101 protein-coding genes, 3 tRNA genes and 1 pseudogene are annotated in these 109758 nt (G+C 52.8%); 53 read left to right on the forward strand and 52 right to left on the reverse strand.

Annotated elements, in window-relative coordinates; genetic code table 11:
* Positions 1-8 precede the first annotated feature (8 nt).
* The 8 genes from OES20_08495 to OES20_08530 all read left to right on the forward strand — a co-directional run bounded on the left by OES20_08495 (position 9) and on the right by OES20_08530 (position 6736).
* A complete protein-coding gene (locus tag OES20_08495; GenBank protein MDH3634732.1) occupies positions 9-584 on the forward strand; it encodes a uracil-DNA glycosylase in 576 nt (191 codons plus the stop codon).
* The gene (uvrC, locus tag OES20_08500; GenBank protein MDH3634733.1) at positions 581-2410 is read left to right on the forward strand and encodes an excinuclease ABC subunit UvrC; all 1830 of its coding nucleotides are present in this window, start codon (positions 581-583) and stop codon (positions 2408-2410) included. Before OES20_08495 ends, uvrC begins: the two co-directional genes overlap by 4 nt.
* An 18-nt stretch (positions 2411-2428) precedes the next feature.
* Positions 2429-2989 (forward strand): CDP-diacylglycerol--glycerol-3-phosphate 3-phosphatidyltransferase, encoded by a 561-nt coding sequence (pgsA, locus tag OES20_08505; protein ID MDH3634734.1) that lies wholly within the window; start codon positions 2429-2431, stop codon positions 2987-2989.
* 61 nt (positions 2990-3050) lie between these two features.
* A tRNA-Gly gene (locus OES20_08510) sits at positions 3051-3126 on the forward strand.
* Between the two features lie 99 nt (positions 3127-3225).
* A tRNA-Cys gene (locus tag OES20_08515) sits at positions 3226-3299 on the forward strand.
* 7 nt (positions 3300-3306) lie between these two features.
* Positions 3307-3394: transfer RNA gene (locus OES20_08520), tRNA-Leu, on the forward strand.
* Positions 3395-3812: 418 nt separating this feature from the next.
* Complete coding sequence (locus tag OES20_08525) at positions 3813-5174, forward strand: hypothetical protein (protein MDH3634735.1); 1362 nt, start codon at positions 3813-3815, stop codon at positions 5172-5174.
* Positions 5175-5554: 380 nt separating this feature from the next.
* The gene (locus OES20_08530) at positions 5555-6736 is read left to right on the forward strand and encodes a TauD/TfdA family dioxygenase (protein ID MDH3634736.1); all 1182 of its coding nucleotides are present in this window, start codon (positions 5555-5557) and stop codon (positions 6734-6736) included.
* 61 nt (positions 6737-6797) lie between these two features.
* Here OES20_08530 and OES20_08535 read toward each other — a convergent pair whose 3' ends face one another.
* The 4 genes from OES20_08535 to OES20_08550 all read right to left on the reverse strand — a co-directional run bounded on the left by OES20_08535 (position 6798) and on the right by OES20_08550 (position 8584).
* The gene (locus tag OES20_08535; protein MDH3634737.1) at positions 6798-7112 is read right to left on the reverse strand and encodes a hypothetical protein; all 315 of its coding nucleotides are present in this window, start codon (positions 7110-7112) and stop codon (positions 6798-6800) included.
* 168 nt (positions 7113-7280) lie between these two features.
* Complete coding sequence (locus OES20_08540) at positions 7281-7712, reverse strand: hypothetical protein (protein MDH3634738.1); 432 nt, start codon at positions 7710-7712, stop codon at positions 7281-7283.
* Positions 7712-7900, reverse strand: coding sequence for a carbon storage regulator (locus tag OES20_08545; protein ID MDH3634739.1), 189 nt, complete (start codon positions 7898-7900; stop codon positions 7712-7714). The genes OES20_08540 and OES20_08545 overlap by 1 nt, the downstream gene beginning before the upstream one ends.
* A gap of 123 nt (positions 7901-8023) precedes the next feature.
* Positions 8024-8584 carry a DUF2889 domain-containing protein gene (locus tag OES20_08550; protein ID MDH3634740.1) on the reverse strand — a complete coding sequence of 187 codons (561 nt, stop codon included), beginning with the start codon at positions 8582-8584 and terminating at the stop codon, positions 8024-8026.
* An 81-nt stretch (positions 8585-8665) separates the two neighbouring features.
* On the opposite strand from OES20_08550, the gene OES20_08555 reads away from it, so the two are divergent.
* Positions 8666-9556 (forward strand): DMT family transporter, encoded by an 891-nt coding sequence (locus OES20_08555; protein MDH3634741.1) that lies wholly within the window; start codon positions 8666-8668, stop codon positions 9554-9556.
* A gap of 8 nt (positions 9557-9564) precedes the next feature.
* Here the strand turns inward: OES20_08555 and speB are convergent, their stop codons facing one another.
* Positions 9565-10515, reverse strand: a complete 951-nt coding sequence (gene speB, locus OES20_08560; protein MDH3634742.1) for an agmatinase — start codon at positions 10513-10515, stop codon at positions 9565-9567.
* Positions 10516-10598: 83 nt separating this feature from the next.
* Between speB and def the strand changes: the two genes are divergently transcribed.
* From def to OES20_08605, 9 genes are all read left to right on the forward strand, one after another.
* The gene (def, locus tag OES20_08565) at positions 10599-11150 is read left to right on the forward strand and encodes a peptide deformylase (GenBank protein ID MDH3634743.1); all 552 of its coding nucleotides are present in this window, start codon (positions 10599-10601) and stop codon (positions 11148-11150) included.
* Positions 11140-11778 (forward strand): formyltransferase family protein, encoded by a 639-nt coding sequence (locus OES20_08570; protein MDH3634744.1) that lies wholly within the window; start codon positions 11140-11142, stop codon positions 11776-11778. Before def ends, OES20_08570 begins: the two co-directional genes overlap by 11 nt.
* A gap of 279 nt (positions 11779-12057) precedes the next feature.
* Positions 12058-13359, forward strand: coding sequence for an adenosylmethionine--8-amino-7-oxononanoate transaminase (bioA, locus tag OES20_08575; protein MDH3634745.1), 1302 nt, complete (start codon positions 12058-12060; stop codon positions 13357-13359).
* A 42-nt stretch (positions 13360-13401) separates the two neighbouring features.
* On the forward strand, positions 13402-13731 hold the full coding sequence (locus tag OES20_08580; GenBank protein ID MDH3634746.1) for a hypothetical protein: 330 nt from the start codon (positions 13402-13404) through the stop codon (positions 13729-13731).
* Positions 13732-14041: 310 nt separating this feature from the next.
* On the forward strand, positions 14042-15427 hold the full coding sequence (locus OES20_08585; protein ID MDH3634747.1) for a class II fumarate hydratase: 1386 nt from the start codon (positions 14042-14044) through the stop codon (positions 15425-15427).
* A 73-nt stretch (positions 15428-15500) separates the two neighbouring features.
* Positions 15501-17456: a transglycosylase SLT domain-containing protein gene (locus tag OES20_08590; protein MDH3634748.1), complete on the forward strand. Its 1956-nt coding sequence runs from the start codon at positions 15501-15503 to the stop codon at positions 17454-17456.
* 17 nt (positions 17457-17473) lie between these two features.
* On the forward strand, positions 17474-18073 hold the full coding sequence (locus OES20_08595; GenBank protein MDH3634749.1) for a glutathione S-transferase family protein: 600 nt from the start codon (positions 17474-17476) through the stop codon (positions 18071-18073).
* Between the two features lie 95 nt (positions 18074-18168).
* Positions 18169-19062, forward strand: a complete 894-nt coding sequence (locus tag OES20_08600; protein MDH3634750.1) for a fructose bisphosphate aldolase — start codon at positions 18169-18171, stop codon at positions 19060-19062.
* 26 nt (positions 19063-19088) lie between these two features.
* A complete protein-coding gene (locus tag OES20_08605) occupies positions 19089-19409 on the forward strand; it encodes a DUF4156 domain-containing protein (GenBank protein ID MDH3634751.1) in 321 nt (106 codons plus the stop codon).
* Positions 19410-19480: 71 nt separating this feature from the next.
* Here OES20_08605 and OES20_08610 read toward each other — a convergent pair whose 3' ends face one another.
* Positions 19481-20701, reverse strand: a complete 1221-nt coding sequence (locus tag OES20_08610; GenBank protein MDH3634752.1) for a HisA/HisF-related TIM barrel protein — start codon at positions 20699-20701, stop codon at positions 19481-19483.
* Positions 20702-20798: 97 nt separating this feature from the next.
* On the opposite strand from OES20_08610, the gene OES20_08615 reads away from it, so the two are divergent.
* Positions 20799-21287 carry a low molecular weight phosphotyrosine protein phosphatase gene (locus tag OES20_08615; GenBank protein ID MDH3634753.1) on the forward strand — a complete coding sequence of 163 codons (489 nt, stop codon included), beginning with the start codon at positions 20799-20801 and terminating at the stop codon, positions 21285-21287.
* Here OES20_08615 and hflD read toward each other — a convergent pair.
* From hflD to ppsA, 6 genes are read right to left on the reverse strand one after another with little or no spacing between them, the layout of a single operon-like run.
* The gene (hflD, locus tag OES20_08620; protein MDH3634754.1) at positions 21284-21904 is read right to left on the reverse strand and encodes a high frequency lysogenization protein HflD; all 621 of its coding nucleotides are present in this window, start codon (positions 21902-21904) and stop codon (positions 21284-21286) included. The two genes, OES20_08615 and hflD, sit on opposite strands and share 4 nt — an antisense overlap.
* Positions 21901-22998: a tRNA 2-thiouridine(34) synthase MnmA gene (gene mnmA, locus OES20_08625; GenBank protein ID MDH3634755.1), complete on the reverse strand. Its 1098-nt coding sequence runs from the start codon at positions 22996-22998 to the stop codon at positions 21901-21903. Before mnmA ends, hflD begins: the two co-directional genes overlap by 4 nt.
* Positions 22999-23006: 8 nt before the next feature.
* Positions 23007-23579 (reverse strand): hypothetical protein, encoded by a 573-nt coding sequence (locus OES20_08630; protein ID MDH3634756.1) that lies wholly within the window; start codon positions 23577-23579, stop codon positions 23007-23009.
* Between the two features lie 2 nt (positions 23580-23581).
* Entirely contained in the window at positions 23582-24040 is a 459-nt protein-coding gene (locus OES20_08635) for an NUDIX hydrolase (protein MDH3634757.1), read from the reverse strand.
* Positions 24033-24971 (reverse strand): MBL fold metallo-hydrolase, encoded by a 939-nt coding sequence (locus tag OES20_08640; GenBank protein MDH3634758.1) that lies wholly within the window; start codon positions 24969-24971, stop codon positions 24033-24035. Before OES20_08640 ends, OES20_08635 begins: the two co-directional genes overlap by 8 nt.
* Before the next feature lie 3 nt (positions 24972-24974).
* The gene (gene ppsA / locus OES20_08645; protein MDH3634759.1) at positions 24975-27347 is read right to left on the reverse strand and encodes a phosphoenolpyruvate synthase; all 2373 of its coding nucleotides are present in this window, start codon (positions 27345-27347) and stop codon (positions 24975-24977) included.
* A gap of 101 nt (positions 27348-27448) precedes the next feature.
* Here ppsA and OES20_08650 point away from each other — a divergent pair, with 101 nt between their 5' ends.
* A complete protein-coding gene (locus OES20_08650) occupies positions 27449-28276 on the forward strand; it encodes a kinase/pyrophosphorylase (protein ID MDH3634760.1) in 828 nt (275 codons plus the stop codon).
* On the opposite strand, the gene icd is transcribed toward OES20_08650, so the two are convergent.
* Positions 28273-29532 carry an NADP-dependent isocitrate dehydrogenase gene (gene icd / locus OES20_08655; protein MDH3634761.1) on the reverse strand — a complete coding sequence of 420 codons (1260 nt, stop codon included), beginning with the start codon at positions 29530-29532 and terminating at the stop codon, positions 28273-28275. The two genes, OES20_08650 and icd, sit on opposite strands and share 4 nt — an antisense overlap.
* Positions 29533-29704: 172 nt before the next feature.
* Positions 29705-29917, reverse strand: a complete 213-nt coding sequence (locus tag OES20_08660) for a cold shock domain-containing protein (GenBank protein MDH3634762.1) — start codon at positions 29915-29917, stop codon at positions 29705-29707.
* Positions 29918-30119: 202 nt separating this feature from the next.
* Here OES20_08660 and clpS point away from each other — a divergent pair, with 202 nt between their 5' ends.
* Both clpS and clpA read left to right on the forward strand, forming a co-directional pair.
* On the forward strand, positions 30120-30443 hold the full coding sequence (clpS, locus tag OES20_08665) for an ATP-dependent Clp protease adapter ClpS (GenBank protein ID MDH3634763.1): 324 nt from the start codon (positions 30120-30122) through the stop codon (positions 30441-30443).
* Positions 30444-30554: 111 nt separating this feature from the next.
* Positions 30555-32834 (forward strand): ATP-dependent Clp protease ATP-binding subunit ClpA, encoded by a 2280-nt coding sequence (gene clpA, locus OES20_08670; GenBank protein MDH3634764.1) that lies wholly within the window; start codon positions 30555-30557, stop codon positions 32832-32834.
* 5 nt (positions 32835-32839) lie between these two features.
* Here clpA and infA read toward each other — a convergent pair whose 3' ends face one another.
* Positions 32840-33058 carry a translation initiation factor IF-1 gene (infA, locus tag OES20_08675; GenBank protein ID MDH3634765.1) on the reverse strand — a complete coding sequence of 73 codons (219 nt, stop codon included), beginning with the start codon at positions 33056-33058 and terminating at the stop codon, positions 32840-32842.
* A 120-nt stretch (positions 33059-33178) separates the two neighbouring features.
* Between infA and fabD the strand changes: the two genes are divergently transcribed.
* From fabD to OES20_08750, 15 genes are all read left to right on the forward strand, one after another.
* On the forward strand, positions 33179-34123 hold the full coding sequence (gene fabD, locus OES20_08680; protein MDH3634766.1) for an ACP S-malonyltransferase: 945 nt from the start codon (positions 33179-33181) through the stop codon (positions 34121-34123).
* Complete coding sequence (gene fabG / locus OES20_08685; protein ID MDH3634767.1) at positions 34123-34863, forward strand: 3-oxoacyl-ACP reductase FabG; 741 nt, start codon at positions 34123-34125, stop codon at positions 34861-34863. Before fabD ends, fabG begins: the two co-directional genes overlap by 1 nt.
* 154 nt (positions 34864-35017) lie before the next feature.
* On the forward strand, positions 35018-35251 hold the full coding sequence (gene acpP / locus OES20_08690) for an acyl carrier protein (GenBank protein MDH3634768.1): 234 nt from the start codon (positions 35018-35020) through the stop codon (positions 35249-35251).
* Between the two features lie 97 nt (positions 35252-35348).
* Positions 35349-36587: a beta-ketoacyl-ACP synthase II gene (gene fabF / locus OES20_08695; protein ID MDH3634769.1), complete on the forward strand. Its 1239-nt coding sequence runs from the start codon at positions 35349-35351 to the stop codon at positions 36585-36587.
* A gap of 299 nt (positions 36588-36886) precedes the next feature.
* A complete protein-coding gene (gene mltG, locus OES20_08700; protein ID MDH3634770.1) occupies positions 36887-37909 on the forward strand; it encodes an endolytic transglycosylase MltG in 1023 nt (340 codons plus the stop codon).
* Positions 37910-37924: 15 nt separating this feature from the next.
* Positions 37925-38593: a dTMP kinase gene (gene tmk / locus OES20_08705; protein MDH3634771.1), complete on the forward strand. Its 669-nt coding sequence runs from the start codon at positions 37925-37927 to the stop codon at positions 38591-38593.
* Positions 38593-39588, forward strand: coding sequence for a hypothetical protein (locus tag OES20_08710; protein ID MDH3634772.1), 996 nt, complete (start codon positions 38593-38595; stop codon positions 39586-39588). Before tmk ends, OES20_08710 begins: the two co-directional genes overlap by 1 nt.
* On the forward strand, positions 39588-39935 hold the full coding sequence (locus OES20_08715) for a PilZ domain-containing protein (protein MDH3634773.1): 348 nt from the start codon (positions 39588-39590) through the stop codon (positions 39933-39935). The genes OES20_08710 and OES20_08715 overlap by 1 nt, the downstream gene beginning before the upstream one ends.
* Before the next feature lie 134 nt (positions 39936-40069).
* Complete coding sequence (locus tag OES20_08720) at positions 40070-40843, forward strand: TatD family hydrolase (protein MDH3634774.1); 774 nt, start codon at positions 40070-40072, stop codon at positions 40841-40843.
* 55 nt (positions 40844-40898) lie between these two features.
* Positions 40899-41888 (forward strand): MoxR family ATPase, encoded by a 990-nt coding sequence (locus tag OES20_08725; GenBank protein MDH3634775.1) that lies wholly within the window; start codon positions 40899-40901, stop codon positions 41886-41888.
* 1 nt (position 41889) lies between these two features.
* On the forward strand, positions 41890-42810 hold the full coding sequence (locus OES20_08730; protein MDH3634776.1) for a DUF58 domain-containing protein: 921 nt from the start codon (positions 41890-41892) through the stop codon (positions 42808-42810).
* Between the two features lie 2 nt (positions 42811-42812).
* A complete protein-coding gene (locus tag OES20_08735) occupies positions 42813-43310 on the forward strand; it encodes a DUF4381 domain-containing protein (protein ID MDH3634777.1) in 498 nt (165 codons plus the stop codon).
* Complete coding sequence (locus OES20_08740; protein ID MDH3634778.1) at positions 43310-44305, forward strand: VWA domain-containing protein; 996 nt, start codon at positions 43310-43312, stop codon at positions 44303-44305. The genes OES20_08735 and OES20_08740 overlap by 1 nt, the downstream gene beginning before the upstream one ends.
* Positions 44302-46050, forward strand: coding sequence for a VWA domain-containing protein (locus OES20_08745; GenBank protein MDH3634779.1), 1749 nt, complete (start codon positions 44302-44304; stop codon positions 46048-46050). Before OES20_08740 ends, OES20_08745 begins: the two co-directional genes overlap by 4 nt.
* Before the next feature lie 5 nt (positions 46051-46055).
* Positions 46056-47729: a hypothetical protein gene (locus tag OES20_08750; protein MDH3634780.1), complete on the forward strand. Its 1674-nt coding sequence runs from the start codon at positions 46056-46058 to the stop codon at positions 47727-47729.
* A gap of 13 nt (positions 47730-47742) precedes the next feature.
* Here OES20_08750 and OES20_08755 read toward each other — a convergent pair whose 3' ends face one another.
* From OES20_08755 to OES20_08790, 8 genes are all read right to left on the reverse strand, one after another.
* Positions 47743-49773 (reverse strand): 3-hydroxyacyl-CoA dehydrogenase NAD-binding domain-containing protein, encoded by a 2031-nt coding sequence (locus tag OES20_08755; GenBank protein MDH3634781.1) that lies wholly within the window; start codon positions 49771-49773, stop codon positions 47743-47745.
* A complete protein-coding gene (locus tag OES20_08760) occupies positions 49770-51077 on the reverse strand; it encodes an acetyl-CoA C-acetyltransferase (GenBank protein MDH3634782.1) in 1308 nt (435 codons plus the stop codon). The genes OES20_08755 and OES20_08760 overlap by 4 nt, the downstream gene beginning before the upstream one ends.
* A 422-nt stretch (positions 51078-51499) precedes the next feature.
* Positions 51500-53917: an FAD-dependent oxidoreductase gene (locus OES20_08765; GenBank protein ID MDH3634783.1), complete on the reverse strand. Its 2418-nt coding sequence runs from the start codon at positions 53915-53917 to the stop codon at positions 51500-51502.
* A gap of 5 nt (positions 53918-53922) precedes the next feature.
* Positions 53923-55230: an FAD-binding oxidoreductase gene (locus tag OES20_08770; protein ID MDH3634784.1), complete on the reverse strand. Its 1308-nt coding sequence runs from the start codon at positions 55228-55230 to the stop codon at positions 53923-53925.
* A 42-nt stretch (positions 55231-55272) separates the two neighbouring features.
* On the reverse strand, positions 55273-56793 hold the full coding sequence (locus OES20_08775; protein ID MDH3634785.1) for a trimethylamine methyltransferase family protein: 1521 nt from the start codon (positions 56791-56793) through the stop codon (positions 55273-55275).
* 168 nt (positions 56794-56961) lie between these two features.
* Positions 56962-57762, reverse strand: coding sequence for a PhnD/SsuA/transferrin family substrate-binding protein (locus OES20_08780; GenBank protein ID MDH3634786.1), 801 nt, complete (start codon positions 57760-57762; stop codon positions 56962-56964).
* Between the two features lie 121 nt (positions 57763-57883).
* Positions 57884-58507: a hypothetical protein gene (locus OES20_08785; protein ID MDH3634787.1), complete on the reverse strand. Its 624-nt coding sequence runs from the start codon at positions 58505-58507 to the stop codon at positions 57884-57886.
* Positions 58508-58528: 21 nt separating this feature from the next.
* A complete protein-coding gene (locus tag OES20_08790; GenBank protein ID MDH3634788.1) occupies positions 58529-58948 on the reverse strand; it encodes a DUF3302 domain-containing protein in 420 nt (139 codons plus the stop codon).
* Between the two features lie 178 nt (positions 58949-59126).
* Here OES20_08790 and OES20_08795 point away from each other — a divergent pair, with 178 nt between their 5' ends.
* Together OES20_08795 and OES20_08800 are read left to right on the forward strand one after the other, a co-directional pair.
* On the forward strand, positions 59127-59540 hold the full coding sequence (locus OES20_08795) for a DUF2784 family protein (protein ID MDH3634789.1): 414 nt from the start codon (positions 59127-59129) through the stop codon (positions 59538-59540).
* A 202-nt stretch (positions 59541-59742) separates the two neighbouring features.
* On the forward strand, positions 59743-64557 hold the full coding sequence (locus OES20_08800) for an acyl-CoA dehydratase activase-related protein (protein MDH3634790.1): 4815 nt from the start codon (positions 59743-59745) through the stop codon (positions 64555-64557).
* Between the two features lie 203 nt (positions 64558-64760).
* Here the strand turns inward: OES20_08800 and OES20_08805 are convergent, their stop codons facing one another.
* A complete protein-coding gene (locus OES20_08805) occupies positions 64761-65159 on the reverse strand; it encodes a hypothetical protein (GenBank protein ID MDH3634791.1) in 399 nt (132 codons plus the stop codon).
* 334 nt (positions 65160-65493) lie between these two features.
* Positions 65494-66738: a DEAD/DEAH box helicase gene (locus OES20_08810; GenBank protein MDH3634792.1), complete on the reverse strand. Its 1245-nt coding sequence runs from the start codon at positions 66736-66738 to the stop codon at positions 65494-65496.
* Between the two features lie 591 nt (positions 66739-67329).
* Between OES20_08810 and OES20_08815 the strand changes: the two genes are divergently transcribed.
* On the forward strand, positions 67330-67863 hold the full coding sequence (locus OES20_08815; protein MDH3634793.1) for a PEP-CTERM sorting domain-containing protein: 534 nt from the start codon (positions 67330-67332) through the stop codon (positions 67861-67863).
* A gap of 78 nt (positions 67864-67941) precedes the next feature.
* On the opposite strand, the pseudogene OES20_08820 reads toward OES20_08815, so the two are convergent.
* Positions 67942-69056: pseudogene (locus OES20_08820) on the reverse strand (IS30 family transposase).
* Between the two features lie 885 nt (positions 69057-69941).
* Here OES20_08820 and OES20_08825 point away from each other — a divergent pair.
* The 5 genes from OES20_08825 (at position 69942) to OES20_08845 (ending at position 76200) form a co-directional block, all read left to right on the forward strand.
* A complete protein-coding gene (locus OES20_08825) occupies positions 69942-72185 on the forward strand; it encodes a DUF3604 domain-containing protein (protein MDH3634794.1) in 2244 nt (747 codons plus the stop codon).
* 165 nt (positions 72186-72350) lie between these two features.
* Positions 72351-73061, forward strand: coding sequence for a hypothetical protein (locus OES20_08830; protein ID MDH3634795.1), 711 nt, complete (start codon positions 72351-72353; stop codon positions 73059-73061).
* Between the two features lie 93 nt (positions 73062-73154).
* On the forward strand, positions 73155-74522 hold the full coding sequence (purB, locus tag OES20_08835; protein MDH3634796.1) for an adenylosuccinate lyase: 1368 nt from the start codon (positions 73155-73157) through the stop codon (positions 74520-74522).
* A gap of 6 nt (positions 74523-74528) precedes the next feature.
* On the forward strand, positions 74529-75689 hold the full coding sequence (locus OES20_08840; protein ID MDH3634797.1) for a cupin domain-containing protein: 1161 nt from the start codon (positions 74529-74531) through the stop codon (positions 75687-75689).
* A gap of 22 nt (positions 75690-75711) precedes the next feature.
* A complete protein-coding gene (locus OES20_08845) occupies positions 75712-76200 on the forward strand; it encodes a hypothetical protein (protein MDH3634798.1) in 489 nt (162 codons plus the stop codon).
* Between the two features lie 27 nt (positions 76201-76227).
* Here OES20_08845 and OES20_08850 read toward each other — a convergent pair whose 3' ends face one another.
* The 7 genes from OES20_08850 to OES20_08880 form a co-directional block, all read right to left on the reverse strand.
* A complete protein-coding gene (locus tag OES20_08850) occupies positions 76228-77205 on the reverse strand; it encodes a cysteine synthase A (protein ID MDH3634799.1) in 978 nt (325 codons plus the stop codon).
* Positions 77206-77359: 154 nt separating this feature from the next.
* Entirely contained in the window at positions 77360-78295 is a 936-nt protein-coding gene (locus OES20_08855; GenBank protein ID MDH3634800.1) for a glycerophosphodiester phosphodiesterase, read from the reverse strand.
* 92 nt (positions 78296-78387) lie between these two features.
* A complete protein-coding gene (locus tag OES20_08860) occupies positions 78388-80334 on the reverse strand; it encodes an ATP-dependent DNA helicase (protein MDH3634801.1) in 1947 nt (648 codons plus the stop codon).
* Positions 80335-80337: 3 nt separating this feature from the next.
* The gene (locus OES20_08865) at positions 80338-80739 is read right to left on the reverse strand and encodes a tetratricopeptide repeat protein (GenBank protein MDH3634802.1); all 402 of its coding nucleotides are present in this window, start codon (positions 80737-80739) and stop codon (positions 80338-80340) included.
* Positions 80730-82967 (reverse strand): penicillin-binding protein 1B, encoded by a 2238-nt coding sequence (gene mrcB, locus OES20_08870; protein ID MDH3634803.1) that lies wholly within the window; start codon positions 82965-82967, stop codon positions 80730-80732. Before mrcB ends, OES20_08865 begins: the two co-directional genes overlap by 10 nt.
* Before the next feature lie 24 nt (positions 82968-82991).
* Entirely contained in the window at positions 82992-84050 is a 1059-nt protein-coding gene (locus tag OES20_08875) for a 3-deoxy-7-phosphoheptulonate synthase (protein MDH3634804.1), read from the reverse strand.
* 69 nt (positions 84051-84119) lie between these two features.
* Positions 84120-85121 carry an adenosine kinase gene (locus OES20_08880; GenBank protein MDH3634805.1) on the reverse strand — a complete coding sequence of 334 codons (1002 nt, stop codon included), beginning with the start codon at positions 85119-85121 and terminating at the stop codon, positions 84120-84122.
* Positions 85122-85307: 186 nt separating this feature from the next.
* On the opposite strand from OES20_08880, the gene OES20_08885 reads away from it, so the two are divergent.
* The 4 genes from OES20_08885 (at position 85308) to OES20_08900 (ending at position 88070) form a co-directional block, all read left to right on the forward strand.
* On the forward strand, positions 85308-85502 hold the full coding sequence (locus OES20_08885; protein MDH3634806.1) for a hypothetical protein: 195 nt from the start codon (positions 85308-85310) through the stop codon (positions 85500-85502).
* 158 nt (positions 85503-85660) lie between these two features.
* Positions 85661-86080: a rubrerythrin family protein gene (locus OES20_08890; protein MDH3634807.1), complete on the forward strand. Its 420-nt coding sequence runs from the start codon at positions 85661-85663 to the stop codon at positions 86078-86080.
* A gap of 53 nt (positions 86081-86133) precedes the next feature.
* Positions 86134-87471 (forward strand): heterodisulfide reductase-related iron-sulfur binding cluster, encoded by a 1338-nt coding sequence (locus tag OES20_08895; GenBank protein ID MDH3634808.1) that lies wholly within the window; start codon positions 86134-86136, stop codon positions 87469-87471.
* A gap of 14 nt (positions 87472-87485) precedes the next feature.
* Complete coding sequence (locus OES20_08900) at positions 87486-88070, forward strand: DUF3501 family protein (GenBank protein MDH3634809.1); 585 nt, start codon at positions 87486-87488, stop codon at positions 88068-88070.
* Between the two features lie 39 nt (positions 88071-88109).
* Here OES20_08900 and OES20_08905 read toward each other — a convergent pair whose 3' ends face one another.
* From OES20_08905 to OES20_08995, 19 genes are all read right to left on the reverse strand, one after another.
* Positions 88110-90113 carry an EAL domain-containing protein gene (locus OES20_08905; GenBank protein ID MDH3634810.1) on the reverse strand — a complete coding sequence of 668 codons (2004 nt, stop codon included), beginning with the start codon at positions 90111-90113 and terminating at the stop codon, positions 88110-88112.
* Positions 90114-90163: 50 nt separating this feature from the next.
* Positions 90164-91168 (reverse strand): TAXI family TRAP transporter solute-binding subunit, encoded by a 1005-nt coding sequence (locus OES20_08910; GenBank protein ID MDH3634811.1) that lies wholly within the window; start codon positions 91166-91168, stop codon positions 90164-90166.
* Between the two features lie 227 nt (positions 91169-91395).
* The gene (cysG, locus tag OES20_08915) at positions 91396-92805 is read right to left on the reverse strand and encodes a siroheme synthase CysG (protein ID MDH3634812.1); all 1410 of its coding nucleotides are present in this window, start codon (positions 92803-92805) and stop codon (positions 91396-91398) included.
* Between the two features lie 113 nt (positions 92806-92918).
* Positions 92919-93296, reverse strand: a complete 378-nt coding sequence (gene iscU, locus OES20_08920; GenBank protein ID MDH3634813.1) for a Fe-S cluster assembly scaffold IscU — start codon at positions 93294-93296, stop codon at positions 92919-92921.
* Between the two features lie 21 nt (positions 93297-93317).
* Positions 93318-94541, reverse strand: coding sequence for an IscS subfamily cysteine desulfurase (locus OES20_08925; GenBank protein ID MDH3634814.1), 1224 nt, complete (start codon positions 94539-94541; stop codon positions 93318-93320).
* A 32-nt stretch (positions 94542-94573) separates the two neighbouring features.
* Positions 94574-95047 carry an Rrf2 family transcriptional regulator gene (locus OES20_08930; protein ID MDH3634815.1) on the reverse strand — a complete coding sequence of 158 codons (474 nt, stop codon included), beginning with the start codon at positions 95045-95047 and terminating at the stop codon, positions 94574-94576.
* A 159-nt stretch (positions 95048-95206) separates the two neighbouring features.
* A complete protein-coding gene (locus OES20_08935) occupies positions 95207-95668 on the reverse strand; it encodes a DUF1249 domain-containing protein (GenBank protein MDH3634816.1) in 462 nt (153 codons plus the stop codon).
* Positions 95658-96074, reverse strand: a complete 417-nt coding sequence (locus OES20_08940) for a hypothetical protein (protein ID MDH3634817.1) — start codon at positions 96072-96074, stop codon at positions 95658-95660. Before OES20_08940 ends, OES20_08935 begins: the two co-directional genes overlap by 11 nt.
* A gap of 12 nt (positions 96075-96086) precedes the next feature.
* Positions 96087-96332 carry a succinate dehydrogenase assembly factor 2 gene (locus OES20_08945; protein MDH3634818.1) on the reverse strand — a complete coding sequence of 82 codons (246 nt, stop codon included), beginning with the start codon at positions 96330-96332 and terminating at the stop codon, positions 96087-96089.
* Between the two features lie 7 nt (positions 96333-96339).
* A complete protein-coding gene (locus OES20_08950; GenBank protein MDH3634819.1) occupies positions 96340-97122 on the reverse strand; it encodes a succinate dehydrogenase iron-sulfur subunit in 783 nt (260 codons plus the stop codon).
* A gap of 21 nt (positions 97123-97143) precedes the next feature.
* Positions 97144-98931, reverse strand: coding sequence for a succinate dehydrogenase flavoprotein subunit (gene sdhA / locus OES20_08955; protein ID MDH3634820.1), 1788 nt, complete (start codon positions 98929-98931; stop codon positions 97144-97146).
* 3 nt (positions 98932-98934) lie between these two features.
* On the reverse strand, positions 98935-99315 hold the full coding sequence (sdhD, locus tag OES20_08960; GenBank protein MDH3634821.1) for a succinate dehydrogenase, hydrophobic membrane anchor protein: 381 nt from the start codon (positions 99313-99315) through the stop codon (positions 98935-98937).
* Positions 99312-99701 carry a succinate dehydrogenase, cytochrome b556 subunit gene (sdhC, locus tag OES20_08965; GenBank protein MDH3634822.1) on the reverse strand — a complete coding sequence of 130 codons (390 nt, stop codon included), beginning with the start codon at positions 99699-99701 and terminating at the stop codon, positions 99312-99314. Before sdhC ends, sdhD begins: the two co-directional genes overlap by 4 nt.
* Positions 99702-99750: 49 nt before the next feature.
* On the reverse strand, positions 99751-99912 hold the full coding sequence (locus tag OES20_08970; protein ID MDH3634823.1) for a DUF1674 domain-containing protein: 162 nt from the start codon (positions 99910-99912) through the stop codon (positions 99751-99753).
* Between the two features lie 120 nt (positions 99913-100032).
* Complete coding sequence (locus OES20_08975; protein ID MDH3634824.1) at positions 100033-100776, reverse strand: DsbC family protein; 744 nt, start codon at positions 100774-100776, stop codon at positions 100033-100035.
* A gap of 47 nt (positions 100777-100823) precedes the next feature.
* Positions 100824-101414, reverse strand: coding sequence for a class I SAM-dependent methyltransferase (locus OES20_08980; GenBank protein ID MDH3634825.1), 591 nt, complete (start codon positions 101412-101414; stop codon positions 100824-100826).
* Positions 101411-102712 (reverse strand): replication-associated recombination protein A, encoded by a 1302-nt coding sequence (locus OES20_08985; GenBank protein ID MDH3634826.1) that lies wholly within the window; start codon positions 102710-102712, stop codon positions 101411-101413. The genes OES20_08980 and OES20_08985 overlap by 4 nt, the downstream gene beginning before the upstream one ends.
* 26 nt (positions 102713-102738) lie before the next feature.
* On the reverse strand, positions 102739-103365 hold the full coding sequence (gene lolA / locus OES20_08990) for an outer membrane lipoprotein chaperone LolA (protein MDH3634827.1): 627 nt from the start codon (positions 103363-103365) through the stop codon (positions 102739-102741).
* Between the two features lie 2 nt (positions 103366-103367).
* Entirely contained in the window at positions 103368-105647 is a 2280-nt protein-coding gene (locus OES20_08995) for a DNA translocase FtsK 4TM domain-containing protein (GenBank protein ID MDH3634828.1), read from the reverse strand.
* A 215-nt stretch (positions 105648-105862) separates the two neighbouring features.
* Between OES20_08995 and trxB the strand changes: the two genes are divergently transcribed.
* From trxB to OES20_09015, 4 genes are all read left to right on the forward strand, one after another.
* Complete coding sequence (trxB, locus tag OES20_09000; GenBank protein ID MDH3634829.1) at positions 105863-106822, forward strand: thioredoxin-disulfide reductase; 960 nt, start codon at positions 105863-105865, stop codon at positions 106820-106822.
* Positions 106785-107978: a GNAT family N-acetyltransferase gene (locus OES20_09005; protein MDH3634830.1), complete on the forward strand. Its 1194-nt coding sequence runs from the start codon at positions 106785-106787 to the stop codon at positions 107976-107978. The genes trxB and OES20_09005 overlap by 38 nt, the downstream gene beginning before the upstream one ends.
* A gap of 44 nt (positions 107979-108022) precedes the next feature.
* On the forward strand, positions 108023-108667 hold the full coding sequence (gene aat, locus OES20_09010) for a leucyl/phenylalanyl-tRNA--protein transferase (GenBank protein MDH3634831.1): 645 nt from the start codon (positions 108023-108025) through the stop codon (positions 108665-108667).
* A gap of 461 nt (positions 108668-109128) precedes the next feature.
* Entirely contained in the window at positions 109129-109545 is a 417-nt protein-coding gene (locus tag OES20_09015) for a DUF4399 domain-containing protein (GenBank protein ID MDH3634832.1), read from the forward strand.
* Positions 109546-109758 lie beyond the last annotated feature (213 nt).

Genomic DNA, 109758 nt, shown 5'->3' on the forward strand with positions numbered 1-109758 from the left:
CTTACCGGATTGAACAAAAGCATAGATTTCCCGAATACCGCTGTTTGCCGGTTTCAGCATTTGGCGATCCCAGTGCGCAGCTGCTGATAGTCGGTCTCGCGCCGGGATTACACGGGGCTAACGCGACCGGGAGGCCTTTCACGGGTGATGCATCCGGTGATCTGCTGTTTGCAACCCTGCACAAGTTCGGCTTTGCCAGCAGCCCGGTTTCGCACAGCTGCGACGACGAAATGCAGCTAATCGATTGTCGAATTACCAATGCGGTCAAATGTGTCCCACCCGGAAACCGGCCAAGCGGAACTGAGATTGATCGCTGCTCCGGTTATCTCCGATCTGAAATTTCGGCCCTGGCACCCGGTTCCATTTTACTGGCACTCGGCACGATTGCACACCGCGCATCACTGAAAGCACTGAAACTGACCCAGGCACGCTATCGGTTTTACCAGCAGGCCGAATATGATTTACCGGATGGCCTGAAGCTGATTGACTCGATTCATCCCAGCAAATACAACCAGAATACCCGAAGGATCACTGCGCACATGTTTGAAGCGACCTTCGATCGAATCAGGCTGATACTGCAATGAACCAGCGGCAGCATTTCGATCATAAAGGTTTTCTGGCCACGGTCAGCAGTAAACCCGGTGTCTACCGCATGATCGACCGAAACGACAAGGTGATCTATGTCGGTAAAGCCAAGAACCTGAAAAAGCGGCTCTCCAGTTATTTTCGCAAAACCGGTTTATCAACCCGCATCATCTCACTGGTTAATAACATCGGTTCAATCGAAGTCATCAACACGCGCACCGAAAGCGAAGCACTGCTGCTGGAAAACGATTTAATCAAGAACCTCAATCCGCGCTACAACATCCTGTTTCGTGATGATAAAAGCTATCCTTACATCTGCCTCAGTAACCATGACTTTCCACGCCTGACCGTTTTCAGGGGCAAACCCGATAAACGCAAGGGGACATTTTATGGCCCGTTCCCGAGCGCCGGGTCGATTCGATATACCATCAACCATGTGCAGCGCATGTTCCAGCTGCGTAATTGCGAAGATTCTGCACTGTCGAATCGCACCCGCGCGTGCTTACAGTATCAAATCAAGCGTTGTACCGGTCCCTGCGTCGGACACACGGACAAGGAAAGTTATCGTTCGCAGATCGAACAGGCGCAGATGTTTCTCGAAGGTAAAAGCGACGAGCTCATCGACCAACAGATCGAACTCATGGAAAAATACTCGTCCGAACTCGATTTCGAACAGGCGGCACAGGTTCGCGACCGCATCGAAACCTTGCGGCGGGTTACCGAAAAACAGTTTGTCACCGATTTCAATGGAGACATTGACATCATCGCCTGCGAATTGCGCCAGGATTTCAGCTGTATCCAGTTGTTCATGATTCGCAATGGTACGTCGCTCGGCAACAAAGCCTTTTTTAATCGTGCCAAACTTGATACCGATGCGCCGAGTCTGCTTGAAACCTTCATCATGCAACATTATTCCAATCACCCGGCCCCGGGAGAGATTATCGTCAGCCATGATCTCGAAAACGTCGAATTGCTTGCCGACTCTTTACATCTGCTCAGTCATTCGCGGGTCAGGATAACGCACCGGGTTCGCGGTAAACGCCAGCGCGCACTGGAGAGTGCAATCAACAACGCGAAACAGGCACTGGAAAGCTACCTGCTTTCAGCGAGCTTGCTCAGCAAGCGATTTCAGAACCTGGTCGAAATTTTACATCTCGAAGCGCCTCCCGAGCGTATCGAATGCTTCGATATCAGCCATACCATGGGTGAATCGACCAAGGCGTCCTGCGTCGTGTATGGCAGGGAGGGCCCCATAAAAAGCGAATATCGACGTTACAATATTAAAGATATCACGCCGGGTGACGATTACGGCGCGATGCGCCAGGTACTGGAACGCCGATACAGCAAGCGCCAGAATTCTCCCGAACAACTACCTGACCTGATTTTAATCGATGGCGGAAAAGGCCAACTCGGCATAGCACTGGACGTGCTGGAGTCGATGAATATACCGAACATCAAGGAAAATCTAAGGGTTTTCGGAATCGCCAAAGGTGTCGAGCGACGCGCCGGTTACGAAGACATCATCGACGAAGAGATGTCATCCCTAAATTTTTCGATGGATTCGCCGGCACTGCTGCTGATTCAGCAGATTCGTGATGAGGCGCATCGATTTGCGATTACAGGACATCGCCAGGCCCGCGCAAAAACGCGGCGCAAATCCAGGCTCGAGGAAATTCCGGGTATCGGCGTAAGAAAAAGGCAGCTGTTACTGAATACCTTTGGTGGATTACAAGGCGTGCAGGCTGCCGGGGTCGAGGAACTGATGCAAATCAAGGGCATTAACCGGGAGACCGCTCAGGCGATTTATGATAGGTTCCACGGTTAGACCGTTGACTGGCGAGCCATGAAAATAACCTTGCCCACCGCGATTACGCTGTTTCGAATTGTCCTGATTCCGCTTTTCGTCATTGTGTTTTATTTACCTTTTGGCTGGGCTAATGTCGCCGCAACTTTGATTTTTGCAATTGCCGGTATAAGCGATTGGGTGGATGGATTCCTGGCCCGTTCAATGCAGCAGGAATCGTCGTTTGGTGCTTTCCTTGATCCGGTAGCTGACAAATTGATGGTTGTCGTGATTATCGTTGTGCTGGTGGAGGCTCACCCGAGTATTTACATGGTCTTACCATCGGTTATCATTGTCGCCCGGGAGATATCAATTTCTGCTTTGCGTGAATGGATGGCACAACTGGGCAGCAGTACTACGGTACAGGTATCGTTCATTGGCAAATCCAAGACGGTTGCACAGATGCTGGCACTCGGTTTCATGATATTTTCTGAGCCGTTCATGGATTTACCTATCTTTGAAATAGGCCTCTGGATTTACTATGTCGCGGCATTGTTGACCATTGTTTCGATGATGATTTACCTGCGCGCGGCCTGGCCTGTGATAAGCCGACATGGATGACAGGACCCGCAGGGAGCTGGCTTGACAGCTAAGGGTGAATCTATAGAATAACGGCTCTTTTGCGGGAATAGCTCAGCTGGTAGAGCACAACCTTGCCAAGGTTGGGGTCGCGAGTTCGAATCTCGTTTCCCGCTCCAGTTTTCATGCCTCGATTCGATCGGGGCTTTTTTTGGCCATCGCTATTCAGTAAAGTAGCATGTCCGGGGCTCTTCGTTAGGCGGAAAAGCCTTTTCATTGGCTGGGTGGCAGAGTGGTTATGCAGCGGCCTGCAAAGCCGTGTACGGCGGTTCGATTCCGCCCTCAGCCTCCATTCATTTGCCCGGATGGCGAAATTGGTAGACGCAAGGGACTTAAAATCCCTCGACCTTAACGGTCGTGCCGGTTCGACTCCGGCTCCGGGCACCACCTACAAAACCAATATTAACAAGCACTTATTTCTTAAACCTCATGTAACATTTAGATTGGATTTGTTTCCAATATTTTTATTTAAATCCAGTACTACCCAATACCGCGGATCGTAAAAAGGCTGAAATTGATAACATTGGTCAACAGTTTGTATTCGGGTTTTGTTGAATTCCCAAAATACTTGCGCGAGTTTCGTGCGAGTATCGTGGTATGTCTGTTTCTGGCGATAATGGGACATTCACGGGCACAAGATTGTAGTCCTCCTGACAAAAGACTAGAAGGATTGCCCATCCTCGAGGTCACAATCGACAACAATGACATCTTCGATCTAGAGCAAGAAGATCAGAATTTATGGATTCACAAATGGGCTAACAAACTTCATATTAATACGCGGAAAAAAACAATCGAGGAACAGCTGTTGTTCGATCCTCAGGACGGCTATAACCAGCAACTGATAAATGAGACCGAGCGCCTGTTACGTAACCGGAATTATATCCACGACGCAGAAATCACCGCGGAGGAAGTTTGCGGAAAAGGTGTGAAACTGACGGTCGCAACCACTGACAACTGGACTTTAACGCCAAGCATCACAGTCAGTCGGTCTGGCGGGGAGACACGTACGGCTTTCGAAATCGAAGAGTCAAATCTGCTAGGACTGGGAACCGAAATTAAGATCCTGTCGGAGTCCGATGAGGAGAGGGACTCAGATGCTTTCGTCTACAGGGACATCAACTGGTTAGGGAATCTCAAGACCTTGAAACTGGAGCTTGCAGACAATAGCGATGGCCACGTTTACGAGGTGGACCTGGCGCGCCCATTTATAAAACAGGATTCAAAATACGCCTGGTCGATATGGCCCTCTTCGATTGAAAGAGAGAACCCGATTTACGAACAGGGTGACGAGGTGGCAAAAGTGGGGGAGATGAACGATTCGCTGCTGTTGAGTTATGGATGGTCTGACGGTCTGGTCGGTGATTCGGTTTCAAGGTATCGCCTGGGGTGGTTTGCCAACAGGCTGAGGTATAACACGGTTGATGATCCGAATATAGAACTACCGGAAGATGTAGACAAGAGTTATCCCTTTATCGAGTATGAGCATTTGAATGTTAAATATGTAGAGAGAATTAATTTCCGGGTGATGGGCATAACCGAGGATATCAAGTTGGGCACCAGTATGAGAACCAGAATCGGGTGGAAGGACGCGGCCTACGAATCGACACAGGAAGGTTATGTACTGGAGTTCGATTATAGTTTAGGCAACTTTATTTCAACGCATACCCTGGGACTTTTTGATCTGAGGTTGAGCCATGAATCTAACAAAACGATCGACGACACCGGCCGAATTGTGATGCGAGGGCAGCTATACAATTTTCGGGGTGTAAATGACAGTTACGTGTTTAGCAGCAGGCTGGAAGCGGCGCAAAATCCCGAACTATTTGAACGGATTGAGGTCGGTGGTGATTCCGGGTTGAAGGGATATCCGGTTCGGTTTCAGAATGGGGAGCGAGCATTCACGCTTTCCGCGGAACGGCGGGTATACTTCAACGTGTATCTCTGGCAACTGTTTAAATTTGGATTTGCAGTATTTGCGGAAGCCGGCTCGGCCTGGGACAACGGGGAAAATCCGATCTGGCTTAGTGATGTTGGAACCGGTCTACGCCTGGTATCGACCCGTCAATCCAACTCCAAGGTTCTGCATATCGATATCGCCTTCCCGCTTAGTGAGAAAGAGGACATTGATGATTACCAGCTTTTCGTCAGGGCAAGAACCGAATTTTAGCAGCGACGCTATTGCAGATCGACCAAATCAGTCAGGTTCTCGATTTCGATCGTAGGCTCGATTCTCCAGAGATCTAACACCGCGTTGGTCGCTTTAAATCGACTGGGATCATATCGCCGATGGTATGCCAAGGGCAGAATTCCCGACTCAGTCTTCGAAGTAAAGCTGGATACATCTCCATGTTAATTCGCCAAAGCCGCTGTTTTTTTATAAGGTATGAGGTCCGCTTTCAGTTGCGGTTTCAACCGGTCGATAGCTGACCCTCATCTGTAAAATTCGAGTGTCTGCTCTTTGATTGTCCAGAAGGAATTACATGCCAGACAGAGATTAACTTTTCAGTTAAACTTACTTTACCTTTGGGCGATTCGATAATTCTACGGTTGAATTCATCCCCCAACACTGACCATTCCACAAGAAAGCCTCTTTCGATTGAGAAGATTGAAAGACATAAGCGCTGCATAACAATTATCTGGCAAGATGGGCGGCAAAGTGAATTTCACCACCTGTGGTTGCGTGACAATTGTACCTGCCCGCAATGTGGTGACCGCAGTGGTGGCCACCGCTACCTGGAACTCGGAAATATTGACCCGGAAATTACGCCCGACGAAGTTAGGCTAAGTGCGACTGGATCCCTTCAGATCCACTGGAAGGGTGACGGTCATATCACCACTTACTCACCCGCCTGGTTACGCGAAAATTGTTATTCGTGCGAGGCCATCGCTGAGCGACGAGGCCAATCGAAGCTGTGGTACTCGGCACTTAACGGCCATATCCCCGAATGGAATTACAACGAGGTTGTCGCCGATGAATCGATTCGTCTGCAAATGTTTCAGCGTATTGATGATTATGGTTTTGTTATCCTCAATGCGGTTCCGACACACCAGGACGAGATCGAACGGCTGGCGGCAGTGTTCGGATTTATTCGTCAGACCCATTATGGGCGAGTATTTGACCTGATTTCGACACTGCAACAGCGTATCCTGGCGCAAACCTCACATGCTATCCGTCCTCACAACGACGAGTTGTTTCGCAATCCAATTCCGGGTCTGTTCATGATGCATTGCCTGCAGGCCAGCGAATGCGGAGGCGGTGCGTCGATCCTGGTCGACGGATTCAACGCGGCTCACAAGTTGCGAACCCATAATAAGAATCTATTTGACCTGTTATGCGAGGTCCCTATACCGCATCGAAGATTTCTCTTAGACGACGTGGACGATGTAGCCCTGGCGGCGAACTGGCGTACCATCGAATTGAATCGACATGGTGATATCGAAGCGGTTCACATCAATGAACGAACCATGGCACCCCTGGATACGACGGCAGAACTGATCGAACCGGTTTACCGGGCGCTACGGGAAATGCTGTCACTGGTTTACGACGCAAAAGCCTTCGTGCAATATCGACTGGAGCCAGGGCAGGCCGTCGTCATGGATAATCATCGCGTTTTGCATGCCCGCACGACATTCAACGGTAATCGGCACATCCGGCAGTGCCACGTGGATCGGGACGAGTTTTTTAGCCGGCTGCGTGCGTTACGCCGTCGCAGGGATAACGAGGTTTAATCTCGATATTAAAACCTGCTGGAGATCCACGATCGTTAGGTGAGGCCAATAACGACAGATATTACTGGGTCGTAGCGTCTTCGCGGATCGTTTCGACGCAAGTCCAGCCCCAGGAACCCAGCTTTTCAATGAATTCGTTGGCTTTTGCGTCACAGTAGGAACCATCGTTTTGTGCATTCCAAAGAATCTGGTCTTCGACGCCTTCGGTCAATTTCTTGTAAACGACCTGGCAGGGGGCCGGCGACGGTCCCAATCTCTCTACGTGCACTTCCCGAACGTCGTTGCCAAAACGGCAGCTCCAGGAATCTGCATATGCACTCAGTGGCGTTAGCAATGTGATTAAAAGTAGCAGTTTATTTCGATCGAGAAGTGTCATCTCACATCCTCCAGTATAGATTCACTATTTTATGCGCCCGCTCTACCGCGGACAACGTTCAGGACAGGCTAATTTAACTTAGCTCATAATTGAGAAAATTTCATTAGAGAATAATATTCCGGGCGATTGTAATCTATTTCGGTTTCGAATATCGAGTCAGCTCGAAAATCAATGTGACTTACTGCGTTTTGCCATCCATGCCCGTGCCAGTTTTTGTGCTTCAGCTACCTGATTCGGGCTCATTATCCGGGTTAACTTTTCAAGCTGAATCCTGGCCTTGTGATGCCCTTGTGCCGAGGCAACATTCAACCACAAATGCGCCCGGCAATAATCCTGTAAAACGCCCGTGCCTTTGATATGCATTAAACCCAGGTAGTACTGGCTGACAGCACAACCCCCGCCGGCCAGCTTGACAAAGTCCTTGTATGCGCGGTGATAAGATCCCGCAATGAAGGACTCGAAGGCATGATTGAATCTTTTCCTGCTGCTGTCCTCGATGCCTGTCGCACCCATGACCTCGTACCAGTCGCCGGCAGTTGCGGAGGGTATCTGCAGTAATTGGCCCACTTCTTTGTCTACGCTGTGGTGATTGGCAGCCATCAGATTTCCGTATGTTGTAATAGATCAGTTTGCCGATGTGGGGAATGCGTATCTTCGCCGCGAATTTGAATACCTTCGGGAACATCGATCCCAAGCACCACCTGGCCCTGTTTGTTGTTGATAACAGTTACCCTGATAACTTCATCGATGATGACAGATTGATGATTTGTACAGCCTAGCACCAGCATAGTGCTCCTCGCTTCCGGAAACCCTCCGAGAGAATATATCGCTTATAGCCGCGGCAAGTATGTGACCGGCTTCTCGTTAATATCGAACTGCGTTATGAAAGCTACCAACCAATATGGAACAGTCTAATCACGGTTATCGGCCTGGTAGAGTTCCGGCCATTGCAGCTTCACCACGGGACTGTCTGCGGCGTAGGTATGGCAGGTGTTGAGAAACCCGTTCGAACCAGCTTTCGCTTTACCTTCACCGCGCTTCATTTTTGCACTGACGATAGTCTGGATCGCGGTCGTTGCGATCGGCCCAAGTAGTTCAGTCAAGTGGGTGCAGCCTTTGTTGCTCCCCATGGCCCGTTTCGATTTGTCGGTCCATCCCGGGGCAATCTTGAGACCAACCAGATTTTTGGCAAGGGTTATGACTGATTTACAGTAGTTGTAAGGTGATGCGTCGATCACGGCGTCGACCTCGAGCACTTCAAGTTCGAGATTAACGGTCAGGCGAATCGACATGTCATGCAAGGCCTCATCCGCCTCAATCCAGCCACCCCGATCCCTGTTTTTGAAACGATATGGCTTGGTGTCGACGATGCGTCCCTCGATGTCCCACAACTCATCCTCACGTTGATAGCCATGACAGGTAACGACACGGGTATGTGTCAATTTGCGTTTTGCAGGGCTGGTTAATGGCACGGCATTTCTCCAGACGTCGAATTTTACTGATTAAAAAACACCATGACATTATCATGCAGTATTAAATTGGGACACCCATCAATGCATAATTCTCACCATATTGTGAAAATGAGCGATCGCGGTAAAGGCATCCTGATGTCGCTGGGTGGCGTGTTCGTATTAAGTCCGGACAGTCTTTTGATTCGGTTGGCGGCACTGGATGATTTCACGCTGATATTCTACCGGGGGCTGTTTCCAGTATTTGCGATCAGCCTGATTCTCTGGATTTACTATCGCGACCGATTCGTGCCGGTGCTACTGGCGATCGGTTGGGCCGGCATCCTCAACGCTATCCTGTTTGCATCCGTAAACATCACCTTTATTACCGCAATTCAAAAAACCTCCGTTGCAAATACCCTGCTGTTTCTGTCCTCGGCGCCAATTTTTGCCGCGATCCTGTCACTCGTGGTATTGCACGAGAATCAGCGTCTTACGACCTGGCTGATTATCGCCTTGTCATTGCTCAGCATCTTTATTATCGGTTGGGGCAGCTATGGAAATGCCAGCCTGGTCGGTGATTTTTTTGCCCTGGGTTGTGCCGTTTTTACTGCCTGCAGTGCGGTCCTGGTGCGTTACCGGAAAGACATCGACCTGGTGCCTTCGGTCATCATTGGCAGCTTTTTCACGACCTGCTATGCATTCGCCCAGTCACCGGACCTGGCAATCTCCTCCATGCAACTGGTTTACCTGGGTATCATCGGCTTTATTCTTGTGCCTTTTGCTTTCATCGTTCTGACCATCGCGCCACGTTACGCCAATTCGGCAGAAGTCCAGCTGGTTTATCTGCTGGAAAGCATACTGGGCCCACTTTGGGTATGGTTGGTGATCAAGGAGACACCCTCGCTCAACACTATTGTTGGCGGCAGTATGCTGTTGATTTCGGTCGCATGGTTTGCGCACCACACCATCAGGGAAGAAACGCGGCTGGTGTAACGACGAATTTATTTCTGGCAGGCGACCAGATTCACCATTTCAAACGCGATTGTCGCGGCCGCGAGCGACGTTATCTCCGCATGATCATAAGCGGGAGCCACTTCAACCACGTCGGCAGCCACCAGGTTCAAGCCCTGCAGGCCGCGAATAATACCGACCAGTTCACGACTCGTAATACCGGCAATCTCGGGCGTTCCGGTACCCGGCGCGTGCGCGGGATCCAGTACATCGATATCAATTGACAGGTATAACGGCAGATCTCCAACCCGTTTCCTGATGCGTTTGACCACGTGCTCGACACCATGCGCCTCCAGTTCATCGCAATGCACGATCTTGAATCCAAGCTCCTTGTCTTTTGCGAGGTCATCGGGGCTGTATAGCGGACCACGAATCCCGACATGCATCGACGCATCATCGTTAAACAAACCTTCCTCGGCGGCGCGCCTGAAAGGGGTACCGTGCGTGTAGGGCGCGCCGAAATAGGTATCCCAGGTATCGAGGTGTGCATCAAAATGTACCAGTGCAACCTGGCCGGCCACCTTGTTTACCGAGCGCAGCAGGGGCACCGCGATGGTGTGATCTCCTCCCAGGCTTACGATAACAGGCGCTTTATCGTAAAGCGCATCGGCGGCGGCCTCGATTTGCGCGATCGCCTCGTCGATATTGTAGGGATTGCAGGCTACATCCCCGGCATCGGCAACCTGAATCGTCTTGAAGGGCTCAGTATCATAGGCCGGATGGAAATTGGTACGTAAATGGCGTGACGCCTGCCGAATGGCCTGGGGGCCAAACCGGGCTCCCGGTCGATAGCTGGTACCCGAGTCGAACGGGACACCGAGTATCGCAACATCGCAATAGGGAACGTCGCGCAGCTCCGGCAACCGGCAAAAAGTCGATGGGCCCGCGTAGCGAGGGACAACGGTTCCGCTAACGGGTTCTATCGGGGGTAATTTCGCCATCTATTTTCCGGCCTGGATCAGCGGATTTGTTATATCACTGATATCTGGCACAATCAATCAGACTCAAACCAAAGGTTAACCGGGTGGCGATCAGAAGCATTTTAAAAATGGGGGACCCGCATCTGCTAGAAGTATCGGCGGAGCTCGATCCAATAGACCCTGCAATCCTGGAACCGCTATTGCAGGATATGTGGGAGACAATGTCCGATGCAAACGGAGCGGGGCTAGCAGCACCTCAAATCGGGGTTATGCAACGTATCGTGATTTTCGGGTACCAGACCAATCCTCGTTACCCTGACGCTCCACCAATCCCGGAGACTGTACTGATAAATCCGGTCATCACACCAATTGGCGAAGTTCAGGAGGAAGGCTGGGAAGGGTGCCTCAGTGTGCCTGGAATGCGCGGTATCGTGCCGCGTTATCGTGACATTCGATACCAGGGCTACGATCAATATGGCAGCAGGATCGATCGGGAGGCATCAGGCTTTCATGCGCGCGTGGTACAACACGAATGCGATCATCTCGATGGCATACTTTATCCATTTCGAATCACGGATCTGCGCCACTTTGGATATATCGACACCTTGACGGAAAAAGGTCTATTGGAGCTTCAACCCTGCGACGATGAGCCCTGAAATCGATACGCCTGGTAATAATCGCTTTGCGTTACTCGCCAGCGGGGCCAATTTTTCCTGTGAAGTGCTGCAAGCGTTGCAACGGCTGCATCATCCACCGGGTTTACTGGTACTGCCGGAGTATCCCCCCGCTCATCCGGTATCTAAGCCCGTAAACGACCTGATCGCAGCTAGCCCCAACCGCCGAATCCTGGCGTTGGGGGAGGGTATCGAAACCGCCTACGCTCCCGTCGGTAAACAGGCGGAATTAAGCAGGTTAATCCGGCAAGGTACTTTCGATTTTTTACTGGTAGCCTGCTGGACTTACCTGATCGGTGACGCTTTGATCAAGAGTCCCCGCAAGGCCGCTCTCAACCTGCACCCGTCGTTGTTGCCTGAATTTCGCGGCCCGAATCCCATCGAGCAACAACTTGCCCAGCAAACCCACAGATTCGGGGTAACCCTGCATCTGCTTAACGAAACTTTCGACCAGGGAGATATTGTTGCCCAGGCGGAACTGACCGATATCGGCAGGAGTCCGGATTCCTTGCACCTCGAACATCGATGCGCGTTACTCGGTGCCGAATTATTTATCGACGCCATGAAAGAGCACCAACGGGGATGGAATCCGGTGCCGCAACGGGCTTAAGTATTCGCAGCAGACCTGGATCATAATCTCATGCCGGTTCGATATAATGGCCTCTGAGGGTCACGAAGATCATTGCAGGTTGAATTACCGGGTACTTTTCAACCTGACTTTTCATATACTTTCGACTGCGATCGCCGGGCGCTTTCCGTTGGCATAAAAAATACTCAATATTATTATTAATCAATAACTTATGGAAACTATTTATAAACTACTCGAATTAACTACTGACAGGTATTAGCCGATGAATATGGACCTTAATTTACCTCTTCTGTCGAGAGCATCACCGTGACGAGTGCTTCGCTCGACGCCCAGATTGCCATCGATCGTAAGCACATCTGGCATCCCTATAGCGCCATGCAGAGCGAGTTACCCATGTTTCATGTCGCGTCAGCCGAGGGTGTATACCTGCATCTATCAAGCGGTAAAAAACTCATTGATGGAATGTCTTCCTGGTGGTGTGCCATCCATGGCTACAATCATCCCCGACTGAACCAGGCGCTGGAACAGCAGTTGCGGCAAATGGCGCACGTGATGTTTGGCGGCCTGACCCACGAACCTGCGATTAGACTGGTTGATAAGCTGGTGCGGCTTACGCCGCAGGCTTTGCAATCAGTCTTCCTTTCTGATTCAGGATCGGTTGCAGTAGAAGTCGCACTTAAAATGGCGATCCAGTACTGGAACGCGAAGGGTGAAACCGGTAAACAACGCTTTGCGACTTTACGCAACGGCTACCACGGTGACACGATGGGCGCAATGTCGGTTTGTGATCCCGTAACCGGTATGCACAGTCTGTTTAACACGGTGCTGGCACCGCAATTCTTTGTCGATCGCCCAAACTCCAGATATGGCAGCACCTGTAATGAGAGCGATGCACGGGCGCTCGAAAATGTGTTGCAAAAAAATCATGCACAGATTGCCGCGCTGATTCTGGAACCCATCGTACAGGGAGCCGGGGGCATGTATTTCTACTCCGCGGAATACCTGCAGCGTGCACGCGAGCTTTGTGATCACTACCGGGTACTGCTGATCGCAGACGAAATCGCAACCGGGTTCGGGCGCACCGGAAAACTGTTTGCCTGCGAACACGCCGCGATTACACCCGACATCATGTGTATCGGGAAGGCCCTGACCGGGGGCTACATGAGCCTCGCTGCAACACTGACCACGACCGAAATCAGTCACGTAATTGACAACGGAGATCCCGGCGTGTTTATGCACGGGCCGACCTTCATGGCCAACCCGTTGGCATGCGCGGTTGCCGACACAAGTATCGAGTTGCTGCTGGAGTTTGACTGGCAAGCGCGTATTGCTCAGATCGAATCAAAATTGGCGACACTGCTCGCACCTTGCCAGGACCTGACCCAGGTAGCCGAGGTTCGGTGCCTGGGCGCAATAGCTGTCATTGAGATGAAACAGCCCGTGGATATGGCTGCAATGGTACCCCGTTTCGTCGAGGCCGGTATCTGGGTGCGACCTTTCGGCAAGCTGGTATACCTGATGCCGTCTTACATCATTTCGGATGATGAACTACAAGAACTCTGCGAATCGTTGGTCAGTATTGTTGCAGAACAGGCCGGTTAAGGTATTGATAAACTGGTCGATACAGTCAAAGCGGAGGTAGCAATGAAGAATTCCCTGTTCCTGACCCTGTTGTTAACGAGTTTGCTGTTGTCCGGTTGCGCCGAACCACCACTGGTGATCGGACAACCTGTTGCGGGCACCCACAGCCAGCAAGTCACTATTTACTATATCGATCGACCCGACTGTAATTTCGAGACGCTGGCTCATATTCGCGTAACCGGCGGTTACTTTTCACTCAAATCGATGCTTGCAAAAATGCAAAAACAGGCTGCCGGAGTCGGCGCCGATGGATTGTACGTGCTGCAAACACAGCAGCTGGGTGTGAAGGAGTACCTGGGAACTGCAAAGGCTATCCGTTGCCTGCCTGCCTAGCAGCCAGATTTATCTAGCTTTCTTCTTCATCGTCGTCCTGTTGTTCGCCCTCCTGGGCTTCGTCTTGCAGAACCTTGTCTTTTTCCTCGGGGGTTAGCACTACTGTATCTTCGTTGCCCATCGTAATCTCCTCGGCAGGATAGGATATGGCCTGGTAAGCCGTTAAATATTAGCAAATTATAGTTCAGTTCAAGCGTTTTTGTAGTACTGCATGGTATAAACTCGAGACGGGAGTATCTTCCGCCCCAGACGCATAAATACACAACCCAAGTGTTACAATCAGGCTAATTTCAGGTATTAGTAACACCACATGAGCAAAAAGAAAATCAAGGTCACCGATAGCATGGGCTCGGTAGAGATTCCCGCCGACGCGCTCTACCGGGCCCAAACCCAACGCGCCCTGAACAATTTCAGGATTAGCAGCCTGAAGTTGCCGCCATCGATGACACGGGCCCTGGCGCTGCTCAAGAAAGCCTGTGCCGAAACCAACCTCGACCTGGAAAAGATCGGTCAGCCGCTCGCCGAGGCGATTAAACAGGCTGCGGACCTGGTTATCTCCGGTCAACACGATGATCAGTTTTCGGTCGACGTTTTTCAGACCGGCTCCGGAACCAGTAGCAATATGAACGTGAACGAGGTTATTGCAACACTCGCCTCGACCCGGGCCTTGAAGGTACATCCAAATGACCATGTCAATATGGGACAGAGTTCCAATGACGTATTTCCATCGGCGATTCATGTTGCCGCTGCCATACAAATCCATGAACAACTGCTGCCATCTATACAAATGCTCGAAACCGCGCTCAACGAACGCCTGCAGCAGCACCAGAAAACAATCAAGACCGGGCGCACCCACCTGATGGACGCGATGCCGATAACCGTGGCACAGGAAATTTCAGGCTGGGCATCGCAGATAAAGAATGACCGCTACCGCATTCAAACCGCGCTGGGCAGGCTACAGCAGCTTGCAATCGGCGGAACGGCGGTCGGCACAGGAATTAATACGACCGCTGATTTCGGTCAACGCGTGTGCGCAAAACTCCACGCGAGTACCGGTATTCGATTCATCCAAATGGAGAACCTCTTCGAGGGCCTGAGCGCCCAGAACACGACGTTGGAAGTCAGCGGTCAACTGCGCGTACTGGCGACTTCACTGACCAAGATCTGCAATGACTTGCGCTGGATGAACTCCGGCCCATTAACCGGACTGGGAGAAATCCAGTTGCAGCCTTTGCAACCGGGCAGTTCAATTATGCCGGCCAAGGTCAATCCGGTGATTCCCGAAGCCGTGCTAATGGCGGCTGCTCATATCATCGGCAACGACTGCACCATTGCACTGGCAGCACAGTCCGGAAATTTCCAACTGAATGTCATGCTGCCGGTGATCGCTTACAACCTGCTGCAAAGTATCGAGATCCTCGGCAACGCGATGCAACACCTGTCAAAAGCGATTGAAACCATGTCGATTAATGATGAAATCATGGCGCAAAACCTGTCTTTCAACCCGATTCTGGTAACCGCTTTAAACCCGATTATCGGATATCAGAAATCGGCCGAGATCGCAAAAGCCGCGCTTGACCAGAATCGACCTATACTTGAAGTAGCCATAGAAATGACCGATATCGACGAAGCCAGCCTGAGACAATTACTCGATCCGGCAAACCTGGTTAAAAATCACCAGGAAGACACCGATTGAATTGCTTGCTTAATTGATATTTTACTTTTAAAATTTCATCTAAATAAATGAATTTTAAGGATTTATGATGCCAATGGCATTTGTAAATATCGGAATTGTCAGCAGGGCCGCAAGCGTTGGAATATTCTTTTTTCTGATTGCTGTTGTGATCAGTCCCCAACTGCATGCGAGCGCCAGTATCGAGCAGCAGCGAAAGCTGTTTCGCGAGGCTTCGGCTGCGCTGGAACGCAATCAAATTAATCGGTTCAACCGGCTGCTGAAACAACTGGGTGAGTACCCGGCTGCACCTTACCTGAAATACGATGCTTTCAGGCGCAATGCAAGTCGCATAAAACCAGCGCAAGCCGAGAAATTTTTCCAGCACTACAGCGAATTCCCGTTTGTTTACCACGCGCGTGCAAAATGGCTTAACGTGCTTGCTAAAAGACGGGATTGGGATAACTACCTGAATTTTTTTGACAACCGGGAAAATACCGAGCTGCGATGTCTCGCGTTCCAGGCGCGACTTGACCTCGGTCAGCTTGATGGACTCCTCGATGAAATTTCCGAGGTCTGGTTGCGTGGTTATTCGCAGCCCTCGCAATGCGACCCGGCATTTGCCTACTTTCTCAAAAACCATGATCAGGTAGAGCAGATGGTCTGGTTACGTATCGAAAAGGCATTCAAGGCTCGCCGACCAAAGCTGGCGCAATACCTCAGTAAACAACTGGACCAGCAGGGCAGGGCCACGGTCGAAACCTGGTATCGGGCCCATCGACGTCCGGAACAATCTCTTAAAAAACTGGCCGATGCTGAAGACACGGACCGCAACCGGAGCATTATCACTCATGCGATTGACCGTCTCGCGCGTAAAGATAGCCTTAAGGCACTCGAACTCTGGAACCTGATTCGCGATGATTTTGCATTTGACGAGGAGCAAAGGAATCAAAGCCAGTTGAGAATTGCGCTATCCGCGGCTTACCAGCATGAGCCAGAAGCACGCATATTGCTTTCCGGGCTCGATCCCAAGACCATGAATGAACAGGCTTATCTCTGGCTGGCGCGTATCCAGTTACGCAATCGTGACTGGTCGGGTTTACTCGACACGATCAACCGGATGCCAGCGCATTTACAGCTCGAAAACGAATGGCAATACTGGTTGTCTCGCTCGATGGAGGCTGAGGGTCAACTCGTGCAATCACTCTCTCTGCTCGAGCAATTATCGGACAAGAGCAGTTACTACGGTTTCCTGGCCGCCGACAAGCTGAAGCGCGAATACCGCATTGAGCAGGAAAATGCCGCTAACGCCGAGATTGACGAGGATGAGATGCTGGCAGTGAATCCACACATGTTGCGCGCGCGGGAGCTTTTTTATCTTGATCGCCTCGTTGATGCCAAGCGCGAGTGGTTTCAGGCGTTGCGCTACCTCGACCAGGATCAGATAAAACAGGCGGCTACCCTGGCCTCGAGATGGCAGTGGCACGACAGCGCGATTCGTACGGTTGCCAAAACCCCGCACCGTAATGACTTCAGCCTGCGATTCCCGACGCCTTACAAACAGCAGGTGTTTGAACATGCACAGGCCCGCGATCTTGATCCATCCCTAATTTACGGCGTCATGCGCCGTGAAAGCCTGTTTGATCCGTTGGCCAGGTCGAGGGTCGGTGCGCTGGGATTGATGCAGCTAATGCCGAGCACCGCACGCCGGGTTGCCCGGTCTCTCGGGATGAAACGTCCACGCAAATCGGACATCTTGCATGTCGAAAATAATATCCGCCTCGGTACTCACTACCTCAGAACGGTCATGAATCGATTTGATAATAATGTCGCTCTGGCCGCGGCAGCATACAATGCGGGACCAAAAAACGTGAAACGTTGGCTGCCGAGGAATTCGGTCATGTCAGCGGATTTATGGATCGAAACGGTTCCATTCAAGGAAACCCGGAATTACGTACAGGCGGTGTTGGCCTACTCGACGGTGTTCGATAAATCCCTGGGTAAAAACACCTTGATGTCCAGTCGCATGAATGATATCAAAACCGAGTATTAATCCAGATACTCGACTCGATGACGATATACGGCGATACCTATTCCGGAAATTGCTACAAACTAAAACTTATCTGCGCACTGCTCGCGATCGAGCATGAATGGATTTCTGTGGACATCCTGAAAGGTGAAACTCGCACCGAATATTTTCTTGCCCTGAATCCCAGTGGCCAGATTCCGGTCTGCATCACCTCGACCGGAGACGTTTTAACGGAATCCAACGCGATACTTTATTATCTCGCGCGTGATAGCCACTACTGGCCGCAGGACAGGCTTGCACAAACACGCGTCCTCGAGTGGCAGTTTTTCGAACAATACAGTCACGAACCGACGATCGCAGTTGCCCGGTTTATCAAGTTTTACCAGGACATGCCGGAAAATAGAAAAGCAGAATACCAGGCCAAGCTGAAGGCAGGCTATCGTGCGCTCGATATCATGGAAAAACGGCTTGAAAAGAACGACTACCTGGTCGGCGATAATTGCAGTACTGCCGACATCTCGTTATTTGCCTATACCCACGTGGCTCCGGAGGGTGGATTTGAGCTATCGAAATTTCCCGCTATCACAGCCTGGATCGGGCGAATCGAGGGACTCGACGGCTTTGTTTCGATGAGTGGCTGACCTAAGTCAATTGTATTAAAAAATCACTGTGTTTATACTTCCGCGCTATTGGTAAAACGTGTTTTTATCCACCCAACCCGGAATAAATCTAAGCCGTGAGAAATTTCAAACAACAACTCGATAAAATCAAGAACGAACCCGGATTCATCGCAGCGCTGGACCAAAGCGGCGGCAGTACGCCGAAGGCTCTGGCAAATTACGGTGTCGGGGCCGATGCCTACAACAATGACGATGAAATGTTTGCCGTTGTCCACCAAATGCGCAGCAGAATCATAACCAGCCCTGCATTTAACGGGGACCGGATCATGGGAGCCATCCTCTTCGAGAATACCATGGACCGCGAAATTGAGGGACAGGCAACGGCCGATTACCTGTGGAACGTGAAGCGGGTGGTGCCGTTTCTCAAGGTCGACAAGGGACTGGCTGACGAGCAGGACGGTGCCCAGATCATGAAGCCAATGCCAGCGTTGGACGAGTTACTGGATAAGGCGACACAGAAGAATATATTCGGCACCAAGATGCGCTCGGTTATAAAAACCGATAATGCGACCGGTGCAAACGCGGTGGTAGAACAACAATTCGAAATAGGGCGCCAGATACTCGCCGCCGGATTAGTACCCATTATCGAGCCGGAAATTGATATAAACAGCCCGCAGAAAAGAGAGGCCGAGGATTTGCTTAAGACGGCCCTGCTAAAACAGCTTGACCAGCTCGAGGTCGATCAGCAGGTGATGCTCAAGTTGACGTTGCCAGAACAGGATAATTTTTATGCAACCTGCATCGATCATCCGAACGTGCTGAAGGTTGTCGCGCTCTCCGGCGGCTATTCCCGCGAAGAAGCAAATCAGCGCCTTGCCAGGCAAAACGGAATGGTAGCGAGCTTTTCACGCGCGCTCAGCGAAGGTTTAAGCGCACAGCAAAGTGACGGCGAGTTTAATAGTGTTCTGGATGCTTCGATTGAAAGCATATTCCAGGCATCCAATACCTGATCCTAGACCAGAGAAGATAACCAGAGATGAAAATAAAACTATCGATCATTGCCGCGACAATTCTACTCAGTGCCTGTTCCTCGCTGAAGCTGACAACAGGGGGGCAGAAAGTACGCGTCCTCGATCCGGCTGAAGTTGGAAGCTGCCGTGAAATGGGCCGAACAAATAATTCGGTAACCGCGAAAGTTATTGTAGAGAGGAAGGAAGAGGCGGTCGCAAAAGAGTTACGCATACTCGCTCGCAATAGCGCGGCTCGCATGGGTGGTGACACGATTGTGCCGCTGACAGTCATCGAGGCGGGCCAGCAGACTTTCATGGTTTACAAGTGCGTCAATCCTGACGGTTAGCGACCACACTTACTAATCCCAGATTTTTTATCCTTAGCTGGAACGGAAGCGGGGGACGCTGTCTCCCGGCTTCATTGATTCTGCACCATGACGCGTGTCGCCAGAGTATGCGATATTTCAGCATGCGTCTTGGTAACCTCATCGCCCGGGGTAAAATAAATCAATTCGTCACACATGGCTTCAAACCGCTGCTGGCTGGGCCCCTTGACTGGTTGATCCGAGGTTACCCCGTAGATAAATTTGCCACGCGCCCGGGCAAAGCCGCATTCGAAACCCGTCCAGGCCTCGGCCTCGACACCCTCCAGGATCACAATCACGATATCCGCCCGGTCGAGTTCGTTCTCGTAACAGGCCTGTATTTCCCGCTGCGACATATTCTCGATATCAATATCCAGATCGTGTTGGGGAATTAATACCTCCATGTAAGGATTATCCTCGGTGATCATATCGCGCAACTCGAGGTTCCATACCCGGGCCGCCTGTGAGCTGTTGTAGGCGGCAAGATACGCCCTGACGCCATGATGGATACCCATATTGACGTTGTGTGTAATCGATTCGGGCTCGAGATTGGTTTCCTTTTCTGCGGCAATCTGCAATGCATCCCTGAGCTCGATTTCACCGGTCATCAACGCGTGGCTGACGATTGCACCATTGATATTCGGCAGGTAGCGGTGTTTCGCGATATCGTCGAGTGTTCTAACGGTACCACTGGCATAAACCGGGATCGAAACATCGTGGCTGAGTTGTTCCGTCAATGCCAGAACCTCGTCAAACTCGGAATCTAGCCGCTCGGTGCCCTTGTGGATAACCCCGGCGATCCCGGTCATCTGCAGATCACGTATCAAATCCTGCGGTTGGAATGCAGTTTGCGTCTTCCAGCCGTCGATCATGACGTAACCACCACGCGTGGCCAGGTGCACGATGATTCCACCTGGATGACGACTCGCTGCCTCAACTACCAGCGGGGAGTCGGTAATCGCGATGGTCCCGAGAACAACGCGAGCTGCGCCCGCTTCGAACCAATCATTGATCTGGGCCAGGGTTCTAATGCCGCCCGCGATCTGGATCGGAATGTCGGTTTCGTTCAGCAGCTCTTTGATCAGCTTGTAGTTGTTTTCAGGTTTCGATCTGGCGGCGTCGATATCGACTATTTGCAGCATCTGGGCGCCCTCAGCGACAAACTTCTGAACCGCCTGGCGCGGCGAGATATCGTGGACGATGTCGTCACCCTCGATAGCAGCACGGGTGATTACCTTTCCATCCTGAATCTGAATCTCTGGTATTATTATCATTGCGATACTTCCCGGGATACGATGCCGCGCATTATATCAAATAGTATTGCGGCAGGGATGAACATTTCATTGCATTTATTCACATTGGATCAAATAGATGTCGTTACGAAAACCGCTAAAAGTACTATTCGTTTGCATGGGCAATATCTGCCGTTCGCCAACCGCGCACGGCGTGTTCCAGTCCAGAGTCGATGCCGAGGGGCTGGGTAAATCGATCCTGGTGGATTCAGCTGGCACCCACAGTTATCACATCGGCAGTCCCCCGGACCTGCGGTCACAGGCAGTTGCGAAGGCGCGAGGCATAGACCTCGGTGGCCTCAGCGCTCGCCGATTCAGGGCAGAGGATTTTGTCGAGTTCGATTACCTGGTTGGCATGGACCATTCAAACCTGGCCGACATGCTCGCGGTCAAACCCGAAACCGCAACCGCACAGGTGGACCTGATGCTGGCCTATTCGGATAAGTTTGAGCAACAGGAAATCCCCGATCCTTATTTCGGCAACGATGGGTTTGACCTGGTATTCGACATGATCGACGATGCTGCCTTTGGACTGCTGCGCGAAATTCGGTCGCAGCATAAATTCTAGCTGCGTGCCAGGAAACGCCTGGCAGCTGCGAGATATTTTCTGCGCCACCAGAATAATCGCCACTTACTGCCCCCCAGCTGATGCCACAGTACTGCCGCGCGTATCCCGGCCAGCAACAAGGCTCTGATTTTTGCGGCGTTGTCGCTATTGCGCAGGTAATTTTGTTCACCCCTGACGATGATGCGCGGACTCAGCGGACTGATGCGTTCCTGGTACAGGCCGTCGATCTTGTTGATCATACTGCTACGGCTCATATCGAACTCGCTGGCATCGTTTTCAATTTTCCGTAATCCCTGCAGTAGCGCATTCGATAAATCGCGGTCGCGTAACACCTGGCTCGCAATTTTCAGAATCGATAACAGGTAGTACGCGATATTTCGGCCGGGCGATCGATTCTCTCCTCCGAGGTAGTCGCCAAGCGCTACAAAACCACGAGATAGATGGGAAATTTCGCCCAGGGCCTGCTCCGGGGTGTCAGCATCAATGGTAAACAGGCTGGATAAACAACACTCGAATGCATCCGTATCACAGTTCCCGTGCAGCGCCAGTTCGTCTACGAGGACCGCGGCCTGGAACATTCCAGCCAGCGCCAGTGTTTGATCCGCGAACCGCGTCACGAGTTGTAGGCCACCTCGATGGTGCCACCCCCGAGGCACTGCTCATCGTGATACAGTACCAGCGCCTGGCCTGGTGTCACGGCGCGCTGGGGTTGCGCAAACTCGATGATTGCCCTGTTTCCTTCACCCGGGATCAGGCGACACGGAGTGTCCTGTTGTCGATACCTGATCTTGGCACTGTAATCACCGGCAGGCACACTCGAGGCTTCCGAGATCCAGTGTAAATCGGTAACGCGACAATGCGAGTGATAAAGAGCAGGATTTTCCACTCCCTGCACCGCGACCAGCTGATTTTTATCCAACACTTTATCGACCACATACCATGGTTCCTCGCTGCCCGCCTGGATGCCACCAATACCAAGGCCCTGGCGTTGTCCAATGGTGTAGTACATCAGGCCGCTGTGCTCACCGATTGTGCGGCCATCCGCGGTTACTACTGCACCCGGTTGCGCCGGTATAAATCGCTGTAAAAAATCCCTGAACTTGCGCTCGCCAATGAAACAGATACCGGTACTATCTTTTTTTGCGTGCACGACAAACTGTTGCTGTTTCGCAATTGCGCGCACTTCTGTCTTGTCCAGTTCACCAACGGGAAATAGCGCATGTGCCAGCTGATGCTGATTGAGGGCGTAAAGAAAATAGGACTGATCCTTGTTGGGATCGAGACCACGCAGCAATTCGAAGCGGCCTTCATGCTGGCGCGTACGCACGTAATGCCCGGTTGCGATACGTCGTGCACCCAGGGTCCTGGCATGATCCAGGAAAGCCTTAAACTTGATTTCCCGGTTGCACATGATGTCTGGATTCGGGGTGCGACCAACCCGATACTCATCCAGAAAATGTTCAAACACATTATCCCAGTATTCGCCCGAGAAATTAACCGTATGTAACGGGATACCGAGCTGATCACAGACCTGCTGTGCATCCGCCAGATCAACAGTCGCCGAGCAATATTCCTCGGTGTCGTCTTCTTCCCAGTTTTTCATGAATAGACCTTCAACCTGGTAACCCTCACGGATTAGCAGGTGCGCTGCAACCGAGGAATCGACGCCACCGGACATGCCGACAATTATTTTTTCTGTTGTGCTGCCCATGCCAGAGTTCAGTTGGAGGCCAATTCCGGATTTAACGCGCTTGGAAAATCCCGTTTTCGTTTCCAGTCGTCGAGTGGTTGGATATAGGGTAACTCGCCGTTGTCGCGATACCACGAATCAACCGCGAACTTCGCGTGACTGTCAATTTCCGATATGGCCGCGGTCCAGTGGGCTATAAACCAGACGATACGGCGATACTTGCGGTCAACGCGATGCCACTTCAACAACTCGAGTTCCTCGAGCGCTAACAGATATTGCAGGGTATTGGTTGATTCATCGATACAGTCCATCTGCCCAAAAATATCGGATCCGGGCCAATTTCCAGCCCTGTCCAGGTGGGTGCCGGATAATTCACCGCTAATGCGTTCCATAATTGCGACGGCACGTCGGATCGCTTGTTTTTCCGAGTAGCTATCAACAATGCCTTGCGCAAAGATTGCTCTGATCTGCTTCCAGTGAGACTCGCTATAGTGTAATACCCGGGTCGTCTTGCAACCGAAATCGTAGCACTGCACAAAGTAGGGCGCGGCCACAGCAGGCGACGTAACGACCAGTAGCAGCAAAACTCGAATCACCAGCATGACTAGGCAAACACCCGACTAATAACATCCAGAGGATAACCCGGTCCATTCCGAAAATCATCGATGCACTGCATTACCATTGGGCTGCGGTGCTGTGCGCGGCAGGATAAAACCTCTTCGTAGCTCAACCATTCCGCGGCAATGATATCCCGGTCGAGTTCTCCTTCGACCCGATCGCCCACATCGCCTCGAAATAAAAAGCGGAGATAGGTTTTATCTGCTTGCGGATCCGGGCGATACCGGTAAATGCCCTGCAAGGAGCGTGGCTTGAACGGGTAACAGGTTTCTTCCATGGTTTCTCGGATCACGGCTTCGATCAGGGTTTCACCGGGATCAAGATGACCGGCAGGCTGATTATAGACGATCCGACCAGCGGCATTTTCCCTGACCAACAGGTACTTGCCATCGAGTTCACAAATCGCCGCGACGGTGGCGTGAGGCTTCCAGTCAGTTTCAACCAATTTGGGTATTTCTCCACCAATAAGCAAGGCCCTGGGCGTTGAGCCTGATATCGGTTTTGAGCACACGCGCCACCTCGCTGCCCGTGGCGTCACCCCCCAGTCCGTTCACGATCATGTCGCCAAGCTCAATTTCGAAGGTCTTGTCATCTTGCGGTTCTGTCGGATTGTCCCTTTTACAGAGATCAACATAAGCATCAATCCAGCGCTTAAAACTGTCAACCTGCGCCGCGGGGTTTTCGAATTCTCCGTAATGGGTCAGGTACAGTGTATCCGGTTGGTAACTCATAATACGCGCTACGGATTCGTGTAATGCCTGCGGGTCGAACTGGGTCGGTGGCGTGGTAGGGACCAACCCCCGCTCGAGTGGTTTCATTGCGTCATAGCTGATTCCGAAAGTATCTCCACTGAAAACCCCGCTGCTGACCTGATCATATATACAAAAGTGATGGCGCGCATGACCCGGGGTGTCAAAAAATACGAGTTCGCGCTCTCCGAGTTTATATCGTGCCTGGTCCTCGGCGACGATAATGCGGTTTTCAGCAATCGGTTCGATAGTGCCATACAGCTGCCTGAATCTTTCCTCACCGTAGACAGCGATCGTTCCTGATATCAGTTTTTGCGGGTCGATCATATGAAACGCACCCCGCGGATGAATGATCAGCCTGGCCGCGTCGAATTGCCGCATCATCTCACCGGCACCACCGGCGTGATCCAGGTGCACGTGGGTGGGGATTACATATTTAACCTGTGATTTTGCAATTCCCAGTTCCGCCAGGGTTGCCAGCACGTTGCTGACCGAGTGATAGGTTCCGGTTTCAATAATTGCAACCTCGTCACCCTCACGGAGCAGATAAATCGAGGCTACCCGGGGTTGAACATAGAGAGCATCGATACAACAAATACCATGCTTTAACGCAGCATACTCAGCCATCAATCAGCCAGATTTGCAGTGCTCTGCCATGAACAACCAGGTTTCGATAACGGAATCCGGGTTGAGCGAAATGCTGGTGATTCCCTGTTCCAGCAGCCATTCCGCAAGATCGGGATGATCCGATGGGCCTTGTCCACAGATGCCGACATACTTACCCTCGGACTTACAGGCCTCAATTGCCTGCTGCAATAGTTTCATGACCGCAGGATCGCGTTCGTCGAAACCGGAGGCCACCAGGCCCGAATCCCGGTCGAGACCCAGGGTCAGCTGCGTTAGGTCATTCGATCCGATCGAAAACCCATCGAAGTATTCCAGGAACTCCCTGGCAAGGATCACGTTGGATGGAATCTCGCACATCATGATGACCTTGAAGTCATCGACGCCGCGCTCCAATCCGTTAGTACGCAATAACTCATGCACCGACCTCGCTTCGTTGAGAGTGCGCACGAACGGAATCATGATTTCCAGGTTTTTCAGATTCATGTCGTTACGGACGCGTTTGATCGCGTCACACTCGAGCTCGAAGCTCGACCTGAAATCGTCGCTGACATAACGCGAGGCACCACGAAATCCCAGCATCGGGTTTTCTTCGTGCGGCTCGAAAATTTCACCGCCGAGCAGGTGGGCGTATTCATTCGATTTGAAATCCGACGTGCGCACAATGACGCGCTCGGGTGCGAATGCGGCCGCGAGCGTCGCGATGCCTTCACTTAACTTGTCGACGTAGTAATCTACAGGACTGTTATACCCACCAATTCGCTCCCGGATGGCCTGTTGCAGCTCTTTGTCCATGTGATCAAATTCGAGTAACGCGCGCGGATGAATACCGATACTGTTGCTGATAATAAACTCGAGACGAGCCAGACCGATTCCCGCGTGGGGCAATCTGGAAAAACTGAAAGCACGTTCAGGATTACCCACATTCATCGAAACTTTGACCGGGATATCCGGCATTTTCGATAACTCGTGCTGCTGATAGTCAAACTCGAGCAAGCCCGAGTAAGCGTAGCCAGTATCACCCTCCGCACAGGTGATGGTTACTTCGCTTTGATGCATAATATCCTCGGTACAGGTAGCAGTACCCACCAGCGCGGGTATGCCCAGCTCGCGCGCAATTATGGCCGCATGACAGGTGCGCCCGCCTCGATTAGTGACGATCGCGGCAGCCTTTTTCATGATCGGTTCCCAATCGGGATCCGTCATATCGGTGACCAGAACATCGCCAGCTTCAATCTGGTCCATCTGCGACAGGTCGTTTATTACTTTTGCCTTGCCCTGGCCAATGCGGTTGCCAACCGCGCGCCCGCTGACCAGTACCTCCGATGTCTGCTTGAGCTGGTAACGTTCAATAATCTGACTCGCCCGGGATTGAACGGTTTCCGGTCGCGCCTGGACGATATAAAGTTTGCCGTTCTCACCGTCCTTGGCCCATTCAATATCCATCGGCCGGCCATAGTGCGATTCTATAGTGACGGCCATTTTTGCAAGCGCGGTAATCTCGTCGTCATTAATCGAAAACCGGCAGCGCTCTGCCTTTTCTACATCAACTGTCTGAATGGCTTCTTGCGGCGACTCGTCGCTGGCATAGATCATCTTGATCAACTTACTACCGAGCGTTTTCTGCAGAATACTGCGCCTGGCACTATCCAGTGTTTTTTTATAAACGTAGAATTCATCCGGATTGACCGCGCCCTGCACCACGGTCTCACCCAGGCCGTAGCTGCTGGTGATAAATACCACGTCCTCGAAACCTGATTCCGTATCGATGCTGAACATAACTCCGCTGGCGGCCAGGTCACTGCGCACCATGCGCTGTATACCAGCCGACAGCGAGACCTCGGCATGTTCAAACCCCTGATGCACCCGGTAAGAAATTGCCCGATCATTAAAAAGGGAAGCAAACACCAGCTTGATCGCGTGCAGCACGTTGTCGATACCGCAGATATTCAAATAGGTTTCCTGCTGTCCGGCGAAAGAGGCATCGGGTAAATCTTCCGCGGTTGCCGAAGAACGTACCGCCACGGTTGCGTCTTTACCATTGATAGCCATGCCCTGGTAAGCCTGGGTAATCTCCTGCTGTAAATGAACGGGCAGGGAGGCATCGATGATCCAGCCTCTTATTTCCAGGCCGACCGCGGCAAGCTGCTTGACGTCATCGCTATCGAGCTGATCAAGCCTGGCATGTATTTTTTCACGAATATCGGCCTCGTCCAGGAAATCATTAAAGGCCCCTGCAGTAGTCGCGAAACCGCCCGGAACCTCGATTCCGAGGTTGCCCAGGTTGCTTATCATTTCCCCCAGCGAAGCGTTTTTCCCTCCGACTCGAGGGACATCATTCATGCCCAACTCATCCAGTGGCACAATATTTTCAGACATATGGATACTCTATTAGTAAGACGATCGAGTTACTTGTTGAGGCCCAAGTATACTAGTATATCGAGTTGAAACCGAAGCCAATTGAGAGATCTTGCGGTAATATGCAATCGTCGACACGCCAGGTATTTTTTCTTTCCAATGGTACTGCCATAACGGCTGAAACGCTGGGTCTGAGCCTGCTCGCTCAATTTCCCGACCACAAGTTTCAGACTCGCACCATTCCGTTTATCGATACCCTCGAAAAAGCGCATGCCGTGGCGGAGGAGGTCAACTGTAGTATTAACGAGGCAAACCAGTTGCCGATCGTGATCTGTACGATGGGGGACGACGACCTGATGAAGATCATCAACCAGACCAAGGCCCTGGTGATCGACCCCTTCGGCGACATCTTGCCGCGGTTTGAAAAAGTACTTGCAGCACAGCATCACCAACCCGATCAATCGCATCGGACGGTGAATCCATCACTCTACGAATCTCGTATCGACGCCATTGATTACGCCATGCAGCACGACGACGGTGGCAGGACCCATAACTACGACGAGGCTGATATTATCCTGGTGGGTGTGTCTCGCTCGGGCAAGACACCAAGCTGCCTTTACCTGGCGTTACAGTTTGGAATCAAGGCGGCCAACTATCCGATCACCGAAGAAGACATGCAATACGAAAAGCTTCCCGAACCCCTGCGTGCTTTCAAGGGACGCCTCTATGGTCTCACCACCGATCTGAATCGACTCGTTAATGTACGGCAGGAACGTCGACCCGACAGTCGTTACTCATCTCTGGAACAGTGTCGATACGAATTGCGTGCGGTCGAGGATATGTATCGACGTCACGAAATTCCTTATATCAACACCTCGGCGATGTCGGTGGAAGAAATATCCGCCCGTATCATCAGGGATAACGAGCTGCATCGGACTGATCTGAACTAGTCCATGTGGCTGATGACTGCGTCACCAAACTCCGACGAGCTTAACTCGGTCGCATCAGGTTCGTTACGCGCCAGGTCATAGGTTACCTGCTTGGCCCCGATCGCTCCCTCCATGCCGGCGATCACCCGGTCGGCCGCTTCTGCCCAACCCATGTAGCGCAACATCATTTCTGCGGAAAGGATGATAGACCCGGGATTGACCTTGTTCATACCAGTATACTTCGGCGCGGTACCATGGGTCGCCTCGAAAACACCCACGGTGTCGGCAATGTTGGCGCCCGGAGCGATACCAATCCCACCCACCTGCGCTGCCAGCGCGTCTGAAATGTAATCGCCATTCAGATTCAGGGTTGCGATCACGTCATACTCGGTCGGACGTGTCAGGATCTGTTGTAGAAAATTGTCTGCAATAACATCTTTGACGGTAATCGTGTTTCCGGTTTTGGGATTGGTGAATTCGCACCAGGGCCCGGCCCCGATCTCCGTGGCATCGTATAGTTCGGCTGCGAGTTCATAACCCCAGTTTCTGAACGCTCCCTCGGTGAATTTCATGATATTGCCCTTGTGCACCAGGGCGACCGAACTCTTGTCGTTATCGATTGCATACTGCAGTGCCTTGCGCACCAGGCGTCGGGTGCCCTCGGACGACACCGGTTTTACGCCAATTCCCGACGTTTCCGGGAAACGAATACTGGTGACGTTCATTTCCTCAGTCAGAAAATTAATGACCTTTTTAGCCTCCGCGCTGCCTGATTCCCACTCTATGCCGGCGTAAATATCCTCGGTATTTTCACGGAAGATGGTCATGTTGGTATCCTCGGGGCGCTTCAATGGCGTCTCGATACCGCTAAAATAACGCACCGGTCTGACGCAGGCATATAGATCGAGGCGCTGACGAATGGAAACGTTCAAGGACCGAATACCGCCGCCAATCGGGGTCGTCAGGGGGCCTTTGATCGAGACGATATACTCCTCCATTGCGGCCAGGGATTCGTCGGGTAACCATTCGTCTTCACCATAAATCGAGGTTGCTTTTTCGCCCGCGTAAATCTCCATCCACGCGATCTTTCTGTTGCCCTGGTAAGCCTTCTCGACGGCAGCATCCACGACCTTGACCATGACTGGGGAAATATCGATGCCAATACCATCGCCCTCGATGTAAGGAATAATCGGGTCATCCGGAACATTCAGGCTGAAATCTTCGTTTGCTGTGATTGCCTGGCCATCGACGGGTATCTTGATGTGCTGATAATTCATTTTATCCCCTGGATCTTTTATTTTTCTGAAACGCAGGATTATACATCAGAATAAATCAGCGGTAACAAATACAGCCGGTTCCAAACAGCGACCGGCTGTATCCTGAGACTTGAAATTAAAACGGGTAATTACTGACTTTTATGGCAGCAGTCAGTGCAATAAGTTCTTTCTGTCAGCTGCTGATCGATCGTATATTCTGAGCTTGCAGCCCCTTGGGGCCCTCGTCGATATCGAATTCGATTTTCTGTCCCGAAGTCAGTTTCTTGTATCCATCCATCTCGATGGCGGAGAAGTGAGCAAAAATGTCCTGATCCTCGTCCTCGTCCGTATTTACAAATCCATAACCCTTCACATTGCTAAACCACTTGACCGTCCCGGTGGGCATGACTTTTCCTCATTTCTCGTTGCTGTCGTTAAACCGAGAAACAGGCAATTTTTACGGAAAAAATATGATGCCGGATGCGCATCTAACCGCTACTTTTAGCCATATTTCTCGCCATTCGGCACAAAATAATAATAGCCAAGCCTTGAATTTTTTCAAGCCCGACATTACCTTATAGTTTTTGCTAATGGATTAGAGTGTAATCATGTCGAATCATTCGCACGATCATGACGATGACGACACATTGCTGCTCGAACGAACGCGCCCCAAGCTTAAAAAGCCGCCGCTCTACAAGGTTATTTTGCTGAACGACGACTACACGCCGATGGAGTTCGTGGTACACGTGCTGGAAGCAATTTTCGGGCACAATCGCGAAAATGCCACCCGTATCATGCTGAATGTGCATAAAACCGGTAAAGGCGTATGCGGTATTTATACCCGCGACATCGCGGAAACCAAGGTCACCGCGGTAAACAGCTATGCCCGCGAAAACAAGCATCCGCTGTTGTGCGATATGGAAGAAAGTTAGCCCGCCGAATCGAAATTGAAAAACAGGTTACCGGGTTGAACATTTCGAGTACATTAAGAGTCAAATCGACTATATTACAATTTACAGACAGCGATAAACCAAGCCAGACCCATGTTAAACAAAGAACTAGAACAATCTCTGAACAAGGCATTTCATGACGCTAATGAAAAGCGCCATGAATTTATTACTGTCGAACATTTATTGTTGATGCTCACCGAGAACGATGCGGCTACTGCCGTGATCGAAGCCTGCGGTGGCGATGTCCAGTTGCTCAGAACCGAACTCGAAATTTTCGTCGACCAGAATACACCCCTGCTAATGTCGGACGAGGACCGTGATACCCAGCCAACGCTCGGGTTTCAGCGGGTGCTGCAGCGTGCCCTGTTCCACGTGCAATCCTCGGGTAACGGGGAAGTCTCGGGCGCTAATGTACTGGTTGCAATCTTTTCAGAGCAGGACTCGCATGCGGTTTACCTGCTCAACAAACACAACATAGAACGCCTCGATATTACCAACTACCTGTCGCACGGTATTACCCGGGTCAGCGATGACGCCGAGGAAGAGTCTTTTACCCACGATGCCGAAGCACTACCCGGCGAGCAGGAAGGTGAAAACCCGCTGGAGAAATTTGCCTCCAATCTGAATGAGCTTGCTTACTCTGGCAAGATCGATCCATTGATTGGCCGCGATCTTGAAATTGAGCGCATCATCCAAACGCTTTGCAGACGACGCAAGAACAATCCGTTGCTGGTAGGTGAGGCCGGCGTTGGTAAAACCGCAATCGCGGAAGGCCTGGCACGCAAAATTGTTGAAGAAGAAGTACCGGAAGTATTGCTCGAAAGCACGGTATATTCACTCGACCTCGGGGCACTGGTTGCCGGCACCAAGTACCGCGGTGATTTCGAGAAACGACTGAAAGCCGTCATCGGCCAGCTCAGCCGCGAAGCCGGTTCTATTCTGTTTATCGACGAAATTCATACCATTATCGGTGCCGGCTCGGCATCGGGTGGCGTTATGGATGCCTCCAACCTGATCAAGCCGGTGCTGGCAAACGGTGATATCAAGTGTATCGGCTCTACGACCTACACAGAATTTCGCGGCATATTCGAGAAAGATCGCGCGCTGGCGCGTCGCTTCCAGAAAATCGACGTGACGGAGCCGACCATTGAAGAAACCTACCTTATTCTCAAGGGTTTGAAGTCGCGTTTCGAAGAACACCACAACGTCAAGTACACGCTACAGGCGCTGCGCAAGGCAACCGAGCTTGCATCACGCTACATCAATGACCGCCATCTTCCCGATAAGGCAATCGACGTTATTGACGAGGCAGGTGCACAGCGTCGCCTGCAGCCAGCCAAGCAGCGCAAGAAAACAATCGGCATTCATGATATTGAAAATATTGTGGCCAAAATTGCACGTATCCCGGCGAACACGGTCAGCACGACCGATCTTGACATGCTAAAAAATCTCGGCAAGAACCTGTCGCGGGTTGTATTCGGCCAGGACGAGGCCATCAATGCCCTGGATGCCGCAATCAAAATGTCACGTTCCGGGCTGGGTCGTGAATCCAAGCCCGTCGGTTCGTTCCTGTTTTCAGGTCCGACCGGTGTCGGTAAAACCGAGGTCTGTCGCCAGATAGCCAAGATTATGGGCATCGAACTGATACGTTTCGACATGTCGGAGTACATGGAACGCCATACTGTATCGCGCCTGATCGGTGCGCCTCCCGGTTATGTCGGTTATGATCAGGGCGGGCTCCTGACCGAAGAACTCAACAAGCATCCCTACTCTGTGGTTTTGCTGGATGAAATTGAAAAGGCACACCCCGATGTTTTTAACCTGCTGCTGCAGGTAATGGATAACGGCACGCTAACCGATAGCAATGGTCGCAAAGCAGACTTCCGCAATACCATACTGGTCATGACGACCAACGCCGGTGCAGAGCAGATGAGCCGAGCCTCGATGGGATTCACCCTGCAGGATCACACGCTCGATGCGGGTGAGGCCATCAAGAAGGTTTTCACCCCCGAGTTCAGGAACCGACTCGACGCGACCATCCAGTTCAAGGCCCTCGACACCAATGTTATTTTGAACGTGGTCGACAAGTTCCTGATCGAACTCGAATCACAGCTCGAAGCGAAAAAGGTCAGCATGACGGTCAGCGATGCTGCTCGTCGCTGGCTTGCCGAGAAAGGCTATGACCCTAAAATGGGCGCGCGACCAATGGCCCGTGTTATTCAGGATGAGATCAAGCAGGTACTCGCGAATGAATTGCTGTTCGGCGACTTGACCAGCGGTGGCAGGATAAAAATCGATATTAAGGATGGCAGTTTGCACTGCCAGGTGATAAAAACGCAGAAACCGAAACCGAAGAAGGCTTCAGTCAGTTAACGCGGCTACCTGTCACGAAAAGTAATCCGGCCCTTGGTAAGATCATAGGGCGTCAACTCTACCGTCACCGTATCGCCCGTTAAAATTCGAATGTAATGCTTACGCATCTTTCCAGAGATGTGGGCCGTTACCACATGTCCGTTTTCCAGCTCGACACGAAACATGGTATTCGGCAACGTATCCTTCACCACGCCTCGCATCTCTATATGATCGCCTTTTGGCATATTCGCACTCAGTGTTTAAAGCGCGCCATTATCCATTATTTAACGGGTATATCAATAGAGCGGTTAACGCGTTGTAAAACCCTGTGATACCATCCGGTTTTTTACACTCACTCCAGTTCGATGCCAAGTTTCGCTTACGTTTTTCCGGGCCAGGGTTCGCAATCAATCGGAATGATGACCGCCTGGGAGCAACATCAGTCGGCCGTGTCCGAGGTATTCGCTGAAGCCTCGGAGGTACTGGATTACGATCTCTGGTCCGTCGTAGTCGATGGACCGGAAGAGCGTCTTAACCAGACCGAGGTTACCCAGCCAGTGATGCTCTGTGCTGGTGTCGCCAGTTGGCGAATTGCCAGCAGCCAGTCGGATATGCCTGCTGCCACGATGATGGCCGGGCACAGCCTCGGGGAGTATACGGCACTGGTCTGTGCCGGTAGCCTGGCCTTGCAAGATACTGTGAGACTGGTTGCCCGGCGCGGCCAATTAATGCAGTCGGCGGTGCGGCCCGGGGCGGGCGCGATGGCAGCAATTATTGGGCTTGGCGATGCGGAAGTTATCGCAGCCTGTGAATCGGTTACATCTGGCATCGTCGAAGCGGTAAATTTTAACGCACCCGGACAGGTTGTTATTGCCGGGGAAACGGCAGCAGTTGATGCTGCCATGACACAAGCCGGGGAAATGGGCGCCAGGCGCGCCCTGGCTTTACCGGTCAGCGCACCGTCACATTGTTCTTTAATGCGAACCGCGGCCGATGAACTTGCGCTTGAGCTTGAAACGATCGAGATCAAAATGCCGGATATACCGGTGATACATAACCAGAATGCAGCGGTGGCAACTTCAACCGAAGAAATAATCGAACGCCTGACATTACAGCTATATCAACCCGTTAGGTGGGTTGCCAGCGTTCAGGCCATGCAGCAGCAAGGTATTAGCGGATTAATCGAATGTGGCCCGGGAAAGGTATTGAGCGGGCTTACGCGTCGCATAGAAAAGTCATTGCAGTCCCATGCCATATTCGATGCTGCCTCGCTCGCTAACACGCAACAGTTACTTGGAGAAACCTCATAATGCTCACCGATAAAATTGCTCTGGTAACCGGCGCCAGTCGGGGAATCGGGGCCGCAATCGCGCTGGCGCTCGGTGCCGAAAATGCAACGGTAATCGGGACCGCAACCAGCAAGGCAGGCGCCGATAATATTTCCACGACCTTCGCAGCTAACAAAATCAAGGGCACCGGTATGGTGCTTGACGTTGGTGACCCGGATTCAGTTACAGGCTGCCTGAAGCAGATAAACGACGAGTATGGCGCCCCCGACATCCTGGTCAACAATGCCGGTATTACCCGCGACAACCTGTTAATGATGATGAAGGACGAGCAATGGAATGACATCATCAATACCAATCTCAGTTCGGTGTTCCGCATGAGCAAAGCGGTGCTGCGCCCAATGATGAAAAAACGCAACGGCCGCATTATCAATATCTCTTCCGTGGTTGGTTCTACTGGTAACGCGGGCCAGTCAAATTATGCTGCCGCCAAGGCCGGGGTGGTCGGCTTCAGCAAATCCCTGGCGCGTGAAATCGGATCTCGCAACATTACCGTTAATACCGTTGCACCCGGATTCATCGATACGGACATGACGCGGGAACTGGAGCCAGAGCAACGCGAAAAGCTTGCCAGCCAGATTCCACTGGGGCGTTTCGGGGCAGTCGAGGATGTCGCGGCAGTGGTGCTATTCCTGGCCTCTCCGGCCGCCGCCTATATCACCGGAGACACGATTCACGTCAATGGCGGAATGTATATGCCGTAACTCATGAGATTGAAACACGATCATATGTCATTGATTCATATACGCTTTTAGATAAAAAAAATAATTTAGACATTTGTGGTAAGTAATCCGGCTTTTCAATACAATATCGCAGCTAATAAGCAGTCGATTTATTAACTCAGGAGAACCTCTCAAAATGAGCTCTGTAGAAGAACGTGTAAAAAAAATTGTTGCAGAACAATTAGGCGTCAAGGAGGAGGAAGTAACAAACCAGGCGTCCTTCGTCGATGATCTGGGCGCAGACTCTCTCGATACAGTAGAGCTGGTTATGGCACTGGAAGAAGAATTTGAAACCGAAATTCCGGATGAAGAAGCCGAGAAAATCACCAGCGTCCAACTTGCGATCGATTACGTCAACGCCAACCTATAGAAAGCTTCTCGAGTCGAAGGATGCCGCTTATCATCTAGCATGTTAAGCGGCATTTTCATTTATTGATATAGAAGCGTTAACAAAAGGGGATTTAAACTTGTCAAAACGTCGTGTCGTAGTAACCGGGCTCGGATTGTTGACTCCGGTAGGCAACACTGTCGAAGAGTCCTGGAAAAATATTGTTGCCGGAAAAAGCGGTATCGCACCGATCACCGCTTTTGATGCAAGTGATTTCACAACACGAATTTCGGGTTCGGTAAAAAACTTCGATGCCACCGAGTATCTTTCGGTCAAGGACATCAAGAAAATGGATATCTTCATTCATTTCGGTATTGCCGCAGGAGTTCAGGCACTTAATGATTCCGGGCTGGAAGTCACAGACGAAAATGCCGAGCGTATCGGTGTTGCTATCGGTTCCGGTATCGGCGGTTTACCAACCATTGAAAAAAACAGGGATGCCTATGTCGCCGGTGGCCCACGCAAAATTTCCCCATTCTTTGTGCCCAGTTCAATTATCAACATGGTTTCTGGCAACTTGTCGATCATGTATGGCTTGAAAGGCCCCAATATCTCGATCGTCAGTGCCTGTACCACCGGTGCACATAATATTGGCGATGCTGCGCGAATAATCTCTTACGGCGATGCCGACATCATGGTTGCCGGGGGTTCTGAAATGGCAACTTCGGCGCTGGGGGTTGGCGGTTTTGCCGCAGCCAGGGCCTTGTCCACTCGCAACGACGATCCGGAAGCAGCCAGCAGACCATGGGATCGCGATCGTGATGGATTTGTGCTCGGCGACGGTGCCGGAGTCGTGGTACTCGAAGAGTACGAAATGGCTAAAAAACGCGGTGCCGAGATATATTGCGAACTGGTTGGTTATGGCATGAGCGGAGACGCTTACCATATGACATCGCCGTCAGAAGGCGGGGAGGGTGCTGCCCGGTGCATGATTAATGCAATGCAGGATGCTGGCCTGAATTCCGAGGATATCGACTACATTAATGCCCACGGCACTTCGACGCCTGCCGGAGACGTGGCCGAGGCCAAGGCCGTTAAACTGGCCCTGGGTAATCACGCTTACAAAATGGTAGTTAGTTCTACCAAGTCCATGACCGGTCATTTGCTGGGAGCTGCCGGTGGAATTGAAGCCATATTTTCGATCCTGGCCTTACGCGACCAGGTGGTCCCGCCAACCATTAATCTTGACAACCAGGATCCGGAATGTGATCTGGACTTCGTCGCCAACACGGCCCGGGATATGAAACTTTCCGTGTCGATGTCGAATTCATTTGGCTTTGGCGGCACCAATGGTACCTGTATATTCAAGTTGATATAGGCTTTTCGACACCTTGTGACAACTTGCCGAGAACCCGCAGTAGTTGCTGACCTGAGCGATGTCACGACAAAAAACAGGAACGCCCTGGTAACCGGTGGCGTCAAATTCCTGCGAGAATTAAAATTCCCGCTATCCTTCGTTTAGAATGCGCCTCCGGAGAGTGGAAGAAACGGATGACATCGATTGCAGTCAGATGCCGTGGATTTCTCGATAAATGACCTGTTTTTCATATCTACAATTACGTCATCGCCCACACGGGGCGATAGCGCCTGACTGAATCAAACGCCTGATCCGTGAATATGGCCAAGTTTATCAAGAGGGCATTTGGATGGAGTCTGCTGGCCGTTTTGCTGGCGATTGCGATTCTGGTGTTTCAATTGTTGCGATTTCAATACGGCAACATCATCCTGCCCCAGCAACAGACTGTCTTTCTGATCAAGTCCGGTAGCAATATCAAGTCGATTGCGCAGGAACTCAGCCTGCAGAAGATTATTAATGATCCCTGGCTTTTTATCCTGTTGGCAAAGCTGAAAGGGGTCGAAACCCGGGTGCGGGCAGGAGAGTACCAAATCGAATCGGGCCAGACTGCTGACGAGCTGCTTGAATTGTTTACCCGAGGTAACTCGATCCAGTACAGTTTCACGGTCATCGAGGGTTGGTCGTTCCGTCAGTTAATGGCAGCAATCGCCGAAGACCCAATCATCGAGCATACCCTGATGGGCAAGACAGACCCGGAAATAATGAATTTACTGGGTTACCCGGACCAGCATCCTGAAGGCCTGTTTTTTCCGGATACCTATCGTTTTCCCAAGGGGACCCGAGACATAGATTTTCTGAAGCGTTCCTACGAAGTGATGCAGAATCACCTGATGCGGGAATGGGAGCAGCGCGCTCCCGATTTACCATTGAAGTCGAGTTATGAAGCATTGATTCTGGCCTCGATAATCGAAAAGGAAACCGGGGCAGCTTTCGAACGCCCATTGATCAGCGCCGTGTTTACCGAACGCCTGAATAGAAAAATGCGCTTGCAAACGGATCCAACAATAATCTACGGCCTCGGTGAGAAATTTGACGGCAACATTCGTTTTCGGGATTTAAAAAAGGACACGCCTTATAATACCTACCTGCACTCAGGGCTGACGCCGACACCCATCGCACTGCCCGGACTCGAAGCAATTCGGTCGGCACTGCACCCGGCTGAGTCGGACGCATTGTATTTTGTGTCCAAGGGTGACGGCACGCACCATTTTTCAGCGACCCTGGATGAGCACAATGCGGCGGTGCAGAAATATCAGCTGCAGGGACAAGATAGAAGTAATTAGGTGCAAACACAGAACGTGAATACGAAATCCAGTCAGAATCGCATGATAGTCATCGACGGTGTCGACGGCTCAGGCAAGGGCGTGCAGACCCGGAGGTTACTAGAGGCGTTTGTAGAGGCCGGGGAACCGGCAATCCTGACACGCGAACCGGGAGGCTCACCAGCAGCCGAGGATATTCGTGAACTGCTGGTCAAGGGCGAGCCTGAAAAATGGGACAGCATGACCGAGCTGTTATTGATGTACGCTGCACGACGGTCACACCTGCGCGATACCGTATGGCCCTCGCTCGAAGCAGGGAGATGGGTGATCAGCGATCGCTTTGCGGATTCGAGCCGCGCCTTTCAGGGTATTGCCGGCAACCTCGGGCTCGATACGGTCGAGAATATACACCAAGTCGTAGTTGGAGATTTCAAACCGGCGCTGGTCCTGATCCTTGATATCCCCGAATCGTTGGCGCTTGCAAGGGCCAGGGAACGGGGCGACAAAGAGGATCGCTTCGAGAAAAAAGGCGCCGAGTACCATGCCAGGGTTCGCGATGCATTTCTTGAAATTGCGGCGAGCGATACGCAGCAATACGTGACCGTCAACGCCGACCAGAACATCGATCGGGTCAACCAGGATATTATCGAAATCATTAACACGCGCTTTTCACTGAATCTGAAAGCCACGGGTAGTGACCGCTAGTGGAACAGGTCGATACGCAATATCTGCCCTGGCAGGCTGATATTCTGAAGCGAGCGCTCGAGCTCAAACATCAGCAACATCTGCCGCACGCGGTACTGATAGATACCACCAGTGAACAGGATATCAGCAGTTTCGCGCGTTACTTGTCAACGTTACTGCTGTGCGACAAACCCGACGACCTGCGCACCTGTGGTAGCTGCCAGGCTTGCCGAATGATGCAAGCTGGTACCTACGCGGATTTCAACCTGGTGACGCTGGAACAAAACGAAAAAACTAAAAAAACTAATAAAAACATAAATATAGAGCAAATACGTAATCTAATACATGAGGTTTCTTTAACCCGAAATTATGAACGTCTGAAGATTGCGGCAATCTATCCGGCCGAAAGCATGAACAAATCGAGTGCAAATGCGCTGTTGAAAACCCTGGAAGAGCCAGCACCGCAGGTGCTGTTAATACTGCTGACCCACAACCGTGGGCGTATCCCGGTTACCTTGCGCAGTCGCTGCCAATACTGGTCGCTGAATCCACCGACCCGCGTCGAGGCGCTCGAATGGCTCGATAAACAGGGTATCGAGGCCGAAACAGCTTTGAGTTATCTGCAATTTGCCGATGGCGACCCGGTGCTTGCACTGCACCTGAAGCAGCAGGATTACGCATCGCTGGTTGCACAATTTAAAGCCCGATTCGCCCAGTTCCTGCGAGGTGAGCTCAGCGTGACTGACCTGTGCCGTGGATTATTGGCTTCTGAAGCATCGATAATACGCAGGCTTATCAACATGACGCTGATGGCTTACTGCTACCGGGCAAGCGGGGTAAGTGCTGACGCCAGCCCGGTACCCGGTGCCGACAGGCGCAGTGCCCAGGCGTTAACGGATTTACAGCTGAAAGCGCAACGACAACTGCAAATCGAAGAAAATAACCTTGATCTCCAACTTCAGCTCGAAGACGTGCTAATATCATTAAAACAAATACTTACACGGAGATTGATCTAATGGGAGCTCCCGGCAGTCAAGGCATACTTTCATTAAACATCAAGGACAAGAGCGCGTTATATGCCGCTTACATGCCCTACGTTAAGAACGGCGGATTATTCATTCCGACCAATAAGCAGTATTCCCTCGGCGACGAGGTTTTCATGCTGTTGAGCCTGATGGATGACAAGGAGCGCCTGCCGGTGGCGGGTAAGATAATATGGGTTACCCCGCAGGGTGCACAGAGCAATAAAGCCGCCGGAATCGGCGTTCAGTTCAGTACCCAGGATAATGGCACCACACGTAATAAAATCGAGGGCTTTCTGGCCGGAGCATTGCAGGCGGATCGGCCTACCCACACGATGTAGTTCATCTGTTCTTACAGGGATGCTGAAAACCTGATCACGACCGGGGCGTCCCGGTGACTCTTTTTAAATCACGCTTGATATTTTACCGCCGCGATGCGAGTGTTTCGTATTGTCTAAAACCCCGGTAAGTAAACGTGTTTTTTGATTCACACTGCCACCTTGATCGCATCGACCTGGCTGACTTCGATAGCGATTTTGATCGACTGCTAATCACCATCCAACAGGAGGCAGTTACCCGCATGCTTTGCATCGGGGTAGACCTTGAATCTTTTGATACGATGTACCAGCGTATTAGTGCTTACGAGCACATATTCTGTACCGCCGGCGTTCACCCCGACTTCGAAGATGTGCAGGAACCCGGTGTCGACCAGCTTTGCGAACTCGCGCAACGCGACAAGGTTGTCGCTATCGGTGAAACCGGGCTGGACTACTTTCACCAGTCGGGTGCGCCTGACTGGCAAAGGAATCGTTTCATAACCCACATCGAGGCCGCCCGCGAATGCGGTTTGCCGCTGGTAGTCCACACCCGGGATGCACGCGAGGATACGCTCGGTTTATTACGCAAGCACCGGGCCCAGGATGTCGGTGGCGTATTGCACTGCTTTACCGAGGATTGGCCGATGGCCCGGGCTGCCATTGAGCTCGGATTTTATATCTCCATATCCGGCATCGTCACCTTTCAGCAGGCGCAAAACGTACGCGATATGGCAAGGCAGATTCCGCTTGAGCGCTTGCTGATTGAAACCGATGCGCCGTGGTTGTCTCCCGCACCGTTTCGCGGCAAAACCAACCATCCCGGCAGGGTCAGGCTGGTCGCGGAAAAACTGGCCGAAATTCGCGGTGAATCGGTCGAAGAGCTTGCCCGGGAAACCTTCAGAAATGCCAATAATCTGTTCGGCTTAAACTAGCACTTAAAACTGGGGCCGGTTATTCTTCGGTATCGCTTTACTCAAGAACCGGATAATGCCTGATTCAGAAGTCAATGTTCTGCGAGATCATATCCTGGTGCTGCGGGAATATATGAACTCGCTGATTCTCGGTCAGCAGCGGTTGGTCTCGAGAATGCTGGTGACTTTACTGGCCGATGGGCACATATTGGTCGAGGGTCCACCCGGGCTCGCCAAAACCAGGGCGGTAAAGACCCTGGCCAGTGGCCTCGAGGGCGATTTTCAGCGAATTCAGTTTACCCCCGACCTGTTGCCCTCGGACCTCACCGGAACCGATGTCTACCGACCGCATGACAGCAGTTTTGTGTTCCAGCCAGGTCCCCTGTTCCATCACGTTATCGTCGCCGATGAAATCAACCGTGCTCCTGCAAAAGTTCAATCGGCACTGCTGGAGTCGATGGAAGAACGCCAGATTACCGTCGGCAAGATGACCTATCCCCTGGACGGATTGTATTTTGTCATGGCAACCCAGAATCCGATCGAACAGGAAGGAACTTACCCGTTACCAGAATCACAACTAGACCGTTTTCTACTCAAGGTAATCATCGACTATCCCGAGGTTGATTCCGAGATCCGGATCATGCAGCAGGTACGACACGAAGCGCAACAGGGCGAACAAGATATCGTCCTGCCGCAAGGCCTGCCGATATCACAGCAAACGATATTCGATGCACGTCAGCAAATCCTTGATCTGTATATGTCCGATCCGGTGGAGCAGTATATCGCCCAGTTGGTCGATGCTACCCGAAATCCGGAATCCTATTCGAGCACCCTTGATAGCTGGATTCAATATGGCGCAAGCCCGCGGGCAAGCCTGGCATTTGATCGCTGCTGCCGCGCATTGGCCTGGCTTGAGGCGCGTGATTATGTCTCCCCGGAAGATGTGCAACAGTTGGCACACGAGGTGCTACGCCACCGTATCCTGCTGACCTACCAGGCCGAAGCCGACGGTGTGTCCGTCAATGACGTCATCAACGAACTGGTGGCAAAAGTACCCGTAAGCTGAGATGGATAACCGCAGCAACCATGTTCCCGGGATCAACATCGAGGTTGATGACCTGGTCAGAATTCGCGGGCAATTGTCAGGCTTGCGCCTGGCCAACAGTCAGCGCCGCGCCAGTTACCGCTCCGGTGCACGTGAGGTGCGGGTCCGCGGACGCGGGATGGAGTACGAAGAATCCCGTGCCTACGTTTCCGGTGACGATGTCCGGACCATGGACTGGCGCGTGATGGCGCGAACCGGTGAAGCACATACCAAGGTATTTGCCGAGGAAAAGGAACGACGCTTTCTGATCGCGGTGGATTTATCGGCATCCATGTTCTTCGGCACCCGTTTCAGTTTCAAATCCTGGTCAGCTGCGCAGGTCGCTGCCCACGTCGGCTGGTTGTCCAGCTTCGCTGGCGATCGAATCGGCGGATTGATCGTGTCTCCCGGGATGCACCATGAAGTCAGACCTGGAAAGACCCGCTCCGGTTTACTGAGTGTTTTTCATTGCCTGGCGCAAGCGAGCGACATCGAACTACCGCCGGACCCGTCGCACAACCGGTTCAATTTTTTATTACGTGAGCTGGATCGCGTGGTGAAACCAGGTTCAATCATTGCCTTGATCTCCGACTTTATCGGGCTCGACGACCGATCGGTTGAGATTCTGTCGACGCTCGTCAAGCACAACGATGTTAACGCTTACTGGATTCACGATGATACCGAGATTAATTCCTGGCCGGGGGGGCATTACCAGGTATTGGTCGACCATCGCAGGGTCGGCTTTGATCTGGTTGGAGCAGCGCATGATAGCTGGTTGAGGCAGTGGCAACAGGCGCATCGTGCGAGAATCGAGGCACTGACATCGAGGTTTAATATTCCGCTGCTTCCCGTGTCCTGCAATTACCCGGTCAGCGCGCAGATCCTGCAAAACCTGGTTCTCTGATAATGACAGTCGAACAGCTGCTGCAACAATTAAAAGACATTCAGGCACCACCTGAACCCGTCTGGTGGCTGATCGCTCCGGCCCACGGAATCGCAATTGGCTTCGTCGTCGTTGTCGTGGCTTGTACCTGGCTGATTCTGCGGCATCGCAGGGCGAACCGACTGGCCAGTCTAGCCGAGCTGGCACTTGCGGACATCAGATCTTGTTACGGACGAGACCAGGATTCGCAGCGGCTTGCACTGGAATTGTCAAAATGGCTGCGCCAAGTTTCATTGCTGGCATTTCCCGAACGACAGGTCGAAAGCCTATGCGGTGAAGGCTGGCTGCAGTTTCTTGACGAGAGTCTCGGTGCTGATACCTTCTCCAGCGGCCGCGGCCGGGCCTTTGGAAATCTTGTTTATGCAAGACAGGCAAAGCTCGAGGCTGCACAGCTGATATCCTTATGTGAGCAATGGCTGACTGCGATCAAACCTCGACTCCGACAGCGGGGCAGGGACTGATGCTCGGTTTTGACTGGTGGTGGGCACTGCTGCTGTTGCCGGCACCGTTGCTGGTCAGAAAATTGCTGCCGGCGACACCGAGTGTCGACATAGCGCTCGCGGTACCGCTTTTGAATGATTACCGGTTTGACGCTGCATCGGTCGGCAAATCGACCCGACCCGTAGCCAGGATCTGCCTGTGGGCGCTCTGGTTATGCCTGGTTGTCGCAGCGAGCAAGCCCTTTTGGCTGGGTGAGCCGCTGTCGCGCACGGTCAGTGGCCGTGACCTGATGCTGGCAGTGGACATATCAGGTAGCATGAGTGAAACCGACATGACGATTAACTCGAAAGCTGCAAGCCGAATTGAAGTTTTGAAGGTTGTAGTGGACAAGTTCATCAAGCGTCGTGAAGGTGATCGCCTGGGTTTGATTCTGTTCGGAACCAACGCCTATAGCTACGTTCCCCTGACCTTCGATCTGGATACCTTATCCCGGCTGCTTGCTGATATCAGCACCGGATTAGCCGGTCGCCATACTGCAATCGGTGACGCAATCGGACTTGCCGTCAAGACCATGCGCAAACAGGAAGCCGAGCACAAGGTGTTAGTGCTGGTTACCGATGGATCCAATACATCCGGTTTCGAAAACCCGATCATAGCCGCCCAGGCCGCCCATCAGCAGGGACTGACAATCTATACCATCGGCGTTGGGACCGACGCTCAGACCCTGAGTCGTACCTATGGCCTGAGCAATATTCCAACCGGGATTGCCCTCAATGAACGGGTGCTCGACAGAATCGCTAACGTCACCGGGGGAGAGTATTTTCGTGCAACCAACACCGCGGCCCTGGAAAAAATATACCTGGCGCTCGATAAACTCGAACCTGTCGAGTATCAATACCAGTCGCATCGGCCGCGAGACGAGTTGTTTGCGTTGCCTCTGACCGCGGGAATTATCATTATGGTATTTTTCACCGCCTGGTCGATCCGGCATTCACAATCATCGAGCGTCTTGTGAGCGAATCCGTCGCATTCCAGTTTCTTAATCCGGGCTGGCTGTTGCTGTTAGCACCAGCCTGGTGGCTGGTCTGGATCTTTTCAAAGCATGCGGGTCGCCAATCCATGTGGAGCAGGGTGTGCGATCCCAGGCTGCTGGATAAAATGATAGCCGGTGGTCGAACCTGGAACAGCACCCGGATGCTGACCTGGATCCTGGGCCTGGTCCTGACCCTGTCCATTATCGCGGCGGCCGGTCCGAGCTGGCGCAAGCAATCCCATCCCATCCTGGAATCAACCAGTGCCCGGGTCGTGGCCCTGGATCTATCTCGCTCGATGCTGGTAAAAGACGTCGAGCCAACGCGCTTCGATAACGCGATTGCCGCCGCCCGGGAAATTATCGGCACGGAATTTGACGGTGAAACCGGGTTGGTAGTATTCGCGGGTCGTGCCTTCGTGGTGTCACCATTGTCGCGAGATGCCAAAACACTACTGGCCTTCCTGGAAGCTCTCGATCCCAGCACCATGCCGGAGGATGGCACGCGCATAGATCTGGCGATTGGCGCTGCGCAGGATTTGCTCACGGCCTCTTTCGCCGGCGTCGGCCAGATTCTGATTATCACGGCAGGCGCGAGCAATGACAGCACCGCGACGATACAGGCGGCACGCGTCGCTGCCGGCCAGGGCCATCGCATTTCCGTACTCGCGATCGGGACTGCGCAGGGCGGACCGTTAGCGGATCCCGGGGGCCAGTTGCTGCGTGACAACAACGGGAAAGTGGTACTGGCCAGGACTAACTTCAAGTTGCTGGAACGGATTACCGATATTGGCAACGGAACCAGCATTGCATTGAATAGAAACAGTGGTAATAGCGGGCTTCTGATTTCACGCCTTGGCGCCAGCGCGTTAATCGAATCGGAGAGGAACGCCGACAGTTCACAACGCGCAGCCGCCAACGACGGTGCCTGGATAGTCTGGTTGGTGCTGCCGTTTGCACTGGTTTTGTTCCGTAAAAACCTGATCTGGATGATCCTGCTAAGCGTTCTGATCCCGGGCGAGCGTGAACTCTATGCAAAGGAGTGGGACTCGTTCTGGCAGCATCGGGAAAAACTCGCCTACCAGTACTATTTGCGAGGTGACTACCAGTCGTCCCTGGCACTCTCCAGTGATCCCCGTTTACAGGGCGCTGCTTATTACCGTGACGGGCAGTACCAGCAAGCCCTGGAATATTTCGATGTTGGCGATTCCGCAGGCTCGCTATACAACCTCGGCAACACGCTGGCACATCAAAACAGGTTTTCCGAAGCCATCATCGCCTATCAAAAAGCACTCGACCTGGAACCTGCTCTTGAACCTGCCAGATATAACAAGCGTCTTCTAGAACTCTATCTGGAGCAGCAAGCCGACTCTGGCGGAGAGCAATACGACGGCTCTGCCGGTGATGAGTCCTCGGCCGAGTTCTCGAACTCGACCGAAACCGAAACCCGCATTGGTGTTGCGGAATCAATGACGAATCCCGCCGATGATCCCCAGATAGGCCCGGGTCTCGGCGCCTCGTTGCAACCGGGACAGGTTGATCCTTTCGAGCGTTTTGATGGTCGGGAAGAAGCATTGCAGCGATTTGTCCTCAGAGCCCAGCAAGGTGAACAGTCTGCGGATCCGGAATTTATGGAACGCTGGATCAGGAGCTTACCCGAAACTTCGACCGACCTGTTTCGGCGCATTTTTTTAAGGGATGCCCAGCGACAGGAGCGTCAGCCAAAATAGTCATCATGTTGCGCTTAATTTTAGTTATAGCTGTCTTCTCCATTACCCAGTTTCCAGTGGTAAGCCATGCACAAACAGCTCACCTGCAGTCAAACCGGATATTTGTCGACGATATTGCAGAATTGATTATCGAGTTCGATAACAAAATTCCATCGCTTTACGCACTGGATACCTCGGTCCTCGAAGCCGATTTTGAAGTCCTGGACGTCAAGCCCAGCATTTCCCGCATATTTGAATCAGACGAGGCATTTCATCGTATGCGCTGGCGCATCGATATTCTTCCACTGCGCACCGGCATTCTCGAGGTTCCGTCTTTGCAGGTTGGAGAAAGCCTGACACCGGCACTGGGGCTTGAAGTAATACCGCAATCACCTGAATTCAATTCGGCCGCCAATGTCCGCGTTGAACTCGAGGCCGAGCCTGAAAATCCTTACGTCGGACAGCAGGTAAAAATTACCATACGGGTCATTCACAATGTTCCGCTGTTTGAAGGCAGCCTGGTAGAGCCTGATGTTGGCAGTTCCGATACCTATCGACCTGGCCTGGAATCCAGATATACCATATTTCAAAATGACACCGAACTCGGGGTACTGGAGCGTAACCTTTCGATCATTATTCTTGAGCCGGGTGAAACCAGGATTCCACCCGCCAGCTATCGCGGGCGGATCAGGACCGGTACGGACCTTGCGACCACGGAAACCGGGGCGCTATCGAGACGTATAAATCGGGCGAGTGCTGCCCGGTACCTGGAGGTAAGACGGCCTCCCGCCGAGTTTAGCGGCCGCCACTGGCTGCCTGCCCGACAACTCACACTGGGCCTTCAATGGGACCAGGTTAACGATAACCTTTCCGTAGGCGATTCGCTTGGATTAACCTTAAGCATCGAGGCACATGGCCTGGCTGCAGAAATGCTACCCCCGAATTTACTGTCAATGGATACGGATAGTTTCAAGATTTATAACGACCAGGAAACTCGATCAAATCGCTTCGATGGTCAGGAGTTGATCGGTCGCCTGGAGCAACGTTTTGTAATCATTGTCACGGAGCCGGGCGAGATTCATTTTCCCGCGCTTGTTCTCAAATGGTGGGACGTCGATCGGGAATCCGAACAGGTAGCCACGATCGACGGCAGAAACTGGATCGTTTCCGGGCCCGCGACTGGCCAGGCCAACCACGGAGTGAACACGGTATCTCCAGGTCTCGATGACAGGCTGGCGCGCGGACTGGTATTCGCTTCGATACCCGGTGGCTGGCCGTGGTACGCCGGGATCGGCACATCGTTGCTGATCATTGGCCTGCTGGTATACATCAAGCCAGTCCGTCATTACCTGCTTGGCCAGGTTAAATACAACCTGGATCGCCTTCGAAACCGTAGCGCGTTAAAACAGGCATGTCGCACCAATAATCCGACGCTTACCCGGCGGGCATTAATCAAATGGGGCAGGGCGCGCTGGCCGCTCGATAACATCAACGGTTTACATCAAATTGAATCCAGAATAAATTCGACCGGGTTGGCCCGGGAACTGCGACAGCTCAGCACGGCTTTATATTCAGATCGGAGCCCGGGCTGGCAGGGTCGGCAACTGTGGCAACTGCTTACCGACGAGGAGCGCAACCTTCCGGGCGTTCGCCAGGCACGGGAGCGATCCCTGCCTGCGCTTTATCCGCGGCGCTCCTGATCCGGGCGAAGCGTTACCCGGTAACCAACGACCAACCCTCGGCGGGGTGAAACCGTTCACCGAATTTCGACTCGTAATCCGCCATCGCGGCATTCAGCGACTCCGTTCCTTCCTGCAGGCTGTGCTGCATCGGGCCACCACGGAAAGGTGCAAACCCGGTACCGAAAATGATACCGGCGTCCAGCAGATCCTTATCAGCCACGATCTCTTCCTGCAGGCAGGCCGCTGCCTCGTTCAGGAGGCGGAAAACAAGCCTATTCTGGATCACTTTCTGGTCCCCGAGACCGGCATTTTTATCCCTGACGGGTTTGCCTTTCTTGTAGTGGTAAAAGCCACGCCCGGATTTTTTACCGAGTTGCTTCGAGTCGACAAACTTATTCAGACCCGCGGGCACATCGATGCCGTAAGCGGCGGATAGATTCTGCGCCACCGATTGACAGATATCGAGACCCACGGTATCGGCGAGTTCAACCGGTCCCATCGGCATACCGAAATCGGTGGCCGCCTTATCGATTGCCTCGGGTGCGATTCCCTCGTCGTAGAGCGTGAATGCCTCGACCAGGTATGGCATCAGGATGCGATTCACGAGAAAGCCCGGAGAACTCTTGACCGGTAGCGGTAATTTGCCGATGTGCTGCGTGAATGCAATGGCGTTTTGCACTGTTTCCTCGGAAGACGAGGCAGTCCGGACAATCTCTACCAGCGGCATCATCGCCACCGGGTTGAAAAAATGAATACCGACCAGGCGATTGGGTTCTTTCAAAACCGTCGCCAGTGTTTCCAGCGGGATACTCGAGGTGTTGGTTGCCAGCACTGCACCGGGTTTCATCCGCGGTTCGATGTCCTTATATATCGCTTGCTTGGCATCGATATCCTCGAATATAGCCTCGATCACCACATCGGCCCTGGTTATGCCATCTCCATTGATGTCCGGGATCATGCTATCCAGTGCGGCATTACGATCCTGCGTGGTTTTCAGGCGCTTGCCAAATAACTGGTGGGCACGCTTAAAGGCATTGCTCAGGTACTTTGCCTCCCGATCCTGCAGCGTCACGGTGAAACCGCGCAACGCACACCAGGCCGCGATATCCCCGCCCATGGTGCCGGCACCGATGACATGCACGTGCTGCGGATTGAATGATTTCTTATCACCCAGCCCCTTCAAGCGCGTTTGCAGGAAGAATACCCGAATCAGGTTACGCACCTTGTCACCCTGGATCAATCGTGCAACCGAATTGGCTTCCTCTTCCATCATGCGCTTGTTGTCGCCGCAGTAACCGGCCCAGACGTCGAGAATCGCGTAAGGGGCAGGGTAATGCAGTCGCGGTGCTTTTTTCTCAACCTGCTTTTTCATGTATCCGGCCAGCAGGTTTCGAATTCCGGGCAAGGATAAGATTTTGCCGATCAGTGGCATGCTTTGCCGAGGAGGATGACTCAATGCGATCTCACGCGCTGCACGCTCGATCTGCCGCTTAGGTTGAGCGACATCAACCAGCCCGATTGCACGCGCGGCTCGCGCCGTCAATGCCCGGCCAGAGAGCATAATTTCCAGAGAATTCAAAGGGTTAATCATCGAAGTCGCACGTACCACACCACCGTAGGCCGGGTGAATGCCCAGTTTTACCTCGGGCAGGCCGATGCGAGTTCCGGTATCGTCCAGAGCAACACGATAATCACAGGCGAGTGCGAGCTCGGTACCGCCACCCATGCAAAAGCCCTCGATCAGCGCCACGGTCGGGCAGGGCAGCGCCTCGATACGACTAAACAGGGTCTGCCCGCGTTTGATCATGATCAGGGCTTCCTGCGTGGACGTTACCTCGAGAAACTCGTTGACGTCAGCACCCGCGATAAATCCCTTCGCCTTACCCGAACGAAAAATGATCGCCTTGGGTGGATTACTGCCGAGCTCGTCCAACAGGCTATCTAGTTGCTCCAGCACCGAGACCGAAAGTACATTGGTATCGGTATCTTGTTTATCGAGGATGAGCCACAGGATTCCGTCGTCATCGCAGTGGCTTTGCCAATCGGCTATGGTTGCACTCATGACGCACTCCTTTCGATCAACATCGCGCCACCCTGGCCACCGCCAATACAGAGTGATGCGATCCCGGTAGCAGCATTTTTTTGCTCCAGTACCTTTGCCAGGTGTAACACGATACGGGCACCACTGGCACCCACCGGATGTCCGAGGCTGACGCCACCGCCGTGAATATTGAGGCGCTCAAGCGGTATTTGACCGACCGCCGAGCGCAAGCCCAGCTGCTGTTTGCAGTAATCCTTGTCATTTAGTGCGGCTAGTACTGCAAGCACCTGGGCCGCAAACGCCTCGTTGATTTCCCAGTAATCAATATCATCGATCTTGAGCCGCTGTGACTTCAGCAAGGGCGCAATTGCGTGTGCTGGTCCCAGACCCATTTCTGCAGGATTGAGCGCCGCCCACTGGGTTGATACGATTCGAGCGAGTATCGGTAAATCGTATTTTTTAACGGCGGCCGCGCTCGCCATAACCAGCGCGGCTGCGCCGTCAGTGATCTGTGCGCTATTACCCGGGGTTACCAGACCGTAGGGTTTGTCGAAAGCAGGACGTAATTTGGCGAGTTTTTCCAGCGTGGAATCGGGCCTCACGCCGTCATCCAGGTCGTAAACCTGGCCGCGGGCGTCATATAAAGGCACCACTTCCGATAATTCGTGATCTTGCTGGGCCTGGTACAGTTTCTGGTGGCTCTCGAGTGCAAATTGATCCATTTGAGTGCGCGTGATACCGAACCGGTAGGCAATCTGCTCCGCGGTTTGTCCCATGTTTAATCCGACAACAGGGTCGGTCAGTCCTTTCAGCAACGCAATTACCGGCGCCATAAAGCGTGGGTTGAATCTACCCAGCACTTTCAATTTCTGCCCGATCGATTTTGCTCCCCACCAGTCTGCCAGCCAGTTAACCATTTTCGGATGCAATAGCAGTGGCGCATGGCTCATCGATTCGATACCGCCGGCCAGGACCAGGTCTGAGCGTCCCGTGACAATGGACATTGCCGCATTATCGAGCGCCTGCATGCCGGAGGCACAATTACGATGTACCGTGTAAGCCGGTACGCGATCACCACAACCGAGCCGTAACGCAACGACGCGTGCAATGTTCGCTTCGTCCGGACCAGGCATGGTGGATCCGAAAATGACTTCGTCAAACTCGGTTGCTTCAAATGGCATTCGCGCCAGTAAGGTCCTGGCGGCATAAATGCCGAGGTCGGCATGTTTGAATGGACCGGGTTTGCCGCGAGCTTTCAGGAAGGGTGTGCGATTGCCATCAACCAGGTAAACGGGCTTGGCATATTTTTTATTGGTAGTTGCCATTTCGGATCTCGGCTTGGCGAAAGTTAAGTCTGTATCCCAAGACGCGAATCATAAACCATCCCTCAGCGTTGTAAATTGAAACTACGCGTTTGGACAGTGGCTGATAGTACTGTCTGAGTGATGTGTGCTTGGACCTATTACTGCGCATAATGTATATTATGTAAAGTTGAATAAATTTCAGCATTAGATAATGGAGTTTAAAGGCCAATTGGTGACCTACCCGCGCAGGTATACGCTTTTGGGATCAATCCAGTAAGAAATTGTCTGGGTTTTTGTTATGACTCTGGAATTGCTGAATAACACCAAGCTTTGCCGTAAAGATATACATGAATTCAATAACTTATGATAACTATCTCATAATATTGATTAATACCTTTTACGATCGAATCGGTCCTGTAAACGCTTGCAGCGCTACATTACGTCTACCCGCGCAGATACTCGTTTTTAGGATCGAATAAAGGTTCGAAGTACAGTTTCGCGGGAATCATTTCACCCAGTATCTCGATTTCGACTTCGCGACCTTCTTCCACCAGGTTTACGGGCAGAAAACCAAAAGCGATACTTTTTTGGGCGTGGTGTGAATATCCACCCGATGTTACGTAGCCAACAACGTCACCGTCATACCAGATTGGTTCCCAGGCTACAGGATCCGCATCTTTAGCGTCGACCACGAAAGTACACAGTTTGCGCGTTGCGCCCTTTTCCCTTTCCGCCAATACTGCCGCTTTGCCAATAAAATCAGCTTCCTTGTCGTAATCAACGAAACGATCCAGCCCGGTTTCCAGCGGCGTATAGTCGGGTTTGAACTCGCGCATCCACGAACCGAATGATTTGTCGAGGCGCAGGCTCATCATCGCGCGCATACCGAAGGGTCGTAATCCGAGATCTGCACCCGCTTGCGCCAGAACCTCGTAGAGTGCCACCTGCTGATGCCAGGGAACGTAGAGTTCGTAACCACGATCTCCGGTATAACTGACACGTTGCACAATTGCCTGGCACGGGCCGACGTCAATCTCGCGAATTGACAAGAATGGCAAGGCCGCGGTCGAGACATCGCTTCGGGTCACTCTGCCGAGTAGCTCCTGTGCCTCTGGACCCGCAATCTGGAAGCCGATACGCTGTTTCGAGATATTCCTCAACTGAACACCTTGTTGCGGTAAATGTTGCTCGAACCAGCGCATATGATAGGCCTGGGCCCCGAAAGACGCGGTCACCTGGAACACATCATCCTTTAATCGACCGACCGTGAAATCACCGATGATCCTGCCCCCGGGACTCAGCATCGGGTTCAGGCTGATGCGTCCAACGGACGGAATCCTGCCCGCCATGATGGTATCCAGAAAACCAAAAGCCCCGGACCCGTTGAACTCGTATTTGCCAAAATTGTGAACCTCGTTGATACCGACCCGCTCACGCACCGCACGACACTCCTCGCCGACTGTATCGAACGCGTTAGACCGACGAAAGCTTGGGATTTCGTAGGGTTCCTCCCCTGCCGGCGCAAAATAATTGACGTGTTCCATACCGTAAGCCGCGCCGAACACTGCATTTTGTTGCTGCCAGATACCGTAGGCGGGCGTCGTGTCGAGCGGCCTTGCCGCTGGCAGCTCCTCGTTTGGATAAGACACGGTAAAGCGACGCTGATAATTCTCAGTCACCTTTAGGCGGGTGTACGACGGATTACAGTAATCGCCAAACCGTGCAACATCCATCGCGAACACGTCTCTCGAGGGCTCACCCTCGATCATCCATTCGGCCAAGGTCAAACCGACACCTCCACCCTGGCTGAATCCGGCCATGACCGCGCAAGCTGACCAGTAGTTGCGCAAACCCGGCACCGGTCCCACCAGCGGGTTACCATCCGGTGCAAATGTAAAGGGGCCGTTAATTATCGTCTTGATGCCGGCCTCGGCCAATACGGGGTAACGCTTGAAGGCAAATTCCATCGAGTCGCCGATGCGATCGAGATTTTCAGTCAGTAACTCGTGACCGAAATCCCAGCGCGTGCCATCGACCGCCCATGGAACGCAATTCTGTTCATAAAAGCCGATCACCAGCCCCTGCCCCTCCTGGCGCAGGTAGCTCTCCCCTTCCGGGTCCATAACGTGCGGCAGCTCGGCATCGCGCTCAAACACTTCAGGAATGTTATCGGTTGCAAAATACTGGTGCTCCATCGGATGTAGCGGCAGGTAAACGCCGGCCATGGCGCCTACTTCCCGCGCCCACAGGCCGGCGGCATTGACCAGCTGCTCGGCAACAATGGTGCCCTGTTCGGTTACCACTTCCCAGCACCCGTCAGCGCGCGCATTGGTTTCGAGTACCGGATTGCGCAGCATGATTTCGGCACCCTGCATCTGCGCCGCCTTCGCGTATGCATGGGTGGTTCCCGACGGATCGAGATGCCCGTCGAGCGGGTCGTAAAGTGCCCCGAGTACGCCGTCAGTGTTGGTAATGGGACTAAGCTTGCGAATCTCGTCGGGTGTTACCAGCTCGGTATCGAGACCCATGTGCCGATGCATTGCCCGCGCCGATTTCAGAAAGTCGAGACGCTCCGGGGATTCCGCGAGCGTCAGGCCGCCGACGTGATGCAAACTGCAGGATTGACCGGTAATCTCCTCGAGCTCGCGGTACAGGCGGATCGTGTAGCCCTGCAACGCGGCCATGTTGGTATCGGCATTCAGCGTATGAAATCCACCCGCCGCATGCCAGGTCGAACCCGACGTCAGCTCGGAACGCTCGATCAGTACAACATCTTTCCAGCCCAACCTGGTCAGGTGATAAATAACACTGCAGCCGACCACGCCGCCACCGATGACAACAACCCGAGCCTGTGAACGCATCGCTACTACCCCAACACCGAAAAACTGCTGTCCTGGTTAACTTCGCGCAGGCGCGAATAAAACTCGCTGCTAACCGTACGATCGATATGCTTCAGGTGAAAATCGATCGGGTTACTGTCCTGGTCGTTTCCATTTTGCGTGGCCTCGATGATGTCCGCCATCATTTCACCGGCAATCGGCGCATTCTTGAACTGGTTGCCGCTGGTGCCGATCGCGAGGTAAAACCCGGGCAGATCCGAATGGTCATATATCGGAATCCAGTCGTCGGTGACATCGTAAAGATCCACTACGCCGCGCATCTGGTTTGGTACCCCGAGGTTCGGAATGCGCTGGCAGACGCGCAGCACCTGCACCCGCCACTGCTCGGTAAAGTCGTGATTGTAATTGTCGGGATCCACCCACTCGTGTTTATCGACCGGTGGGTCCTCGCTGCCAATCAGTAGCGCGTCACCCTGTTCTGGCCGGGTGTAGATCCCGATATCGCTGTCCGAGGTCACACAGGCGGTTTCACGAACATAGCCTTCCGGCAACGGCACATGCGCGACTTCCTGGCGCAGCGCGCGGGTCTTCACCTTCATATGCTTTTCGATATCAGCCATCTGGTTGATCCTGGATGAATGCGGTCCGGCCGCATTGAGCACTGCCGGTGCATTGAATATCTCGCCATTCGTAAGCATGACGCCATCAACCTTGCCATCCTGCTTCAGAATCTCGCAGACCTCGGCGTTGTAAATGAAGCTCCCTCCCGCCTGCTCGGCCGCGCGCATGATGTTATGCGTCGCCAGCTGTGGGTCGGAAATATAACCCGCCGCATGAAACAGCACGGCACCGGGCAGCGGTTCGTCATTGGCGATGCCGAATGCCGGATCGTCCGGCAGTTTGACCGGGTAAAAAGATTCCGTGTTTAATACCGGTAACTTTTTCTTCAGCGCCTCGGGCGTGTATTCACTGTAAGGCGAATCGAGTTCATCCATGAGTGCCATGGTAGGCCGCAAATAGTCATTGGCTTCGGTTTTCATGACCATCGAACCGACGTTGTGGTATTCGATCAGGCCACGCTCATCGACATCGTCACCACCGAGATATTCCGCCCAGTTCTTCCAGTAGTAATGCGATTCGTAGGCCATCGCCGAGCCATCCAGGGTCGAATAGTAAGGCCGAATTATTGCGCAGGAACCCGAAGTCGAGCCGTAGCCTGCGGCCGGCAGTCGGTCCAGGTTGAGCACTTTCCAGCCCTTGCGTCCCAGTGCCAGCGAAGTGGCGCAGCCGATAATGCCGGCACCGACAATGATTGCATCGTATGATTTTGACATGGCGTTAAACCTTTACTGGATGACGAGATTGACCCCTGGTTTTCACCGCGTAAGCTCGATTTCACGTCGCCGCTCGTTCACGTACTGCTCCAGCGACGCGCGTACCTCACCATCTATTCCAGGCTCCTCGTAGTCCTTGAGCGTTTGCCGATAAATCTTGTTGGCGCGTTGAAAAGCCGTTTGTTCGCCGTTTTCTGCCCAGGTCTCGAAGTTACTCCAGTCCGAGACGATCGGCTCGTAAAAGGCGGTGGTGTAGTTTGCAATGGTATGGGCGGTCCCGAAAAAATGACCGCCATGCCCGGCTTCGACGATTGCTTCGAGCGCCAGACTCGATTCGTCCACGGTGAGTGGATTCAGGGTCTCGGCCATCATCTGCAGCATGTCGACATCGATAATAAATTTCTCGAACGAGGCGCACAGCCCGCCTTCGAGCCAGCCAGCGGCATGCTTGATAATCTGGGCATGTCCCATAACCGCGCCCCATAGTGACATCTGTGATTCCCAGGCTGCCTGCGCGTCGACACAGTTCGATGCATTGGTATTGGACGAGCGAAATGGCAGCTTGTAGCGACGTGCGAGCTGACCACTGGCCCAGGCAGCACGGGTATATTCAGGCGTGCCGAAAGCAGGTGCACCACTGCGCATATCGGCATTCGACGTAAAACCACCGTAGACCATTGGCGCGCCCGGATTGACGATTTGTGACAGCGCGATGACGCCAAGCGCTTCCGCGTTTTGTTGCGCCAGCGCACCCGCGAGCGTGATCGGACACATGGCTCCGGATAGCGTAAACGGGGTCACGATGGTCGGTTGCCCGTTTTCGGCCATTTCAATCAGGCCATCGAGCATGGGACCATCCACACGCAATGGAGAATTGGTATTCACCACGGTGGTGATACTGGGTTGTTTCTTTATCGTTTCCCGGTCGACGCCACGCGCAATGGCAGTCATCTCGATGCCGTCGTTAACGCGCCCTCCCCCCAGGCAATACAGTGAGAACGAACGATCGGTCAGAGTCAGTGCCGCCAGCGTCGCGTCGAGATGGCGGGTTTCTGGATGGATATCGATCGGTTCAACCGGGTAACCGCTGAAGAAGTCGATCACATCGTAATGATGCCCGAGGCGCAGGAAATTACAGTAATCTTCGAAGTTTCCGGTGCGCCGTCCTCCTTCCAGGTCGGAACTATTGGGCGCACTGGCAACGGTGGTAAAGTTCACCGCGTTTCTGCCCACGAGACGATTGCGCTCGGGATTGGGCGCATGCAGCGTAAACTCGGCAGGCACCGTGGCAAGGCGTTGCATCAGGCGGTCACGGTCCAGATAAACCCGCTGCAAATCCCAGTCGACACTGGCGCCATCCTGTTCGTAGAGCCCAAGTGCGGTTTCGTTCAAAATTTCGAGCCCGATATCTTCGAGAATGCGCATCGACCCGTCATGGATGAGGTCCAGGGCTTCGCTATCGATCGCCTCGATTGGCGGGTAGGGATTAAACAACTGCTCGGCTTTTGGTTTGACCAGCTGCTCCGGTGTAGCGCTGCGTTTACGGGCTCTTCTGCGGGTCATTGCGGGCTCCAGTGATGCAACCGTCGATAGTATTTGAGAAATACGGAGCCGTCTAGCCATGACGCACAGGTTATTATTGAATGCCCCTGGTCAGCACTTCAGCTGTCTATTCAGGCTACCACCTAAACTTACCGGCTGAGACAGGTAGCGACTTCGGTTCAGGAATTTCTATACCAGCAGAGGATACCCTGACTCAACGGCGTGGTTCTCGATATCGACGATACCCTGATAGTCGCCAAGCGCCACGGGCTCGAAACTGAGCAGGTGGAGCCTCTCACGCACGGTAGCTGGTGCCAGCGCCAGTGCTCGATTCAGGTTGTCGATCAGCTTTTCGGTATCGGTGCTATCTGAACCTGGAATCACCAAAGGCAATCCGCAAGTTTTGATGCTAAACCCGATGCTGCGCACCTGATCCACTAAATCTGGCCGGCAATCCTCGATCAGTTGGTAACTGACACAATCGATGGCGGCGATATCAGCTTGCTGGCTTACCACCGCTTCGAGACTGTGAAGATGACTGCCAGTGGTAATTACCCTGGAAAAAAACTGTCCCGCCGGATTAAGATTGGAGATCGCGTACCGGAGTACATTCATACCGCTGTTAGAATCCGGCGCGTTGATCGCGGCGACTTTATCCCTGCAGTTGTCGAGTAATGCAATGCCTGAATTCGCACCCACGATGAACCGGCTCGAATAAAGTTTGCCCTCGGTACCGGGCACATCAAATATCGGTGCGCAAAACGGGCTCAACCGGTTTTTCAAATGGATCATCAATGGATAGCCACAGGTATGGCCAAAGAACAAGGCCGGGTCGCACAGTAGCGATTGATCCGAATCGAAGCGTAGTGATATTTCCCGATCGCTGCCGGCATCGAGCAGCTCTATCAATATATTGAACAGCTGTTGCCAGGCCAGTTTCAGCTCATCGGTAAATGAATACATTCCGCAGGTAATGATGCGTTCGACCATAAAACACAAAATACTCGCCAACAGCAATAAACACCAGCCGATTCTGGTGCCCTGTCTAACGTAAATTTAAGTGAATCAGGTAACGCAGGGATAGTTTATATCACCCCTGTTTCGAGTCACCCTAGGAAATAGGCGAAAGATAATTCATCCAGGCCGACATACGCAGCAGGGTTTTACGCACCAGTGCCAGTTGTTGGAACTCCTCGCCGTAAACGGCAGCCTGTGCGTAAGATCTGCCCGGAATCCGGGTTGCATAATTTTCGTAACGGGGATCGGAAATACTGATTACCACCGGAATTCGGATCTCGCCTGCCGCGACGACAGGATCGATGTTTTGGTCCCGGGTCAAGGCTTGATTCTCGCCTTGCATCGGTAGCAGCATTTGCACTTCACCCGAGAAAACCTTGCCAGGAATACTATCGAAGGTCACCTCAGCTGCCCTGCCCTGATTTAGATGCAGCAAACTGTTACGGTGAAACCATGCGATCAGTTTTGGTTCAGCACTCGATTGCGATGTATCCATGACACGCTCGTTGAAATCGGGCGTAACCGGCACTGTCGTCAAGTGCTGCTGGCTTAATCCGGTGTAAGGATGGTAGTAGTTCAATACCTGGATTAAGGCGAAAACCAGGACGATGCCACCAATCGAAGTGGCAGGCACGGTAAACTGGTTGAGGGGGATTCTCAAAGCGGCAAAAATTGCTATGCAGATTGCCGCGCAGGTCGATACTAATAATAGTTCCATAATTTGTCTCGCCGTCAGCGATTATGCCGCGTTGCTTGCCGCCATGATTGCATTTTCGATGCGCTCGATCCTGTCATCGAGTACTTCGAACTTGTGGCCCAGTAAAGAAACTGAATCGGTAATGTCTGCATCCAGCTGTCCGATATCGGCATCGATATCGCTCTCTTCCGTAGCCGCCTTGTCGTTGATCGCGGTGTCTTCATTGATCTGGCTTAGTCTTGGACTCAGGTCTCCGCGGTAAGCCGCGGCCCAGATCCACAACAGCGGCCAGATTGCGTGCAGTGTAAACAGGCTAACCCATCCCGCATGATGGATTGCATCCTGGTGGGGATGATTACGGTCAACAGCTATCTTATAGGGGATATTGAGTATCGCGATGGCGCCAAACAGCAAGCTGGTCGCGGTAAAAATCAGAATCCCAAGCGCAATGTAATCGAGCATATCGTATCGCCAATCTAACATCGTAGCTTAGATTGTAGTCCAGGAATCGGCCTGTACTTTTGTGACCTAGTTCTCGTTTGTACCGTGATTTACCCCGGTTTGATGCGCTCCAGACAGGATAAACCTGCATCGTGGGAATAAGATCAAAGTGGACAGGAATTCGTGTAGAGTGCCATTCATGACAGCCGCGCACAGATACTATCTTCTGGCTCTTAACCTGGTATTGCATGGATTACACCTGGTTCTCATCCTGTTTAGCCTGGTGGGGTGGATGTTCTGCGAGACCCGGCTACTGAACCTGATCGCACTGCTGCTGATCCTGTTTTCGTGGTATGGGCTGGGACCGCTGCTAGGGAAGGGTAACGCCTGGGGTTACTGCGTTATCACCGATATCCAGTGGCGGATTCGCAGAGAACTGGGTCTGGAAAGCCGCAGCGGGGGCTACGTCAAATACCTGGCTGACAACCTGCTTGGCGGAGATTTCGATGAAACGCAGCTTGATATAATAAGTGTCGCGATCATTTTTTCCTGTTTTTTCGCCTCGGTAGCCACTAACTTGTTGTACGGAAGTTGTCCGGTTGTTGCCGGTTAAAGAAATTAACAGGTTTCCAGGGGGAAAATTTTAGACCTGATCCTTCATGCTGATATCCTGGTAAGGCCGGTACACGCCACCAGATAAAGTCTCAAGCTAATAAAAATCAGGATCTTGCTAATATCCCTGCGCATGATCTGTATCAATGTCTCGAAAGCTGTTTCCTAGAAAGTTGCAATTAGAAATTCTTTGATACCAGGTTATGTTCAAGGACATCATAAATCGCAGCCCCGGGGAGTCTGCTACTGCAGACAGTTCTCTGGCTTCGATAACCACGATTTATATCGATGCAGGTACCAGGCACATCCGGCTCCAGGTATGTGCAGCTGACGGTTCCGTTCGACAGGATACGGTGGTTCCCAGCAATAGCGACCTGGGCGAAGTGCTGTCGTCGACGGGACCGCTCAAGGCAGGTGCGGCCGATTCGGATTTGTCCAGGTTGGTAATCACCGGAAAATTGGCAGACGCTGTCCGGGAGAGGCTTGGAGATGGCAAGCAGATTCTACCGACGGCGGCTTTCTGGATGGCGGCACAGGACTTGATCGGGCTGCCTGAGAATGCAGCCGTCGAGATGCTCGCAATCATCGATCTGTCGGCCTCCGGTTACCTGATTATCGGTGTCGATCGCAGCGGTGAGCTTAAGGACGACCTGCTGTTGACGAATCCGCGCTGTGGTGCAGGTTCCGGGATCAACCTCGATCGTGTACTGCAAAAACTTGATCTCGCGCACGAGCAGGTCGACGAGCTGCTCGAGGCTTACCTGGGTAAGGCCGGTCGGGCCCGGCGCGCGGCCACTGCCGTGCGTGTCGACCGCTGCGGCGTGTTTAGCACCTCGGCGACGATTTCCGATAAAAACCAGGGGATTCCGCTCGATGTTGCCCTCGCCACGACGTTGAAGTCCGAGGTCGAAAAAACGGTTAAGAAACTGCCACCCGGTTTCGACAAAGTCTACCTGACAGGTCGTATTTTCCGCTGGCAGTATGCCCGTGACTGCGCAGAGGATTTGTTATACAAGCAAGGCGTCGCGGAAGTTGCCTACGATCCAGAAAACACGCAGATCCTCAAATCACTGCAGAATATGGTCACGAAGATCGGCTTCGAAAACCTGGCACAACCCGATTCCCGCCTGGTCAAGCAGAGCAAGCCTGAAACCTTTCCGTCCTTTGTCGAACTGCGCAGGCATTACGAGGCGAGTGGACAATACCGAAGACTGAAGGATGAACCACCCGGCACCTGCTCGGCACAGGATCTTGCGCAACGCACGCTGATCCTGGCCCTGGATGTCGGCTCCACCATGGCCAAGGCGATAGTGGCCGATGCCGAAACGGGTGAAGTCCTGTTTCTCGACGCTTACAGCAATGCTGGCGATACGATAGAGACGGTCAAGAAGGTTTTCGTCGACCTGCAGCGGCAGGGTATCGAGCGATTGCCATTGCAAAGCGTCGGTATTACCGGATCCGCCCGCTACCAGGTGCAGCAGGCGCTTGCGAGTATCTACCCCGACCTGTCGGAACGCATCCAGGTGCTGGTGGAAAACTATGCGCATGCGCGAGGCTCGATCGACCATGCCCGGCAACACGTTAAATGGCTGCTGCAACTGGGCTACGAGGACGTCAACCAGGATCTCTGTATCCTGGTTGATATCGGCGGTGAAGACACCAAGATTTCCACCATCGCGCTGAACCAGGCCGAGCTATTCGACAACGCCATGAATACCAAGTGTTCCGCGGGAACCGGCAGTCTGATGGATACGCTCAGCGCCATGTTCGGCCTGCAATCGGTGGCCGACGCGCAGGCGCATGCTTACGGCGCTCCGCAATCTTTCAGTATCAATGCAACCTGCGCCGTGTTCCTGATGGAAAACGCGAGCAAGTTACAGGCACAGGGTGTTCCGCGGGACGAAATCCTCGCCTCTGCGAACTGGGCCATCGTCGAAAACATGGCACGTACCCTGTGGAGCCAGCTCGATCTGCCCGCCAACGCTGTGGTGTTATTACATGGTCAGACTATGTTGTCGGACCCGTTGCCGCTGGCGGTTATCCACCGTCTGCGCTCCTACATCGGTGCCGACATTCATGCCCTGTTGCCGCCGCACCCCGGGCATCGGGCCTGTATCGGTCTCGTTCGCAGCTTGCAGCAGGCAGCAGTGCCCGGCGTCGTTAATATTAACCCTGGTGATTTGCTCGAGGCCAATTTCGTAAAGCGCCTGATTCAGTGCAAGGGCAAGGTTTGCGGCGATCCACAGGCCCGTTGCAACCGCTGTGCGCTGCGCTGGCAAGGTGACGATGGTCGCAAGGTCGCCTTCACGGTGGGTGGATGCACCGCTATAAATGAGCTCATCTCGCACAAGGGGCAGAAGAAAGAGAACCGTCCGCGTGATTCATACAAGGAAATATGGGACTTTATCGATAACCATCACCCGCACAGTGATGACCCGCGGCGCCTGGTTATCCCGCGCAGTTTTACCGTCTCCGAATGGGCCTATTTCCTGTCCCGTATATTTGCTCCACTGGGTATTCCGGTGCACGTCGATAACGTGCGCGACAGTGACCTGGCCGACGCGCAACCCCAGTTCAACGTCGATTGCTGCGCTCCCCAGATGGGCGCGGTAGGTCAGTTCCAGCGGCTCGCCACGGAACCACATGGCATGATCCTGGCTCCGCAGATAGAGACCTTGCCAACGGATGGAGCGAGTCGGGGACTCACCTGCAGTAGCAACCAAGGTGGCGTCGCAGTGGCCAGTAATCTGGCCATGGATGTGCACCCAGATGCCCGTTTTCACCTGTTTCACTTCGCCATCGATGAGCTCGATGCGGGTCTTTTAAGCGACCAGTTTCAGATTGGGCTGGAACCGGTGTTTCGCTACTACGGGATTGCCCCAGATGCAAAAACCCTGGAAAGTATCGTTACCAGGGCAATCGCGGATCATTTGCAGTTGCGTCAGGCGGCGGCGGATTTCGCTGCGGAACTTACCGAAAACGCACTTGCCGAGGGGCACCAGGTGGCATTGGTCGTGGGGCGTGAATATGTTCTGAACCCCGGCATCTACGACAGCCATATCCGCCGTCTGTTACGTGATCGCCAGATGGCGGTGATTCCCTCCTACGTGCTGGATATGGATCTCGACCCGGAGTACGCCCATGTGTACTGGCGTAATCCCCATTTTATCCTGACAGCGCTGAAGGCGGTTGCGCATCGCAACCTGCATACCCGGCTACGGCATCCGCGTCTGCAGTCCCTGTTTCGTCGCATCGAGGAGGATTCCTCGGGCGCGATGCTGCCAGTGGTCCAGGTTTCGACCTTCAGCTGCGGACCCGACAGTATCATCACGCACTACGTTGTCGAGATTATGAAGCAGCGGCCGTTCCTGTTAATTCAATCCGACGCCGTGCTCAAGGAACTTGCGCATCTCGAAAATCGCGTAAATACCTACGTCATGCAACTCGAGCAGGGATTGCACGACAAGCTGGGACTGGATAGCAAGCAACCGTTCGAGATCACGACCCTCGACGAGCTGATTTCACATGAACCACTGAATCGCGATACCGACGTTATTTGCCTTCCGACCCTGGGTGATAATCGAGCCTTGACCGCAGTATTTCGCGGGGCTGGCTATACCTGCCTCGAAAACTATTCCGATCAAACTTATGATTTACAGGCGCTGGTAAAAACCGGACGCAAGGCGGCGGGCCAGGCGGTGTGTACCCCGCTCGCGGCGCTCTACTCAGACCTGAGAAACGGAGTAGATGAATTCGCGCGCCGCAAGCAGGCGCGTGATCCCGAATTCGCCAACAAGCGGCGCCTGGTGTTAATCGATTCCCAGGGTTCCGGACCCTGCAGGCAAGGTCAGTATCCCAGTTTGCACCGGCTCTTATTCAAGAAATCGGCGCCAGCCGAAAGACTCGACCGCAGTTGCAACAGTATGCCGGGCGGCACGCTGTTTGAGTTCATGCTGTTAGAGGAGAACGAAGGTTACCGGGGCGGTTTCCCGGACTGGTTAATGCTGCGAATGTACCAGGGAATCATATTGAAAGGCGTTCTGCAGGGTATCCTGTTCAGTGCCGGTGCGAGCTGCCGCGATTACGCCGAGTACCGGCGTTTCATCGCTGATTTCCGCGCGCTGGAGCATGAAATCTACACGCTGCTGGAGGGTTTTAACGGTCCGGGTCGTTTCAGCCAGTGGCTGTTAACGTTGCTGGGCAGGAACAGCATACCGAGCATTCCGGTCATGTATTTCGCCTACCGCGCGCATGGTCGGGAGTTTATCAAGCCGCTGAAGCGCTTTATAGCTAAATGGAAAGCCCCAGAACCTCGTCCGGGACACAGGTTGAATATCCTGATTACCGGTGAGGGCTACATGCGTCTCGCGCAGGCCGAGGAAATCTTCTTTATCCTGCTGAGGGAAATGGGTTTTCGACGATTCGATTTGCATGTATCGCCAGCGATGTCCTACATGGAAGTGATCCTCGAAGAGGCCGAGGAAGCTGGTCGTACCGAACTGGAGGTCACTCAGGCTCGGCAATCACGCGTTGGAATAAATAATGCTGACACGACCAGGCTACGTGGTGTAAAGCGCAGAATACGCATGCTCAGGCTATTCCGTGGAATATGGCGTAATCTTCTTGCGCGACCACTTTACCGCGCGAGCGAACTTGAAATGCCAGCGCCGATCAGCCGGATGATCGAGGCTTCGCGCGAGCTGTTGCCCACCTACCGTCCCATCGGTGAACTCGCACCTTATATCGGAGAGGCGCTGGTCGAACTTCGACAAGGCACCGATGTAGTACTGAACGTGGCACCGAACGGTTGCATGGTTTCCACCATGGGCGAGGTGCTGACACCGAGCATTATGCATGCGCAGGGTGTCGGCCCGGGCCGCATCCAGACACTGCTGTCGGCCGAGGGTGACGTTGACCGTGAAGCACTGACCCTCGCGGTGCTGAAGGCGACGGGCCCGTATCGTTACTACCAGATGCGAGAGAAATTAAGTAACGATAAAACCCATATTTCCATGTAACTGTTTCTGAGGATCGCTTTCGTATCCTTAGCCACCATTTAATAAAGATAGATTCTGTGTAACTGCTTTGTCAAAAGCAGGCGCTCATAATCTCTTCTTGCGAGACTGAAACCGCAGCCAATTGCAGACATCTAGATTGCTCTCACGTCCGGTTCGTCAAAAAAACGCAAACAGAAATTTCGAAAAGCGCAATCGAGGTTCACCTAGATATCAAATTCAAGCGCTGAGACTATCTGGTTTAACCTGTGTTGTTCGCCGTCTTGATCCTCCAGGGCTGCATTGCTGGCAGCAAGAGCCAGTTCTTTTTGACGGATTTTCTCCATGTATTGAACATTACAATCGATTACGACTTGTTTGATGTCGCTTAAATGTGATGGGATCTTGGCCATGTCACTGACATAAGTAGCGATGCAATTCCTTGCAGTCTTATCAATTTTGGGAGAAGGATTAATTTGCCGACCAAGCGCGTTAAAATCCTCGCACCAATCCAGTGGCGCTTTTTGAGAAATATTGAAAAACAGATCGATATAAGATTCTTTTCGCACCCTGGGAGGGCGCTCTTGATCGATGCCTACAATTTTTACTTCTTCGAATGAATTCATGTAATTTTGCTCCTGGTTTCAGGCTTCAATGTTGGCTGCGTACGACACCTGATCCTTAGTAACGAATCATGACTTCTGTAGCCTGCGTGGGGCATAAGCTGAAAATCCAAAAACCGCCCTGCGATTAAGATTTTCTGCGAATTCCTCTGCGTAGCGCGTTACCGATCGCCGACTTCCGGGTCGTATACCATAAATCGCTGATTCTCCGTGTCCGATCATGTATTGATACCATTTCTCCCCGGATTCTCCCGGGGGTGGTTCTGCTTTCTCGATTCCGGTTACGAGAAAAACTCGGTCCACCGCTTTGTTAATTGAATCGCGCAATTTCGATATTTTATCGTTTCGCGTTTACTGCCGAGCGCTGGATAGAATGACTGCGGTGACGTCGGCGTTGCTTTTGCGGTTGCCGGGCAGATTTTATAACCTTTGTTATAAAGGCTTCCCCGGTGTGGTAGCCGTCAATGATCCGCTTGGGTATTTCACGTTGAATGAATCGCTCGATATCACCTAGCTGTTTCAATTCGTCGATACATACCAGCGAGATTGCCTGTCCGCGGTGTCCTGCACGTCCTGTTCGGCCGATTCGATGGACATAATCCTCGGCAACATTGGGTAATTCGTAGTTGACCACATGGGGCAATTGATCGATATCTAGGCCTCGCGCTGCAATATCAGTTGCGACGAGCACCTGTATCTTGCCAAATTTGAAATCGGCCAGCGCCCTGGTACGCGCACCCTGGCTCTTGTTTCCGTGAATGGCGACTGCTTTAAGGCCGTCGGCATTCAGTTGTTTGGTCAGTCGATTAGCCCCATGTTTGGTGCGTGCGAAAACGAGTACCTGGCGCCAGTCGTTGGAACCGATCAGGTAGGAAAGTAATTCACGTTTGCGCAACCTGTCGACGGGGTGAATGATTTGCTCGATCGCATCCACAGTTGAGTTTCGATTCGCGACTTCTACCAGTGCCGGCGATTTCAGCAGGCTGTTGGCGAGCTTTTTTATATCGTTCGAAAAGGTTGCGGAGAAAAGCATGGTCTGCCTTTGTTTGGGCAGCAGCGCCAGCAATTTGCGGATATCATGGATGAAACCCATATCCAGCATGCGATCCGCTTCATCCAGCACCAATAGCTCAATCCTGGAGAGGTCCACCGATCCCTGGCTCGCAAGGTCGAGCAACCTACCAGGAGTAGCGACCAGTATATCGACGCCGCGACTTAGCACCTGCTTTTGAGGATTGATATTTACCCCGCCAAATACCACGGTTGATTTTAGCGGTAGCCATTTACCGTAGTCCTGTATGCTTTGGGTTACTTGTGCGGCAAGCTCTCGTGTCGGTGTAACCACGAGTGCGCGAATCGCGATGCGACCGTGCCGTGTCTGCTGGGATGACATGAGTCGCTGCAATATAGGTAACGTAAAACCTCCGGTTTTACCAGTCCCTGTTTGTGCGCTCCCCATCAGGTCACGACCTTTAAGAATTAGCGGGATTGTCTGTGTTTGAATGGGAGTCGGTGATCTGTATCCTTTTTCGGAAACGGCACGAACTAGCTCAGTCCGGAGACCAAGGGATTTAAATGACATGTTTTATTATTCTCCTGAAATCAACCCGCAAAACACTAGTGTTGTGATTGAACGGTCAGGGCGGATTTACATAAATGTTAGGGTAAGGACTCGGAAAAGATTTCCGATTTATTGACGGTGCAGTCCGATGAGCGCCGAATTGATGCCGCAAGGATACACGAATACCGGTATGAAAGCTGATTTATTTTCTGGGTGGATCAATGCGCCAGAATTTCTGAAACGCGACGCTGAATTGCAATTCTAGGCGAAAGCCGGCTTAGGGTCGGTTCTCGCCGTCGATTCATCGAGTTTGAGCGGCAGCTTTCTCAATAGCAGATCCTCACAAAACTAAGACGGGAGGCAATCTTCGGCCAACAGCGGACGCACGAGCAAATAGGATTGTGTATCTCGAACTGTCAGGATTTTTTACAGCCTCGTCCAAAAGTTGTAAATAATTTTTACACTTAAATGGCCTATCTGAATAGAGAAAGATAGCAATTTATTGATTTTATTACTTATTTTTATACTGGAGAGATAATTGCATTATATTGTAAGCATGTAGAAATAAGTCAGCTTGAATTAAACTCGAAATAATTTTATGAGGAAAAGTTTGTGAAATTGAGAAAAACAAAAATTATAGTGGCCACATGTGCGGTTGTGATCACCTTAAGCCTCGCGACTACTGCTCAAGCTGCAATAATGTCGGTCCTTGTAGGTACAAGTGGTGGCGATGACAATATTACGGCAGTAAATACACTAATAACAAATAATCCCAATTCAATTCCGGGCCTATTTGCAGTAACCGATCTCGATCTTAAGATTGACACACCGGCCATGGCAGGGCTAGGAATGAGCGGCGCGAATTACTCGATAGATAGCGTAGGTGCCATGGGCACTTGGAAGACCGATGGAGCTCCCGTCCACTATTATAGTATTAAAGGTGGTAACAACTTTGCTCTGTATTTTTCAGTAGCTGGTTTAACATCCGATATGTGGGACACTTCTGTAATTCCTAATGGAGGTGGAAAAAGCCCTGCTCTCTCCCATATTAGTTTCTGGAAACCAGTGCCAGAGCCTTCAATAGTAGCTTTATTCGCTCTTGGGCTCTTGGGGCTGGGGCTTTCTCGTCGTGGAAAACGCAACTAGCACTAAACAAACAAGATAGATATTAAAGCCATCCAATAGAGGTGGCTTTTTTATGGGCGTCCGCTTTGGGTTGCGGTTTCAACCGATCGACGCAACACATCGGTTAGATCGTTCTGCAGGCATTTCAAAGTTTAACGTTTTTCGAGGTCGTTCGTTGAGTCGCCTTGCTACGGCATTCAGTTTCACTTGTGACACATCCGACAGATCCAAGCCTTTCGGGAAATACTGCCTCAACAGACCATTGGTATTCTCATTGGAGCCACGCTGCCAAGGTTGCTGAGGATCACAGAAGTACACCTTGATGTCGGTCGCCAAGGAGAAGCGTTTTTGTGTTCAGCCATTTCCTTACCGCGATCCCAGGTGAGCGACTTGTAGAGTTCCTGGTGTAAATTGTGCGCATGCTTGACCAAGGCGTTGATCACCGTCTCGCTGTCCTTACTGTCAACCTTGGCCAACATGACGAAACGTGTATGACGCTCTTCCAGTGTGGCGATCTGGCTGTTGTCGCTGCCAAACAATAAATCGCCTTCCCAGTGCCCCGGTACAGCGCAGTCCTCAACTAAGGCCGGTCGCTCTCGGATTGATATCGTATCGGTAATCCTGCCACGGTCATCGGTCTTCTGCGAGTTGTGGCGAGAGCGTCGCATCACGCGTGCGCGCCTTCGATGCTGCAACAGCTCTTTCTTCAAGGCGCCACGCGCCTGAATGAAGAGGCTCTTATCGATGGTTTCATGTGACACCTGGTTGTGCTCGTCCCTCGAATAGGTGCGCTTGAGCCAGCCGGCGATCTGTTCTGGCGACCACTCTAACTGAAGTTTCCTGGCCACGATCTGTGCCAGCGCGCGGTTCTCTGCCAGTTTACAGATCTTCGGGCGTTTTGCCCGATCCCAGGCCGCCTGGTCGCCCTTGCTGGCCCGGTAACGTTGATGGCTACCATTGCGTCGTATCTCACGACTAACAGTGGATGGGGCTCGCCCCAGCATTGCTGCAATCGACCGGATCGAGCAACCAGCAACCAAACCTCGAGAGATCTCTTCGCGTTCGGCTAATGTTAGCGCCAATTGCGATCGTTGACGTGGTGCCGGGCGTATTCCTCCGGTCTCTGCCAAAATACCTTGGATCGACGAGTGATATTGGTCAAAAAGCCGAGCAATCGAGTGCAGGGTATCGCCTTGTTGCCAGCGGTCCCACATCAACGCCTTCTGTTTTTCGGTGTAATATATTCTCGGTCATTGCTTCATTATCAACATCCTCCTCTTTGTCACTAGAGATTAGATGTTGCATCGACCGATTGAGTCCACAGCCGTCAGCAGAAGTTGATTTTTGTTATCTGAGTGTCTGTTTTGGCGAATTACATATTCAGTAAACTAACAGATACCATCTCAAATGAAATGGTCAAGCTCGTGTGATTGAAAGGCAGCTGTGCGCTAATGCTGCAGTGGATCTGATGATTAGTGGGCTTTACTGTGACGTGCAAATACTACCCGCAAAATAGCTACGAAAAATACTGCGATTAGAATCACTAGAATGGCTTTTATCTTATCCATACCCCGGACCTGGATTACCTAATAGAACGGTAACAAGTACGGTCTTCTAGCGCATCACCCAAACAGAGTAAATCCATGGAGTTTGCAGGGTATTTGTGTGGATCACTTCACATTGCTGACATAAAACTCGGCTCAGTCTCCTTTGATTGTAATTTGTTCTTTGGCTACACGAAGCCTTTTGCCGTCTATGAATACTTCCGTGAAATCGTCTCCAGGAGGATTATCGATTGAATCGTTACGGGATTGTTCATATCGCGAAATCTTTTGTGCGAGAGACTTTTTCAGTTGCTGCTCGTGAGCTTCCCTGCGTTTTTCCTCTCTGTGTTTCTTCGATATCCAGTCAATCATAAAATTCTGTGTCGATTAAAGATAAGCGCATCAGGCTGACCATAATTAATAGAGCTGCCCCGCGCATCACTCGTTTGAGTTAAATCGTTCAATGTGTGACATTGTTACAACTGTTCCGGGTTCCGGGTAAACTAACCAGGTTTTTTCTGGCTCGCACACCAGGTTAACGAGGATAAGACCCCCATGCCCCACTCGACTTATCTCCCCGAAAGGATGGGTTCGGCGACGGTCGAACCGAGCGGTTGTTTCGAGGCTGGCTCCTACCAGGAGTTCACGCTTAGTTACACTGCCGGGTACTTCGGTATCGACGATACCGGCTCGATCAAAATCGTGCACCGGTTTGCCTCCGACATGGGTAAGCCCCAGTTCAATAATCCCACCGCTGCCAATTACGTCACCGCCGAAGCCACCAACGGCGCTATTCTGCACATCGAATACGACATGAAACGCAACATCCGCCCCTGGGATAAAACCCTGTATATCAAGGTGGTAAGGGGATTCCTGCGCGAGGGCGATCAAATCATCGTGCGTTTTGGCGACCGTCGCCAGGGATCGCCCGGTATGCGTATCCAGACCTTTTGCGAAAAGACTTTCGAATTCAAGGTACTGGTCGACGCGATAGCGACCTATAACTATGTCGAGTTGCCACAACAACCCGAGATCGAGATCGTCCCCGGCCCGCCGGTACTCTACAAAGCCATATTGCCCACGCTGCGGCGACAACAGGAGGGTTTCCGGCTTTGTATCAAGGGCGAAGATCGTTGGGGCAATCCTTCCAACCTTTGCGACCTGAACCTGAAGCTGCGCCCCAACATGAGCGTCACTGGCCTGCCCGATTCGGTAGCGCTTGTGAAAGGCGAGTTCACGCGAATTATCGAAGACCTCCGTGTCGCTGACACCGGCGATTTAATGATCGAGTTGCTCGATGCCAGTAACGATCTCGTCGCAAAATCCAATCCTTGCCGATTTGTCGCCGATGCCGGCTTGCTGCCCTACTGGGGGGACTTGCACGGCCAGTCAGAGGAAACCATCGGGACCAATTCCGCACGTGATTTCTACGAGTTTGCGCGCGACAAGGCATTTCTCGATATCTGCGTGCACCAGGGTAACGACTTTCAAATTACGAACGATTTCTGGCAGTGGTTGAATGAGCTTTCTGCCGAATTTACCGAGGATGGGCGTTTCATTGTTTTCCCCGGCTGGGAGTGGTCCGGGAATACCGGGCTTGGTGGCGACAGAAACGTGTTGCACCTGCACGAGGGCCGTCAAATTCACCGCTCTTCGCACGCGCTGGTGGATGACTTGTCGGATGTCGATACCGATGCAACCTCGGCCAGTGACTTGTTCGAGGCGTTAAAGGATGAGGATTGCACGGTATTTGCTCATATCGGCGGACGTTATGCCGATATCAAGGTTGCGCATGATCAACGCATCGAGAAAGGCGTCGAGGTACATTCCGCCTGGGGGACCTTCGAATGGCTGGTGCACGACGCCTTCGAGCAGGGTTACCGCGTTGGTATCCTGTCGAATTCGGATGGGCACAAGGGGCGCCCCGGCGCATCACACCCGGGCTCGACCAGCTTCGGTGCTTACGGTGGCCTGACCTGCGTTCTGGCACCCGAGTTTACGCGTGCGGGCATAATGCAGGGTTTACGCAAACGACATCACTACGGCACCACCGGTAGCCGTGTCCTGCTGGATACCCGGATTGAATTCGCGAACGAGGCCGAGCTGTTCGCTGACGATCCACGACTGGGTGATGTCGACTCCGAGATGGTGCGTACCGCGATGATGGGCGACATCCTGCAAACCTCGGAGGACCAGGTAAGGTTCACCATCGACGTACACAGCGCGGCACCCATCGAACGCATCGATATCCGCAATGGGCTTGATACCCTGGAAGTGTTCCGGCCATACACGGAAGCCGAACTCGGCAAGCGTATCCGCGTGGTCTGGGAAGGTTCCGAGTATCGCGGCCGCGGCCGTGAAACCCTATGGGACGGATATGCCGAGCTCAGCGGCAATAGTTTCGACGCGCTGGCCCCGATCAACCATTACAACATCGACCGTCGTTTCGAACAAACTGCCGCCGGGCGCGTCGAGTGGAGCGCACTCACGACGGGTGGATTTGGCGGCTTCGAAGCGGTATTGCGGGAACGCGATCAAGGTACCTTGCGCATCGACACCGCTCTGGTGCAGCAGGAAATCGAGATCCAGGATATTGGACGCGATGAGCTCATCTTCGCCAACGGCGGCATCGAGCGTCGTATTCGCGTGTTCAGGCTACCCGACCATAATCCCCATTATGCATTGAAAATTGAACGCGAAATCGAGCTGGTCGCACAGCGCGATAACCCGCTTTATGTCCGCGTCACTCACGAGGATGGGCATTACACCTGGTCCAGCCCGATATACCTGATCCGATAACCAGCCACCTTTTGGACCCTTTTTAAGCCAGCAAACCCGGATTTTTTCGATATTTTCGGTACTGGGTCACATTCACGGTATGATTGATCAAAAAATTGGCTGAAGCCGTGTTATTACCGACATTTGTGCTATTTTTATTAGGTTCCAAACCACCAAATCTAATAAATGACCGAAGCCAATATTGAATCAGTCGAAATCGATCTGGAGCCTTTCGAGGACGATACCACCACGAATTTTTCCGATAACGAGCAGATTCCAGTCGAACACATCAACTTCGAGTTCGAGCAGCTCAGCAAACCTCATGGCATCCATCGGCAGTTCACTATTTTCAACGACACGCACTGTTATCAATCGGTCAAAATAAAGCACCAGCGCAAGTACAAGTTTCGTATCGATCTCGCTTACCTGGACCCCCGGCCGTTTAGAATCCGCATCAAACCCTGGAAATGGTTATATGCGAGCCTGGCATTGCTGGGGCTCGATGTGGCATTGATACTTACCGGCTGGCTCGACACCTCGTCGATCAATTTTTTCGGCATTTTCACGGCGGTTACCGTGGTAGCGGTCATGTGTCTGCTGGCATTTTTCTACTATTCCCGTGACAAGGTCATTTTCCGCAGCCAGTATGGCAGGATTAAACTGGTGGAATTGATCAACAAGAACCCTGACAACGCCAGGTTTCGTAGTTTTGTCAATAAATTCGTCGTGCAGATCAACAAGAGCAAAACTGCCAAGGGCCTGAATCAGAGCAAGCTCCTGGCGCTCGAATTGCGGGAACTGCGCCGCCTCAAGGATGAAGCCATCGTTCCCGAAGTTTCCTACGAAAAAGCCAAGCAGGTAATCTTCAAGCACGAGGCTTTCAGCGCCAACGATTGACAGGCCTTTGTTTCGGTTGGCTTTCAAGCCCTTAATGTCATTACCGGCGTTGAACTTTGGTGTAATATAAACGTTTTAGCCAGCGTTTTATCTATGCACCTGGACCCACTCACCGCGATCTCCCCAATCGATGGCCGTTATGCGGCAAAAACCGGGGGGCTGCGCGACATCTTCAGTGAATATGGACTGATCTATCATCGTTTAGTGGTCGAGATCCGCTGGTTCCAGTGCCTGTCCCGAACTCCCGACATAGACGAAGTCCCGGAGTTCTCGAAATCTGCAAACGCGTTGCTGGAGTCGATCATTGAAAATTTCGATGTTGCCCAGGCGCAGCGCATCAAGGAGATCGAGAAAACCACCAATCACGATGTCAAGGCAGTAGAGTATTACCTGAAAGAGCAGGTCGCACAAAACGCCGAGCTTAACCAGGTCTCGGAGTTCATTCATTTCGGTTGTACCTCGGAAGATATCAACAACCTGTCCCATGCCTTGATGCTGAATAAGGGTCGCGAGCAGGTTTTCCTGCCGATGGCGAACGAGATACTCGATATGATAACCGCGCTGGCGCATCAACATGCGGCGATCCCGATGATGAGTCGTACCCACGGACAGCCCGCATCGCCGACAACGCTGGGTAAGGAGTTTGCCAACGTGGCTTATCGCATGCGGCGTCAGCTAAACCTGATAGAGTCAATCGAAATGCTTGCCAAACTGAATGGTGCGGTGGGCAACTATAATGCGCTGTTAAGTGCCTATCCCGACAGTGACTGGCCGGCGATCGCCCGGCAATTCGTCGAATCGATGGGGCTTGCGTGGAATCCCTATACCACCCAGATTGAACCGCATGACTATATCGCCGAATTATTTGATGCCATGGCGCGATTTAATACCATTCTGATTGATTTCAGTCGGGATATCTGGAGTTACATCTCGATCGGTTACTTCAGGCAGCGGGCCATCGAGGGCGAAGTTGGATCATCGACGATGCCACACAAGGTTAACCCGATTGATTTCGAGAATGCCGAGGGTAATTTCGGTATCGCTAATGCCCTGTTTCATCACCTGTCCCAAAAATTGCCCGTTTCCCGCTGGCAGCGCGACTTGACGGATTCGACCGTGTTGCGCAATCCCGGCACCGGTATCGGTCACGTCATCATCGCGCTGGATTCATTGAAGCGTGGTATCGACAAGCTCGAAGTGGATGGCGATGCCATTGCCACCGATCTCGACCAGAACTGGGAGGTGCTTGCCGAACCGATCCAGACCGTCATGCGGCGTTACGGTATCGAGCAGCCTTATGAAAAACTCAAGGCCCTGACTCGCGGACAAAAAATCGACGCCGACGCGATACGCCGGTTCGTCGATTCGCTCGATATACCGGAGAGTGCCAGGCAGGAACTGATCAAGCTATCTCCCGCCAGCTATATTGGCAATGCCACCGAGCAGGCAAAGAAAATCTAAATCAGCATGTGGCAATTAAAGGATTTTGACAGCGAAACTTTTATCAGCCGCTATTGGCAGAAGCAGCCCTCGGTTTTCCGTGGCGCCCTGGTAAACCAGGCGGATCGACTCGAGTCACCGGTAAGCCCGGAGGAACTCGCCGGGCTTGCCTGTGAAGAAGACGTCCATTGTCGACTGGTCATCGAAAAGGACGGCTCCAGCCCCTGGCAACTGAACTACGGTCCCTTCGAGGAACAGGATCTTCTGAACTTGCCTGAAACGCATTACTCGCTGCTGGTATCGGAATGCGAGAAGTGGTTTCCCGAGCTCACCGACCTGCTCGACCAGTTTCGATTTATCCCGGACTGGCGTATCGATGATTTGATGATCAGTTATGCGCCCGCCGAAGGCTCGGTCGGGCCCCACGTCGACGAATACGATGTGTTCCTGCTGCAGGTATTGGGATCGAGACGCTGGCAATTCTGTGAGACCCCTACCCGGCAACCGCAACTGATTCCAGACCTCGAACTTGCCATCCTGCAGGAATTTGAACCCGATCAGGATATCGTTCTTGTGCCCGGTGACATGCTGTACCTGCCACCCGGTTATGCGCACCACGGCATCGCAGTCGATCGCTGCCTGACTTACTCGATCGGATTCCGGGCGCCCACCGCAACCAGCGTGCTTGAAGCTTTTGCCCTGCAAACAGAGCGCGATGGCTCCGGTCTTAAGCGCTACGGTGACGCCGACCTCGAACTTGACCGCCACCACGCTGAAATTACCGATGTCGAGATTGAACGATTGCAATCCCTTGCTACCGATCTATTGCAGCAACCGGGGGGCGTCTGGCGCGATGTGGTTGGAAAAATGCTTTCCGATAGTCCCGTTGAGCCGCCGCTTGATGATGATCAACCGGTCTACGTATCTGACTTGCTATCCTGTACCTGGTTTCGACATCCCGAAACCCGGATGTTCTATCATCAGGCGGAGCAAAACATTACGCTATATTACAATGGAAAATCTCGCGAATTGCCGCAAGGCCCGGATATACTCGAACACTTGCAGCAGTTATGCGACAACCGGGAATGGTCGACTGAACTGATCAACGCATGCATCAAGATAGAACCCATGGAGAGCCTGCTGATCGAGCTTGCATCAAGCCAGGCGATCCTGCCTATTAATGACTAAATTACGTAAAATTCAATAAGATATGAGCGATAATTCAAGTATATTGTTAGAAGGGCGACAGGACTGTCGGGAAGCGGCAAAAATCCTCATTCTCGGATCCGTCGGGCGTGTTTACCTGATCACCCAGCACCTCGAGCCCGAGCTCTATAACGACGCCGAAATTTACGACCACCTGTCGCAACTGGCGGTCAATAACCGTAACACCGATATCCGCATTATCACGCACGATACCCGTGTCGCCGCAAACCAGGGTCATCGACTGATACATCTCGCCCAGCAGCTCCCGACGTTTGTCCAGATTCGTACCACGGTTACCCCGGAACACCGGAAATTTCGCGAAAGCTGGCTGATCTCCGATGACAGCGCCTACATGCGTATCCGCAATCCCGAGCGTTTCGAAGGCTATTACGAAATCGACAATAAGCTTGAATGCAGGTCCTATTACGACGGTTTCATGGAAATGTGGGAAACCTGCGAGCAGGACCAGAATACACGGCGACTCAGCCTCTAAAAGGACATTATCGGTCCAGCCACGTTGCTACGGGGTGGTTAGACTTTTTTGTGCCAGCCATTCACGGTTGAACAGACTCGATCGGTACTTGCCACCGCCGTCACACAGCACGGTCACAACGGTATGTCCCGGACCGAGTTCGCGAGCAACTTCTAGAGCGCCACAAACGTTGACACCGGAACTCGAACCCAGAAATAAGCCCTCTTCATGCAACAATCGATAGACCATGTCGACGGCGTCCTGGTCGGCGATCTGTAGCGCCCTGTCAATCCGGGCACCATCCAGGTTGTCCGTGATGCGACTGTTACCGATGCCCTCGGTAATGGAGGTTCCCTCACTCATAGTCGCGACTCCTATCGTTATAAAGCTGTAGAGCGCGCTGCCAATGCAATCCAGCAGTACCAGCTGGATATCTTCTCGTTGCTGCTTGAGATATTTTGAAACGCCGGCGATTGTTCCACCGGTACCGACCGCACAGACGAAGGCATCCACCCTGCCCCCGGTTTGTTGCCAAATCTCGGGCCCAGTCGATTCGTAGTGAGCGAGCCGATTGGCAGTATTATCGAACTGGTTTACCCAGACCGCCTTTTTCAGCGACTCGGCGAATCGACCGGCCTGCTTTTGATAGTTCATCTCGTTCGCATAGGGCACCGTCGGTACAACTCGCACGTCAGCTCCCAGCGTGTTGAGAATTTCGACTTTTTCCGGCGACTGGTTGTCCGGCATGAAAATGACACAGGAATAGCCGCGCGCATTGCAAATATGGGCCAGACCAATACCGGTGTTTCCGGCAGTACCCTCAACGATGGTGCCGCCAGGCTGTAACAGACCACTACGCTCGGCCTCGCGAATCATCCACCAGGCGGCACGATCCTTGACCGAACCACCCGGATTCATGAACTCCGCCTTTCCGAGAATGTCGCAACCGGTTGCTGCAGACATCGCTTGTAAACGAATCAGCGGCGTATTACCGATTGCTCCGACAAAACCGTCGCACACCTTCATTGGTGCTTACCCTGCGTCAAAGTAGAGAAAGCATAATCATTTATTGCCTGATTGCCCAGTTGTCGCGGGCATTCAGGGCTGCAACGGCTGTTGACTGGACTGCGCAGGCATTAAAAATCAGCCGCAGGTAGCAGTATGGTTACGATACCGCGGTTCAGTAATTCACTGGAGCCGATACCGGTACCGGAAGGCCAAGCTCCACCATAACCCGGCGCAGACGGTCGGGGTAGTCGGTGATAATGCTATCGACTCCCATTTCAATCAGCTCGTGCATGCGGCTGGTTTCATTAACCGTCCACACGCTTACCGATAATCCCAGGTCATGGGCTAACTTTATCGACTCGGCATCGACTTCCCGGTGGAAGGCAGACCAGACATCACCCCCGGCCGCTTTGATCGCACGCGCCGCACTGCCGTCGAAGTTATCCACGTCGAGTCCGTTAAGCCAGGGTGAAGACCCGTCGACACCCGTTTGCAGGTTACTCATCCAGCGCTGGTTAACCGTCAGGTAGGAAGTCGTGATTTCCGGGGCCAGATCCTGCACTTCCCTGAGTGCACGCCAGTCAAATGATTGCAGCACGACGCGGTCTTCCATTTGGTAACGACGCACCTCGTCGATTACGGCCCGCACGAACTGCCCGGGCGGAAATGTCAGCTCCGGTCGCTCAGGATTGATTTTGACCTCGATATTAAATCTGACTGATTGACTGCCGGATTTGTTAACCAACTCGAATACTTCGCCCAATGTTGGTACCGAAGTTCCGTCAACTGGCTGTTGCCCTGGATATCGCTCGGCATACTCGCTGGCTGGGTTCAGGCGTCCGACATCATAGGATTTTACCGTCGCGAGCGTCATTGAATGAATCGTGGGACTGCTTTGCACGAGCCACTCTCCATTGGGATAGCGTGCAATTTCCGGCTCCAGGCGCAGATTGTGGCTAACCACGACCCGGGAGTCCGCGGTAACCGCAAGATCCAGTTCCAGGGTCGTCACACCGATGGCGAGGGCTTTCGCAAATCCGGGTAAAGTATTCTCCGGCATCAAGCCGCGCGCACCCCGGTGGCCCTGCAAGTCGAAGCCATGGGCCATTGATGTCAAACCGGTTAATGCAACAACAAGACCCGTTCCTACTATCTTTGCGGTCCAGCTTTCTATCTGGATTGGTGCCAGTATCCTATCCACTAACTGTTATTTTTTTTATCCAGCTGCCGTGTGAAGAGCCTGACTTCTTCGAAGTCTGAACTGCGCCGCATTGGCGGTAAGCTATCGAGCATGCCCCTGCCATAAGCCTTTGTATTGAGCCTATTATCGCAGAGCACCACGATTCCCCGGTCGCCCACATCGCGAATCAGCCGACCGACTCCCTGGCGCAGGCTGATGGTCGCCTCCGGAACCTGCACCTCGACGAAGGCATTACCACCGTTCTGATTGACCTGCTGTATGCGTTTTCGATAAACCGGGTCGTTTGGTGCTTTGAATGGCAACTTGTCGATGATCACGCAACGCAGTTGGTCGCCCTTGACATCGACCCCTTCCCAGAAACTGCTGGTTCCAAGCAGTACCGGATTTTCAGTTTTAATGAATTGCAGCAACAGTTCGTTGCGCTGCAGCTCCCCCTGTACCAGCAGCGGGTAATCGGTATGTTTGCGCAGGTATTCCGCGGTCCAGGTCAACATTCGATAACTGGTAAACAGGATAAAACAACGACCCTGCATCAACTCGATAAGATCGAGGCATAATTCACCGAAACACTGTGCAAAGCGATCATCGGATGGATCGGGTAAATGCGTCGGCAGGTAAAGCATCGCCTGCTGCGGGTAGTCGAATGGGCTGTCAAAGCTGGCACAGTCGATTCCGTTCAATCCGAGGCGCTCGGTATAGAACCTGAAGGACTGCTGCGAGCTGAGCGTGGCCGAGGTAAAAAATACCGAGGCAATAGTGGCCGCTTCGAGCTGCTCGCGAAACTCGTTTGCTACTTCCAGTGGCGACTGCACGAGGCGAAAACTGCGCTCGTTCAGTTCGTACCAGCTCACCCGGTTATCGACCGGTTCGAGAAAACTGGCCAGGGCGAGCTTGAGCATTTGCAAGCGTCGATGGCAGACCGCGAGTTCCTTGCCCCGTCTGGCCATAGGCTCGAGTTCATCGTCAAGTTCATCAATCGATTGCTGCAGTGAAGTGACTGCCTGTTGAATTGCGGGCGCATTCTGGACACGCTCCCACTCCCCTTTCTGTGCAAAAGGACGCAACGCCAGCATCAGGTCGGCAGCACTTTTTGCCAGCTTGCCGCTGTGCTTCTTTAACGTTTTTGACTCGGCAGCTTCGGTTACCTCGGCTTCCGTGATATCCCGGCAAAGGTTATCGATCTGGCGCATCGTGATTTGCTGACCATAAAAATTTCCTGCGATCTCCGGCAGTTGATGTGCTTCGTCAAATATCAACACATCGGCCTCGGGTAGCAGTTCCCCAAAACCGTCCTCCTTCAGGGCCTGGTCCGAAAAGTACAGGTGATGGTTAATGACCACGATGTCAGCATCCATCGCGCGCTTGCGTGCCTTCAGCACAAAGCACCGATCTATTTCAGGGCATTCGCCACCGAGGCAGTTTTCGGCATTTGAAGTCGCGTAATACCACAGGCTATCGTTTTCCGGGATATTGGCGAATTCACCGATATCCCCACTGTCGCTCACTTCGGCCCAGTCCGCCATGGCGCGAAAAACCGCCGCCATGTCGCGGCTTTTAAAGCGATCCTGTGTGCGATATTTTTTTAACCGCTGCAGGCAGCAGTAATTGCTACGACCTTTCAACAGGGCAACCTTTTTCGAGCTGACAATGGACTTGCGGATTAACGGAATATCTTTTTGAAACAGCTGGTCCTGCAGGTTGCGAGTCCCGGTCGATATAACAACCCTGGCATCGCTGAGGAAAGCGGGTACCAGGTATGCAAATGATTTGCCGATACCGGTACTCGCCTCGATCACTCTCGACTCGCCGAGCGCAATCGCTTCATCGATCAAATGCGCCATGCCAAGCTGGCTCGAACGCGGTTGAAAATCGTCGATATGTTCGGCAATGATGCCATCACTGCCGAGCACCGAGTCCACCTTCAATTCTGTCGCGAGTTCGCCCAATCCCTAACCCGGCTGGCACTTCGGCTTGAGCCGGTCGTTCGCAGAAATCAAGTCCTCGTCGAAGCTGCCGTAACTGTTCGATCGTTCGATCATCGCCAGGCAGCGATCATACTGTGCGTCCCGCCAATAGGTTTGTGCCAGGTAATGCCAGCTCCAGGCGTTACGCGGCTGAATCTTGATCGCACGTTGCAGGTAATCGACAGCCAGCTGGTACTGTTCCCCGTTAAGCGCGGCAAGCGCCTGGTTCTGCAATTCGGTGACGGGTCGAACCTCGAGCTGGCTGACCTCGATATCATCCTGGTATCGATTGGGTGGTTTGTGTGGAATACTGCAGGCCGTCGCAACCGACAGGATTGACAGTATCGCCACGCGACAAAGCAAACGAGGGGTAATTGCTACTGGCATCGAGAGCGTGCGGTTGGAACCTGGTCTTTGGGAAACGGTAACAATACACTAATTTCGCAGGATTTACGGGTAATTCCGCCGTTGGCCGGATTGATATGATGCCAGCTGAGACTATCGTCCCGGCTAATCTTGAATGACTCAAATCCCTGTAGTTCCATGATGTCCGACCAGACCTTCAATGCGCCCGATGATCCGGTCAGGTTGATCGGCCCATTATCATCGCGACCCAACCACACCACGGTCAGCAACCGGCTCGAAAATCCAGCGAACCATGAGTCGCGTGCCTCGTTGGTGGTACCGGTCTTTCCTGCCAGCGTCTGTGCGGGAAATCGCTCGGCCAGGTATCCTGCAGTCCCGTTTTCGGTGACGCCGATCATCGCACGCTGTACCTGGATCATGCGGGCCTGGTCAAATAACTTGTGTGACTCGAGCGGCACCCGTTCCAGGGTCTGGTTGTCATGATCGGTAACGCTCCTGATCGTTGTTAACGGCGTGAAGTAGCCATTATTGGCGATCACCTGGTACATCTGCGACACTTCGTAAGCCGACATCGACGTGGTGCCCAGTAACATTGAGGGATAAACCACGTCGTGCTTTAGCAATTTGATCCGCGCCAGGTTCTCGGCCAGCGCTTCGAGTCCACCCGATACGCCAAGCTGGACAAACGGCAGGTTGTACGAGTGGACGAAGGCCTCGTAAAGGCTCATTTCACCATGCAGTTCGCGATCGTAATTGCGCGGCTCCCAGATTTTGCCATCCGACTGCTGAATGCGAATCGACTCGTCTTTAACCTTGCTGGCCAAAGTCAGGCTGTCTCCAAGCAGGCTGTAGAGTAGTAGCGGTTTGATCAGTGATCCGATCGGGCGCTGCGCCATGAGTGCCCGGTTAAATCCTGGAAAATCGGTCGTTCGATCTCCAACCAGCGCCTGGATATCGCCATTGAGATAATCGGCAATTATGACTGCAGCCTGCAGCTCAGGCTGACTAAACCGACCCAGACCGCGGGTTAATCCAAGTTCGAGATTTTGCTGCAACAACGGGTCGAAGGCGGTAAATACGCGCAGACCACGTCGCGCCAGCTCAGCACTGGAGTAGCTCGACTGCAGCTGGCGTTTGACCAGGTCGAGGTAAGCCGGAAACGGGTTTATACCCGGTAACTTATCGACAATGCCGAGCGGAGCGTCTAACGCGCTGGAATATTCTTCCTCACCCAGCAATCCCTGTTCAAACATGATTTTGAGTACCAGGTTGCGTCGAGACACTGCGGTATCGGGTGATGTAAACGGATTGTAACGTGACGGGCCCTTGACCATGCCGACCAGCAGGGCCAGGTGCTGCGTCTCGAGGCTATCGACGCTGCGCCGAAACAGCATCCGGCTGGCCTGGGCAAATCCGTGGATGGCGATGCGCTTTTGTTGCAGCACAAACACTTCGTTGACGTAGGCGGTGATAATCGCGCTTTTACTGAAACGGATTTCCAAAATCATCGCCATGAAAGCCTCGTTAATCTTCCGCAGCAGCGTTTTTTCCGGTGTCAGAAACAGGTTCTTGGCTAGTTGCTGAGTAAGCGTACTGCCACCCTGCACGGCCCTGCCTGCTTTCAAATTTGCCAGGGTTGCGCGCAGTATCGCCATCGGGCTCAGGCCCCAGTGCTGGAAAAACTGGCGATCCTCAACCGCAATCAGGGTATCGATCAATTGTTCTGGAACCTCGTCCTCGGCCAGCAGCAAACGATCTTCATCATTGTCCGGGTAGTAACTACCCAGGATCACGGGTGGTAATCGAAACAAGTCCAAATTTTGGCTGCTGTTCGAGTCGACCAGCCCCGAGATCCGCCCCTGATCAAAAAATATCTGTACCAACCTTGCTTCCTGGTACTGCGTGCCGAAATCAAATGGACGGGCATAGACTTCAAGGGATTCTCCCAGCAGACGATACTGGCCGGGTATGGGTTCGGATTTAACCATCAGGTAACTCGATAGTTCGAGCTCGTAAATCAGCTGTTCCCGTGTTAGCGCCAGGTTGGGATAAAGCTCCTGCGCTCTGGCAAAAACACGCGACGGGATGGCCCAGGTATCACCCTCGAAACGACCGTTGATCAAGTGATTAAGATAACCAAGGTAGATGGCAAACGCCGATACCAGGACCAGTGCCCCGACCAGGCGGTAGTGCCTCCGCTGTCGGCGCCTGGCGGATTTCGCTTTTTTGCGTTTTGGTTTGGGTGGCATCGCGGCGCCGCTTAAGCCCGGCGACTACCCGGTTTTCCGTTTCGCTTTTACCGCTTCAGCGAGTTCATGCAACAACATCTCGGAATCCTCCCATCCAATACAGGCATCGGTAATGCTTTGACCGTAGGTCAGTTTGGCGCCCGCCTTGAAATCCTGCCGACCTTCAAACAGGTGGGACTCAATCATCAGGCCGAAAATATTATCCTGGCCAGTTTTAATTTGATGGATGATGTCACGGCAAACCTCGATTTGCTTATGAAACTGTTTCTGACTGTTGGCGTGACTGGTGTCGATCATCAGGCGCGGATTCAGGCCCGATGATTCAAGTTTTTCGGTCACTGCAGCCACGCTGACACGATCATAGTTCGGACGGTCACTACCACCGCGCAGAATGACATGGCTGTACTCATTACCGGCAGTCGTGAAAATAGCCGAATGCCCTTGCAGCGTGATCGAGATAAAGTGATGCGATCCCTGGGCTGCTCGCATCGCGTCGATTGCGACCTGCACACCGCCATCGGTACCGTTCTTGAAACCCACCGGGCAGGAAAGACCCGATGCCAGTTCACGATGTCCCTGGCTCTCGGTCGTGCGGGCGCCGATCGCGCCCCAGGAAACCAGGTCGGAAATATACTGCGGACTGATTAAATCAAGATACTCGTGACCTGCCGGCACACCCTTTTCGGCGAGGCTTAGCAACAGTTCGCGCGCCTTGCGCACGCCCTTGTTGATATGGAAGCTGCCGTCCAGGTCGGGATCGTTGATCAGGCCTTTCCAGCCAACCGTGGTGCGGGGTTTCTCAAAATAAACCCGCATGACGATTATCAATTCGTTGTTGAGTTCTTCCATTAGCTTACTCAACCGGTCGGCATACTCATGCGCAGCCTTGGTGTCGTGTATCGAGCAGGGTCCGATGATTACCACGAGGCGGTCATCCTTGCCGTCCAGCACGTCGTAAATCTGCTGGCGTGTTGTCGTAACCGTATTCGCAGCCAGCTCCGACAGGGGTAGATCCTGCATCAGGGCCTCGGGCGTCTGAATTTCCTTGGTGCCGATAATACGCAGGTCTTTGGTTTGGGGCATCGTCATGTTGAGTGTTTTCCGGTGCAGCTATCTACTTGAAAAAAGGCGGTATTCTTATCTATTGAACGCTCAAATACCAGCAGTAAATGATTCCAGCAGACCCTGGGTTTGCTCTGTCTTCAAACGCGGACCGAACTGGGTAACGATCTTTGCCGAGGCCAGCGACGCAAGATTCCCCGCCTGGTGAAAACTCATGCCCTCGCACAGCCCGTACAGAAAGGCGCCCGCAAACATGTCGCCCGCGCCCAGTGTATCGATCGCCTGCACCTGTACCGGTTTTATTTCGATTAAGGCAACCCCGTCGAACAGCAAGGCGCCGTCCTTGCCCCGGGTGATTGCGAAACTGCGGGATATCTTCTTGAACAATTGCAGCGCCTCGTCAAGGCTGTCAGTACCGGCCAGCTCCCTGGCTTCATCATCGTTGGCAAACAACAGGTCGACGCGATCGCCGATCATGGCCTCGATCGAATCGCGAAAAAATTTGACCATGTTCGGATCCGAAAGGGTCAGCGAGGTTTTGATTTCCCGGCTTTCAGCGATTCGGCGCGCTTCGATAGCGGCATCACGAGTATTTTCGGAGCTCGCCAGGTAACCTTCGATATAAATGTACTCAGACTGTTTTATGGCTTCGGTATCGATATCACTGCTATCGAGTTCGGCACTCACCCCGAGAAAGGTATTCATGGTACGATCCGCATCTGGGGTAACGAATACCAGGCATTTGCCGGTTACGCCGGTCGGTAGCGGTTTAAAATCAAGATTCGAGTTCACGCCTGAATCGTGCAGGTCCCGGGCAAAAATCTGTCCGGTCATATCGCTCGAAACGCGACAGTCGAGGTGAGTCCTGGCACCCATCTGGGCAAGCGCAATAATCGTGTTCGCCGCAGAACCTCCACAGGTCATGCTTTCGTGCGACTCCCCCAGCTGCGCGATCAGGCTGTTCTGGCGTTGTTCATCGATGAGCGTCATGACACCCTTTTCAATATTCATTTCCAGCAGCTGGTGGGGCGTGGCGTGGTACTCGATGTCGACCAGGGCATTGCCAATCGCGTATACGTCAAACTTCTTCATAAATGTCCTTTAATTCAGTGATTTACTCGAGGCAGTTTAATCGCCTTATCAGCTTGCTAGGATAATCTTTTGATTCGCCTGTGAAAACAAAATTAATCCCGAAATATTCGGTGTTTATCCTTTTCAAAGCGGCATAAAACGACTATATATACAGTTCGTTACAAGTCAAAACGGGGGTATTGATTAATGTATCGTATTGAAACCACCGACCCGATTACCGGCAAAACGCTGGAGCAATTAGTTGATATGCCTTACGTCATTGAAAACGACGATGACGACAGCCTCGTCATCTATTTCGAATCGGAAACCAACCGCGATTTATACCTGCAAAATCCTGCCGAACACAGGCTACAGCACCATAAAAGACAAAATAACAGCTGACCGTGTTTAGCGAGAAAAAGCCACCAAAAAAGTGGTTTTTTTTTCGATTATTACTATAGCTATATTAAATCAATTATATAAATAAAATTAACTTCATTTATATATTAGAATTGCTATGATGCGCTTCCGTTTCATTAATTAACCCAACTGGAGGCATCATGTCCCTGAAAGGATCTAAAACCGAACAAAACCTGAAAGACGCTTTCGCAGGTGAATCCCAAGCTAACCGTCGTTATCTTTATTTTGCTGCCAAGGCAGATGTTGAAGGCTTCAACGATGTCTCGGCCGTATTTCGTTCAACCGCTGAAGGTGAAACCGGTCACGCGCACGGGCATCTCGAGTATCTGGAAGAAGTTGGCGACCCGGCTACCGGCCTGCCCATTGGCAGTACCGAGAACAACCTCAAGGCTTCTATTGCCGGCGAAACCCACGAATACACCGACATGTATCCGGGTATGGCCAAGTCGGCCCGCGACGAAGGCTTTGACGAGATTGCCGACTGGTTCGAAACCCTGGCAAAAGCAGAGCGTTCCCACGCTAATCGTTTTCAGAAGGCCCTCGACAGTCTCGACGCTTAAGTTGCTTGGAATCCGGATCCTGCGGGATCCGGATTTCTTTCCAGGAAATTCCGATGGCAACTGAATCTCGCGAGGGTAGCCTCGAAGCGCCTACCCGACATCCACTGGGTCAAAATGACCCCGGCTTCTACGATGCGGACGCACTGTTCGAAGAGCTCGAGCGGGTGTATGACATTTGTCACGGCTGCCGACGCTGTGTCAGCCTTTGTAATGCTTTCCCAACCCTGTTTGACCTGGTCGATGAATCCGAGACTTTCGAAGTCGACGGGGTCGACAAGGCAGACTACTGGAAAGTGGTCGATCAGTGTTACCTCTGTGACCTCTGCTACCTGACCAAGTGCCCCTACGTGCCACCACACGAGTGGAACGTCGATTTTCCGCACCTGATGTTGCGCGCCAAGGCAATCGGGTACAAGCAGGGTCGCGCCAGGCTGCGTGACAAGATCGTGACCTCGACCGATCGCGTTGGCAGTCTTGCCAGCATTCCTATCGTCGTCAATGTGGTCAACGCGGTCAATAACAACGAACACGCGCGCGCATTGCTCGAATCGTCCCTCGGAATTGCTGCCGAGGCTCGTCTGCCTCGATATGACAGTAAAACCCTGAGCAAGCGTACCGCCAGGCACAAACCGGCCGATGTCGAGGTCCGGGCCACCGATAAAACTCGCGGCAAGGTCGCCATCTTCGCGACCTGTTACGGCGAATACAACGAGCCCCTGCTGGGCGAGGACCTGCTCTCCGTTTTCGAGCATAACGGCATATCCACGATGGTGGTAAAAAACACGGTTTGTTGTGGAATGCCGAAACTGGAGCTGGGTAATCTCGACGCTGTCGAGCGACTGAAAAACCACAACATCCCGCTGCTGGCCCGGCTGGTAGACGAGGGCTGGGATATTATTTCCCCGGTTCCTTCCTGCACGCTGCAGTTCAAGCAGGAACTGCCATTGATGTTTCCGCAGGACGAATCCGTGGCGAAGGTAAGAGACGCCTTCTTTGACCCCTTCGAGTATCTCGCGTTGCGCAACAAGGCAGGATTACTTAATACCGACTTCAAATACAGCATCGGCAAAATCAGCTACCACGTCGCCTGCCATCAGCGTGTGCAGCGGATCGGCATGAAAACACGTGACATACTGGAATTGATACCCGGTACCGAAATCGACACCATCGAACGCTGCTCAGGCCACGATGGGACCTATGCGATCAAGCAGGAATTTCACAAGACATCGATGAAGATCGCCAGGCCCGTGGTCAATCGCGTCCAAAAAGCAGAACCCGATGCCTACGCCAGCGACTGCCCGATGGCCGGGCACCATATTTCTGCCGGACTCGACGATGGCAGCAGCACCCAGCACCCTATCAGCCTGCTCCGCCAGGCTTACGGAATATGACTATGGAAATCACTATGAGTAATCCCATCACGCGCGACGATTTAATGAGCCTCGAACAGTATGCTGAAAAGCGTGGCGAGTTCCGCCAGCAGGTGTTATTACACAAGAAACACCGCCAGGTCGCTCTTGGAACAAACGCGACACTTTATTTCGAGGATCGACTCACCCTGCTCTACCAGATCCAGGAAATGTTGCGCATCGAAAAAGTATTTGAAGCCGACGGTATCAACGAGGAACTCGACGCCTACAACCCGCTGGTCCCGAGCGGCAGGAATTTCAAGGCGACTTTCATGATCGAGTATCCCGACCCCGTCGTTCGTGCCGCGCAACTCGAAAAACTGCTGGGTATCGAGGACCTGGTATGGATGCAAATTGGAGATCATGACAGGATCTGGTCAATCGCGGACGAAGATCTCGAGAGAGCTACCGATACCAAGACATCCGCGGTGCACTTCATGCGTTTTGAAGTCAGCGATGAAATGGCACAGGATTTGAAGTCGGGTGCGAAATGGCGTATTGGTGTCCAGCATGCCGTCTACACCTATGAAGTCGATATCGAAGGCGAAACCCGCGCTTCATTACTCAACGACCTCGACTAGGAATCGCCGGCGGAACCGTCAAACCAGGCACCCGATGAACTAGATACTCGTGCTTTTGCTTTTTGGATCGATCAGTACCAGGCGGGGTTTCTTGACCGCCGTTAAATCTCTTATGACATCAGCCGAGACGGGTTTGCAGTAATAGAATCCCTGCACCATGTCGCATCCCACGTCTGCCAGCAGGGAATCCTGTACTGATGTTTCCACACCTTCCGCGATCGTCATCAGTTCGAGGCCATGCGCCATTGTAATAATCGCCTCTACCAGGCGTCGATGACTGCTACTGACACCGATATCCCGTATAAAAGAGCGGTCGATCTTAAGCGTATTGACCGGGAATTCCCTGAGATAACTTAGGGCCGAGTAACCGGTACCAAAATCGTCGACTGCCAGCCTGATGCCCATCCGGCGAAACTCGGCCAATACATCCTTGATTCGTCGATCGTCATCCATCAACAGGGATTCGGTGATTTCCAGCAGCAGCTTGTCTGCCGGGAAACCGGTTTCTTCAAGTATCGATTCCATCTGCTTTTTGTCGAAACCACCTTTGAACTGGCGCATCGAAATATTCACCGCGAGATAAAAATTGGAATGCAGATCCTGTTTCAGCCACGGCACGGCTTCACCACAGGCCTGGCGCAATACCCACAGGCCGATTTCCTCGATTAACCCGGTCTCCTCTGCCACGGGAATAAACTCCGTTGGCAATATCAGGCCTCTCTTGGGATGCTGCCAGCGCAGCAGGGCTTCTACGCCAATCAGCGCGTGGTTACCGAGCTCGTATATGGGTTGAAAGTGAACCTCGAGTTCGTTCTGGGCCAGGGCCCTGCGCATATCCTTGTCGAGTTCAAGAAAATGTCGGGCCCGGTCGGTCATCTGCGACGTGAAAAAGCGAAACGTGTTGCGTCCCTGGTCCTTGGCCTCATACATTGCCATATCGGCATTTTTCAACAAGGTATTGGCATCCTCACCGTCATCCGGGCATATCGTAATGCCGATGCTGGCGCTGGAGTAAACCTCGTGACCATACAGTATGAAGGGCTCCGCCAGGTTCGCAAGAATGTTTTTTGCGATGATCGAGGCATGTATCTCGTCCGTCATATCGGGCAGCAGAACGGTGAACTCATCCCCGCCGAGTCGTGACACTACGTCGGTTTCACGAATCACGCTACCGATCCGGGACGCCACCTGCCTGATTAACTCGTCACCAAAATCATGACCAAGTGTATCGTTGATGGTTTTGAAACGATCGAGATCAATGAACATCAACACGGTGTGCCCCGGATTACGCCGGTTTCGCGAAACAGCCTCGTTCAAATGCTCAACGAAATTTAATCGATTCGGCAGGTCAGTCAGCGAGTCGTAGTTGGCCCGGTAACGAATCTGTTCCTCGCTGTCTTTCAGTGCCAGCACGCTCTTCTGCAATCGAAAGCCCAGCATGACCAGCCCCACGGTCATAATCGTCAGGACCGCGAGCGTCAATATCATGATATTACGAAAAGCATCGATCCTGTCTGCCTGCGCGGTCAGCACGTCGATCGCGGTTTTGCCCACTTTTAACAGCAGGATCTCGGCTTCCTCGTGCGCTTCCTTGGCTCGCAGCTCGGCCATTTTCAGCGTTTGCGCGGAAGTCGGCTCAAAATTGTAAAGTCCATCGGTCAACCAGTTATTGATATCGAAGATCGCGGGATTGAGCTTGGCATGTATCGCGGACACCCCCAACACGTCGGTAAATTTATAGTTCTCCCGAATAATATCGAGATAGTGCTTGATATCGTCGATCTGCCTGAGGACGATACTAAAATTGCCGGGTGCCTGGTTGGTGCGCGCGATCCCGATGCTCTGCACCAGCGTACCCATGTCACCGACGAGCACACGGACATCGCGCTCCTGTTTCGACAGTGTTATTGGCAATGCTTCCTCGATTTCGGAGAGCGTTCGCTCCACGTAGAAAATGACACTGGAGGTGCCGACCAGTAGCATCAGGACCAGCGAGATTGGAATCGCCGGTCGCGCCAGCAGTTTGTTAACCAGTTTTCTCATCAACCGGAACCTGACTGCGTAATTATCCTGCGAGATAAGCGCAAAACGGGTTACTCCACCAAAATGCCGATTTCATCATAAAAACGCCGGGCGCCAGGGTGTAGCGGCACCGTGATACCATCCATTGCAGTCTCGAGGGTGATATATCTTCCCTTGGCATGACCACCGTCCAGCAATTTTCGGGAATTCTGATTCCACAGGGTTTTGGTTATCTGGTAAATCGTTTCATCTTCCATTGTTGCCGCCACCAGCCATTGCGCGCCCACGCTCACCGTCTCGACTCTCGGGACCCCCGAATATACCCCAGCCGGGATGTCCGCTCGAGAAAAAAATCGATACTGGGATACGAGCTGGTCGGCTTCGGCGCCATCAATGGGGATCAGCGTTATCGTGGTATCTTTCGCCAGCTCGGCAACAGCGCGGGAGGGATAGCCGGCAACAATAAAAAAAGCATCCAGCTTGTTGTCCCTTATCCGTTTCACGGCCAGGCCGGGTTTCATGTATTCAACGCGAATGTCTTTCTTGGAAATACCGTATATGCTGAGCACGAGTTCCGCGTCAATCAGAGTGCCTGACCCGGGTTCATCGAGCGACACGCGTTTGCCGGCCAGATCCCTTATGCTGCGGATGCCCGAGTCTTTACGCGTCACGACGTGAATGCTCTCGGGATACAGGTTGGCAATAGCACGGAGCATGCGAAAAGGCTTTTCGCCCTCGAACGTGCCCGATCCGGTATAGGCCCAGTAGGCAATATCAGACTGCACAAATCCTGATTCAAGATGGCCGTGTTGCATATCCATGACATTTGCGACCGAACCGTTAGCCGACTGGGCGATGACCACGAGACCAGGCGGGCCGCAGCTACCGCCCTGGTTGCACGGGCGCGAACCCGGAGGATTGCTGACCGCACTGGCAATTATTCCGCCAATCGGGTAATAGGTACCCCCGACACCGCCGGTGCCGATGCGAAAAAATTGCAGATCATCCGCCTGGGTTGGAAAAATGGTACTGATTACAAAAAGGACCAGGCCCATCGATACTGGTAATGCCCGCATAATCTTCCAAAATATTGCCGTAAGACGCCAACCTTGAGTCTAGGTCATAACCGTCAATAATGTGGCATTTTGGTCGGGTAGACCGAGGGGCATTGCACGGTAACGGCGGAATTTTTACGATACCCGAATTTTATGTGAACTCAATCACAGTTATCGGGCTAGAAAACGAGCCTTTTGTTGCTATAACGCCACACATTAAAAATTAGAAATCGGGCGCGATCTTCCGCTCAGGACTGGACGCCAGACACCTCGCTGCCAGTCCTGTACCAACCCAGCCGGTCATGCAGCGCAACGACTTCTCCGACCAGGATTAGGGTGGGTGCGCGCACTTCGTTTTGCGCAATAATACCCGGTAGACTGTCGAGATCACCCACGAACACGCGCTGCTCGGTCGTAGTTCCTTTCTCGACCAGCGCCGCAGGCGTGTCGGGGGCACGACCATGTGCCTTCATCGAGCTGCAGATACGCTCGACGTTTTCGAGTCCCATGTAAAAAATAACGGTCTGGTTGGCGTGGCTGAGCATTTCCCAGTTAAGATCCTCACCGCCTTCGCGACGATGACCCGTAACGAAAATGCAGGCTTGTGAATAGTCACGATGGGTTAGCGGGATACCGGCATAACTCGCACAACCCGACGCCGCAGTTATGCCGGGAACAACCTGGAATTCGATTTTTTCATCGATCAGTTCGGCAAGTTCTTCACCCCCACGGCCAAATATAAATGGATCCCCACCCTTCAAGCGCAGTACGCGCTTACCTTCCTTCGCGAGGCGCACCAGCAGTTGATTTATATTTTCCTGGGGAATGGCATGATCCGATTTTGCCTTGCCTGCATAGATCTTCTCGGCATCGCGACGCACCATGTCGAGTATCGGGGGCGATACCAGTCGATCGTAAACCACGACATCGGCTTTCTGCATCAGGCGCAGGGCCTTGAAAGTAATCAGGTCCGGATCACCCGGACCCGCGCCCACCAGGTAAACTTCTCCCTTGACCGTATCGACATCGAAATCCTGCATCTGCTGTCGCAACGAATCCCGGGCATCCTTTACCCGTCCGGAAAAAACGAGCTCCGATACCCGGCCTTCAAGCACTGATTCCCAGAAACGTCGTCGTGACTCGACATCCGGCAGTCCAGTTTTCACTTCGTCGCGATACTCCTCGGCCAACCTGGCAAGTTCGCCATAGGCACCGGGAATACAACTCTCGAGTTTGGAGCGCAACATGCGCGCCAGTACCGGTGAAACCCCGCCGGTAGAAATCGCGATCTGTACCGGGTCGCGATCGATCATCGAAGGCATGATGAAGCTGCAAAGATCAGGATTATCGACCACGTTGACCGGGATATTACGGGCTTGCGCAAGCCGCGAAACTTCGCGATTCACGTCCTCGTCGTCAGTGGCCGCGATCACGCAAATCACCTGATCCAGGTCGGTCTCGGCAAATGCTCGTTGTTCAATTTCGAGCGTAGCACTTGCGGCCAGTTCCTGCATCCGGTCGCCTAACTCGATGGCGACAACCCGCACCCGGGCTTCCGCCTTTAACAGCAACTCGGCCTTGCGCGCGGCGATTGCGCCACCACCAACAACCAGGCAGGGCTGATCTGAAACTTTGTAAAAAACTGGCAGAAAATTCATCGATCATCCGTCTCCGGCTGAAGATTATAAACTGACCGGAGCGATTACGGCATCTTCACAATGGGGGATAAAAAAAGCCCGCTATTGCGGGCTTTTCGATACGTCGAAGCTTGCTACTGGTGCTTTTCGCGGTAATTGTCAATGGCCGCAGCAATAGCATCTTCGGCCAGTACCGAGCAATGGATCTTGACCGGCGGCAACGCAAGTTCCTCGGCGATTTGAGTATTCTTAATCTCCGCGGCTTCGTCCAGGCTCTTGCCTTTCACCCACTCGGTGACCAGCGAACTCGACGCAATTGCCGAACCGCAGCCGTAGGTTTTAAACTTGGCATCTTCGATAATACCGTCATCACCCACCTTGATCTGGAGTTTCATAACGTCGCCGCATGCAGGAGCACCCACCATGCCGGTTCCGACCGAGTCGTCGTCATCGAGCACACCCACGTTGCGCGGATTTTCGTAATGATCCAGTACTTTTTCACTATATGCCATGCTACACCTCGTGTGGAGCGCCTAATGCGCTACCCATTCAACAGAATTCAAATCTATGCCGTCCTTGTACATATCCCAGAGCGGAGACAGATCACGTAATTTCTCAACCGCTGCCCGCACCAGTTCGATCGTGTAATCGATCTCCCCGGCAGTGGTAAAGCGCCCGATGGTAAACCGTATGGAGCTGTGGGCGAGTTCGTCGTTGCGACCTAGCGCACGCAGCACGTAAGAAGGTTCGAGACTTGCCGAGGTGCAGGCCGAACCTGACGATACCGCAAGGTCGCGTAACGCCATGATCAGGGATTCACCCTCGACAAAATTAAAGCTGATATTCAGGTTTCCGGCGATCCGATGCTCGAGGTCACCGTTGACATAGACTTCTTCCATATCCTTCAGGCCATCGTACAGGCGATCTCGCAGCATACGGATACGTTCGTTTTCAGTGGCCATCTCTTCCTTCGCGATGCGAAACGCCTCACCCATGCCGACGATCTGGTGCGTGGCCAGGGTACCGGAGCGCATGCCGCGTTCGTGTCCGCCACCATGCATCTGTGCCTCGAGTCTGACGCGTGGTTTGCGTCGCACGTAGAGCGCACCGATCCCCTTGGGGCCATAGGTCTTGTGCGCGCAGAAAGACATCAGGTCTACTTTCATGCGCTCGAGATCAATCTCGACCTTGCCGGTCGATTGTGCTGCATCAACATGAAAGATTATGCCGCGTTCGCGGGTGAATTCACCGATGGTCTCGATATCCTGAATCACACCGATTTCATTGTTAACATGCATGACCGAGATCAGTATGGTCTGGTCGGTTGTTGCGGCTTTCAATTTTTCGAGATCGAGCAAACCGTTTTCTTCGGGATCCAGGTACGTGACGTCAAAGCCCTCACGTTCGAGCTGCCGACAGGTATCCAGCACTGCCTTGTGCTCGGTTTTCACGGTGATAACATGGTTACCCTTCTTGCGATAAAAATGGGCGGCTCCCTTGATAGCAAGGTTGTCCGCTTCGGTCGCGCCGCTGGTCCAGACAATTTCACGCGGATCCGCATTCACGAGATCGGCGACCTGCTCCCGGGCCAGGTCAACCGCCTGCTCCGCGGACCAGCCAAAAGCGTGGCTGCGCGACGCAGGATTACCAAAGTTGCCTTCGATGGTCAGGTATTCCGACATCTTGGCAGCAACACGTCCATCGATCGGCGTGGTCGCGCTGTAATCAAGATAAATGGGTAGTTTGATGTCACTCACTGCAAATTTCTCCAATCATTAACATTCTCCAGTCAGGCTATTGCCTCGGGGCGATTGATGAATCGTCCGTACTGGATATCCTGTTTCTTTACTAATTCACTTATATCTGGGCGATTAACGTATTGATCAAGCTTGATACTGCTTAAAAACCGGTAAAGATTGCAGGAGAGTTCAAACCATAACTGGTGCGTCAGGCATTTCTCGCCCTGCGAGCAATTACCCTTGCCGCCGCATTTGGTCATGTCGAGTTTCTCGTCGACTGACTGGATAATATCAGCGACCGAAATCTGGTCCGCTGGACGCGCCAGGCGATAACCGCCGCCGGGACCCCTGACTCCCTCGACCAGCCCGCCTTTGCGCAGTTTGGCAAACAGCTGCTCGAGATAGGAAAGCGAGATTCCCTGGCATTGAGAAATGTCCGCCAGCGTTACCGGACCCACCCTTTCGTGCAACGCTATATCCATCATTGCCGTTACGGCATAACGTCCCTTGGTAGATAATCGCATGAGATTCTGATTAATTCCTGACTAATTTAGTCAGGAATTATATAGATGACCGGGATCAGGTCAAGGTGTATTTCGTGTGGTCTTGATTAATATTTTCTAACGGTTCGATTTATAAAATTTAATTATTATAAATCAATATTTTATGCTCACAACTTAATGTTATTTATTGGATACTTTCAAGTGCTGCATCGGGTGAAAATAGTGTCCCTGATATAAACAGTAGCCAAGCCATTTATATAAAAACCGGTTCATCATCCACTTCTGTTCAATCATCCTGGCGATATACAGTGGGCCGCGCGTGCGCGAATGGAATTGCTGCACTTCGACGACACGTGCATCGTGGTAAACCTTCAGATGTAAATCCGGTTCAAACAAGGGCTGCCCGTTCTCTTCAAACTGGTAAGTCATGCGCAGCATTGTCGTGTACTTGCAGCGTTCAGTGATGGAAAGGAATAAATCCTGGTGCCCCGGCACCGACGAAACCATTTCGCTGGCGACACATAGATCCGGCGCAATGTTACGCAGGCGGATATAGTTCTGCTCGTAGAGTTCCATTAACCCGGCGAAGCTTCGCGCATTGGCATCGCGCCCTCGGCGAACCGGTGTGAGATCAAGCAGCATCAGATTGCTCCCTCTGGCACAGACGGTAACGTAAGCTCCGGTAAGACTGGATCGAATTGAAGCGATCGGGAATCAATATCAAGGTCCTGGATTTCTGTTCATTTATGAGCTTAAGAATAGCAAACCAACGGGTCTGGTAAACCTTGTTTTTACGGTAAAAATATGGTTGACCGCCTTGCTCCAGCTCGATTGACGCGCCTCTCGAATCAAAGCGCAATTTAATAATCTCCTGCCGAACCAGACTTCTGGATCCGTGCACGGCCAACAACAACACGAGTGCGAGAGCGGACAGCTTTAACAGGCCGGGTTGCTGAAAGAAAATAATCGCAACAGCAACCAGGCCATGGACGACCAGGAGCAAAGCAAGCTGCGATTTTGAAGGTTTAATTTCGTAATATTCTTGCAAACAACTTCCCTGTTAATCTTGCGCCGACATGTTGCGTAATACGCCGATAAATTGCCGGAGTTCTGGATCTGTAGCCTCGCTGCGTCCCAGCAACAGGTCGTACAGATCCGGGTCGGGCATTTCCAGCAGTATCTTGAACTTATCCTGATCTGCCGTTGAAGCAGACTCGTAGTGACGCTCGAGATACCTGCTCATGACGACGTCCAGCTCTTTCATGCCGCGACGGCACAACCAGCGCAAGCGTGACAGCTCGGACATCGATCGGTTAGATCTTACGCTGGACCAGCAGTTTCTTGGTCTCCGCGATCGCCTGTGCCGGGTTCAATCCCTTCGGACAAACCTTGGTGCAATTCATGATCGTGTGACAGCGATACAGCTTGAAAGGGTCCTCGAGTTCGTCAAGGCGTTCGCCGGCGGCTTCATCGCGACTATCGACAATCCATCGATAGGCATTCAGTAACGCCGCGGGGCCCAGGTAGCGGTCGCTATTCCACCAGTAACTCGGACAGCTGGTCGAACAGCAGGCGCACAGGATACATTCGTATAGGCCATCGAGCTTTTCGCGGTCTTCCCTGGATTGCAGGCGTTCGCGATCTGGCGGCGTTGCCGACTGCGTTTTCATCCAGGGTTCAACCGACGCATATTGCGCGTAAAAGTTGGTTAAATCCGATACCAGGTCCTTGAGCACCGGTTGGTGCGGCAGCGGGTATACTTTGACATCACCCTTGATTGTAGAAATAGACTGGGTGCAGGCCAGGGTATTGACGCCGTCTATATTCATCGAGCAGGAACCGCATATACCTTCGCGACAGGATCGACGCAACGACAACGTGGCATCCATCTCATCCTTTATCTTGAGCAACGCATCCAGCACCATCGGTCCACTGGTATCCAGGTCAACCTCGTAAGTGTCGGTGCGAGGATTCTCGCCACTATCCGGATCGAAGCGATAGACGATGAAACGCTTGATGTTGATCGCACCGGCGGCAGCCGCGAAATGCTTGCCCGGCTTAACGACGGAATTGGCGGGTAAGGTGAATTCTGCCATCTTGCTTAAATCCTCCCGGCTCTAGTAAACACGCTTTTTCGGTGGAATAACGTCACATTCATCACTGAGCGTGTACATGTGCACCGGGCGATAGTCGAAACTGACATTGCCCCTGTCATCGACCCACGACAGCGTGTGCTTCATCCAGTTATCGTCATCACGTTCCGGATAGTCTTCACGGGCATGACCGCCACGGCTTTCAGTGCGATTCAGGGCGCTCTGAATCGTGGCTTGCGCCTGCAACAATAAATTATCCAACTCCAGGGCTTCTACCAGGTCCGTGTTCCAGATCAGGCTGCGATCGGATAAACCCAGGTCCTGAAAACTCGCAAAGATGTTATTCATCTTGTCTACCCCTTCCTGCATCGAGTCACCGGTGCGGAAAACGGCAGCATGTTTTTGCATATCGCGCTGCATCGCGTAGCGGATTTTTGCGGTACCCGAGTCACCCGACGCATTGCGCACACGATCAAATCGATCGAGGATGCCATCACAAGCATCATTGGCGAGTGGCTTTTGCGGCATCCCGGGCTTGATAATCTCGGCGGCGCGCAGGGCAGCCGCACGTCCGAACACCACAATATCGAGCAGCGAATTCGAGCCCAGTCGATTGGCGCCATGCACGGAAACGCAGGCAGCCTCGCCGATGGACATTAGCCCGGGTACAACAGAATCCGGATCTCCATCCTTCAGGGTCACGACTTCGCCGTAATAGTTGGTCGGAATACCTCCCATGTTGTAATGCACGGTGGGTAATACCGGGATTGGTTCCCGGGTGACATCGACGCCGGCAAAAATTTCGGCCGATTCGGATATTCCCGGCAGGCGTTCATCGATGACTTCGGCGCCAAGATGTTCGAGGTGCAGGTGTATGTGATCCCTGTTCGGGCCTACCCCTCGCCCTTCGTTTATTTCAACCGTCATCGAGCGACTGACCACGTCACGTGACGCCAGGTCCTTGGCGTTGGGGGCGTAACGTTCCATGAAACGTTCACCATCCGAATTGGTTAAATATCCACCTTCGCCGCGCACGCCTTCGGTAATCAATACGCCCGCACCGTAAATACCGGTTGGATGAAACTGAACAAACTCCATGTCCTGCAATGGTAACCCAGCACGTACCACCATACCGCCGCCATCACCGGTGCAGGTATGGGCCGAGGTTGCGGAAAAATAGGCGCGACCGCAACCACCGGTGGCCAACACCACGGTGTGGGCACGAAAACGATGCAATTCACCGGTTGCCAGGTCCCATGCCACCACGCCCCGGCAAACGCCATCTTCCATGATCAGATCGATTGCAAAATATTCAACGAAAAACTCGGCCCGGTGCTTTAACGATTGCTGGTAAAGCGTGTGCAGTATCGCGTGCCCGGTACGGTCCGCCGCGGCGCAGGTGCGCTGTGCAGTGCCCTCGCCAAAATTCGTGGTCATGCCGCCGAAAGGTCGTTGATAAATCTTGCCTTCCTCGGTACGTGAAAACGGTACCCCGTAATGCTCGAGTTCGATGACCGCGGGGACCGCCTCGCGACACATGTATTCGATTGCATCCTGGTCACCCAGCCAATCGGATCCCTTGATAGTATCGTACATATGCCACTGCCAGCTGTCGGGGCCCATGTTGCCGAGCGAGGCACTCATTCCACCCTGTGCTGCAACCGTATGACTGCGGGTCGGGAAAACCTTGGTAATGCAGGCCGTAGAAAGGCCCACCGCGGCCATGCCGAGGGTGGCGCGCAATCCTGCACCGCCGGCGCCGACAATAACGACGTCGTAGGCATGATCGATCAACTTGTATTCACTCGCCATGGTTTAAGCCCCGAAAGAAATTTTCAGCACCGAAACCACGCCGATGGTGCCGACCAGCAAACATGCAAGATTCGAAACTAGCAACAGCGCGGTGCGCCGGGCATGCGATGCAACGTAATCCTCGATGACGACCTGCAATCCAAGTTGCGCATGGTAAAACGTGACGATGATCAACAGTATCAGCGCGATAGTCACCCAGGTTTGCTGGATCCAGCCGGTCAGCGTCGCGTGATCTACTGGCAATGCAGCAAGACTAAAGCCGATCCACAGTACCAGCGGAATCAACAGCAGCGCGGTCAAGCGCTGACGCCAGAAATGGGTCGTGCCGTCTTTGGCCGAGCCGAGGCCTTTAACCCGGGCAAGCGGTGATCTCAGGTCAGTCATGGTCCGGCTACCCCCGCAACCACCCAGGTTACAATGGTTAGCAGGACCGCCAGCGCGATCGCCAGCTTGGCGGTGATATCGACAACCTCGAGCTCGAATCCATACCCGACATCCCAGAACAGGTGCCTGACACCGTTACAAAAATGCAGGTACAAAGAAAACACAAAACCGAGTAAAAAAATCTGGCCATACCAGCTTTCCAGGTGCGGCACCAGCGACTGGTATGCCGAAGCACCCTCGGCGGCACTTGCCAGTATCCAGACCAGCAGTACGCATCCTAGAGCCAGTATTACGCCGGTAATGCGATGCGCAATCGACAGTAAGGCGGTGAGCGGTAATCGATAGATTTGTAAATGCGGAGACGTAGGATGATTGTTATTGGACATCGTCGATTACCAGGTTACGAGTTACTACTCAGGCAAGAATTCCTGTCCATCAGAAATCAATACAGCGACCATTTTTTTCCCAATCGCCATATCGGGTCGGTTCCTTGCCTTTCGGCCCACCATATTCTTTCGGCTTCTGGTCCTGCTTGCCTACCTTAGCCTCGTCCTCGTCGATCTCCGACGGTTTATCTGCTGATTCCTGTTCCGACATTCAAGCTGAAAACTCTGTTTTTTGTTCGCGAAAATTCTAACACAGTAAAATAAGCGGGCGCTCATAAATGATATGCCGCTAACCACATGGAGCGAACTTATATGGCTTTGATTGAAAAATCTACTGATTTAGCAATTGCGGAATCAATTGCTCGTATGGCACGTAACCATTGAACATGGCACCATCACTCGCATAGAGTGCGGGCGTGCCGGTAACACCGATGCGATTGCCGAGCAGGTAACCGTCATCGACATACTGAGCCGAATCGCAGTCCTCGGATGAAGGCAGTGAACCCATCTCGACACCCTTGGCGATGCTCATCGCGGTGAGCTTGTCATCGGCACACCAGACCTTTTTTAGATTGCGATATCCCGGACCGCGATTACCGCCGCGTGGATACGGAAAATAGTGAACCGAAATGCCCGCTTCCTGCAGGTACTTCACCTCCTTGTGCAATTGCTGGCAGTATCCGCAACTGGTATCGGTAAATACATTCAACACCGCGAGTTCCTCGTTGACCGCGGGGAAAACGATTTGTTTTGACTGATCGAAGCTCGCGAGTTCCTGCACGATTAAATCGCGGCGACTCATCTCGGTCATGTTGCGCGCCATCTTGAGGTCCACCAGGTCGCCGATAAAGACGTAACGTCCCCCTTCGATCAGGTAGGCAAACTTGTTACCAAAGCGGGTTTGATAGACCCCTTCAACACCGGTTGCGGTCGCCGGTTCTACCTGGTCAGTACCGAGGCGCAACTTGAGCAAACGCGTCATGTCCTCGATCGATTCTTCAGCTGCATTAACAACCGCGAACGACATCATCGCGACGAGACTGGCTAACAGCGCCTGTGGGATCATTTTATTCATTATGATTTAAAGATAGGCCAAATTTGAGGTATTAGTCTAACTATGCGCTATAAAGTTCGTTTTTTCCAGATCAGGCAGCGATTATTAGCTGGCATATCTACATCCTGAACCAGTTCCAGGTTAACCCGACTGGCCATTTCATCAATCCATTCGAAGTCCCTGATGCCGCTCGCGCTATCGCGTGATTTCAAAAAAGCGTCAAACCTTGCGTTACTCTCCGACGTGTAGTTGCCCGCATAGTTAAAAGGACCATAGACCGCGAACACGCCATCCGGTTTCAGGCGAGCCGCTGCACCCTCGACTGTTTTTTCGACCGCCGCTTCACCCATGATATGCAAACAATTGGCCGAATAAATCACGTCATATTGCGCCTCCGGCCACTTCCCCAGCACATCGAGTTCGATCGGTGGCGGTAAATTTTCCAGTTTCGAATCCCTTATCCAGGCCTCGATAACCGGCAAACTCGACTCGAGTTCCGAAGTTTGCCAGCGAATCTCAGGTATCTGGCTGGCAAAAAAAACTGCATGTTGCCCGGTGCCGCTGCCAATCTCGAGTATGTCACCCGTTAAATACGGTTTGATGGCTTCAAAAATAACCGTCTTGTTTTGCTCGGCGGCTTCGGCAAATGGCAGGCTCATGATTCGGCATCGCGGTTGGCATTGCGCAGACGCGCAAGTTTCTCCGCAATCTTGATTTCCAGTCCTCGATCGACCGGATGGTAATACTGCCGAACCGACAGGCCTTCGGGGAAATAGGTTTCTCCTGCTGCAAACGCATCCGCCTCGTCATGGGCATAGCGATAGTCTTTACCGTAGCCCTGCTCCTCCATGAATCGGGTTGGCGCGTTGCGCAAGTGCATCGGCACCTCGAGACTGCCGGAGTCACGCGCATCCTGCATCGCCTCCTTGTAGGCACTATAGAGCGCGTTACTCTTGGCGGCACAGGCAAGATAAACGATCCCCTGCGCAATCGCGAGCTCGCCCTCGGGACTGCCCAGGCGTTCAAATGTCTGCCAGCCATTGAGACACAGCTCGAGTCCGCGCGGATCCGCGATGCCAATATCTTCAACGGCCATGCGTACAACCCGCCGGGCGATATACCTCGGATCACAACCACCATCGATCATGCGGCAGAACCAGTAAAGCGCGGCATCCGGATCCGAGCCGCGCACCGATTTGTGCAATGCGGATATCTGTTCGTAAAAGAGGTCACCTCCCTTGTCGAAGCGTCGTGGTCCCTGCTGCGCGATTTCTGCAACCAGCGCCGCGTCGATCTGGCTGTCTTCGGCCAGGTCGCTGATGATTTCGAGATAGGTCAGGGCGCGTCGTGCATCACCATCGGCAACCCGTGCCAGCAGCGCGCAGGCCTCTGCATCGACACCAAGCCCGAGTTCGCCAAGCCCCTGTTCCCTGTCCTCGAGCGCACGCCTAACGACCTGCTCGATATCTTCGGGCAGGATCGGTTTTAAGACGTAGGTTCGAGTACGCGAAAGCAGTGCATTATTAAGCTCAAAGGAAGGATTTTCGGTGGTTGCACCGACGAATAGAATCGTACCATCCTCGATGTAAGGCAGAAACGCATCCTGCTGTGCCTTGTTGAATCGATGCACTTCATCAATAAACAGCACCGTGGGGCCCTGGAACTGTCGCGCCTGGTCAATCGCCTCGCGTATGTCCTTAATCCCGGCAAGGACCGCGGATAAGGTGATAAATTGAGCATCGGAGTACTCGGCAATGAGCCTGGCAATCGTTGTTTTACCGGTTCCGGGTGGCCCCCAGAAGATCATCGAGTGCAGCCTGTTGGCCTCGATCGCCTGGCGCAATGGTTTGCCGGGTGCAAGCAAATGTGACTGGCCAAAGACCTGGTCCAGCTTGCGCGGACGCATACGATCCGCAAGCGGCTTGAATCCCGTTTCCGCATTAAATAAATCAGTCATGGCCGGCAACATGGAACGGCTGAAAGCTAGCCGCCCACACCATAGACATCAACGCCATCCGGAGGTACAAACTTGAACGTGGCCGGATTGTGCACCACTCCGAGGCGCAAATTTTCAAATACGATCTGGGTGCTTTGTCCGAACTGGTCCTGTAACTCCATCGCACGCACACGGCCATCTTCGAGGCCGATAAAAATACGCTGGTATTCAAGGTCATTGGCCAGCGGTTCAAGCTCGATCCAGTAAAGGAATTTGCGTTGCCCGACTTCACTGACTTTGAATTGCTGCGTGACGTCTGATTCTTTCATCAGGATCATAATCGGGGCGTTCGATATGCTTTCATCCATCGGTTTGACCGTGACCTGGTCGAGCTCCACGTCGTAAATCCAGAGTTCACTGCCATCGGCGATGATACGTTGCTCAAAGGGCTCGGCGTAAATCCAGGCAAACTTGCCAGGGCGCTGCAGCGCCAGCGTGCCGCGGCTCTGTTGCACGATATTCTTGTCTTCATCGAGCAATGTCTGTTTGAACTCGGCGCTCAGGTTATCCATTTTCTTGAGTGCCGTCTTGAGGCGTTGCTCTGCATCCGCGGCCATTGTCGAGAACGACAGGCTGCCGATCAGTCCGATGAGTAGTAGTGGCAGTAATTTCATTTTCAGTCAGCTGGTGGCGGCGGTGGCGCCAGAACTTCGCGGCTGCCATTCGATTGCACCATCGACACGACGCCGGATGCTTCCATTTCTTCAATCATGCGCGCGGCCCGGTTATAGCCGATCTTCAGGCGTCGCTGCACGTAGGATATCGATGCCTTGCGAGTTTCGGTAACCACCGCGACCGCCTCGTCATAAAGTGGATCCTCTTCTTCACCGTTAGAATTCCGGGGTGTTTCTCCCGGCAATATCGCCGCGGTTGACTCTTCAAGGACATCGGGAATGTAGTTTGGTTCACCCGATTTCTTGATCTCGTTGATAACGGCATGCACTTCATGGTCATCGACAAATGCACCGTGAACGCGTTCTGGCACACTGGTGCCGGGTGGCAGGTAAAGCATATCACCGTGGCCGAGCAGGGTTTCCGCACCCATTTGATCGAGAATGGTGCGCGAGTCTATCTTGGACGATACCTGGAACGCGATACGAGTCGGAATGTTTGACTTGATCAACCCGGTAATAACATCCACCGAGGGACGCTGGGTTGCGAGCAATAAATGTATACCCGAAGCACGCGCTTTCTGGGCGAGTCGCGCAATCAATTCCTCGACCTTTTTACCCACGACCATGATCATGTCGGCAAATTCATCGACCACGACCACGATATACGGCAAGGTTTCGAGGTCTTCAGGTTCCGCACTGGGATCGAGCAACAGTTCTTTTTTATCAAATAATGGATCCTTGATCGGTTTACCCGCGTCAACCGCATCACGAATTTTACGGTTGTAGCCCGCAATATTACGCACCCCGAGTGCCGCCATCAGGCGGTAGCGTCGTTCCATCTCTGCAACGCACCAGCGCAGCGCATTCGCCGCCTCCTTCATGTCGGTAACCACCGGCGCAATCAGGTGTGGAATACCTTCATAGATATTGAGCTCGAGCATCTTCGGGTCGATCAGGATCATGCGCACATTTTCGGGTGTCGACTTGAACAGAATGCTGAGCAGCATCGCGTTGATCGCAACTGATTTGCCGGAACCGGTGGTACCGGCAACCAGCAGGTGCGGCATTTTGGCCAGGTCGACAACCACCGCTTCGCCGCTGATGTCTTTACCGAGCGCGAGCGTTAGCGGTGAAGCCGCCTGGTCGAAACTCTTGGACTGAATAATCTCGCTCAGGGCCACCAGCTCACGATTCTCGTTGGGTATTTCAAGTCCCATCACCGATTTGCCTGGAATGATTTCGACAACTCGAACCGCGATTACCGAAAGCGCGCGGGCCAGGTCCTTGGAAAGATTCGAAATCTGGCTTACCTTGACACCCGGCGCTGGCAGGATTTCAAAACGCGTGATGACCGGTCCCGGATGCACCGATTCAACCTCGATCTCGATACCGAAATCGAGCAGCTTCAGTTCGAGCTGTTGCGACATCGCCTCGAGTGCAGACTTGGAGTAGCCTGCAACTTTCGGTTTCGGTTTATCGAGTAGCGCCAACGGCGGAATTGTGCTGTTGCCCTTGCCGGTGGGCTTGAACAGCGGAATCTGCTTTTCTTTCTCGACCCGGACACTCGGTTCGATGTGTTCGACGACGGGCTCGATTTTTAGCGGTTTACGTTTTTCGAGTTTCCTCTGTTGTACCTGGAAAACCTGATCGCGCTCGCTACGGTTACGATTGCCTTCTACCCGGTCGCGCATCATGTAGTAGCGATCGAGAAGCTTGTCCAACGACAGCAGCGTGTACTTGCCGATATTGTCGACCACGGCAAGCCACGAAAGCCCGGTAAACAGGGTCAAACCGGCCAGAAACAGCGCCAGGTGCATGACCGTGGCGCCGACAAATCCCAGTCCCTGGGAGAAATAGGTACCGGTGATCTGCCCGAGAATGCCGCCCGCATCGAGCGGCATGGCACCCGGTTCAACGGAAAAATGGAGGCTCGACAGTGCGCAACCCGATATTAACGTGAGCACGAAGCCGCTCCAGCGAATGATCAGCAGGTGGTAACGGTCCTCGGGGCTCAAATCGCGCATTTTGACCAGGATCATGCCATTGTAAATCAGCATGATGGGCAGCAGGAAAGCGAGGAAACCGAACAGGTAAAAAATCAGATCCGCGACCCAGGCGCCGGCGGCTCCGCCGAAGTTGCTGATTTCACTGTTGGTGCCGCTGTGCGACCAGGAGGGGTCCAGCGCGTCGTAACTGAACATCGCGACCAGGAAGTAAGCCGCGAGTGCGAACGACAGTAACATGCCCGCTTCGCGCAGGCGTTGATTAACCTGACCAAACATGAGCCTGGCATCCCTTTCTTTGGAACGTGGTTTGTGTCTTGCTTGCGCCACTTTGTTAGATGTCCTGCATAAATCGGACTATTTTACATGATCCACTCGCGCGGGAACCAGAATTAATCCCATTGAATTTACCTACCCAAACGCCATATAGTCATTTATATTTTTTGACATTACTATTAACGTCTTTTCAAGCCTTTTCATTCTGAGAGCATTTAATGTCCGATCCTATTCATCGCCGGGTGATTATCCTCGGTTCCGGCCCGGCCGGATATACGGCCGCGCTTTATGCAGCACGCGCCAATCTGAATCCCACCGTCATTACCGGGCTTGAAGCCGGGGGTCAGTTAATGACGACCACCGATGTCGACAACTGGCCCGGCGATGTCGAAGGCCTGACCGGTCCGGTGTTGATGCAGCGCATGCAGCAACACGCCGAGCGTTTCGATACCGAAATTATTTTCGATCACGTCAACGAGGTGTTTCTGCAGGAAACGCCCAAGCGGCTGGTTGGTGACAGCGGCACCTACACTTGCGATGCATTAATCATCGCCACCGGTGCAAGCGCGATGTACCTGGGCGTACCTTCCGAGGAGAAATTTCTCGGCAAGGGTGTCTCGGCCTGTGCTACCTGTGACGGGTTCTTTTTCCGGGGCCAGAAAGTTGCAGTGATCGGTGGCGGCAACACCGCCGTCGAAGAGGCGCTTTATTTGTCAAACATCGCGTCCGAGGTCACGCTGGTTCACCGGCGAGATGCTCTGCGTGCAGAAAAGATTCTGCAGGATCAACTATTCGAAAAGGCGAAGAATGGCAACGTCAATATAGAATGGTTCAACGTATTCGATGAAGCATTGGGTGATGATTCCGGCATTACCGGATTGCGAATCCGTAATGTAAAGGACGATAGCACGCGCGAACTCGAATTGTCGGGCATCTTTATCGCCATTGGTCACAGGCCCAATACCGATATTTTTACCGATCAGCTCGACATGAAAGGTGGCTATATCACGGTCCACGGTGGCGCCGACGGCAATGCCACCGCGACCAGCATCGAGGGTGTTTTTGCGGCGGGTGACGTCATGGATCATGTTTATCGCCAGGCGGTTACCTCGGCAGGTAGTGGCTGCATGGCAGCACTCGATGCTGAAAAGTATCTCGATGCCAAGGAACTCGAATAATGCCGAGCTGCGCGTCAGCGTCACTCACACCCTGGGTGAAGTAAGCGCAAGCGACTGGGACGCGCTGGGCGACAGCAGTTATCCCTTCACGCGACACTGTTTTCTCAACGGGCTGGAACTGCATGACTGCCTGGAGCCGTTCGGCTGGCATCCGGTTTATTTCCTGGTGCACCGTGAACAGCAGCTGGTTGCCGCGATCCCATGTTACATCAAGACCAATTCCTACGGTGAACTGGTGTTCGACCACGCCTGGGTCAATGCCTACCAGCGCAGCGGGCTCGATTATTATCCGAAACTGGTCTCTGCTATCCCCTATACGCCGGCGACGGGCGAACGCTTCCTGATCAATCGCGAGCAGGTCACCGAGACAGATGCACAACAGCTGTTACGTGGACTCTTGTGCCAGGCCATTCAGGGATTTTGTGAAGACCAGAAACTGAGCTCCTGGCATATCCTGTTTGCCGAAAAGGAAATTCTGGATTCCCTTGCAGAGCGCGCGATCATGCAGCGCAGCGACATTCAGTTTCACTGGCAAAACAGTGACTACCGCGACTTCGACGATTTTCTATCCAGTTTGAACTCACGCAAGCGCAAGAATATCAGGAAAGAACGCAGTAGCGTGGCTGCGCAGAATCTCGACATCACGATGCAGCCAGGCGGCAGCATCGACGCACGCGAGTGGCAACAGATCCATAACCTGTACGCCGGCATATACCAGCGTAAATACGGTACTGCCACATTAACTGCGGATTTCTTTCAGCACCTGGGACAGCAGATGCCCGAACAGGTACTCGCATGCATTACCCGTGACCAGGGGAAGATCGTCGCCACTTCACTGTTTTTCCGCAGCGACACGCATCTTTACGGACGCGTCTGGGGCTGTGATCAATACTTTCGCCACCTGCATTTCGAATGCTGTTATTACCAGGGTATCGACTACTGTATTGCCGAAAAGCTGCAGTGCTTCGATCCGGGTGCGCAGGGCGAGCACAAGCTGGCCCGGGGTTTCCTGCCAACCACGACCTGGTCCGGTCACTGGATCGCACATCCACAGTTTCGCGAGGCGATCGAACAGTTTTTACACCAGGAGCGGCGCTACATCGACAGCTACCGCAAGGACTTACTGGAGCACTCTCCTTTCAAATCGACCGCCTAGTTATATTTCACTTTAAATATATTATATAATTATTTGATTTATATATGATTCCTTGGTTAGAACCAACAGACAACCCACATTTCCCTGACACCGCTGCGGTGCTTGCGGAACCGGCCGGATTACTGGCCGCTGGTGGCAGGCTCGATGTCGAGTGGCTGCTGGTTGCGTATCGACAGGGTATCTTTCCCTGGTTCAGCGAAAACGAGCCCATCCTGTGGTGGTGTCCTGCGCCGCGCACGGTCCTTTACCCGAAACGGTTTTATCAAAGTAAAAGCCTGCAGAAGCTGGCCCGTCAGCAGCGTTACCAGATTACGCTCGACCAGGATTTCGAAGCCGTTATCGAAGCCTGTGCGGGAGACCGCAAAGGCCAGAGTGGTACCTGGATCAACTCGCAAATAATCGACGCCTATATCGAAATGCACGGCGCCGGTTTTGCACACTCGATCGAGTGTCGCCATGGGGACGAGCTTGTCGGGGGACTCTACGGTATCGCGCTCGGCCGGGTATTTTTTGGCGAATCCATGTTCAGCCACGTGGCCAATGCGTCGAAGCTTTGCCTCAAGTACCTGGTTGATTCGGGGCGCTACGAAATGATTGACTGCCAGCTGCCAACCGAGCATTTACACTCGCTGGGGGCAATCGAAATCGGTCGCGAGGAATTTGAATCGGCCTTGAATCGCTGGATTTAGACGATCAATTGATTCCGGGATTATCCGGCAAGGCCGTTAATCACCGATTTAGGCGATAGCCTCGATATCAACCAGCATCGACGCTTCCGCCAGCGCTGTAAACCAGGTTTCCACCCCGCGTCCCGGGAGAAAAAGGATAGCTCGGCCTGGGCTGAAAGTTGAGTTGCACTGGTGTCAGTATCTTGCGAGGCATATCGAATTCTCCGCGGGATAATTTAAAATCCTTTTACGTTAGGCCCCGGGCTAAATCCAGTGCCTAACGATTTTGGCCAGTGCAAATTTATCTCTGCACTATTTCCCTGTAATCGGACCCGTTAATCGCAGTTTACGGCCGACTATCGCTCCCCGATACTATTGACCTGTATCAAAATCCGGGATTCCACAAAAGTTATATTGCAGATTCGAATAACGATTAATGTTGCATCGACCCCGTAAACCTGACTGCAACGTTGGAGAAACTTATGAAGCTTTCCAGAACACTTATCGGCTGCCTGGTGGCGCTCACGTTGAATGCCTACGCTGGCAATACCTCTGCACCGGCGGGCGCAAGCGTTTATATCGTGTCTCCTGTTCACGGTGAGGTGGTCACGTCACCACTCAAAGTCGTGTTCGGATTATCCGGAATGGGCGTTGCACCCGCAGGCGTTGACAAAGCTAAAACCGGACATCATCACCTGCTGATCGATACCGGTGTACCTGATCTGAACCGACCCATTCCGGCTGACGATAATCATCGGCACTTCGGCGGTGGTCAAACCGAGGTCGTGATCGAGCTCGCACCGGGCGAACATACACTGCAGTTGCTGCTCGCCGACTTCAGCCATACGCCGCATAATCCGGCGGTCATGTCGAAGCAAATCGGCATCACGGTAAAGTAGGATCAGGTTATTACAGGGCTTTTTTTGTCCCGACCTGGCATTCGATACATGGGACACATGAGTTGTCTGTGAGCCTTGCACCTGGCGCACGCTTCATGAGCAACAGAATAACTAAACTGTTGCTGCCGATTGTTGCCGCCTTGCTGGCGAGCTGCGCGACCGCACCAACAACTGCGCTGCGGTCAGGCAACAGCATCCAGTCCCAGGACCCGC

Source organism: Gammaproteobacteria bacterium (assembly GCA_029862005.1).
In the GTDB taxonomy this organism is placed as follows: domain Bacteria; phylum Pseudomonadota; class Gammaproteobacteria.

Coding starts and splice junctions, on each gene's coding strand:
- uvrC (MDH3634733.1), top strand. CDS start 581: ATGAACCAGCGGCAGCATTTCGATCATAAAGGTTTTCTGGCCACGGTC.
- pgsA (MDH3634734.1), top strand. CDS start 2,429: ATGAAAATAACCTTGCCCACCGCGATTACGCTGTTTCGAATTGTCCTG.
- OES20_08535 (MDH3634737.1), bottom strand. CDS start 7,112: ATGACACTTCTCGATCGAAATAAACTGCTACTTTTAATCACATTGCTA.
- OES20_08540 (MDH3634738.1), bottom strand. CDS start 7,712: ATGGCTGCCAATCACCACAGCGTAGACAAAGAAGTGGGCCAATTACTG.
- OES20_08545 (MDH3634739.1), bottom strand. CDS start 7,900: ATGCTGGTGCTAGGCTGTACAAATCATCAATCTGTCATCATCGATGAA.
- OES20_08555 (MDH3634741.1), top strand. CDS start 8,666: ATGCATAATTCTCACCATATTGTGAAAATGAGCGATCGCGGTAAAGGC.
- speB (MDH3634742.1), bottom strand. CDS start 10,515: ATGGCGAAATTACCCCCGATAGAACCCGTTAGCGGAACCGTTGTCCCT.
- OES20_08570 (MDH3634744.1), top strand. CDS start 11,140: ATGAGCCCTGAAATCGATACGCCTGGTAATAATCGCTTTGCGTTACTC.
- OES20_08580 (MDH3634746.1), top strand. CDS start 13,402: ATGAAGAATTCCCTGTTCCTGACCCTGTTGTTAACGAGTTTGCTGTTG.
- OES20_08585 (MDH3634747.1), top strand. CDS start 14,042: ATGAGCAAAAAGAAAATCAAGGTCACCGATAGCATGGGCTCGGTAGAG.
- OES20_08590 (MDH3634748.1), top strand. CDS start 15,501: ATGGCATTTGTAAATATCGGAATTGTCAGCAGGGCCGCAAGCGTTGGA.
- OES20_08595 (MDH3634749.1), top strand. CDS start 17,474: ATGACGATATACGGCGATACCTATTCCGGAAATTGCTACAAACTAAAA.
- OES20_08605 (MDH3634751.1), top strand. CDS start 19,089: ATGAAAATAAAACTATCGATCATTGCCGCGACAATTCTACTCAGTGCC.
- OES20_08610 (MDH3634752.1), bottom strand. CDS start 20,701: ATGATAATAATACCAGAGATTCAGATTCAGGATGGAAAGGTAATCACC.
- OES20_08615 (MDH3634753.1), top strand. CDS start 20,799: ATGTCGTTACGAAAACCGCTAAAAGTACTATTCGTTTGCATGGGCAAT.
- mnmA (MDH3634755.1), bottom strand. CDS start 22,998: ATGGGCAGCACAACAGAAAAAATAATTGTCGGCATGTCCGGTGGCGTC.
- OES20_08630 (MDH3634756.1), bottom strand. CDS start 23,579: ATGCTGGTGATTCGAGTTTTGCTGCTACTGGTCGTTACGTCGCCTGCT.
- OES20_08640 (MDH3634758.1), bottom strand. CDS start 24,971: ATGGCTGAGTATGCTGCGTTAAAGCATGGTATTTGTTGTATCGATGCT.
- ppsA (MDH3634759.1), bottom strand. CDS start 27,347: ATGTCTGAAAATATTGTGCCACTGGATGAGTTGGGCATGAATGATGTC.
- OES20_08650 (MDH3634760.1), top strand. CDS start 27,449: ATGCAATCGTCGACACGCCAGGTATTTTTTCTTTCCAATGGTACTGCC.
- icd (MDH3634761.1), bottom strand. CDS start 29,532: ATGAATTATCAGCACATCAAGATACCCGTCGATGGCCAGGCAATCACA.
- OES20_08660 (MDH3634762.1), bottom strand. CDS start 29,917: ATGCCCACCGGGACGGTCAAGTGGTTTAGCAATGTGAAGGGTTATGGA.
- clpS (MDH3634763.1), top strand. CDS start 30,120: ATGTCGAATCATTCGCACGATCATGACGATGACGACACATTGCTGCTC.
- clpA (MDH3634764.1), top strand. CDS start 30,555: ATGTTAAACAAAGAACTAGAACAATCTCTGAACAAGGCATTTCATGAC.
- infA (MDH3634765.1), bottom strand. CDS start 33,058: ATGCCAAAAGGCGATCATATAGAGATGCGAGGCGTGGTGAAGGATACG.
- fabD (MDH3634766.1), top strand. CDS start 33,179: ATGCCAAGTTTCGCTTACGTTTTTCCGGGCCAGGGTTCGCAATCAATC.
- fabG (MDH3634767.1), top strand. CDS start 34,123: ATGCTCACCGATAAAATTGCTCTGGTAACCGGCGCCAGTCGGGGAATC.
- acpP (MDH3634768.1), top strand. CDS start 35,018: ATGAGCTCTGTAGAAGAACGTGTAAAAAAAATTGTTGCAGAACAATTA.
- mltG (MDH3634770.1), top strand. CDS start 36,887: ATGGCCAAGTTTATCAAGAGGGCATTTGGATGGAGTCTGCTGGCCGTT.
- OES20_08715 (MDH3634773.1), top strand. CDS start 39,588: ATGGGAGCTCCCGGCAGTCAAGGCATACTTTCATTAAACATCAAGGAC.
- OES20_08725 (MDH3634775.1), top strand. CDS start 40,899: ATGCCTGATTCAGAAGTCAATGTTCTGCGAGATCATATCCTGGTGCTG.
- OES20_08730 (MDH3634776.1), top strand. CDS start 41,890: ATGGATAACCGCAGCAACCATGTTCCCGGGATCAACATCGAGGTTGAT.
- OES20_08735 (MDH3634777.1), top strand. CDS start 42,813: ATGACAGTCGAACAGCTGCTGCAACAATTAAAAGACATTCAGGCACCA.
- OES20_08740 (MDH3634778.1), top strand. CDS start 43,310: ATGCTCGGTTTTGACTGGTGGTGGGCACTGCTGCTGTTGCCGGCACCG.
- OES20_08750 (MDH3634780.1), top strand. CDS start 46,056: ATGTTGCGCTTAATTTTAGTTATAGCTGTCTTCTCCATTACCCAGTTT.
- OES20_08755 (MDH3634781.1), bottom strand. CDS start 49,773: ATGAGTGCAACCATAGCCGATTGGCAAAGCCACTGCGATGACGACGGA.
- OES20_08760 (MDH3634782.1), bottom strand. CDS start 51,077: ATGGCAACTACCAATAAAAAATATGCCAAGCCCGTTTACCTGGTTGAT.
- OES20_08765 (MDH3634783.1), bottom strand. CDS start 53,917: ATGCGTTCACAGGCTCGGGTTGTTGTCATCGGTGGCGGCGTGGTCGGC.
- OES20_08770 (MDH3634784.1), bottom strand. CDS start 55,230: ATGTCAAAATCATACGATGCAATCATTGTCGGTGCCGGCATTATCGGC.
- OES20_08775 (MDH3634785.1), bottom strand. CDS start 56,793: ATGACCCGCAGAAGAGCCCGTAAACGCAGCGCTACACCGGAGCAGCTG.
- OES20_08780 (MDH3634786.1), bottom strand. CDS start 57,762: ATGGTCGAACGCATCATTACCTGCGGAATGTATTCATTTACCGATGAG.
- OES20_08785 (MDH3634787.1), bottom strand. CDS start 58,507: ATGGAACTATTATTAGTATCGACCTGCGCGGCAATCTGCATAGCAATT.
- OES20_08790 (MDH3634788.1), bottom strand. CDS start 58,948: ATGCTCGATTACATTGCGCTTGGGATTCTGATTTTTACCGCGACCAGC.
- OES20_08795 (MDH3634789.1), top strand. CDS start 59,127: ATGACAGCCGCGCACAGATACTATCTTCTGGCTCTTAACCTGGTATTG.
- OES20_08800 (MDH3634790.1), top strand. CDS start 59,743: ATGTTCAAGGACATCATAAATCGCAGCCCCGGGGAGTCTGCTACTGCA.
- OES20_08805 (MDH3634791.1), bottom strand. CDS start 65,159: ATGAATTCATTCGAAGAAGTAAAAATTGTAGGCATCGATCAAGAGCGC.
- OES20_08810 (MDH3634792.1), bottom strand. CDS start 66,738: ATGTCATTTAAATCCCTTGGTCTCCGGACTGAGCTAGTTCGTGCCGTT.
- OES20_08825 (MDH3634794.1), top strand. CDS start 69,942: ATGCCCCACTCGACTTATCTCCCCGAAAGGATGGGTTCGGCGACGGTC.
- OES20_08830 (MDH3634795.1), top strand. CDS start 72,351: ATGACCGAAGCCAATATTGAATCAGTCGAAATCGATCTGGAGCCTTTC.
- purB (MDH3634796.1), top strand. CDS start 73,155: ATGCACCTGGACCCACTCACCGCGATCTCCCCAATCGATGGCCGTTAT.
- OES20_08840 (MDH3634797.1), top strand. CDS start 74,529: ATGTGGCAATTAAAGGATTTTGACAGCGAAACTTTTATCAGCCGCTAT.
- OES20_08845 (MDH3634798.1), top strand. CDS start 75,712: ATGAGCGATAATTCAAGTATATTGTTAGAAGGGCGACAGGACTGTCGG.
- OES20_08850 (MDH3634799.1), bottom strand. CDS start 77,205: ATGAAGGTGTGCGACGGTTTTGTCGGAGCAATCGGTAATACGCCGCTG.
- OES20_08855 (MDH3634800.1), bottom strand. CDS start 78,295: ATGGCCCATGGCTTCGACTTGCAGGGCCACCGGGGTGCGCGCGGCTTG.
- OES20_08865 (MDH3634802.1), bottom strand. CDS start 80,739: ATGCCAGTAGCAATTACCCCTCGTTTGCTTTGTCGCGTGGCGATACTG.
- mrcB (MDH3634803.1), bottom strand. CDS start 82,967: ATGCCACCCAAACCAAAACGCAAAAAAGCGAAATCCGCCAGGCGCCGA.
- OES20_08875 (MDH3634804.1), bottom strand. CDS start 84,050: ATGCCCCAAACCAAAGACCTGCGTATTATCGGCACCAAGGAAATTCAG.
- OES20_08880 (MDH3634805.1), bottom strand. CDS start 85,121: ATGAAGAAGTTTGACGTATACGCGATTGGCAATGCCCTGGTCGACATC.
- OES20_08885 (MDH3634806.1), top strand. CDS start 85,308: ATGTATCGTATTGAAACCACCGACCCGATTACCGGCAAAACGCTGGAG.
- OES20_08890 (MDH3634807.1), top strand. CDS start 85,661: ATGTCCCTGAAAGGATCTAAAACCGAACAAAACCTGAAAGACGCTTTC.
- OES20_08895 (MDH3634808.1), top strand. CDS start 86,134: ATGGCAACTGAATCTCGCGAGGGTAGCCTCGAAGCGCCTACCCGACAT.
- OES20_08900 (MDH3634809.1), top strand. CDS start 87,486: ATGAGTAATCCCATCACGCGCGACGATTTAATGAGCCTCGAACAGTAT.
- OES20_08905 (MDH3634810.1), bottom strand. CDS start 90,113: ATGAGAAAACTGGTTAACAAACTGCTGGCGCGACCGGCGATTCCAATC.
- OES20_08910 (MDH3634811.1), bottom strand. CDS start 91,168: ATGCGGGCATTACCAGTATCGATGGGCCTGGTCCTTTTTGTAATCAGT.
- cysG (MDH3634812.1), bottom strand. CDS start 92,805: ATGAATTTTCTGCCAGTTTTTTACAAAGTTTCAGATCAGCCCTGCCTG.
- iscU (MDH3634813.1), bottom strand. CDS start 93,296: ATGGCATATAGTGAAAAAGTACTGGATCATTACGAAAATCCGCGCAAC.
- OES20_08930 (MDH3634815.1), bottom strand. CDS start 95,047: ATGCGATTATCTACCAAGGGACGTTATGCCGTAACGGCAATGATGGAT.
- OES20_08935 (MDH3634816.1), bottom strand. CDS start 95,668: ATGCTGCTTGATCTCACACCGGTTCGCCGAGGGCGCGATGCCAATGCG.
- OES20_08945 (MDH3634818.1), bottom strand. CDS start 96,332: ATGTCCGAGCTGTCACGCTTGCGCTGGTTGTGCCGTCGCGGCATGAAA.
- OES20_08950 (MDH3634819.1), bottom strand. CDS start 97,122: ATGGCAGAATTCACCTTACCCGCCAATTCCGTCGTTAAGCCGGGCAAG.
- sdhA (MDH3634820.1), bottom strand. CDS start 98,931: ATGGCGAGTGAATACAAGTTGATCGATCATGCCTACGACGTCGTTATT.
- sdhD (MDH3634821.1), bottom strand. CDS start 99,315: ATGACTGACCTGAGATCACCGCTTGCCCGGGTTAAAGGCCTCGGCTCG.
- sdhC (MDH3634822.1), bottom strand. CDS start 99,701: ATGTCCAATAACAATCATCCTACGTCTCCGCATTTACAAATCTATCGA.
- OES20_08970 (MDH3634823.1), bottom strand. CDS start 99,912: ATGTCGGAACAGGAATCAGCAGATAAACCGTCGGAGATCGACGAGGAC.
- OES20_08975 (MDH3634824.1), bottom strand. CDS start 100,776: ATGAATAAAATGATCCCACAGGCGCTGTTAGCCAGTCTCGTCGCGATG.
- OES20_08980 (MDH3634825.1), bottom strand. CDS start 101,414: ATGAGCCTGCCATTTGCCGAAGCCGCCGAGCAAAACAAGACGGTTATT.
- OES20_08985 (MDH3634826.1), bottom strand. CDS start 102,712: ATGACTGATTTATTTAATGCGGAAACGGGATTCAAGCCGCTTGCGGAT.
- lolA (MDH3634827.1), bottom strand. CDS start 103,365: ATGAAATTACTGCCACTACTACTCATCGGACTGATCGGCAGCCTGTCG.
- OES20_08995 (MDH3634828.1), bottom strand. CDS start 105,647: ATGTTTGGTCAGGTTAATCAACGCCTGCGCGAAGCGGGCATGTTACTG.
- trxB (MDH3634829.1), top strand. CDS start 105,863: ATGTCCGATCCTATTCATCGCCGGGTGATTATCCTCGGTTCCGGCCCG.
- OES20_09005 (MDH3634830.1), top strand. CDS start 106,785: ATGCTGAAAAGTATCTCGATGCCAAGGAACTCGAATAATGCCGAGCTG.
- aat (MDH3634831.1), top strand. CDS start 108,023: ATGATTCCTTGGTTAGAACCAACAGACAACCCACATTTCCCTGACACC.
- OES20_09015 (MDH3634832.1), top strand. CDS start 109,129: ATGAAGCTTTCCAGAACACTTATCGGCTGCCTGGTGGCGCTCACGTTG.